Source organism: Pseudomonas sp. MDV22-iso1, assembly GCF_058145095.1.
Genome location: NZ_JBYVMF010000014.1, coordinates 1 through 115,343, shown reverse-complemented (window position 1 = coordinate 115,343; position 115,343 = coordinate 1). Strand labels below are relative to the sequence as shown.

The 115,343-nt window shown below is 59.8% G+C and carries 100 protein-coding genes and 1 pseudogene (1 of these 101 running past the window's edge); 43 read left to right on the top strand and 58 right to left on the bottom strand.

Annotation, left to right across the window (positions count from 1 at the left end; all coding sequences use genetic code 11):
- Positions 1-357, bottom strand: partial view of an NCS1 family nucleobase:cation symporter-1 gene (locus AC3ZVB_RS17130; RefSeq protein WP_194693296.1) — the 5' end (the start) only. The gene continues 1,128 nt to the left of window position 1, outside the view; 357 of the gene's 1,485 nt are visible here — the first part of the coding sequence; it begins with the start codon at positions 355-357; its stop codon lies off the left edge, out of view.
- Positions 358-908: 551 nt separating this feature from the next.
- On the opposite strand from AC3ZVB_RS17130, the gene hydA reads away from it, so the two are divergent.
- The 4 genes from hydA to AC3ZVB_RS17110 all read left to right on the top strand — a co-directional run bounded on the left by hydA (position 909) and on the right by AC3ZVB_RS17110 (position 6,317).
- On the top strand, positions 909-2,348 hold the full coding sequence (gene hydA, locus AC3ZVB_RS17125) for a dihydropyrimidinase (RefSeq protein ID WP_162440248.1): 1,440 nt from the start codon (positions 909-911) through the stop codon (positions 2,346-2,348).
- A gap of 107 nt (positions 2,349-2,455) precedes the next feature.
- Positions 2,456-3,823: an NAD(P)-dependent oxidoreductase gene (locus AC3ZVB_RS17120; RefSeq protein ID WP_162440247.1), complete on the top strand. Its 1,368-nt coding sequence runs from the start codon at positions 2,456-2,458 to the stop codon at positions 3,821-3,823.
- Complete coding sequence (preA, locus tag AC3ZVB_RS17115) at positions 3,824-5,098, top strand: NAD-dependent dihydropyrimidine dehydrogenase subunit PreA (protein WP_490147229.1); 1,275 nt, start codon at positions 3,824-3,826, stop codon at positions 5,096-5,098.
- A gap of 211 nt (positions 5,099-5,309) precedes the next feature.
- A complete protein-coding gene (locus AC3ZVB_RS17110) occupies positions 5,310-6,317 on the top strand; it encodes an RHS repeat-associated core domain-containing protein (protein ID WP_490147228.1) in 1,008 nt (335 codons plus the stop codon).
- Positions 6,318-6,360: 43 nt separating this feature from the next.
- On the opposite strand, the gene AC3ZVB_RS17105 is transcribed toward AC3ZVB_RS17110, so the two are convergent.
- Positions 6,361-6,981: a TetR/AcrR family transcriptional regulator gene (locus tag AC3ZVB_RS17105; protein ID WP_194693300.1), complete on the bottom strand. Its 621-nt coding sequence runs from the start codon at positions 6,979-6,981 to the stop codon at positions 6,361-6,363.
- 140 nt (positions 6,982-7,121) lie between these two features.
- On the opposite strand from AC3ZVB_RS17105, the gene copC reads away from it, so the two are divergent.
- Together copC and copD are read left to right on the top strand one after the other, a co-directional pair.
- Entirely contained in the window at positions 7,122-7,487 is a 366-nt protein-coding gene (gene copC / locus AC3ZVB_RS17100; protein WP_162440244.1) for a copper homeostasis periplasmic binding protein CopC, read from the top strand.
- A 3-nt stretch (positions 7,488-7,490) separates the two neighbouring features.
- A complete protein-coding gene (gene copD, locus AC3ZVB_RS17095; protein ID WP_490147227.1) occupies positions 7,491-8,351 on the top strand; it encodes a copper homeostasis membrane protein CopD in 861 nt (286 codons plus the stop codon).
- Positions 8,352-8,378: 27 nt separating this feature from the next.
- On the opposite strand, the gene AC3ZVB_RS17090 is transcribed toward copD, so the two are convergent.
- Entirely contained in the window at positions 8,379-9,554 is a 1,176-nt protein-coding gene (locus AC3ZVB_RS17090) for an HlyD family secretion protein (protein ID WP_490147226.1), read from the bottom strand.
- Positions 9,551-11,206 (bottom strand): MFS transporter, encoded by a 1,656-nt coding sequence (locus tag AC3ZVB_RS17085; protein ID WP_162440241.1) that lies wholly within the window; start codon positions 11,204-11,206, stop codon positions 9,551-9,553. Before AC3ZVB_RS17085 ends, AC3ZVB_RS17090 begins: the two co-directional genes overlap by 4 nt.
- Positions 11,207-11,537: 331 nt before the next feature.
- Here AC3ZVB_RS17085 and AC3ZVB_RS17080 point away from each other — a divergent pair, with 331 nt between their 5' ends.
- On the top strand, positions 11,538-12,395 hold the full coding sequence (locus AC3ZVB_RS17080) for an aldose 1-epimerase (protein ID WP_490147225.1): 858 nt from the start codon (positions 11,538-11,540) through the stop codon (positions 12,393-12,395).
- Here the strand turns inward: AC3ZVB_RS17080 and AC3ZVB_RS17075 are convergent, their stop codons facing one another.
- The 12 genes from AC3ZVB_RS17075 to pedF form a co-directional block, all read right to left on the bottom strand.
- Complete coding sequence (locus AC3ZVB_RS17075; protein WP_162440239.1) at positions 12,396-14,123, bottom strand: PAS domain-containing hybrid sensor histidine kinase/response regulator; 1,728 nt, start codon at positions 14,121-14,123, stop codon at positions 12,396-12,398.
- Entirely contained in the window at positions 14,107-15,270 is a 1,164-nt protein-coding gene (ercA, locus tag AC3ZVB_RS17070) for an alcohol dehydrogenase-like regulatory protein ErcA (protein WP_162440238.1), read from the bottom strand. Before ercA ends, AC3ZVB_RS17075 begins: the two co-directional genes overlap by 17 nt.
- Positions 15,271-15,575: 305 nt before the next feature.
- Positions 15,576-16,709: a pyrroloquinoline quinone biosynthesis protein PqqE gene (gene pqqE, locus AC3ZVB_RS17065; protein ID WP_490147224.1), complete on the bottom strand. Its 1,134-nt coding sequence runs from the start codon at positions 16,707-16,709 to the stop codon at positions 15,576-15,578.
- Positions 16,706-17,458 carry a pyrroloquinoline-quinone synthase PqqC gene (pqqC, locus tag AC3ZVB_RS17060; RefSeq protein ID WP_490147223.1) on the bottom strand — a complete coding sequence of 251 codons (753 nt, stop codon included), beginning with the start codon at positions 17,456-17,458 and terminating at the stop codon, positions 16,706-16,708. Before pqqC ends, pqqE begins: the two co-directional genes overlap by 4 nt.
- Positions 17,459-17,599: 141 nt before the next feature.
- Complete coding sequence (pqqB, locus tag AC3ZVB_RS17055; RefSeq protein WP_194693307.1) at positions 17,600-18,514, bottom strand: pyrroloquinoline quinone biosynthesis protein PqqB; 915 nt, start codon at positions 18,512-18,514, stop codon at positions 17,600-17,602.
- 55 nt (positions 18,515-18,569) lie between these two features.
- Entirely contained in the window at positions 18,570-18,641 is a 72-nt protein-coding gene (gene pqqA / locus AC3ZVB_RS17050; RefSeq protein ID WP_010455123.1) for a pyrroloquinoline quinone precursor peptide PqqA, read from the bottom strand.
- 260 nt (positions 18,642-18,901) lie between these two features.
- Positions 18,902-20,422, bottom strand: a complete 1,521-nt coding sequence (gene exaC, locus AC3ZVB_RS17045) for an acetaldehyde dehydrogenase ExaC (RefSeq protein WP_162440234.1) — start codon at positions 20,420-20,422, stop codon at positions 18,902-18,904.
- A gap of 385 nt (positions 20,423-20,807) precedes the next feature.
- Positions 20,808-22,583 carry a PQQ-dependent methanol/ethanol family dehydrogenase gene (locus AC3ZVB_RS17040; protein ID WP_490147222.1) on the bottom strand — a complete coding sequence of 592 codons (1,776 nt, stop codon included), beginning with the start codon at positions 22,581-22,583 and terminating at the stop codon, positions 20,808-20,810.
- Positions 22,584-22,923: 340 nt separating this feature from the next.
- A complete protein-coding gene (locus tag AC3ZVB_RS17035; RefSeq protein WP_490147221.1) occupies positions 22,924-23,862 on the bottom strand; it encodes a quinoprotein relay system zinc metallohydrolase 1 in 939 nt (312 codons plus the stop codon).
- Between the two features lie 15 nt (positions 23,863-23,877).
- On the bottom strand, positions 23,878-24,639 hold the full coding sequence (locus tag AC3ZVB_RS17030) for a quinoprotein dehydrogenase-associated SoxYZ-like carrier (protein ID WP_162440231.1): 762 nt from the start codon (positions 24,637-24,639) through the stop codon (positions 23,878-23,880).
- Complete coding sequence (locus tag AC3ZVB_RS17025) at positions 24,636-25,514, bottom strand: substrate-binding periplasmic protein (RefSeq protein WP_194693311.1); 879 nt, start codon at positions 25,512-25,514, stop codon at positions 24,636-24,638. The genes AC3ZVB_RS17030 and AC3ZVB_RS17025 overlap by 4 nt, the downstream gene beginning before the upstream one ends.
- 3 nt (positions 25,515-25,517) lie before the next feature.
- Entirely contained in the window at positions 25,518-25,979 is a 462-nt protein-coding gene (pedF, locus tag AC3ZVB_RS17020; RefSeq protein WP_162440229.1) for a cytochrome c-550 PedF, read from the bottom strand.
- A 254-nt stretch (positions 25,980-26,233) separates the two neighbouring features.
- Here pedF and exaA point away from each other — a divergent pair, with 254 nt between their 5' ends.
- Together exaA and AC3ZVB_RS17010 are read left to right on the top strand one after the other, a co-directional pair.
- Positions 26,234-28,126 carry a quinoprotein ethanol dehydrogenase gene (gene exaA / locus AC3ZVB_RS17015; RefSeq protein WP_162440228.1) on the top strand — a complete coding sequence of 631 codons (1,893 nt, stop codon included), beginning with the start codon at positions 26,234-26,236 and terminating at the stop codon, positions 28,124-28,126.
- Between the two features lie 92 nt (positions 28,127-28,218).
- Entirely contained in the window at positions 28,219-28,866 is a 648-nt protein-coding gene (locus AC3ZVB_RS17010; protein WP_490147220.1) for a pentapeptide repeat-containing protein, read from the top strand.
- A gap of 169 nt (positions 28,867-29,035) precedes the next feature.
- Here the strand turns inward: AC3ZVB_RS17010 and AC3ZVB_RS17005 are convergent, their stop codons facing one another.
- From AC3ZVB_RS17005 to AC3ZVB_RS16995, 3 genes are read right to left on the bottom strand one after another with little or no spacing between them, the layout of a single operon-like run.
- Positions 29,036-29,674, bottom strand: coding sequence for a response regulator (locus AC3ZVB_RS17005; protein ID WP_162440226.1), 639 nt, complete (start codon positions 29,672-29,674; stop codon positions 29,036-29,038).
- Positions 29,671-30,933 (bottom strand): HAMP domain-containing sensor histidine kinase, encoded by a 1,263-nt coding sequence (locus AC3ZVB_RS17000; RefSeq protein ID WP_490147219.1) that lies wholly within the window; start codon positions 30,931-30,933, stop codon positions 29,671-29,673. The genes AC3ZVB_RS17005 and AC3ZVB_RS17000 overlap by 4 nt, the downstream gene beginning before the upstream one ends.
- Positions 30,934-30,935: 2 nt before the next feature.
- Positions 30,936-31,058, bottom strand: coding sequence for a hypothetical protein (locus tag AC3ZVB_RS16995; RefSeq protein WP_490147218.1), 123 nt, complete (start codon positions 31,056-31,058; stop codon positions 30,936-30,938).
- A 180-nt stretch (positions 31,059-31,238) separates the two neighbouring features.
- On the opposite strand from AC3ZVB_RS16995, the gene AC3ZVB_RS16990 reads away from it, so the two are divergent.
- From AC3ZVB_RS16990 to AC3ZVB_RS16965, 6 genes are all read left to right on the top strand, one after another.
- Positions 31,239-32,423 (top strand): ABC transporter substrate-binding protein, encoded by a 1,185-nt coding sequence (locus AC3ZVB_RS16990; RefSeq protein ID WP_490147217.1) that lies wholly within the window; start codon positions 31,239-31,241, stop codon positions 32,421-32,423.
- A 32-nt stretch (positions 32,424-32,455) separates the two neighbouring features.
- On the top strand, positions 32,456-33,415 hold the full coding sequence (locus AC3ZVB_RS16985) for a YVTN family beta-propeller repeat protein (RefSeq protein WP_490147216.1): 960 nt from the start codon (positions 32,456-32,458) through the stop codon (positions 33,413-33,415).
- Positions 33,412-34,155: an ABC transporter ATP-binding protein gene (locus tag AC3ZVB_RS16980; RefSeq protein WP_490147215.1), complete on the top strand. Its 744-nt coding sequence runs from the start codon at positions 33,412-33,414 to the stop codon at positions 34,153-34,155. Before AC3ZVB_RS16985 ends, AC3ZVB_RS16980 begins: the two co-directional genes overlap by 4 nt.
- On the top strand, positions 34,152-34,943 hold the full coding sequence (locus AC3ZVB_RS16975; protein WP_490147214.1) for an ABC transporter permease: 792 nt from the start codon (positions 34,152-34,154) through the stop codon (positions 34,941-34,943). The genes AC3ZVB_RS16980 and AC3ZVB_RS16975 overlap by 4 nt, the downstream gene beginning before the upstream one ends.
- A 263-nt stretch (positions 34,944-35,206) precedes the next feature.
- Positions 35,207-35,764: a PQQ-dependent catabolism-associated CXXCW motif protein gene (locus tag AC3ZVB_RS16970; RefSeq protein ID WP_162439986.1), complete on the top strand. Its 558-nt coding sequence runs from the start codon at positions 35,207-35,209 to the stop codon at positions 35,762-35,764.
- A 56-nt stretch (positions 35,765-35,820) separates the two neighbouring features.
- Positions 35,821-36,486: a response regulator gene (locus tag AC3ZVB_RS16965; protein WP_162439985.1), complete on the top strand. Its 666-nt coding sequence runs from the start codon at positions 35,821-35,823 to the stop codon at positions 36,484-36,486.
- 301 nt (positions 36,487-36,787) lie between these two features.
- Here AC3ZVB_RS16965 and nahK read toward each other — a convergent pair whose 3' ends face one another.
- From nahK to AC3ZVB_RS16945, 4 genes are all read right to left on the bottom strand, one after another.
- Entirely contained in the window at positions 36,788-39,421 is a 2,634-nt protein-coding gene (gene nahK / locus AC3ZVB_RS16960) for a hybrid sensor histidine kinase/response regulator NahK/ErcS' (RefSeq protein WP_490147213.1), read from the bottom strand.
- On the bottom strand, positions 39,351-40,514 hold the full coding sequence (gene nosP, locus AC3ZVB_RS16955; protein WP_490147212.1) for a nitric oxide-sensing protein NosP: 1,164 nt from the start codon (positions 40,512-40,514) through the stop codon (positions 39,351-39,353). The genes nahK and nosP overlap by 71 nt, the downstream gene beginning before the upstream one ends.
- Before the next feature lie 181 nt (positions 40,515-40,695).
- The gene (locus tag AC3ZVB_RS16950) at positions 40,696-41,880 is read right to left on the bottom strand and encodes a porin (RefSeq protein ID WP_490147211.1); all 1,185 of its coding nucleotides are present in this window, start codon (positions 41,878-41,880) and stop codon (positions 40,696-40,698) included.
- Between the two features lie 173 nt (positions 41,881-42,053).
- Positions 42,054-42,860 carry a sulfite exporter TauE/SafE family protein gene (locus tag AC3ZVB_RS16945; RefSeq protein WP_162439982.1) on the bottom strand — a complete coding sequence of 269 codons (807 nt, stop codon included), beginning with the start codon at positions 42,858-42,860 and terminating at the stop codon, positions 42,054-42,056.
- A gap of 159 nt (positions 42,861-43,019) precedes the next feature.
- Here AC3ZVB_RS16945 and AC3ZVB_RS16940 point away from each other — a divergent pair, with 159 nt between their 5' ends.
- Entirely contained in the window at positions 43,020-43,883 is an 864-nt protein-coding gene (locus tag AC3ZVB_RS16940; RefSeq protein ID WP_490147210.1) for an MBL fold metallo-hydrolase, read from the top strand.
- A gap of 111 nt (positions 43,884-43,994) precedes the next feature.
- On the opposite strand, the gene bkdR is transcribed toward AC3ZVB_RS16940, so the two are convergent.
- Positions 43,995-44,483, bottom strand: a complete 489-nt coding sequence (gene bkdR / locus AC3ZVB_RS16935) for a Bkd operon transcriptional regulator BkdR (RefSeq protein WP_162439980.1) — start codon at positions 44,481-44,483, stop codon at positions 43,995-43,997.
- 185 nt (positions 44,484-44,668) lie between these two features.
- Between bkdR and AC3ZVB_RS16930 the strand changes: the two genes are divergently transcribed.
- The 5 genes from AC3ZVB_RS16930 to AC3ZVB_RS16910 all read left to right on the top strand — a co-directional run bounded on the left by AC3ZVB_RS16930 (position 44,669) and on the right by AC3ZVB_RS16910 (position 50,897).
- The gene (locus tag AC3ZVB_RS16930; RefSeq protein ID WP_162439979.1) at positions 44,669-45,904 is read left to right on the top strand and encodes a 3-methyl-2-oxobutanoate dehydrogenase (2-methylpropanoyl-transferring) subunit alpha; all 1,236 of its coding nucleotides are present in this window, start codon (positions 44,669-44,671) and stop codon (positions 45,902-45,904) included.
- A gap of 1 nt (position 45,905) precedes the next feature.
- Positions 45,906-46,964, top strand: coding sequence for an alpha-ketoacid dehydrogenase subunit beta (locus AC3ZVB_RS16925; RefSeq protein ID WP_162439978.1), 1,059 nt, complete (start codon positions 45,906-45,908; stop codon positions 46,962-46,964).
- A complete protein-coding gene (locus tag AC3ZVB_RS16920; RefSeq protein ID WP_490147209.1) occupies positions 46,965-48,242 on the top strand; it encodes a dihydrolipoamide acetyltransferase family protein in 1,278 nt (425 codons plus the stop codon).
- 9 nt (positions 48,243-48,251) lie between these two features.
- Entirely contained in the window at positions 48,252-49,634 is a 1,383-nt protein-coding gene (gene lpdA / locus AC3ZVB_RS16915) for a dihydrolipoyl dehydrogenase (RefSeq protein WP_490147208.1), read from the top strand.
- Positions 49,635-49,877: 243 nt separating this feature from the next.
- The gene (locus AC3ZVB_RS16910; protein WP_194693324.1) at positions 49,878-50,897 is read left to right on the top strand and encodes a branched-chain amino acid aminotransferase; all 1,020 of its coding nucleotides are present in this window, start codon (positions 49,878-49,880) and stop codon (positions 50,895-50,897) included.
- Positions 50,898-50,950: 53 nt separating this feature from the next.
- Here AC3ZVB_RS16910 and AC3ZVB_RS16905 read toward each other — a convergent pair whose 3' ends face one another.
- From AC3ZVB_RS16905 to AC3ZVB_RS16890, 4 genes are all read right to left on the bottom strand, one after another.
- Positions 50,951-51,793 carry a TIGR03915 family putative DNA repair protein gene (locus AC3ZVB_RS16905; protein ID WP_490147207.1) on the bottom strand — a complete coding sequence of 281 codons (843 nt, stop codon included), beginning with the start codon at positions 51,791-51,793 and terminating at the stop codon, positions 50,951-50,953.
- Positions 51,790-53,010, bottom strand: a complete 1,221-nt coding sequence (locus tag AC3ZVB_RS16900; protein WP_490147206.1) for a putative DNA modification/repair radical SAM protein — start codon at positions 53,008-53,010, stop codon at positions 51,790-51,792. The genes AC3ZVB_RS16905 and AC3ZVB_RS16900 overlap by 4 nt, the downstream gene beginning before the upstream one ends.
- 111 nt (positions 53,011-53,121) lie before the next feature.
- Positions 53,122-55,707: a bifunctional diguanylate cyclase/phosphodiesterase gene (locus AC3ZVB_RS16895; RefSeq protein ID WP_490147205.1), complete on the bottom strand. Its 2,586-nt coding sequence runs from the start codon at positions 55,705-55,707 to the stop codon at positions 53,122-53,124.
- Between the two features lie 77 nt (positions 55,708-55,784).
- Positions 55,785-56,549: an ArsR/SmtB family transcription factor gene (locus tag AC3ZVB_RS16890; RefSeq protein ID WP_490147204.1), complete on the bottom strand. Its 765-nt coding sequence runs from the start codon at positions 56,547-56,549 to the stop codon at positions 55,785-55,787.
- Between the two features lie 82 nt (positions 56,550-56,631).
- Here AC3ZVB_RS16890 and AC3ZVB_RS16885 point away from each other — a divergent pair, with 82 nt between their 5' ends.
- Positions 56,632-57,873: a cytochrome P450 gene (locus tag AC3ZVB_RS16885; protein ID WP_490147203.1), complete on the top strand. Its 1,242-nt coding sequence runs from the start codon at positions 56,632-56,634 to the stop codon at positions 57,871-57,873.
- Here the strand turns inward: AC3ZVB_RS16885 and AC3ZVB_RS16880 are convergent.
- The gene (locus AC3ZVB_RS16880) at positions 57,783-58,121 is read right to left on the bottom strand and encodes an FKBP-type peptidyl-prolyl cis-trans isomerase (RefSeq protein ID WP_162439991.1); all 339 of its coding nucleotides are present in this window, start codon (positions 58,119-58,121) and stop codon (positions 57,783-57,785) included. The two genes, AC3ZVB_RS16885 and AC3ZVB_RS16880, sit on opposite strands and share 91 nt — an antisense overlap.
- Positions 58,122-58,273: 152 nt before the next feature.
- Between AC3ZVB_RS16880 and AC3ZVB_RS16875 the strand changes: the two genes are divergently transcribed.
- Positions 58,274-59,338 carry a M4 family metallopeptidase gene (locus AC3ZVB_RS16875; protein ID WP_490147202.1) on the top strand — a complete coding sequence of 355 codons (1,065 nt, stop codon included), beginning with the start codon at positions 58,274-58,276 and terminating at the stop codon, positions 59,336-59,338.
- Positions 59,335-59,658 carry a protealysin inhibitor emfourin gene (locus AC3ZVB_RS16870; RefSeq protein WP_490147201.1) on the top strand — a complete coding sequence of 108 codons (324 nt, stop codon included), beginning with the start codon at positions 59,335-59,337 and terminating at the stop codon, positions 59,656-59,658. Before AC3ZVB_RS16875 ends, AC3ZVB_RS16870 begins: the two co-directional genes overlap by 4 nt.
- A gap of 204 nt (positions 59,659-59,862) precedes the next feature.
- Here AC3ZVB_RS16870 and AC3ZVB_RS16865 read toward each other — a convergent pair whose 3' ends face one another.
- Positions 59,863-60,171, bottom strand: coding sequence for an RcnB family protein (locus tag AC3ZVB_RS16865; protein ID WP_162439967.1), 309 nt, complete (start codon positions 60,169-60,171; stop codon positions 59,863-59,865).
- Positions 60,172-60,361: 190 nt separating this feature from the next.
- On the opposite strand from AC3ZVB_RS16865, the gene AC3ZVB_RS16860 reads away from it, so the two are divergent.
- Positions 60,362-62,185 (top strand): monovalent cation:proton antiporter-2 (CPA2) family protein, encoded by a 1,824-nt coding sequence (locus tag AC3ZVB_RS16860; protein ID WP_194693331.1) that lies wholly within the window; start codon positions 60,362-60,364, stop codon positions 62,183-62,185.
- A 325-nt stretch (positions 62,186-62,510) separates the two neighbouring features.
- Complete coding sequence (locus AC3ZVB_RS16855) at positions 62,511-63,608, top strand: DNA alkylation repair protein (RefSeq protein WP_490147200.1); 1,098 nt, start codon at positions 62,511-62,513, stop codon at positions 63,606-63,608.
- 52 nt (positions 63,609-63,660) lie between these two features.
- On the opposite strand, the gene AC3ZVB_RS16850 is transcribed toward AC3ZVB_RS16855, so the two are convergent.
- A complete protein-coding gene (locus AC3ZVB_RS16850; RefSeq protein WP_162439964.1) occupies positions 63,661-64,563 on the bottom strand; it encodes a LysR family transcriptional regulator in 903 nt (300 codons plus the stop codon).
- A gap of 121 nt (positions 64,564-64,684) precedes the next feature.
- On the opposite strand from AC3ZVB_RS16850, the gene AC3ZVB_RS16845 reads away from it, so the two are divergent.
- The 3 genes from AC3ZVB_RS16845 (at position 64,685) to lldD (ending at position 69,519) form a co-directional block, all read left to right on the top strand.
- Positions 64,685-66,331 carry a GMC family oxidoreductase gene (locus AC3ZVB_RS16845; RefSeq protein ID WP_490147199.1) on the top strand — a complete coding sequence of 549 codons (1,647 nt, stop codon included), beginning with the start codon at positions 64,685-64,687 and terminating at the stop codon, positions 66,329-66,331.
- A gap of 193 nt (positions 66,332-66,524) precedes the next feature.
- Entirely contained in the window at positions 66,525-68,147 is a 1,623-nt protein-coding gene (locus tag AC3ZVB_RS16840) for an MFS transporter (RefSeq protein ID WP_490147198.1), read from the top strand.
- Positions 68,148-68,376: 229 nt separating this feature from the next.
- Entirely contained in the window at positions 68,377-69,519 is a 1,143-nt protein-coding gene (gene lldD / locus AC3ZVB_RS16835) for an FMN-dependent L-lactate dehydrogenase LldD (protein ID WP_490147197.1), read from the top strand.
- A gap of 85 nt (positions 69,520-69,604) precedes the next feature.
- On the opposite strand, the gene AC3ZVB_RS16830 is transcribed toward lldD, so the two are convergent.
- From AC3ZVB_RS16830 to AC3ZVB_RS16815, 4 genes are all read right to left on the bottom strand, one after another.
- Positions 69,605-72,079: a TonB-dependent siderophore receptor gene (locus tag AC3ZVB_RS16830; RefSeq protein WP_490147196.1), complete on the bottom strand. Its 2,475-nt coding sequence runs from the start codon at positions 72,077-72,079 to the stop codon at positions 69,605-69,607.
- A gap of 133 nt (positions 72,080-72,212) precedes the next feature.
- Entirely contained in the window at positions 72,213-73,157 is a 945-nt protein-coding gene (locus AC3ZVB_RS16825; RefSeq protein ID WP_490147195.1) for a FecR domain-containing protein, read from the bottom strand.
- Positions 73,154-73,675 (bottom strand): sigma-70 family RNA polymerase sigma factor, encoded by a 522-nt coding sequence (locus AC3ZVB_RS16820; RefSeq protein ID WP_162441083.1) that lies wholly within the window; start codon positions 73,673-73,675, stop codon positions 73,154-73,156. The genes AC3ZVB_RS16825 and AC3ZVB_RS16820 overlap by 4 nt, the downstream gene beginning before the upstream one ends.
- Before the next feature lie 114 nt (positions 73,676-73,789).
- Positions 73,790-74,152: a DUF427 domain-containing protein gene (locus AC3ZVB_RS16815; protein ID WP_162441082.1), complete on the bottom strand. Its 363-nt coding sequence runs from the start codon at positions 74,150-74,152 to the stop codon at positions 73,790-73,792.
- A gap of 351 nt (positions 74,153-74,503) precedes the next feature.
- Here AC3ZVB_RS16815 and AC3ZVB_RS16810 point away from each other — a divergent pair, with 351 nt between their 5' ends.
- The 5 genes from AC3ZVB_RS16810 (at position 74,504) to AC3ZVB_RS16790 (ending at position 78,537) form a co-directional block, all read left to right on the top strand.
- Entirely contained in the window at positions 74,504-76,453 is a 1,950-nt protein-coding gene (locus tag AC3ZVB_RS16810) for a DNA topoisomerase III (RefSeq protein ID WP_490147194.1), read from the top strand.
- Between the two features lie 77 nt (positions 76,454-76,530).
- On the top strand, positions 76,531-77,160 hold the full coding sequence (locus AC3ZVB_RS16805) for a glutathione S-transferase family protein (protein ID WP_162441080.1): 630 nt from the start codon (positions 76,531-76,533) through the stop codon (positions 77,158-77,160).
- 25 nt (positions 77,161-77,185) lie between these two features.
- A complete protein-coding gene (locus tag AC3ZVB_RS16800; RefSeq protein ID WP_194693341.1) occupies positions 77,186-77,689 on the top strand; it encodes a GNAT family N-acetyltransferase in 504 nt (167 codons plus the stop codon).
- A 144-nt stretch (positions 77,690-77,833) separates the two neighbouring features.
- Positions 77,834-77,986 carry a hypothetical protein gene (locus AC3ZVB_RS16795; protein ID WP_007946257.1) on the top strand — a complete coding sequence of 51 codons (153 nt, stop codon included), beginning with the start codon at positions 77,834-77,836 and terminating at the stop codon, positions 77,984-77,986.
- A 221-nt stretch (positions 77,987-78,207) separates the two neighbouring features.
- The gene (locus tag AC3ZVB_RS16790) at positions 78,208-78,537 is read left to right on the top strand and encodes a hypothetical protein (protein ID WP_162441078.1); all 330 of its coding nucleotides are present in this window, start codon (positions 78,208-78,210) and stop codon (positions 78,535-78,537) included.
- Positions 78,538-78,723: 186 nt separating this feature from the next.
- Here AC3ZVB_RS16790 and cynR read toward each other — a convergent pair whose 3' ends face one another.
- A complete protein-coding gene (gene cynR, locus AC3ZVB_RS16785; protein ID WP_490147193.1) occupies positions 78,724-79,605 on the bottom strand; it encodes a transcriptional regulator CynR in 882 nt (293 codons plus the stop codon).
- 122 nt (positions 79,606-79,727) lie between these two features.
- Between cynR and cynS the strand changes: the two genes are divergently transcribed.
- Together cynS and AC3ZVB_RS16775 are read left to right on the top strand one after the other, a co-directional pair.
- Complete coding sequence (cynS, locus tag AC3ZVB_RS16780; RefSeq protein WP_490147192.1) at positions 79,728-80,195, top strand: cyanase; 468 nt, start codon at positions 79,728-79,730, stop codon at positions 80,193-80,195.
- Between the two features lie 173 nt (positions 80,196-80,368).
- The gene (locus tag AC3ZVB_RS16775; RefSeq protein ID WP_162441075.1) at positions 80,369-81,028 is read left to right on the top strand and encodes a carbonic anhydrase; all 660 of its coding nucleotides are present in this window, start codon (positions 80,369-80,371) and stop codon (positions 81,026-81,028) included.
- 33 nt (positions 81,029-81,061) lie between these two features.
- On the opposite strand, the gene AC3ZVB_RS16770 is transcribed toward AC3ZVB_RS16775, so the two are convergent.
- Positions 81,062-82,564: an aldehyde dehydrogenase family protein gene (locus AC3ZVB_RS16770; RefSeq protein ID WP_490147191.1), complete on the bottom strand. Its 1,503-nt coding sequence runs from the start codon at positions 82,562-82,564 to the stop codon at positions 81,062-81,064.
- Positions 82,565-82,861: 297 nt separating this feature from the next.
- Here AC3ZVB_RS16770 and AC3ZVB_RS16765 point away from each other — a divergent pair, with 297 nt between their 5' ends.
- From AC3ZVB_RS16765 to AC3ZVB_RS16755, 3 genes are read left to right on the top strand one after another with little or no spacing between them, the layout of a single operon-like run.
- A complete protein-coding gene (locus AC3ZVB_RS16765) occupies positions 82,862-83,065 on the top strand; it encodes an HvfA family oxazolone/thioamide-modified RiPP metallophore (RefSeq protein ID WP_162440303.1) in 204 nt (67 codons plus the stop codon).
- A gap of 57 nt (positions 83,066-83,122) precedes the next feature.
- Positions 83,123-83,638: an HvfX family Cu-binding RiPP maturation protein gene (locus AC3ZVB_RS16760; protein ID WP_490147190.1), complete on the top strand. Its 516-nt coding sequence runs from the start codon at positions 83,123-83,125 to the stop codon at positions 83,636-83,638.
- A gap of 53 nt (positions 83,639-83,691) precedes the next feature.
- A complete protein-coding gene (locus AC3ZVB_RS16755; RefSeq protein WP_194693347.1) occupies positions 83,692-84,390 on the top strand; it encodes a dienelactone hydrolase family protein in 699 nt (232 codons plus the stop codon).
- Positions 84,391-84,588: 198 nt separating this feature from the next.
- On the opposite strand, the gene AC3ZVB_RS16750 is transcribed toward AC3ZVB_RS16755, so the two are convergent.
- Positions 84,589-85,203 (bottom strand): cell wall hydrolase, encoded by a 615-nt coding sequence (locus tag AC3ZVB_RS16750; RefSeq protein WP_194693348.1) that lies wholly within the window; start codon positions 85,201-85,203, stop codon positions 84,589-84,591.
- A 199-nt stretch (positions 85,204-85,402) separates the two neighbouring features.
- On the opposite strand from AC3ZVB_RS16750, the gene AC3ZVB_RS16745 reads away from it, so the two are divergent.
- From AC3ZVB_RS16745 to cahR, 3 genes are all read left to right on the top strand, one after another.
- Positions 85,403-86,254: a CAP domain-containing protein gene (locus AC3ZVB_RS16745; protein ID WP_490147189.1), complete on the top strand. Its 852-nt coding sequence runs from the start codon at positions 85,403-85,405 to the stop codon at positions 86,252-86,254.
- A 335-nt stretch (positions 86,255-86,589) separates the two neighbouring features.
- The gene (locus AC3ZVB_RS16740) at positions 86,590-87,468 is read left to right on the top strand and encodes a serine hydrolase domain-containing protein (protein ID WP_490147188.1); all 879 of its coding nucleotides are present in this window, start codon (positions 86,590-86,592) and stop codon (positions 87,466-87,468) included.
- 103 nt (positions 87,469-87,571) lie between these two features.
- On the top strand, positions 87,572-88,579 hold the full coding sequence (cahR, locus tag AC3ZVB_RS16735) for a transcriptional regulator CahA (protein ID WP_194693351.1): 1,008 nt from the start codon (positions 87,572-87,574) through the stop codon (positions 88,577-88,579).
- Positions 88,580-88,770: 191 nt separating this feature from the next.
- Here the strand turns inward: cahR and AC3ZVB_RS16730 are convergent, their stop codons facing one another.
- Positions 88,771-90,105 (bottom strand): MFS transporter, encoded by a 1,335-nt coding sequence (locus tag AC3ZVB_RS16730; protein WP_490147187.1) that lies wholly within the window; start codon positions 90,103-90,105, stop codon positions 88,771-88,773.
- Positions 90,106-90,343: 238 nt separating this feature from the next.
- Positions 90,344-91,555 carry a creatinase gene (gene creA / locus AC3ZVB_RS16725; protein ID WP_490147186.1) on the bottom strand — a complete coding sequence of 404 codons (1,212 nt, stop codon included), beginning with the start codon at positions 91,553-91,555 and terminating at the stop codon, positions 90,344-90,346.
- A 361-nt stretch (positions 91,556-91,916) separates the two neighbouring features.
- On the opposite strand from creA, the gene speF reads away from it, so the two are divergent.
- Positions 91,917-94,100 carry an ornithine decarboxylase SpeF gene (gene speF / locus AC3ZVB_RS16720; RefSeq protein ID WP_490147185.1) on the top strand — a complete coding sequence of 728 codons (2,184 nt, stop codon included), beginning with the start codon at positions 91,917-91,919 and terminating at the stop codon, positions 94,098-94,100.
- A gap of 26 nt (positions 94,101-94,126) precedes the next feature.
- Here the strand turns inward: speF and AC3ZVB_RS16715 are convergent, their stop codons facing one another.
- From AC3ZVB_RS16715 to AC3ZVB_RS16630, 18 genes and pseudogenes are all read right to left on the bottom strand, one after another.
- Positions 94,127-94,795, bottom strand: a complete 669-nt coding sequence (locus AC3ZVB_RS16715) for an ATPase (protein WP_490147184.1) — start codon at positions 94,793-94,795, stop codon at positions 94,127-94,129.
- A gap of 276 nt (positions 94,796-95,071) precedes the next feature.
- Positions 95,072-95,575, bottom strand: coding sequence for a GNAT family N-acetyltransferase (locus AC3ZVB_RS16710; protein WP_490147183.1), 504 nt, complete (start codon positions 95,573-95,575; stop codon positions 95,072-95,074).
- Between the two features lie 196 nt (positions 95,576-95,771).
- The gene (locus AC3ZVB_RS16705) at positions 95,772-96,686 is read right to left on the bottom strand and encodes a hypothetical protein (protein ID WP_490147182.1); all 915 of its coding nucleotides are present in this window, start codon (positions 96,684-96,686) and stop codon (positions 95,772-95,774) included.
- A gap of 213 nt (positions 96,687-96,899) precedes the next feature.
- Positions 96,900-98,576, bottom strand: a complete 1,677-nt coding sequence (locus AC3ZVB_RS16700) for an MFS transporter (RefSeq protein WP_490147181.1) — start codon at positions 98,574-98,576, stop codon at positions 96,900-96,902.
- Positions 98,577-98,743: 167 nt separating this feature from the next.
- Positions 98,744-99,913 (bottom strand): OmpA family protein, encoded by a 1,170-nt coding sequence (locus AC3ZVB_RS16695; protein WP_490147180.1) that lies wholly within the window; start codon positions 99,911-99,913, stop codon positions 98,744-98,746.
- Between the two features lie 23 nt (positions 99,914-99,936).
- The gene (tssE, locus tag AC3ZVB_RS16690) at positions 99,937-100,377 is read right to left on the bottom strand and encodes a type VI secretion system baseplate subunit TssE (RefSeq protein ID WP_490147179.1); all 441 of its coding nucleotides are present in this window, start codon (positions 100,375-100,377) and stop codon (positions 99,937-99,939) included.
- A 3-nt stretch (positions 100,378-100,380) separates the two neighbouring features.
- On the bottom strand, positions 100,381-100,917 hold the full coding sequence (gene tssJ, locus AC3ZVB_RS16685; RefSeq protein WP_490147178.1) for a type VI secretion system lipoprotein TssJ: 537 nt from the start codon (positions 100,915-100,917) through the stop codon (positions 100,381-100,383).
- Entirely contained in the window at positions 100,898-101,995 is a 1,098-nt protein-coding gene (tssG, locus tag AC3ZVB_RS16680; RefSeq protein WP_490147177.1) for a type VI secretion system baseplate subunit TssG, read from the bottom strand. The genes tssJ and tssG overlap by 20 nt, the downstream gene beginning before the upstream one ends.
- On the bottom strand, positions 101,959-103,728 hold the full coding sequence (tssF, locus tag AC3ZVB_RS16675; RefSeq protein ID WP_490147176.1) for a type VI secretion system baseplate subunit TssF: 1,770 nt from the start codon (positions 103,726-103,728) through the stop codon (positions 101,959-101,961). Before tssF ends, tssG begins: the two co-directional genes overlap by 37 nt.
- A 24-nt stretch (positions 103,729-103,752) precedes the next feature.
- Entirely contained in the window at positions 103,753-105,339 is a 1,587-nt protein-coding gene (tssA, locus tag AC3ZVB_RS16670; RefSeq protein WP_490147175.1) for a type VI secretion system protein TssA, read from the bottom strand.
- Complete coding sequence (locus tag AC3ZVB_RS16665; protein ID WP_490147261.1) at positions 105,336-108,500, bottom strand: ImcF-related family protein; 3,165 nt, start codon at positions 108,498-108,500, stop codon at positions 105,336-105,338. Before AC3ZVB_RS16665 ends, tssA begins: the two co-directional genes overlap by 4 nt.
- Before the next feature lie 188 nt (positions 108,501-108,688).
- The gene (locus tag AC3ZVB_RS16660) at positions 108,689-109,765 is read right to left on the bottom strand and encodes a hypothetical protein (RefSeq protein WP_490147174.1); all 1,077 of its coding nucleotides are present in this window, start codon (positions 109,763-109,765) and stop codon (positions 108,689-108,691) included.
- A gap of 90 nt (positions 109,766-109,855) precedes the next feature.
- Positions 109,856-110,122: a PAAR domain-containing protein gene (locus AC3ZVB_RS16655; protein WP_490147173.1), complete on the bottom strand. Its 267-nt coding sequence runs from the start codon at positions 110,120-110,122 to the stop codon at positions 109,856-109,858.
- Positions 110,123-110,522: 400 nt separating this feature from the next.
- Positions 110,523-111,296, bottom strand: coding sequence for a hypothetical protein (locus AC3ZVB_RS16650; RefSeq protein ID WP_490147172.1), 774 nt, complete (start codon positions 111,294-111,296; stop codon positions 110,523-110,525).
- The gene (locus AC3ZVB_RS16645) at positions 111,293-112,069 is read right to left on the bottom strand and encodes a hypothetical protein (RefSeq protein WP_490147171.1); all 777 of its coding nucleotides are present in this window, start codon (positions 112,067-112,069) and stop codon (positions 111,293-111,295) included. Before AC3ZVB_RS16645 ends, AC3ZVB_RS16650 begins: the two co-directional genes overlap by 4 nt.
- A 28-nt stretch (positions 112,070-112,097) precedes the next feature.
- Complete coding sequence (locus tag AC3ZVB_RS16640; protein WP_490147170.1) at positions 112,098-114,146, bottom strand: lipase family protein; 2,049 nt, start codon at positions 114,144-114,146, stop codon at positions 112,098-112,100.
- Positions 114,147-114,298: 152 nt separating this feature from the next.
- Complete coding sequence (locus AC3ZVB_RS16635; protein ID WP_490147169.1) at positions 114,299-114,811, bottom strand: hypothetical protein; 513 nt, start codon at positions 114,809-114,811, stop codon at positions 114,299-114,301.
- Positions 114,808-115,343, bottom strand: a pseudogene (locus AC3ZVB_RS16630) (type VI secretion system Vgr family protein); the annotation flags it as partial. The gene AC3ZVB_RS16635 and the pseudogene AC3ZVB_RS16630, both read right to left, overlap by 4 nt.

Genomic DNA, 115,343 nt, shown 5'->3' with positions numbered 1-115,343 from the left:
GAGGATGCCGAAAGAGGATCGCAGTAACACCGGAAACGGGATGCCGTATTTGGTGCCGGGGAACGCGTTAAGCGTCAGGGGGATCAGGACAATGATGTTGGCGAACAGAATCGCCAGCAGCGCCTCACCCACGCTCAACCCGAAATAGGCGGTGAGCACACCACCGAGGGTGTACGTGGGCACGCAGATCGACATGCCGACCCACAACGCGGTGATGTGCCATTTGTTCCAGGTTCGTTCGCGCACCTTGGTCGGTGCCATGTCGTGGTTGTAACGGGGACTGTCGAGGACATCGCTGCCGGCTTCAAGCTCAAACAAGCCGTCGCGCTCGGTCACTTGCGATCTGATCTGTTGCATGGCCGCTCCACTGTTCTTTTGATTATTTTTGCTCATCAGGGGCTGGCGACATCAATAAACATGCCGATCACCCCGCTTGCGCATCGGGCAGATCCATAAAAAAACGGTAACTAACTGAAGTTCATCAGTTTTATTTAAACAACTCATGAGTCCTCGGTAACAGGTCTGTTCACTCAGGCCGAATGCCAGGCAAGTTGTCCGATCAGTCAGGACTCAATCTGGTGCATCAAACTTTTTTCGCGTGTTGCGTATTAACCATAGCCCGTTCTCAAGCAGCTGATTTCACATAGGAAATCTCGTCTATTTTTCGAACCTGTCAAGTGCGTCAAAATGGTGAGAGACGGTACCATTTTGGTGATTTAAGACTTTATTCCTTATCTATCAGCAACTTAAATCAGTCATAAGCTTATAAAAAATAATCTTGCTCATTCCTTGAACTCAGACTAGCTTCTATTCCTGACAGCGATGACAGGAATACACCTGTTTGCGTCTGCTTCATATAAAACATTTAGAACCGGCACAAGTCGGTCATTGCCTGCGAGGAACTCGGAATGTCTCTGTTGATCCGTGGCGCCACCGTTGTTACCCATGATGAAAGTTATCGCGCCGACGTCTATTGCGCCGACGGCGTGATTAAAGCCATCGGTGAAAACCTTGATGTTCCGGCGGGTGCGCAAGTGCTCGACGGCAGTGGTCAATACCTGATGCCCGGCGGCATCGACCCACACACCCATATGCAACTGCCCTTCATGGGCACCGTGGCCAGTGAAGATTTTTTCAGCGGCACCGCAGCGGGACTTGCAGGTGGCACCACGTCGATCATCGACTTCGTGATTCCCAACCCGCAGCAGCCCTTGATGGAAGCCTTTCATCAGTGGCGCGGCTGGGCGGAAAAGTCGGCATCGGATTACGGTTTCCACGTCGCCATTACCTGGTGGAGCGAGCAGGTCCGCGAAGAAATGGCCGAGCTGGTCAGCCATCACGGCGTCAACAGCTTCAAGCATTTCATGGCGTACAAAAACGCGATCATGGCGGCCGACGACACACTGGTCGCGAGTTTCGAACGTTGCCTGGAGCTCGGTGCGGTGCCCACCGTGCACGCCGAGAACGGCGAACTGGTGTATCACCTGCAACGCAAGTTGATGGCCCAGGGCATGACCGGGCCGGAAGCGCATCCGCTGTCGCGACCTTCGCAAGTGGAAGGTGAAGCGGCCAGCCGGGCGATCCGCATCGCCGAAACCCTGGGCACGCCGCTGTACCTGGTGCATGTCTCGACCAAGGAAGCCCTCGACGAAATCACCTATGCCCGCAGCAAGGGGCAGCCAGTCTATGGCGAAGTGTTGGCCGGGCATCTGCTGCTGGACGACAGCGTCTATCAACACCCGGACTGGCAGACTGCCGCCGGTTACGTCATGAGCCCACCGTTCCGTCCTCGAGGCCATCAAGAAGCACTGTGGCATGGCCTGCAATCGGGCAACCTGCACACCACCGCCACCGACCATTGCTGCTTCTGCGCCGAGCAAAAAGCCGCTGGCCGTGACGACTTCAGCAAGATTCCCAACGGCACCGCCGGCATCGAAGATCGCATGGCCGTGCTCTGGGATGAAGGGGTCAATACCGGGCGCTTTTCGATGCAACAGTTCGTGGCCCTGACCTCTACCAACACCGCCAAGATTTTCAATCTGTATCCGCGCAAAGGCGCGATCCGCGTTGGCGCCGATGCCGATCTGGTGTTGTGGGACCCGCAGGGCACGCGGACCATTTCGGCAGCGACGCATCACCAGCAGGTCGACTTCAACATCTTCGAAGGCAAGACCGTGCGCGGGGTGCCGAGCCATACCGTGAGCCAGGGCAAGGTTGTCTGGGCGGACGGTGACCTGCGGGCCGAGCGAGGTGCCGGGCGATACGTCGAACGGCCGGCGTATCCGGCGGTGTTTGATTTGTTGAGCAAGCGGGCTGAGCAGAACAAGCCCACTGCGGTGAAACGCTGAGAGCGGCCTTCGGCCATCGCGGGCAAGCCCGCTCCCACATTTGAAATGCAGGTGATTCAGACACTGCCCATCAGAGGCAGCACCTCAATAACCGTGAGGCAAAAACCGTGATCAAGACCCTCGACCATCTCCCGCATCCCTATGAAAATGCGGCCGCCCTCGCCGGCCACTTCACCGATCTTGCGCCGCCGCTCAACGACCGCCAGGCGCACCTCGAAGCGTCGCGCTGCCTGTATTGCTACGACGCCCCGTGCGTGAATGCCTGCCCGAGCGAGATCGACATCCCCTCGTTCATCCGCAATATTCACGCGGAAAACGTTCAGGGCGCCGCGCACAAGATCCTCTCGGCGAACATCCTCGGTGGCAGTTGCGCTCGCGTCTGCCCCACGGAAATCCTTTGCCAGCAAGCCTGTGTGCGCAACAACGACCATGAATGCGCGCCGGTGCTGATCGGCCTGCTGCAGCGCTACGCCGTGGACAACGCGCACTTCACTGAGCACCCGTTCGCACGCGCCGCCGCCACGGGCAAACGCATTGCCGTGGTGGGCGCCGGTCCGGCGGGGCTTTCCTGCGCTCACCGCAGCGCCATGCACGGCCATGATGTGGTGATTTTCGAGGCGCGGGAAAAGGCCGGTGGCCTCAATGAATACGGAATTGCCAAATACAAACTGGTGGACGATTACGCACAGAAGGAACTGGATTTCCTCCTGCAAATCGGCGGCATCGAGATCCGCCACGGGCAGAAGCTCGGCGAGAACCTGACCCTCAGCGAACTGCACCAGCAATTCGACGCGGTGTTTCTCGGCCTGGGTCTCAACGCCAGCAAGCAACTGGGCCTCAACCACGAAGACGCCCCCGGTTTGGTCGCCGCCACGGATTACATCCGCGAACTGCGCCAGGCCGACGACCTGACCCAACTGCCGCTGGCGGATCGCTGCATTGTCCTCGGTGCCGGCAACACCGCCATCGACATGGCGGTGCAAATGGCCCGCCTCGGTGCTCGCGACGTCAATCTGGTGTACCGCCGTGGCGTGGAAGAAATGGGCGCCACCGGCCACGAACAGGACATCGCCAAAGCCAATCAGGTGCGTTTGCTGACCTGGGCCCAACCGGAGGAAGTATTACTCGACGCCAACGGCAATGTCCGCGGCATGCGTTTCGCCCGCACCCGGCTGGTGGATGGCCGTCTGCAAACCACCGGTGAAACCTTCGAACTGGCCGCCGACGCCATCTTCAAAGCCATCGGCCAGGCCTTCGACGGCACAGCTCTGAGCGACCCGCTGGCCCGCGAACTCAAGCGCCAGGGCGATCGGATCGAGGTCGATGCACAGCTGCGCACCAGTATCCCCGGCGTGTACGCCGGTGGCGACTGCACCAGCCTCGATCAGGACCTCACCGTGCAGGCCGTGCAACACGGCAAACTGGCCGCCGAGGCCATTCACGCCCAACTCGTGCTCAATGTGGAGGCTGCGTAAATGGCCGATCTATCGATCAACTTCGCCGGTATCAAATCCCCCAACCCATTCTGGCTCGCCTCCGCGCCGCCCACCGACAAGGCCTACAACGTGGTCCGCGCCTTCGAGGCCGGCTGGGGTGGCGTAGTCTGGAAAACCCTGGGTGAAGACCCGGCGGCGGTCAACGTGTCTTCGCGCTACTCGGCGCACTTCGGCGCCAACCGTGAAGTGATGGGGTTCAACAACATCGAGCTGATTACCGACCGCTCACTGGAAATCAACCTGTGGGAAGTCACCCAGGTCAAAAAGGACTGGCCGGACCGCGCGCTGATCGTTTCGCTGATGGTGCCCTGCGTCGAAGAGTCGTGGAAATTCATCCTGCCGCTGGTGGAAGCCACCGGTGCCGACGGCATCGAACTGAACTTCGGTTGCCCCCATGGCATGCCCGAACGCGGCATGGGCGCAGCGGTCGGACAGGTCCCGGAGTATGTCGAACAGGTCACCCGTTGGTGCAAGACCTATTGCTCGCTCCCGGTCATCGTCAAGCTCACGCCGAACATCACCGACATCCGCGTCGCCGCCCGCGCGGCCCATCGAGGCGGTGCCGATGCGGTGTCGTTGATCAACACCATCAACTCGATCACCAGTGTCAACCTGGAGCGCATGGTCGCCAACCCTGTCGTCGGCAACCAAAGCACCCACGGCGGTTACTGCGGTTCAGCGGTCAAGCCCATTGCGCTGAACATGGTCGCCGAGATCGCGCGGGACCCGCAGACCCGGGGCCTGCCGATCTCCGGCATCGGCGGCATTGGCACGTGGCGCGACGCCGCAGAGTTCATCGCCCTGGGCAGCGGATCGGTTCAGGTGTGCACGGCGGCGATGCTGCACGGCTTCAGGATTGTCGAGGAAATGAAAGACGGACTGTCCCGCTGGATGGACAGCCAGGGCTACGCCAGCGTGGCGGATTTTTCAGGACGTGCGGTGGCCAACACCACGGACTGGAAGTACCTGGATATCAACTATCAGGTGATCGCCAAGATCGATCAGGAGGCCTGCATCGGCTGCGGTCGTTGCCACATTGCCTGCGAAGACACCTCGCACCAGGCGGTGGCCAGCATCAAGCAGGCGGACGGAACGCATAAATATGAAGTGATCGACGACGAGTGCGTAGGCTGCAACCTGTGCCAGATCACCTGCCCGGTGCAGGACTGCATCGAGATGGTGCCGATGGACAGCGGCAAGCCGTTTCTGGACTGGAATCATGACCCGAGGAACCCGTATCACGTTGCTGTTTGAGTTCAGCGGCGTCTGAATGGACGCCATCGCGGGCAAGCCACGCTCCCACAGGATCTGAGTACAACCGACGTCAGGCCGGTCGACACAGAACCTGTGGGAGCGTGGCTTGCCCGCGATGGCGTCAGCAGCCCCGACTATCAGTTCTGTTAGTAGACAAGGATTCAGGGTTACCCGACTCTAGCAACACTCCACCGGCAATGGACCCACGCCTATGTCCTCGTCTTTGAAAATACGCCGCCGCTACCGCTACGACCCCTTGGACCGACTCTCGAGCGCAGGCCCTTCAGAGGGTACAAGCACCCAACGGTTTTACCAGGGCGACCATCTGGTGACCGAACGGGAAGAACGCTCACAACGAACAATCATCCGCCATGAAGCTCATCCGCTGGCGCAGCAACGGAGTATGGCTGGGGAAACCGAAACCACGCTTCTGGCGACAGATCAGGCTCATTCGCTGCTGCGTACTGTCGAGCAGCAAGTGGCTTATACCGCTTACGGCCATCACCCGGGCGAAAGTGGTTTGAGTCGCTTGATTGGATTTAACGGTGAGTGTCCCGACCCTGTCACCGGTCACTATCCGTTAGGACAGGGCACACGGGCTTTTAATCCGGTGTTGATGCGATTCAACAGCCCGGATGAGTTAAGTCCTTTTGGTAAAGGGGGGATTAATGCGTATGCGTATTGCGAGGGAGATCCGATCAACTTTCGCGACCCAACCGGTAACGTTCGCTTAATGCAATTCCTAAATCAGCATAGACGGTCGGTAATCGTCAACCCATTGCATCGGCTACAACCCTCCTCCCAATCTATAGTCCGGCCCGCTCGTCCGGCATCTGCTCCCACTCCTTTTGTTTATACCGCCACTCCAATTGCAAAAACAGAAGTAACGTTTAAACCGCTGCCGCCCGAGGCAACAAGAAAAGTACGTCCTTACAACGAAGGAAAAATACGGACCGGCAACAACAAGAGATCACACGCAATGCACAAAAATCTAAGTGATGTTGCACGTGAATACGACGAACACATGCGCCTTCATCCGAGTACAGATATAACGCCTGACAACGCCTTTCTACAGCCTTTCCTTTTGGCCGAAGAGCAATACAAAAAAAGGCAAATTAGCTCAGGTCAATTTGCCTATAAACGACACCGAGCCAAGCAAAACGCACTAGAGAAAATCAAGAAGGCAAGCCAATCAATTCGAAACGATGACATGGACTGACGACCCGTAAGGTTCGCGAAGGCCAGCAACTTGCCAAAAAAACTCAGGGCTCCAACCCAATCCCCCGCAAGATCACACTCGTCACCGTCTGCACCGCCCTTTCAAACTGCATGTCCGACAACGGCTGATGATCATTGAGGATATTCACCTGATGATCAAAGTCGGCGTAGTGCTGGGTCGAGGCCCAGATCATGTACAGCAGGCTTGAGGGCTCCACCGGCAGGATGCGTTTGTCTTCGACCCATTGGCGGATCTTGGCTTCTTTCATCTTGGCCCAATCGTAGAGGCTCACGTCCAGTGCCTCGCCGAGGGTCGGGGCGCCGTGGATGATCTCGTTGGCCCAGACTTTGGAGCCGTAGGGACGGCTGCGGGAGTGGTTCATTTTGGCGCGGATGTAGCTGCTCAGTACCACGCGGGGGTCGTCGAACATTTCAAAGCACAGGGCGTCCTGCTTCCAGACTTCCAGCAAATCGAACAGCACGGCGCTGTAGAGTTCGGTCTTGGTGCTGAAGTAGTAATGCAGGTTCGAGCGCGGCAGTTGCACTTCGGCGGCGATGTCGGCCATGGCGGTGCTGCCGAAGCCTTTTTCGGCGAAGACCTTTTCGGCCCCCAGCAGAATCTTTTCGACGTTACTGCGACGAATCTCGATCTTGTGATTGCCCATGAGGGCTCCCTGACGACAGCGTTGGTCAAGACTAGCATCCGCTCTACCTCGCGGCGACAAGGGAAAACGAAACTTCGTACAGGCCGTCTGCGGAAGGTAAACTGACGGCCTCTTCGAACCTGCCCAAGAGGTATTCCACGATGCTGCTCAAGAAAGCCCTGACCACCGCTGCCCTCCTCGGCAGCCTGTTCGCCGCCTCGTCGGTGTTTGCCCACGCCCATCTGAAAAGCCAGACGCCCGCTGCCGACAGTACTGTCAGCGCGCCTGCCGAGTTGCGCCTGGTGTTTTCCGAAGGTGTCGAAGCCACCTTCACCAAGGTCACCCTCAGCAAAGACGGGACTGACGTGCCGGTGAAAAGCCTGACCACCGAAGGCAGCGATAAAAAAACCCTGATCGTGACGCCAGCCGCGCCGTTGACCGCCGGCGCCTATAAAGTCCAATGGCACGCCGTGTCCGTCGACACCCACAAAAGCGAAGGCGCCTACAGCTTCAAGGTGGGTCAGTAATTCATGACGAGCGCGATGGTGCTGTGTCGTTTCCTGCATTTCACCGTGGTGCTGCTGCTGTTCGGGGCCTGGGCATTCAGGCCTCTGCTGTTGAACCGTGAATCGCTGGCGCTGGACCGACGTTTGGCAAGCGTATGCCGTTGGCTGACGGCGGTGGCGCTGGTCAGCGGCGTGTGCTGGTTGCTGTTGATCACCGCCAGCATGGCTGGCGCCTGGGAAGCGGCGTTCGACCCGGCGACTTTGCAATTAGTGCTGACCAACACGTTTTTCGGCCAGGTCTGGGGCTGGCACCTGCTGATCAACGGGGTGTTGATGGCGCTGTTGCTGACACCCTTGGGCGCTAACCTGCCTATTCGGCTGACCCTGGCCAGTCTGTTGCTGGCGACTCTGGCGCCGGTTGGTCATGGCGCGATGCTCGACGGCCTGAGCGGACAGTTGTTGATCCTCAACCAAATTGTCCACCTGACCTGCGTCGGCATCTGGCTCGGCGGATTGATGTTGCTGGTGATGATCCTACGGCAACCGACGGGTCATACAGTCAGCGTCATTCTGCAGCGATTCAGTGGCGTGGGTTACGCGTTGGTCGCGGGATTGGTCATCACCGGACTGATCAATGTCCGGGTACTCACCGGGCAATTCTGGCCGACGCCGTCGTGGTCCGGTTTTGCCTTGATCCTGTTGATCAAGGTCGTGCTGGTCCTGGTGATGCTGGGGCTGGCGTTGTTTAACCGTCTGCGGATCAAGGATTGCGAACAGCGAATGGGGGCGCTTAAAAGCAGCGTGATCATGGAGTGGCTGCTGGGGATTGGCGCCGTGGCGGCAGTGTCGCTGCTGGGCACCATGCCGCCAATGGTTGCGGCCTGAGCACCTCAATCCTGCAGGCAATGCTGTTCACTCAAGTGGTACGCCTACTCTGTGGCGAGGGGATTTATCGTTATCCCCCTCCGCCGCCGTATCGATACTCACCACCACCGACATCCCCGGCCGCAGACGCTCGCTGCCTTCCTGCCCGTCATTCACCGTAATCCGCACCGGCACGCGCTGGGCGATCTTGACGAAGTTGCCGGTGGCGTTGTCCGCCTGCAACAACGCGAACTCCGACCCGGTCCCCGGTGATATGCGCTGCACCTGCCCATGAAATAGTCGGTGATTGAGGGCATCCACGGTAAACGTTACCGGCTGGCCGACCCTCACGTTGTTCATCTGGGTTTCCTTCATGTTGGCGATCACCCACAACTGATGCGGCACCAGCGCCATCAGCTGCGCGCCGGAGTTCACATAGGCGCCGAGGCGCACGCCGATCTGCCCGAGCTGACCGTCGCGCGGCGCAATGATCCGGGTGTTGGACAGGTCGATGCGCGCCAGTTGCACCGCGGCGTCCGCACTGGCGACCGCCGCTTCCAGCGAGCCACGATTGACGATCACCGACTGCAAATCCTGGCGCGCAATTTCCAGATTGGCCTGGGCTTGAGCCACTGCCGCAATGGACTGCGCGTTCGCCGCCAAGGTGACGTCCAACTCGCGCTTGGACACAGAACCGTCACGCACCAGCTCGTTGTTTCGGCGCAGATCCGCTTCACTTTTACGCGCCTGAGCCTGGCTGTCAGCGACGGCGGCCTGACGCAGCTTGATGGTCGCCTCGGCGCTGTTGCGTTGCTGTACCACGTTGGCCAGGGCCGCTTTCTGTACCGCCAACTGCGCCAGCGATTGATCGAGACGCTGCTGGTAGATCCGGTCGTCGAGCCGCACCAGCAGATCCCCGGCCTTCACAAACTGAAAGTCCGACACCGGCACTTCATACACGTAGCCGCTGAGCTGCGGGCCGATGATCGTCACCTGACCACGCACCAAGGCGTTCTCAGTGGTTTCGACGGCGCTGCTGAACGGCGGCAGTTGCCAGGCGTACAACACGATCAGTACACCCACGATGGCAATGGCCGCAAAGCCCATGGACGAAAGCACCCGCACTCGCAATGAACGTGGTTCGGTGGCGGGCGTGGACGGTGGTTCGACACCTTCAGGCGTCGCGGCGATGGCATTGGTGGTGGTTGTGGTCGGTTCGGTCATGAAGAAGAAACACCGCTAGGGGCTACGGGAGGCGTTGGGGCGACGTTTTTGGTGGTGCTCATCAGCCACAGGGCGCGAAGGGAAATCCAGATCATGGTCAACACGGCAATCACCGCGATCAGCATGAACACATCGTTATAGGCGAGCACATTGGCCTCGCGTGCGGCGGCCGTGGCCAGACTGCGTATGCCTTGCAGATTGCGCAGGCTCGGGTCAGCGATCACTGAACCGAGGGCATTGCCGCCGCTCTGAACCCGTGCGGCCACACGCGGATCGGTCATGGTCAGGTGTTCGACAATGTTGCTGGAATGGAATTTCTCGCGAGCGATCTGAAACGTGCCCAGCAGCGCCGCACCAATCAGGCCGCCGAGGTTCTGGCAGATACCAAACAGCACGGAAAAACTCACCAGGTTGCGCGGGTTGGTCAGGACGTTGCGCGTCCCCAGCACCATCGTCGGGCCCAGGAAAAAGGTCCCGCCAAAGGCTAGCAGGAACTGGCTGAAATACATGTTTTCCGGGCGGGTCAGGTTATTCGAATGGCTGTCGATCACCGAACCGACGGCCATCAGCGCCAGCGACACGATCAGCGGCATGAACAAGTGCTTGGGGTTGATGGTCAGGGCGCTGGTGACCAGCCCGGCGATGCTGCCGATCATCATCACCACATAAAGACTGTGCAGCTGCTGGCTGCTCATGTTGAGGAACTGCATGAACCCGACAGCACCGGTGGATTGCTCCGAGGTCACCATGCGGATAAGGACCACCGCCAGTGCCAGGCGAATCATCACGCCACTGCCGAGCCAACGGGTCATCAGCATCGGGTTGCTGCGGTTGTGTTCGATCGCCAGCCCCCCGAGGATCAATGCGATGGACGCCGCCAACGCCACGCCAATCCACGGCGCTTCCAGCCACCAGTCGATCCTCCCCAGCGACAGCACCGCGCAAAGCAACGCCACACCGCTTGAAAGAATGGCGAAAGTCAGGAAATCGAGTTTTTCGAAGGTCTTGAAGCGGTCGCCCGGTGGCAACTTGAGGAGAAACACGCAACCCAGGGACAGCAGCGCCATGCCCAGTTCAAACAGATAGAGTCCGCGCCACTCGGCGATCTGCAGCAGGTCTTCGGAGAACAGCCGTGCCAGCGGCAAGGCCAGTTGCGAGGTCCCGAGGCCCAGGACCAGCGCCTTCATCCGCCACTTCGCCGGGAACGCCTGGATCATGTAATACAGGCCCAGAGAACTCAACGCCGCCCCCACCATCCCGTGCGCCGCCCGCACCGCGATCGCCGAATTCAGGTCGTTGACGAACAAGTGGCCGAAAGTGACCAGCGCATAGAGCACCAGAAACACTTCCGTGAACGCCCGCAGACCGAACTGTTGGCGAAATTTCACCAGCAGCAGGTTCATCGACACGTTGGTCATGACATAGGCTGCCGGCAGCCAGGCCATCTCGGCCGTGGTCGCCCCCAACGCGCCTTGCAGGTAAGTCAGATTGGCGATCACCAACGAGTTGCCCAGGCCGCCGGTCAACGCCACCAGCAATCCCACCAGCGCGAAGGCGAACCGCTTCGGCGTGGAGTGCAGCGGCGTCGAGGGGGAACCGGGCAGGCTGGGCCGTTCATGGGGTTGCCAGTCGCGCGGGGCGTAGTGATCCATTCAATAACCTTGTTCTAGATATGTCGCCAGTTTGCCGCAAATCCCTGTTCAACACACACGACGGTCATCGCACAAACCCTCCCTCAGGTTGTAGAGGTAATCAACGCCTGCACAGAACCTGTGGCGAGGGAGTTTACTCCCGCTGGGTTGCGAAGCGACCCTCTCCATTTTGCGCCCGCTTCGCAGCCGAGCGGGAGTAAACTCCCTCGCCACAAGAGCGCTGCCTCATCGTGCGGTGAAAAAACCACCGGCATCCAGGGGCTGCCGGAGCCGACGCAAGCTGCTACAGGGTTTAGCGTATTTCTCAGGGCAAAAAGACAAGGCACCCAGATTGATCGAGCTCAAAGACGAACTTACCCATCTCACCCTCGCCCCCGAGATCGGCGGCAGCATCGTCAACTGGACCGTGCGCAGCACCGGGCAGCCGCTGCTTCGACACAGCGACGCCCACGCGCTGAACACCGGCCTGCCCGGCAAGCTTGCCTGCTTCCCTTTGGCACCCTGGTCAAACCGAGTATCAGCAGGCGGTTTCGACTGCCCCGATGGCTGGCTCACTTTGACGCCCAACAGCCTCACCGACCCGTTGCCGATTCATGGCAGTGCCTGGCAGCAGCCGTGGCAGGTGGTGGCGCAGTCGCGTAATGACGCCGTGCTGCAACTCGACAGCACCACACCCTTCGCCTATCGCGCCTGGCAACGTTTTCATCTGAACGAGGGTCGACTGAGCATCGAGTTGCACGTCACTCATCTGGCCGAACGCGCCGCTTGGCACGGCCTGGGTTTGCATCCCTACCTGCCACGCACCCCGGATACGCGCCTACAGGCAAAGGCCGGGCACGTGTGGATGTGCGACGCGAGCAAACTGCCCACCCAGCTCAGCGCTGTACCGGCAGACTGGGATTTCCAGTCGCTCAAGGCGTTGCCCGACAGACTGGTCGACAACGGATTCTGCGAATGGGACGGGCATTGCCTGATCCAGCAACCCGACCTCGGTTACGAGCTGCACTGCCAGGCCACTGGCAGCGATGTTTTTCTGCTCTACTGCCCACCGGGACTGGATTTTTTCTGCATCGAACCGGTCAGCCATCCGGTGGATGCACACCACCTGCCGGGCCGACCTGGCTTGCGCCTGCTGGAGCACGGGCAAACCACCGAACTCGGTTTCAGCCTGCAATACCGCGCATGCTGATCACCCCAGCAACTGGCTCAGCACCGCACGCAACTTGCCGGGTTTCACCGGTTTGTTCAGCAGCGGCGCATTGAGTCGCTGCAGCGAACGCCGGCACTGATCGGTGCGGTCGGCGGTGATGATCACGGCCGGGATGGTTTGACTGAAGTGCTCGCGCAAATGCCTGACCACCTCGCAACCCACCACCCCGTGATCGAGGTGATAGTCCGCCAGAATCAACTCCGGCGCCTGTCCCTGCAACGCGCTCAACGCTGAAGCCTCGTCCGTGGCCGTCACCACCTCACAGCCCCACTGCCCGAGCAACGCGCTCATGCTTTCAAGGATGCTCACTTCGTTGTCGAGCACCAGCAAACGTCGACCCGGCAGCGGATTGCCCGTACCCGGTTGCGGCACCGCCAGGCTGATGGGCAACGGCACCTCGCGGGACATGGGCACCTCGATGGCGAACCGCGAGCCCCGGCCCGGCAATGAATGCACCTGGACCCGATAATCAAGAATCTTGGCGATGCGTTCGACGATCGCCAGCCCCAGGCCCACCCCTTTGCGGTCGGCGGCCCGGCCAACGTCCAGCTGATTGAATTCGAGGAAGATCGAGTCGAGGCGATCGGCTGCAATCCCACGCCCGGTGTCCCACACTTCCAGGCTCAACTGCTCGCCCCGGCGACGTGCCGCGAGCAAAATGCAGCCCTGATCGGTGTAGCGGCACGCGTTGCTGAGGAAGTTGCGCAGGATGCGCGTCATCAGCCGCAAGTCGGTGCGGATCGCGTAGTCGCCCATGTGCACACGCAAGTTCAAACCGGCCGCCTCGGCCACCGATTGAAACTCCGACACCAACGGCCCGAGCAATTCGTCGAGGCGATACAGCGCGATGTCCGGCTTCACGGCGGCCTGGTCGAGCCGGGAAATATCCAGCAGATCCGTGAGCAAATCCTCTGCCCCTTCCAGGGCCTGGTGCGTGCGTTCGACCAATACCTGCTCAATGTCGGGCAGCTTGCGCTCGCGCAGGGTAGAGATCAGCAAACGTGCGGCGTTGAGCGGTTGCAGCAGGTCATGGCTGGCGGCGGCGAGGTACTTGTCCTTGCTGTGATTGGCCGCCTCGGCAGCGTCACGGGCATCGCGCAAGGCTTCGGCGATCTGTTTGCGCTGGGTGATCTGCTGCTGCAGGTTGCGGTTGGCTTCGAGTAGTTCATCGGTGCGCGCAGTGACCCGCTGTTCCAGTTCGTCATTGAGCTGCTGCAAGCGTTCCTGGGCCAGTTTGCGTTCGGTGATGTCGGCGACAAAACCTTCCACCAAACCTTCCTGATCGGGCTTGAGCAACAGGTTCATCAGCACGTCGAGGCTGGTGCCGTCCTTGCGCCGCAGCTGGGTCTCATAGCCGTGCAGGCTGCGTTGGGTTTTCAGCAGCTCACCGATGTTTTCGAGCTCCTGGGCGCCGCCGACAAACAGGTTGCTGGCCAGGTCCGCCAGGGAGAACAACACCTCTTGCGGGTCTTGATAACCCAGCATGCGCGCCAGTGCCGGATTGGCGGCGCGCATGCCTTCGAGCAGGCTGGCCTGGAAGATCCCGTGCACGGCATTTTCGAACAACCATTTGTAGCGATTGCGCTCGGCTTCCAGCTCGTCGAGGCGCGCCGCGAGTTCCGGATAATGGCTCTTGCGTGCCGAATGGCTGCCTAAACCCAGTAACCCGGCCAGCGCCCGTTGTTGCTCGTCAGAGGGCTTCGCCATAGACGACCTCGACATCACGCTGACTGGATTCACGCGGATTGGTGAGGATGCACGGATCGTCCATCGCGTGTTGCGACAGGAATGGAATGTCCGCCGTCCGGACACCGTGCAACCCCAGGGTTTCATGGAACCCGATGGCGTGTTTGAGGGCAATCAGGTGGTCGACCAGGCGCCCGCAGATCTCCCGATGATTGAGGCCCCGGCAATCGATGCCAAAGGTCTCGGCAATGACTTTGAAGCGGTCCGGTGCGGAGCTGTAGTTGAACGCCACCACGTGTTCTACCAGCACCGCGTTGCACAGGCCATGGGGCAAGTCGAGAAACCCGCCGAGGCTGTGGGACATGGCGTGCACGGCCCCCAGAATCGCGTTGGAAAACGCCAGCCCGGCCTGCATGCTGCCCAGCATGATTTTCTCGCGCAGGGCAATGTCCGTCGGGTTGGCGATCATCTGCACCAGATTGCCATTGATCAGGCGCATGGCCTCCAGCGCATGAGGGTCGGTCAACGGCCCGTGCCCGGTGGACACGAAGGCTTCGATGGCATGCACCAGGGCGTCGATGCCGGTACAGGCCGACAGGAACGGGTCCATGCTGAGGGTGGTTTCCGGGTCGATCAGCGACACGTCTGGCACCACGGCCTTGCTGACGATCGAAAACTTCATGCGTTCTTGCTGGTTGGAAATGATCACGAATTGCGAGACGTCCGCCGACGTGCCGGCGGTGGTCGGGATCAGGATCAGCGGCGGGCTTGGCACGCGGATGGTATCGACGCCTTCGAACTCGAGGATGCTGCGCCCGTGAGCGACGACAATGCCGATGCCTTTGCCGCAATCCATCGGGCTGCCGCCTCCGACCGCCACGATCACGTCGCAGTGGTTTTCCCGGTACAGCTCGGCGCCGAGCATGACTTCTTCGACACGGGGGTTGGGCGACACGTCGCTATACAGAAAGTAGTCGATGCCTTGGGATTGCAGGCTGGCCTCGACGTCGGCGACCCATCCGGCGGCAATCACCCCGGGGTCGCTGACCACCAGGACCTTGCGCGCACCAAAGGTCTTGGCATAGTTGCCGACGTTATGCCGGCAACCGGCACCGAAGATGATTTCAGGGGAAACGAATTTACGCAGCTGGCTGAGACTCTGGCTCATTGGAAAGCCTGTTTTTTATTGTTTTGAAAGGTAAAGCCACACTAACCCATCCGGCGGTTAATGCAATCAGACCAATGGGTAGCGTGTGGCGGTCCGAGCCTGGAGCGCTGCTCGATTGTTAATCCATTGGAGATCCAATGTGGGAGCCTCGGTTAGAGCCTCGGTTAGAGCCTTTGTGGCGAGGGGATTTATCCCCGTTGGGCTGCGAAGCGGCCCTAAAAAAGCTTTACGACTGCTTCGCAGCCGAACGGGGATAAATCCCCCCGCCACACAGGCTCACTCCCACAGGGTTCCATGTACACAAATCACCCGCGGTAGATCAGCCGCGACGCCTTTTCGTTGCGCAAGGTCAGGTGTTCCATGCCCTGCCCCGGTGCATCCGCTTCATCGCGGGCCTTGAGGATGACGCCGTGATGCTCGGACTTGCTGCACACCGGATCGGCATTTTCCGCATCGCCCGTGAGCATGAACGCCTGGCATCGGCACCCGCCCAGGTCCTTGTGTTTTTCATCACAGGAACGGCACGGCTCCTTCATCCACTCATCACCGCGAAAGCGGTTGAAGCCGAAAGACTCGGTCCAGATGTATTCAATGCTGTGCTCGCGCACGTTGGGAAATTCAACCGGCAGTTGTCGGGCGCTGTGGCAGGGCAGCGCGGTACCGTCCGGGGTGATGTCGAGAAACAGGTTGGCCCAGCCGTTCATGCAGGTCTTGGGGCGCTCTTCGTAATAGTCCGGGGTGACGAAGATCAGCTTGCACGGGTGACCCTGGGCTTCAAGGCGCTCACGGTACTCGTTGGTGATGCGTTCGGCGCGTTGCAACTGTTCGCGGGTCGGCAGCAGGCCGACGCGATTGAGCTCGGCCCAGCCGTAGAACTGACACGTCGCCAACTCAACGAAATCCGCCCCTAGCTCCAGGCACAGCTCGATGATCTGCGCGATCTGGTCAATGTTATGCCGATGGGTGACGAAATTCAGCACCATCGGGTAACCCTGGTCTTTCACCGCCCGCGCCATGGCCATCTTCTGCGCGAAGGCCTTGCGCGAGCCGGCCAGCATGTTATTGACCGTTTCGTCCGCGGCCTGAAAGCTGATCTGGATGTGGTCGAGACCGGCGACCTTGAAATCACGTACTTTCCGCTCGGTCAAGCCGATGCCCGAGGTGATCAGGTTGGTGTAGTAGCCCATGTCCCGCGCGGCTTTGATCAACTCCGCCAGGTCTTGGCGAACCAGTGGTTCGCCGCCGGAGAACCCCAACTGTGCGGCGCCCATTTCCCGTGCTTCACGGAACACGCGAATCCATTCTTCGGTGGTCAATTCGGCACCCTGTTGGGCAAAGTCCAGCGGGTTCGAGCAATACGGGCATTGCAACGGGCAGCGATAGGTCAGTTCGGCCAACAGCCACAGCGGTGGTCCGGGCTGCGCGCTGATCCCGTTCACAAGGCAATCCCCCGGTGCCAGACGTGCTGCGTTGTCACGGTGTGATACGGCGGGCGCTCAAGCTCGTAGGCCATGCTCATGGCGTCGAGCATGCTCCACAGCACATCGAGCTTGAATTGCAGGATCTCCAGCATGCGTTGCTGACCTTCGGCGGTCACGTAATGCGCCAGAGTGATGCGCAATCCGTGCTCGACATCCCGCCGCGCCTGACCCAGACGTGTCCGAAAATAGTCATAGCCGGCCACATCGATCCACGGGTAATGGGTCGGCCAGGCGTCGAGCCGAGACTGATGGATCTGCGGCGCGAACAACTCGGTCAGGGAGCTGCTGGCCGCTTCCTGCCAACAGGCACGACGGGCGAAGTTGACATAGGCGTCCACGGCGAAACGCACACCTGGCAGCACCAATTCCTGAGAGAGTATCTGCTCGCGATCGAGTCCTACCGCCTCGCCCAGCCGCAACCAGGCTTCGATGCCACCCTCGCTGCCGGGAACGCCGTCATGGTCGAGGATGCGTTGCAGCCATTCGCGGCGCACGTCGCGGTCGGGGCAATTGGCGAGAATCGCGGCGTCCTTCAGGGGGATGTTGACCTGGTAATAGAAGCGGTTGGCGACCCAGCCCTGGATCTGCTCGCGGGTCGCGCGGCCGGCGTACATGGCTTGATGGAAGGGATGGTGGATGTGGTAGTAGGCGCCTTTGGCACGCAGGGCCTGCTCGAATTCGGTGGGGGTCATTGCCAGGGTGGTCATTTTGTTCTCCTTATCGGCATTGCGGCGGCTGGACCGGCCTCATCGCGAGCAGGCTCACTCCTACAGGTTTTGGGTACATCGCAGTGTTGGGTAAACCGAAAATCCCTGTGGGAGTGAGCCTGCTCGCGATGGGACCAGCCGCTACAACTCAATACTCATGCCGTCATAGGCCACTTCAATCCCGCGCCGATCCAGGAGCGCGCGCTCCGCCGAGTCTTCATCGAGGATCGGATTGGTGTTGTTGATGTGGATCAGCACCTTGCGTTGGCGCGGGTAAGCCTCCAGCAACTCGAGCATGCCACCCGGCCCGCTCTGCGCCAGATGGCCCATCTCACTGCCGAGGCTCTGCCCGACTTCACACACGCGCATCTCGTCATCGCGCCACAAGGTGCCGTCCAGCAACAGGCAATCGGCTTGCTGCATCCAGCCCAGCACTTCCTCATCGACCTGCCCCAGGCCCGGCGCATAGAACACAGAGGCGCCGCTGCGCAGGTCCTCGATGAACAGACCGATGGTGTCGCCTGGTTGCGGATTGCCGCGATTCGGCGAATACGGTGGTGCGTTGCTGGTCAGTGGAATCGCGCGAAACTGCAAGTGCTTGCAGGCCGCGATACTGAAGGGTTCACGGTCCAGGGCTATGGGGTGCCACTGCAAGCCGCCGTTCCAGTGCTTGAGCATGGTGAACAACGGAAAACCACTGCTCAGGTCTTCATGCACGCGCTCGGTGCAATACACCGAATGCGGGCAGCCTTCGCGCAGGCTCAGCAGGCCGGTGCAATGGTCGATCTGGCTGTCCATCAGCACGATCCCGGCAATCGCCGTATCGCGCAATCGACGAGCCGGTTGCAGCGGCGCGAAGCTTTCAAGCTGCGCGCGAATATCCGGTGAAGCATTGCACAGCACCCAATCCACACCGTTGTCGCTCAGGGCAATGGACGACTGCGTCCTTCGCTGCGCGCGCAGGCTGGCGTTGCGCACGCCGGTGCATTGGCGGCAGTTGCAGTTCCACTGCGGAAAACCACCACCGGCGGCGGAACCAAGAACACGGATGTGCATGAGCAATGCTCCAGAAGGCAGGCCCGGCCAACACAACGGCTGGCCGGGTGGACAATCAACGATTGGCGAAATACATCGTCACTTCGAAGCCAATGCGCAGATCGGTAAACGCGGGTTTATTCCACATGGGTCAATCCTCTTCTTGTTCCGGGCAATTCCGGTAGAGCCATTAATGCACGGCGGGCCAGGCGGCCGAATGCTACTTTCGAACGAAGTCGCGGGTGCGTTGGTAGGGGGTAAACGGACACACGAAACACACACAAACCCCTGTAGGAGCTGCCGCAGGCTGCGATCTTTTGATTTTGAGTTTCAAGATCAAAAGATCGCAGCCTGCGGCAGCTCCTACAGGGGTTGTGTAGCTTCAGTGAACTAGTGTCCAGTGCCGGGTTAGAAGAACCCCAACGGATTGATGTCGTAGCTCACCAGCAGGTTTTTGGTCTGCTGATAATGGTCGAGCATCATTTTGTGGTTTTCACGACCGACACCGGATTTCTTGTAGCCACCGAATGCGGCGTGCGCCGGGTACAGGTGATAGCAGTTGGTCCATACCCGTCCGGCCTTGATCGCCCGGCCCATGCGATACGCGCGGTTGATGTCGCGGGTCCAGAGGCCCGCACCCAGGCCGAACTCGCTGTCGTTAGCGATCGCCAGTGCCTCGGCTTCGTCCTTGAACGTGGTCACACCCACCACCGGGCCGAAAATTTCTTCCTGGAACACACGCATCTTGTTGTGCCCCTTGAGCAGAGTCGGCTGGATGTAATAACCCGTCGACAAGTCACCCTCCAGACGCTCGGCCGCGCCGCCGGTCAACAATTCGGCACCCTCCTCCTGAGCGATTTTCAGGTACGAGAGGATCTTGTCATATTGCTGCTCGGACGCCTGGGCGCCGACCATGGTTTCGGTGTCCAGCGGGTTGCCGCGTTTGATCTTGACGATTTTCTTCATCACCTCGGCCATGAACGGTTCGTAGATCGACTCCTGAACCAGCGCGCGTGACGGGCAGGTGCACACCTCGCCCTGGTTGAAGAACGCCAGCACCAGACCTTCAGCGGCTTTCTCGATGAACTGCGGCTCGGCGTTCATGATGTCTTCGAAGAAGATGTTCGGCGACTTGCCGCCCAGTTCGACGGTGCTTGGAATGATGTTCTCGGCAGCGCAATGCATGATGTGCGCGCCAACCGGAGTGGATCCGGTGAAGGCAATCTTGGCGATGCGTTTGCTGGTGGCCAATGCCTCGCCGGCTTCGCGACCGAAGCCCTGAACGATGTTCAATACGCCGGCCGGCAGCAAATCGGCGATCAATTCCGCGAAGACCATGATCGACAGCGGCGTCTGCTCGGCAGGCTTGAGCACCACGCAGTTACCGGCAGCCAGGGCCGGCGCGAGTTTCCAGGCGGCCATCAACAACGGGAAGTTCCACGGGATGATCTGCCCGACCACGCCCAGTGGTTCGTGGAAGTGATAGGCGGTGGTCAGCTCATTGATTTCAGCGGCGCCGCCTTCCTGTGCGCGGATGCACCCGGCGAAATAGCGAAAATGGTCAGCGGCCAGCGGCACGTCGGCGTTCAGGGTTTCGCGCACGGCCTTGCCGTTGTCCCAGGTTTCGGTGACGGCGAGGATTTCCAGGTTCTGTTCGATACGGTCGGCGATTTTCAGCAGCACCAGAGAGCGGTCCTGCGCCGAGGTCTTGCCCCAGGCATCCGCAGCGGCGTGGGCGGCATCGAGAGCTTTGTCGATGTCGGCAGCACTGGAACGAGGGAACTCGGCGATCGCCTCACCGGTGACGGGGGACGTGTTGGTGAAATACTCGCCATTGACCGGGGCGACAAACTCGCCGCCGATGAAGTTGCCATAGCGCTGTTTGAAGGAAACGACGGCGCCGGGGGTTCCGGGTTGTGCGTAGATCATGATTAGGCCTCAGTCTGGGTCGATGCCTGTCGGGCAAACAGGCGATGAACCGATAGTAGAGAGCCCCGCGTGCCAGACGAATGCGCCGTTGGCAGGGGGACTCTCGTTATTTGGTCGTAGAAAAAAGCGTCGGTGCGATCCGGTACTAGTGGCATCGCGCATGTGTGGCAGGGTGAATGCCTTTGTGGCGAGGGGATTCATCCCCGTTCGGCTGCGCAGCAGTCGTAAAACCATCACACACGGCGTACCTGATACACCTGGGTTGCAGGTTTTGGGGCTGCTTCGCAGCCCAACGGGGATGAATCCCCTCGCCACAGGTCAGCGAGCGCCACACACAGTCGTGGGAACGATCAGCAACGATCAGCAACGATCAGCGCAATCAGCGTCAGTGTTTAGCAACCAGGTCTTTCGGCAATTTGAACGTCCAGAGCATCCCGCCCTGGTTGAAGTCCTTGATCCGCTTGGCCACTTCGCCGCCCCATAACGGCACCGCGCCACCCCAGCCGGACAGCACCGACACATACTGCTCGCCGTCCATTTCCCAGGTCACAGGCGAACCGAGGACGCCGGAGCCGGTCTGGAATTCCCAGACTTTCTCACCCGTCTTGGCGTTGAACGCTTGCAGGAACCCTTCAGGCGTTCCGGTGAACACCAGGTTGCCCTTGGTGGTCAGCACCCCGCCCCACAGCGGCGCGAAGTTCTTGTGGCGCCAGACTTCCTTGCCGGTTTTCGGGTCAATGGCCCGCAGCACACCGATGTAGTCCTCGTTCAATGGCTTGATGGTGAACCCGGCACCAAGGAACGCGGCGCCTTTCTTGTAGGCAATGCCTTCGTTCCAGATGTCCATGCCCCATTCGTTCGACGGCACGTAGAACAACCCGGTGTCTCTGTTGTACGCCATCGGCATCCAGTTCTTCGCACCCAGAAACGCCGGCGCCACGAACACCGAACTGCCTTTGGCTTCAGTACCCGGCGCGCCCGGCCGGCTGGCTTCGTTGTAGATCGGCCGGCCTTCCTTATCCAGGCCGGTGGCCCAGGTGATCTTGTCCACGAACGGGAAGCCGCGGATGAATTTGCCGTTGGTGCGGTCCAGCACGTAGAAGAAACCGTTGCGGTCAGCGGTGGCGGCGGCTTTGATTTCCTTGCCACCCTCGGTGTAGTTGAACGAGATCAGCTCGTTGACGCCGTCATAGTCCCAGCCGTCGTGAGGCGTGCTCTGGAAGTGCCATTTGATCGTGCCGTCGTCGGGGTTGAGTGCCAGGCGCGAGGACGAGTAAAGGTTGTCGCCAGGACGCAGGTGCGAGTTCCACGGGGCCGGGTTGCCGGTGCCGAACAACAGCAGATTGGTTTCCGGGTCGTAGTAGCCGCCCAGCCAAGGGGCCGCACCACCGGTTTTCCAGAGGTCGCCGGGCCAGGTCTTGCCCGCTTCGCCGCCAGAGATGCCGTTTTCAATGGCTTTGCCATCTTTGTAGACGTAGCCCATATGGCCTTCCACCGTAGGGCGGGACCACAGCAGGTCGCCGTTTTTCGGATCGTAGGCTTCGATCTTGCCGACCACCCCGAACTCGCCACCGGCCACGCCGGTAATCAGCTTGCCGTTGATCACCAGCGGTGCGGCGCTGATCGAGTAGCCCTCTTTGTGATCGGCGACTTTCTTGCTCCAGACGACTTTGCCGGTATCCTTGTTCAGGGCCACGAGCTTGGCGTCGAGGGTGCCGAAGAACACCAGGTCGCCATACAGCGCGACGCCGCGGTTGATCACGTCGCAGCATGGACGGATGTCATCGGGCAGGCGTGCATCGTATTGCCAGAGTTTTTTGCCGGTGCGCGCATCCACAGCGAAGACCCGTGAGTAGGAACCGGTCATGTACATCACGCCGTCCTTGATCATCGGCTGCGCTTGCTGACCGCGCTGCTTCTCGCCGCCGAAGGAAAACGCCCAGACCGGCCGCAGTTCCTTCACGTTATCGACGTTAAGCGTGTCCAGCGGGCTGTAGCGCTGGCCCTGGACGCCCAGACCGTTGGTGACAATCTGGTCCGGGTTTTTAGGGTCCTGGAGGATGTCCTGGTCGGTAACGCCCGCCAGCGCCTGGCCGGACAGCAGCATGGCACTGAACAGAACGCTCAAGATGAAGGGTTGGCGACGTGCGGGTTGGGTCATGACGGCTACCTCTGCGATTTTTGTTATACCCGGGAAATTTTCCCGGTCAGGTGCAGATTCTTGGGCGCCGCCGCCCTGGCAACAATTGCCCGCAGTGCTGAGATTGCTAGTCCCTTAGTACCGGGTCGGATGAGACCAAACCCGGACATACACGTCCCCTGTAGCAGCAGCCGTACACCGCCCCTGTAGCAGCTGCCGAGCCTGCGAGGCTGCGTTCGAGTGCGCAGCGCTCGCAAAATGGCTGGCGAATGCTTCGCATCCGAACGCAGCCTCGCAGGCTCGGCAGCTGCTACAGGGGACGTGTTGGCAGTGGGGTAAAGGGTTGCGTCGGCAGAGCGGGTTATTTGCCCGCAGTGGAATCGACTCGGCTCATCTGCGCGCGCTCATAGCGCGGATACAGATGGCTGACGCTGCGGATCAGCTCGTAGCGGCTCAGATTGATGCCCGCGAAACGCTCGGGAATGGGGCTGCGGATCATCTCGGACATGTCGCTGCCCTGGGCGGCGCCGTCGCGCAGGAGTTGATCGAGCCAGGACAGGTAATCGCGCATCTGCTCGAAGGGTTTTGCATCCGTGGCCACCGGCCCATGACCGGGCACCACCCGCGTCCAGGGCAACGCCTGCAAGGTCGCGATGTCTGCCAGCCACACCGCCAGCCCCGGAGAGTTTGGCGTGGTCAGCGCCCGTTGATAAAACACCAGATCACCGGCAAACAGCACCCCGGTTTGCTGGTCGAGAATAGCCAGATCCGCGCCCGTGTGCCCACCCAGGCTCAGTACGCGTAAATCGTGATTCCCAAAACTTTTCACACCCGGCTCCAGCGTCCGAGTCGGTAACACCACTTCGGTGCCGCGCATCCAGTCGCCAACGAGTCGATACATGTTCTCGGCCATCGCATCACCCTGCTGATGCAACAACTCGGTAGTGCCCGCCAACGCGGCAATCGGCACATCACTGAAGGCCTGATTGCCCAGCACATGGTCAGGGTGATGGTGGGTCAGCCACACCTCGATCACCGGCTTGTCGGTGGTCGCGGCAATGACCTTGCGCATGGCTTCGCCGTAGCGCTTCGAGGGCCCGGTGTCGATCACCACCACGCCGCGTTCGGTGACAATGAACGCGGTGTTGACGATGTTGCCGCCATTGGCCTTGGCGAAATTGTCGGTGCTGCCTTCCAGCAACCAGGTGTCCGGGGCGATGAGCCTGGGTTTGAGCGAATACTCAAGATCGGCCAGTGCCGGCCAGCTCAAACCGATGAACAACAACAGCATCCAGCGCATCGCGCGCTCCTTGGGTCAGGGTATGGCCGCATCGAACTCATTGCCGCTGTTGTCACGCAGCAACAGGCGCGTCTGCCCTGCCCCTTCGATGTCGAAGGTCAGGTTGGGGTTTTCGCTGACGGCGGGAAACAGCTCGAGACGGGCCAGCACCTGATCGTTCTGGTCCCTCAGCTCGGCGTGATTGATAAAGAATTCCGGGATGCCGCTGACCATGCCGTTGTCCATCGGATGCGCCACCTGCACGCGCACGCGACTGAATTCGCCACGGGGATACCGGCCGCCAAGGACTTCGCCGATGTGCTCCTCCCAACCCGGCTGCGTGCGCACCACACTCGGTGCGGTGCAGCCGCCGCCCGCCGCATCGATCAGGGTCGAACCCACATGCCACAGGCCATCCCGGGTCAGCACCGCCGCGCGCAAAGGCGTGGCCTGTTCAATGCGAATACGGATCGACAGCCAGGGCAGCACGCCGGTCACAGGCTGGAAATCGACGATTTTGGGCAAGGGATTGAGTTCGGCCCAGGCGAGGATTTTCACCACGTCGCCCTTGAAAGCCCTGGCGTCGATTTCCAGGGGGACTTGCCGCGCGTCCTCGGCGAACGGTGGTGCCAGCAGCTTGACCCGGTCATCGAACACGAACGGCGCATCGCCCAGCATCTGCTTGTGGTAGAACGCCCACATCACGGACGGCACCGGGTCTTTGCCGGGGTCGATGTCCGCCGCGTGTGCCGCGATCGGCAACCAGACGGCTAACAGGCAACTCGCTCGCCAGTTCACTGTTGGTACATCTCCGGCACGTCATAACGCAGGCCGTAACGGGCATACAGGGATTTGACCGAGCCGTCGCGAATCAGGCCTTCCAGCGCCTCTTCCACGGCATACGCCAGCTGCCGGTTGCTTTCGTGCACCGCCATGCCGATCTCCCAGCGTTGCTTGCCCATGTTCGGGTAGGCGTTTTCCGCCAGCGCCACCTGCGGATCGGCCGCTTCGTGGACTTGCCAGTCAATCTCGCCACGCATCGCCATTACCGCATCGACTTCGCCTGCCTTCATCCCCGCAAAAGCCTGGGGCACACCGGGATAGTGGCGGGTTTTAGCGGCGAGCATGCCGTTGAACACAGAGGTCAGGTAGAACGACGGCACGCTGTCGACTTCGACGCCGATGGGATGCTGTTCAAACACGGCGACACTGCCGACTTTGTCCAGTCGACGACGGTCATAAGCGACTTGCCATTGTTCGGTCTGGTAAGGCCCGAACATCACCACGTGAGCGTTTTCCAGTTCGCCCAGATCGTTGCGTTTGCGGGCGTAATCCTGATCGTACGGGACGCGCATCATCATGTCGGCCAGTTGCAGATCGTGCAGCTGACTGGCGCGCCAGATGTAATCGCGCAGGTCGTCGTCAAGCTTCTCTCCCGCCGGTGCCCAGATCAGTGTCAGGTGCACGCCTAGGGCTTTGGCGAGCGCCTCGGCAAGTTCGACGTCCACGCCTCGCGCCTGGCCGGCGTCTTCGAAACTGTAGGGGGCGAAGTCCTTGTAGACGGCGACTTTCAGCTCCCCGGCGGCGATCATTTCGTCATAGGTTCGCACTTGCGCCTGCGCCGTCTGGCAGCACAGCAACAGCGCACTGATCAATACCGCGAGCAGGCGCATGGATTACTCCTCGACGTGGACCGTGTCCAGGTAAGTGCGCACCGCCCACAAGGCTTCCTGGCTCAGGTAATCCGCCATTTTCGGCATGTACACCCGCCCGTCACGCACCGCGCCGTGGCGCACGCGCTCGACGAACCACTCATCCCCGGCGTCACCGACGTCAAGCATGCGCAAATCCGGAGCGATGCCGCCCGACTTGGCTTCCAGGCCATGGCAAGCGGCGCAGTTCTGGTTGTAGGCTGAAGAGCCGATTTCCACGGCCTTATCGTGCTGCGGGGAGCTGCGATACGGGTTCACCGCTGCCCAGCCATCGGCATCGACCTGTACGCCGGCATCCTTGACCGGGGTCAGGCCCTGGGTTTCCACCGCTTGCGGTACGACGTTGCCATGTGCCCAGACGGAGCCTGCGCTGATCACGCCAGCCAGTAAGCCGGCAATTAGCAAGGCGTTGTGTTTTGTTGTCATTGTTATGCCCTCAGGATTGCACGCAAAACCTCTTGGCAGAGGCTATGGCAACCATCTTAGGAAGCGCATTGCGCCAGCCCCATGCTGCTTTGGTGGCCGCTTTCTAGTCCCTTGGTAGTAAGGCCTGTGGCGCACACCCAAATCAGGTCCTACTTGGGAAGTTTTCCCGGCAACAGCGGGACTTTTTCCGTATCCGGCAACATGCCGGGAGCACCACCCTGTGCAGGCCAAAACCTCCACTGGGAACTGCAACCATGACAATAAGATCGCTACCCGCCCTTTCCCCTTTGACCCTTGCCGTGCAAGCCTTTTTGCTGGTGAGCAGCCTGTCGTTGAGCACTGCCAGTCATGCCGCCACTGCTCCGGCCACCCCCACCCGCAATGTGACGTGGGAAGACATTGCCAACGATCACCTGACCACCAAAGACGTGCTGCAATACGGCATGGGCACCAACGCCCAGCGCTGGAGCCCGCTGGCCCAGGTCAATGACAAGAACGTGTTCAAGCTCACGCCGGCCTGGTCCTATTCGTTCGGCGATGAAAAACAGCGTGGCCAGGAATCCCAGGCCATCGTCAGCGACGGCGTGGTGTATGTCACCGGTTCCTATTCCCGGGTGTTCGCCCTCGACGCGAAGACCGGCAAGCGCCTGTGGACCTACAACCATCGCCTGCCGGACAACATTCGTCCGTGCTGCGATGTGGTCAACCGCGGTGCGGCTATCTATGGCGACAAGATCTACTTCGGCACCCTCGATGCGCGGCTGATCGCGCTGGACAAGAACACCGGCAAAGTCGTCTGGAACAAGAAATTCGGCGACCACGCGGCGGGCTACACCATGACCGGCGCCCCGGTGCTGATCAAAGACAAAACCAGCGGCAAGGTGCTGTTGATCCACGGCAGTTCCGGTGATGAGTTCGGCGTTGTCGGCCAGCTGTTTGCCCGCGACCCGGACACCGGCGAAGAAGTCTGGATGCGGCCTTTCGTCGAGGGTCACATGGGCCGTCTGAACGGCAAGGACAGCACCACCACCGGCGACGTCAAGGCGCCGTCGTGGCCGAACGACCCGACCACCGAAACCGGCAAGGTCGAAGCCTGGAGCCACGGTGGCGGCGCGCCTTGGCAGAGCGCGAGTTTCGATCCGGAAACCAACACCATCATTGTCGGTGCCGGCAACCCTGGCCCATGGAACACTTGGGCGCGCACGTCCAAGGACGGCAATCCCCACGACTACGACAGCCTCTACACCTCTGGCCAGGTTGGCGTCGACCCGAGCACCGGCGAGGTGAAATGGTTCTACCAGCACACCCCGAACGATGCCTGGGACTTCTCCGGCAACAACGAACTGGTGCTGTTCGACTACAAGGACAAGGACGGCAAAACGGTCAAGGCGACCGGCCACGCGGACCGCAACGGTTTCTTCTATGTGGTCGACCGCAACAACGGCAAATTGCAGAACGCCTTCCCCTTCGTCGACAACATCACCTGGGCCAGCCACATCGACCTGAAGACAGGCAGGCCGGTAGAGAACGAAGGCCAGCGTCCGGCCAAGCCATTGCCGGGCGAAACCAAGGGTAAATCCGTGGAAGTGTCGCCACCGTTCCTCGGCGGCAAAAACTGGAACCCGATGGCGTACAGCCAGGACACCGGGCTGTTCTACATTCCGGGCAACCAGTGGAAGGAGGAGTACTGGACCGAAGAGGTCAGCTACAAGAAAGGCTCGGCTTACCTGGGCATGGGTTTCCGCATCAAGCGCATGTACGACGATCACGTCGGCACCCTGCGCGCCATGAACCCGACTACCGGCAAGGTGGTGTGGGAGCACAAGGAAGCGTTGCCATTGTGGGCCGGCGTGCTGGCGACCAAGGGCAACCTGGTGTTCACCGGGACCGGTGACGGTTTCTTCAAGGCCTTCGACGCGAAAACCGGTGAGGAATTGTGGAAGTTCCAGACCGGTAGCGGCATCGTCTCGCCGCCGATCACCTGGGAACAGGATGGTGAGCAGTACGTCGGCGTGACTGTGGGCTACGGCGGCGCGGTGCCGTTGTGGGGTGGCGACATGGCCGAGCTGACGAAACCGGTAGCTCAGGGCGGGTCGTTCTGGGTGTTCAAGATCCCGAGTTGGGATAGCAAGACGGCGCAGAAGTAGGCCCTCACCCTCTGATCATTCCCACGCTGCGCGTGGGAATGCAGCCTCGGACGCTCCGCGTCCACTCGGCTACCCCACTCGAGAACCCCGTCATGAAATACGCACCCCTGTTTCTTCTGCTGACCTGCTTCCTGGCACACGCCAACGACGGCGACGACGCGCCGCTCATCATCAACGGTTGCACCATCGCTGATCATAGCCAGTGCCCCGGCGCCGATCTCAAAGGCGCGAACCTGCGTAATCAGGACTTGCGCAACATGAACCTCAGCGGCGCGGACTTGCGCGGTGCCGATCTGCGCCATGCCCGACTCGACCTCGCCAACCTGGAAAAAGCCCAGCTGCAAGGCGCCAACCTGACGCGCGCCAGCCTGCAACAGAGCAATCTGCGGCTGGCGGATCTCACCGGTGCCACGTTGATGGCGATTCAGGGCTGGGGACTGTTTGCCCAAGGCGCGCAGTTCCAGGACGCCAACCTCAGCGCCGCCTACCTGCAATTCGCCCGCCTCTCCGGCGCCAGACTGCACAACGCCAACCTGCGCGCCGCCGACCTGGAGATGACCTGGCTGAGCAAGGCCGACCTCAAGGGCGCCAACCTGAGCGATGCCAACCTGCAGGAGGCCAAGTTTGGTGAAAGCAATCTGGAGCAGGCCAACCTGACCGGTTCGCGTCAGCATTACGCGAATTTCCAGGATGCGAACATGGAGGGCTGCACCGGTTGCCCGACGACTTGGGATAAGTGAACAATCTGATCCCTACAACAAATCCCTGTAGCAGCTGCCGAGCCTGCGAGGCTGCGTTCGAATGCACAGCACTCGCAAAAAGAACGGCGAATGCTGCGCATTCGAACGCAGCCTCGCAGGCTCGGCAGCTGCTACAGAATGACCAGGGCGCGATAGAATCGCACAGGGTTCAACCCGCCTTTCTCACCACCCCCATATCAATCCCCAAATGCACCAACTCCGCGTGGGAGCTGACCTGCAATTTGCTCTTCAGCAAGGTCAGGTGATTGGAGACGGTCTTGCCGCTGATACTCAGTTGTTCAGCAATCATCCGTGCCGGCGTGCCTTTGGCGAGCATCACGAAAATCTCCAGCTCGCGCTGGGTCATGCTCTGCAAGCGCGGGTCGCTGGCGTCCTGTTGCGGGTGACACGCGAGTTGAGTGGCCAAGGGCTGTTCGATGTAAGCGTGGCCGGCCAGGATGCGCCGTACCGCCTCGATCAACACGTCGGGTGCCGAGCTTTTCGTCAGGTAGCCCGACGCCCCCGCGTCCAGCGCCTGGCGCACTAACGGCAACTCATCGTGCATGCTGAAAAACAGCACCCGCAGTTGCGGCAGGCGCTGACGCAAGCGCCGGGTGGTTTCCAGTCCGCTGATGCCCGGCAAGCCGAAATCCATGATCACCAGGTTCGGCACGGCTTCCTGCACGCGGATCAATGCGTCCTCCCCCGTCGCCGCTTCACGCACTTCCATGGCGGGCAGCAAGGCCCGCAACAGACTGGCGTAGCCCTGACGGACCACCGCATGGTCATCGACCAGCAAAATATTCATGACACCTCCAACGGCATGTTCAAAGCCAACGCCCAACCAGCGCCGGGACGACTGAAAACCCGCAACTCGCCGCCCAGGCTGCGGGCGCGCTCCTGCATCGAGTACAAGCCCACACCAGGCTGTGGCGGCTGCTGTGCTCCTCGCCCGTTATCCCGAACCAGCAAGCGCAAACGCCCGCCACGATGTTGCAGGCGAATCCGCACCTGACTGGCGTCGGCGTGGCGTGCGATGTTGGTCAGGGCTTCCTGGAGCAGGCGATAGAGGTGGGTTTTGTCCGATGTGGTCAGCGCTGGCAACTGCAGGCCGACCCGCAACTGGCACTCGATGCCTTGGCGCATCTGCCATTGCTCCACCAGCAAACCAAAGGCCTCGGCCAACGACAAATGCTGCAGCATCACCGGGTACAGGTCATGCACCAGCGCACGAAATCCCTGTTGCAGGTGTTCGCAGTTGTGTTCCAGATCGCGCACGGTGCGCTCCACCGTCGCCGGCTGATCCGCCACCAGTCGCAGCAAACAGGCCTGGGCGCGAATACCTGCCAGGTACTGGCCCAGATCATCGTGCAGGGTTTGCGCCAGATGCGTGCGCTCCTGCTCCTGCACCGCGAGCAGGGTCCGGGTCAAATGAGCGTTATCGGCACGGGCGTGTTCCAGCGCCTGGGTCATGTGGTTGAAATGGCTTGCCAGTTGCCGCGCTTCCGGCACGCCTTCAGCACGCAATCGCACGTTGAGCTGGCCGCCCGAGACCTGCTGCAACGCACGCAGCAGCTCATCGAGCAGCCCCATTCCCCGGCGTACGGCCCAGCGAATGGTCAACAGGCTAAGCAACAACGCCAGCCCGCACAACGCCAGCAATTGCTGCAGGGAATCCCAGACTTCGTCGATTTCATCACGGGGATCCACGGCAATCTGCACCCGCCGACCGTCCTTCAAATCCAGCAACCGCGCATTGTGCCGGGCCTCAGCGAAAAGTAACCGCCCAAGCCAGCCATCAATCCCGTTCTGCTCTGACAGACGAGCCGTTTCGCCGGGCGCCAGCCAGCGCACCCGCACATGACGCAAGCTGCGCGTCAGCCTGGGCTGCAGGCTGGCCGGGTCACGCTCGGCGGTTTCACTCAGGTACCCGACCACCGCTTCGGCGGATTGCAACTCGCGCTCCACATCCGCCAACGCCTGATGCACCAGCAAGCCCATGCAGGCCAGCGTGACCAAGGCGAAAAATCCGCACACCCACAGGTTGATCCGCCACAGGGCCGACATCCCTAGCGCCCCTGTATCGCTGGCATGACCGCCAACGGCGCGGGACGCGGGCCGTGGAGTTTGTCGACGCCGATCAGACTCAGGATCAACAGGAACGGCAGGAGCAGCGCTTTGAGAATACGCATGGTCGATCTCCTTTGAGTAATGGCCGTTGTTGACGATGCTGCTGTCCATCCTTCTTTCCATCCTAAGTCGGCGCCGCCCAGGGCAAGTTACTACCTTGGTACTGGCTGACTGGTACTTTCTGCATATTTCCTATCACCCACCGGGTTCCTATGCTGGCGCTACCCGGAATGGAGTGTCCTATGCGCCAGCTTGCCCCTTACGCCCTGTTCTACCTGCTGGCGATCGCTTGTGCCGCCGGGCTGGCGACCCAAAGTCAGGCGGCCGATGCGCCGTTGCAGGTGCAGATCGGCTACCTGGGTTACCGCCCCGACCCTGGACCGCTGCTGTCGAATGTCATCCCCGAGCCCGCCGATGCCGGACTGCGCGGTGCCGAGCTGGCGATCACCGACAGCAACAGCACCGGACGTTTTCTCAATCAGCATTACAGCCTGCTCAGCGCCAGCGTCGACCATCCCCAGGCCCTGATCGACGCTGCCAGGGTTCAGCATGAACAGGGTGTCAGGCTGTTCGTGGTGAATGCCCCGGCCGACACCCTGCGCCAACTCAGTGCCGCCCTGCCCGACAGCTTGCTGTTCAACGCCGGTAGCGCCGATGACACGTTGCGCACCACCGATTGCCTGCCAAACGTGCTGCACAGCCTGCCGAGCCGGGCAATGCTGGCCGATGCGCTGGCGCAATTGCTCGTGGTGCGCAAATGGCAGCGAGCGCTGCTGATCGTCGGCCCGACCGCCGATGATCAAGCCTACGCCGCCGCCCTGCGACGCGCGGCCAAGCGTTTCGGCCTGAAACTGGTGGCGGAGAAAGCCTGGAGTTTCGATAACGATCAACGCCGCAGCGCCCAGGCCGATATGCCGCTGTTCACCCAGACCGCCGAGTACGACGTAGTGCTGGTGGCCGATGAGCGCGGTGACTTTGGCGAGTACGTGCCCTACCAGACATGGTTTCCGCGCCCGGTCGCCGGCACACAGGGCTTGACCCCGGTGGGTTGGCACAAGACCGTGGAAACCTATGGCGCCGCGCAGTTGCAGAAACGCTTTGAAGCCCTGGCCGGACGCTGGATGAATGACCGCGATTTCGCCGCCTGGATCGCCGTGCGCAGCATCGCCAGCGCCGTGAGCAAACTGCGTCAGGCCGATCCGATGGCGATCCGTACGTTGGAAATCAGCGATCAACTACCGCTGGACGGCTTCAAGGGTCGCAAGCTCAGTTATCGCCCGTGGAACGGCCAGTTGCGTCAACCGATTCCGATCGTGCAGCCCCGGGCCCTGGTCAGCACGTCGCCCCAGGACGGTTTCCTGCACCCCTTCAACGAAATGGACAGCCTCGGCTACGACAAGCCTGAGGTCAGCTGCCGCTTTCCCTGATTCAAACCTCCAAAAACAATAAGGAATCCGCCATGCGCCGCACCCTGCTTTCATGCGCCCTGTTGCTCGCCGCCGGGCACGCCGCGGCCAGCACCGCCTGGGTCTCCAACGAGAAGGACAACAGCCTGAGCCTGATCGACATGCAGACCCTGCAAGTCACCGATACCCTGCCCGTCGGGCAACGACCCCGTGGCCTGTTGCTGTCCCACGACAGCAAGCTGCTGTACATCTGCGCCAGCGACTCGGACCGGGTCCAGGTAATGGACGTGGCCACGCGCAAGATCATCAAGGAGCTGCCCTCCGGCAAAGACCCCGAGCAATTCGCCCTGCACCCCAACAACCGCTGGCTGTACGTCTCCAACGAAGACGATGCACTGGTCACCGTGATCGACACTGAAACCTCCAAGGTGCTGAGCCAGATCAATGTCGGCGTCGAACCCGAAGGCATGGCAGTCAGCCCGGACGGCAAGTGGGCCGTCAACACCAGCGAAACCACGAACATGCTGCACTGGATCGATACCAGTACCCAGACGCTGGCGGACAGCACCCTGGTGGACCAACGCCCGCGTTTCGTCGAGTTCGCGCCGGATGGCTCTCAGTTGTGGGCCTCGGCGGAGATTGGTGGCACGGTCACGGTGCTGGATGTCGCGACCCGCCAGATCCTCAAGACCCTGACCTTCCAGATCAAGGGTGTGCACCCGGACAAGGTGCAACCGGTGGGTATCAAGCTGAGCGCCGACGGCAAGTACGGTTTCGTCGCCCTCGGCCCGGCCAACCATGTGGCCGTCATCGACGCCAAGACCTTCGAGATTCTGGATTACCTGCTGGTGGGCAAGCGCGTCTGGCAGATGGCGTTCACCCCGGATCAGAAGCAATTGCTGGCCACCAATGGCGTCAGCGGCGATGTGTCGGTGATTGATGTCGACAGCCTCAAGGTCACCAAATCGGTCAAGGTCGGGCGTTATCCATGGGGCGTGGTGGTCACGCCATGAACGCGCTGGAGGTCAGCGACCTGAGCTTTGCCTACGGTGCACGGGAAGCGTTGCGCCAGGTGAGTTTCAGCCTGGCGCCGGGGCGTTTCGCGGCACTGCTGGGGCCTAACGGCGCGGGCAAATCGACGCTGATTGCACTGCTCACGCGGCTTTACGATCTGCAACGGGGCGAGATTCTGGTGGGCGGCTGTTCACTGCGCAATACGCCGCGCCCGGCGCTCAAACAGCTGGGCGTGGTGTTTCAGCAAAGCACCCTGGACCTGGACCTCAGCGTTGAACAGAACCTGCGCTATCACGCCGCGCTGCATGGCCTGTCACGGCGCCAGACCGGTCTGCGGGTGGATGCTGAACTGGCGCGACAGGCGTTGACCGACCGTCGTCGCGAACGGGTGCGCGAACTCAATGGCGGCCATCGCCGCCGGGTGGAAATCGCCCGCGCCTTGCTGCATGAGCCGCGTCTGCTGCTGCTCGACGAAGCCAGTGTCGGCCTCGACCCGGCCAGCCGCCTGGCACTCAATCGACACATCCGCAGCCTTTGTTGCGAGCAACGCATCAGCGTGCTCTGGACCACGCACTTGCTCGACGAAGTGCAGCCCAGCGATGACTTGCTGATCCTTCATCAAGGGCGATTGGTCGCCAGCGGCCAGGCCGATGCCTTGAGCCTGGAACATGGCGGCGATCTCGGTTCAGCCTTCGCGCGCCTCACCACATCTTCACCTTCAGGAGCCGCCGTTCGATGAATGCTTACTGGCAGTGTTTCAGCGGCATCGTGCTGCGTGAGTGGTTGCGCTTCGTGCTGCAACGTACGCGGTTCCTCAGTGCATTGGTGCGACCGTTGCTGTGGTTGCTGGTGTTCGCCGCCGGTTTTCGTGCCGCATTGGGGATCGCGATCATCGAGCCCTACGACACCTACATTCCCTACGAGGTGTACATCATCCCGGGGCTCGCTTGCATGATTCTGCTGTTCAACGGCATGCAGGGTTCGCTGTCGATGGTCTATGACCGGGAAATGGGCAGCATGCGCGTGCTGCTGACCAGCCCCCTGCCCCGGACGTTTTTGCTCTGCAGCAAACTGCTGGCGACGTCGCTGATTTCGCTGCTGCAGGTGTATGCCTTCCTGGCCATCGCCTGGGCGTATGGCGTGCAACCGCCGCCCATGGGCTTGTTGGTTGCCTTGCCGGCGCTGTTGCTGGTGGCCCTGATGCTCAGTGCGCTGGGGCTGTTGCTGTCGAACGCCATCCGCCAGCTGGAGAACTTTGCCGGGGTGATGAATTTTGTGATTTTCCCGCTGTTTTTCCTGTCGTCGGCGTTGTACCCGCTGTGGAAAATGCGTGACTCGAGCGAGTGGTTGTACTGGTTGTGTGCGTTGAATCCGTTCACCCATGCGGTGGAGCTGGTGCGGTTTGCGTTGTATGAACGGTTCAATCCGCTGGCCTTGGGCGTGTGCGCAGGATTGACCCTGGTGTTCGCCCTGCTCGCGGTCCTCACCTTCAACCCGCAGCATGCGGCCCTGCGCAAAGCCACCTGACCCCACACAGTAGGACGGTACGACTGTAGGAGCTGTCGAGTGAAACGAGGCTGCGATCTTTTGATCTTGCTTTTAAAAGCCAACGTCAAAAGATCGCAGCCTCGTTTCACTCGACAGCTCCTACACAGCTCCTACAGTCCTATCAACAGGGAGGGAGAGTTCGGGCATTTACTACTTTAGTACTGGTTTACCTGTCTATCGTCGCATTCCCAACGCACCGCAACTGGCATGTAATGGGTTCATAACTATAAGGATTGAACCCCATGCTGCGTGCCCGACGTTGCCTTCTGCGTCCCACTCTTGCCGCGCTGTCCCTGAGCCTGCTGCTGGGCGTTGCACACGCCGAAACGGCGCTGTTCTCCTCCGACGGTTATCGCATCGCGCTTTACCGCAGCCCGACACCGAATCAACTGGATGGCGCCGCCATCATTGACACCACGGCCCTGCAAGCATTGCTCAAGCAAACCCCTCGCCCGGTATTGATCGACGTCTACCGCCGCCAATGGCTGCAGGGGCGTTTTATCGAAGATCAGCCCCACGAAAATGTACCCGGTAGCCACTGGCTGGCGAACACCGGCGACGGCGACTTGAGCGCCGAATGGGCGGGCTATTTCGCGCGCCACCTGACGGCACTGACCGCAGGCGATCTGGCGCAACCGCTGGTCTTCTATTGCCGCTCCGATTGCTGGCTGAGCTGGAACGCGGTAAAACGCGCCGCCGCAATGGGCTATAAGACACTGTATTGGTACCGCGACGGCCTGGATGCCTGGCAAGCGGCGAACCTGCCCGTGATGGCCGCCCAGCCCGAACCCTTTCCCTGACCTTTACGCTTGCGTGTTGTTGCCACACCATAATGAAAATAATGAGGTGAAAGGCCATGTACAAAATTCTGATTGCCGACGATCACCCGCTGTTTCGCGAAGCCATTCATAACGTCATCAGCGACGGATTTCCCGGCAGCGAAGTGATGGAAACTGCCGACCTGGATAGCGCCCTGCTGCTGACCCAGGATCACGATGACCTGGACCTGATCCTGCTCGACCTGAACATGCCCGGCATGCACGGCCTCAACGGCCTGATCAACCTGCGCAACGAGGCACCGACCATTCCCGTGGTGATCGTCTCGGCCGAGCAGGACAAACAGATCGTGCTGCAAGCCATCACCTATGGCGCCGTGGGGTTCATCACCAAATCCTCGCCGCGGGTGCAGATGACCGAAGCCATCCAGCAAATCCTCAATGGCAACGTCTACCTGCCGCCGGACATCATCCGTACGCAGAAAAGCGGTACGCACCGCCGGATGAACGACAACCCGAGCTTTGCGCCAGAACTGCTGCAGGCGTTGACCCGCAAGCAGCTGCTGGTGCTGGAGCGCATGACCAAGGGCGAATCGAACAAACAGATCGCCTACACCCTGGAAATCGCCGAAACCACGGTCAAGGCCCACGTCTCGGCGATCCTGCGCAAACTGAATGTGCACAACCGGGTGCAGGCTATTCTGAGTGCCGGGGATATTGATTTCGGGTCCTATCTGCGGCGTTGAGGGCGTCCTCCGGCCCCGATACCAACCCTGTGGCGAGGGAGCTTGCTCCCGCTCGGCTGCGAAGCAGTCGTGAATTCAGTCAATGCGGTGTATCAGGAAAACCAAGTTGTCAGGGTTTACGACTGCTTCGCAGCCGAGCGGGAGCAAGCTCCCTCGCCACAGGTTATCGGTTTTCGCAGAACAAATGACTCATCGCCCTCTCCCCACATTGATCGGCATTGAACGCAGAGTTTGTGCACGACCAAGATCCAGTGTGGGAGCTAGCCTGCTAGCGATGACGCCGGCCAAAGCACCGCAGAAATCAAGGCCTGCCGAGCAAATGACTCATCGCCGTCTTCAGCTTCATCGGCCGGACCGGTTTGTGCATCAGCGTATGGCCCAGTTCACGGATCTGCAGTTTCAGCTCGTTGCTGTAGTTGGCGGTGATCATCATTGCCGGTATCGCGCTGGCCCGTCGGGCATTGATTCGGGCCACGGCGTCGACGCCATTCTGGTCGTCATCCAGGTGATAGTCGGCAATCAGCAAATCCGCCTGGGCATGGTAGTTGTCCACCTGGCGTGCCAGGTCCTGTTCCGACAATGCCGTCACCACCACACAGCCCCAGCCCTCCAGTAACGTGCGCATGCCGGCGCAAATGGCCGCGTCGTTATCCAGCACCCACACTCGCGCGCCACGCAGACGCTCCAGCATCGGCTCACTCATCAACAGACTGGGCAGCGCTTTTGGCGCGGTGGCGCTCAGCGGCACCTCGACGGAAAACATCGAGCCCCTGCCCGGCCACGAGCGCACGTGGATGCGATGCCCGAGAATCCCGGCAATTTTTTCCACTATCGCCAGGCCCAAACCCAGGCCACGGTCCTGATCCGGCCGTTGCACGTCACCGCGCTTGAACTCCTGAAAAATCTCTTCCAGCCGATTTTCCGCAATGCCCATCCCGCTGTCCCACACCTCGATCGACAGGCGCTGGTGATGACGCCGGCAGCCCAGCACCACTCGCCCGCTGTAGGTGTAGCGAATGGCGTTGCTCAGCAGGTTGCGCAAGATCCTGGCGAGCAACTGGATGTCACTGCGCACCAGCGCCGAGCAGCCAACGAAATGCAGTTCCAGCCCCTCACTGAGGGCGACCTGGGTGTATTCGGCGGCCAGGTTTTCCAGGAGCTCGCTGAGGGCGAACGGCGCAATGTCGGCTTTGATCACCCCGGCATCGAGCTTTGAAATGTCCACCAGTGTGCCCAACAGGTTTTCCACGTCCTCAAGCGAGTTGCTGACGTTGCGCACCAGGATTTCGTTGGCCATCGGCTCCCGGCGCTCCAGCAATGCACTGGTAAACAACCGCGCCGCGTTCAGCGGTTGCAGCAGGTCGTGGCTGACGGCGGCGAGAAACTTGGTCTTTGACAGGTTGGCCTGCTCGGCTTCCAGTTTCGCTTCGCGCAAACGCGACTCGACCCGCCGGCGCTCGTCGATTTCCCGCAGCAGCTGGTCGTTGAGGGTGGTCAGTTCCGCCGTGCGTTCCCGCACCCGAAGCTCGAGATTCTGATACGCCTGATGCAATGCCTCGGCGGTGCGACGGCGCTCGGTGATGTCACGGATCAACACGAAAATCCCCACCACCTCTCCGGTGGCCAGGCGATTGGGCACGTAGGAGCGCAGCATGTAGCGCTCCTGATTGTTGATGTTGGTTTCGGCGAATTCGAACGTCACGCTTTCACCCGCCAGCGCCCTGGCGACGTAGGCTTCCAGGCGTTGGTAATGCTGTTCGCTGTGCACTTCGCGCAGGCTCTGGCCGAGCATCACGCCCCGTGGCCAGCAGTACCATTGTTCGTAGACTTTATTGGTGAATTCATAGACCAGGTCGGCATTCAGGTAGGCGATCAAAGCTGGAACGTGGTCGGTAATCAGGCGAATCCAGCGCTCGCTTTCGCTCAGCGCTTCGGCGTGCTGATAGCGCTCGGTGATGTCGGTGAAGGTGTTGACGAAGCCCCCGGTGGGCAATGGATGGGTGCGAATTTCCAGCACCCGGCCATCGTAAAGACGCTGCTCGCACTCCTGCACCGGGCGGCCGTTGATGTCGCGACTGGCCGGTGTCAGCAGGTGCAATTCGCTGTCGGCGATCACCTCGGCAAATGGGCGGTGGGCGGCCACTGGCGCCAGGCCGCTGAGTTCAAGGAACCGCCGGTTCCACAGTTCCAGCACGCCGTCAGCGTTGACCATTGCCACGCCCTGGGACAGGTTGTCGACTGCCCGTTGCAGCAAGTGGGATTTCTGCGCCACGGCTTGTTCGCGACGCATCGTTTCGCTGAGTTTGACGTCGGTAATGTCAGTGAACAGGATCACCCGCCCACCCTCCTGGGTCGGCCGTTCACTGACTTGCAGCCAGCGCCCGTCTTGCAGGCGATAGAGCAGGTTTTCGTCGGCATGCCCGCGAGGCTCTTCGGTGAACAAACCGGTGGCACTCATCAAGCGTTTGACTTCGGCCAGACGCATGCCGGCATTGATGCGCACCCGGCTGTTGCCCCAGAACGCCTTGAAGCGGCTGTTGAACAAGACGATTCGCTGATCGGCATCGAACAACACAAACGCGTCGGAAATGCTTTCGATGGCGTCGATCAAATGCTGATGGGCCGTCTCCGCCCGCAGCCGCGCTTCGCTGAGCAGGTGATTGCCGGACTTGAGTTCCGCCATGGCCTGGTTCAACGCATCGGTGCGCTCGCGCACCTGTTCGGCGAGCACCACCGAATGCTGGAACGCCGCGTAGGGGTCATTGCCGCGGGTGGCGCCCGATTCGATGCGCTCGATCAGCGCACTGTTGATGCGTTGGAGTTTGTGATTTTCACGTTGCAGGCTGGCGAGTTGGGCCTGGAGCTCAACGGTGTCCAGGGGATCGGCCCCGGGCAATGGCAACGCCGGTGAAGGTCTGGTTGATGTGCATGCCATTGAACTGTTCTCCGTAGGTGTTGAAACCCATCACCCGCTGGTCGCGCAAAAACGCGCCGACGTGTTCCAGATTGCCGCTGTTCTCCAGCTCCATGCGCCGCAGAAAACAATCGCAACCGAGGGTCAGTAGCAGATCACCGAGTCGCTCGTGCAAGCCTTCGAACAGGTTTTGCAGGTTGGGCAGCATCGGACCCGGCGCCATGACGGTAAGGACGATGCCGTTTTCCACTGCGCAGTAAAAACTCAGGCTCAAGTCCGGATGAACCTGCTGGATCGCCCGTACGTAGTACTGATCGTTGATCCGCACCGCCAACGGGTGCGCCGCGAATACCCGATGATCCAGTTCGGCGACGGGGACACCGATGTGCCGTGCGTACTCCTCGGCGGCGGGTTCGGCGTTGAGCTCGAAGACCCGACGGGATGCACTGTCGGCCCCTGTCACCACGAGTTTTTCGGCTCGGGGCAAAATGTGGTGGGTGGTGAAGACTTCAAAGTCCAGCCAGGTGTTGACCAGCACCACCACCGCCGCACCGCTGTGAAATTCGCCCCCGAAGTAGACGTGGGTGTGGGTCAGGTAGTTGTCGTCACCGGCCGAACCACCGAAATGCGGGATGTCACCCAACGCTGCACTCAGGGCGCCGAGGACCATTTCTTCGCGGCTGGACAAGCCGTCGAGCAAGGTCAGGGCGAAGCTGTTGCCCTTGATCGGCGCCAGGGTGTTGCTGCGACAGCCGCTGACCAGCCGTTCGACCATCTGCTGAGCGTCGATCAGGCTGAAGTGCTCCATCTCGTCGATCAGTTCGGCGTCGATGGAAAAATGCCGGTGATCGAAACCCACCGCCGTGACGCAATTGCGCCCGTAGCCCAGCGGCGTGATTTCCCCGGCACTGGTGCAGCCCACCAGGCGAATGCCGCCGAAGCTCTGTTGCAATGCCTGCCCCAGCGCCTGGAGGTCGTACTCGGCGGAACAGAAAAACAGCACAAAGCCCAAATGCGGGTGCAACAGCTGTCGCGCCAGCTCCTGGGCAACCTGTTGCGCATCGGTGGCCTGGGACATCGCACTGACCACACCTTCATTCCCGACCTGCTGCATTGTCGCCTCCCGCAGGTGCGCGTGTATGAGGTTCGAGTGTACGAAGGCCGGGTAGCGCGACCTATGCTACTTGGGTAGCGGGTAGGCACTTCGATGGGATGAGAGCGACCTGAACGCCATCGCAACGTGTAGCAGCTGCCGAGCCTGCGAGGCTGCTACAGGGGCCTGAGTTGTTTGGGTGTTACCAGGTCAGCACCGCCCCCACCGCGAACGTATCGGTGTCTTCATTCTGCGCATCGGTGTCGTGGCCGTTGATTTCGAACTGGTTGTACTCGGCGACCAGTTTGAGGTTGTCGTTGACGTCATGAAACAGCGCGACGCCCCGGGTTTCGTAGTCTGCGCCGCTACCGACCGCGCCGTTGCCATCGTCCTTGGTCTTGCCATAGGACAAGGCCAGGCGGTTCTTGCCCAGCTTGTACGAGCCCTGCAGCAAATAGCCGTCGCTGTCGATGTTGCGCAACGTCGGTTCGCCGGCGTTGTTGGTGTAGAACGGGTTGATGCCCTTCGCCTGGAAGCCCGAGCCGGTGAGCGACAAACCGCCCATCTTCGCCTGCACGCCGTAACCGACACCTTTGGAGGTCACGGACTCAACGCTTGCATCGGTATTGTCCGAGGTCTGGTAGCTACCGTTGACCCAGCTATAAATCTTCGCCCCGGCGAGGTCGAACTGGTAGGTGATCTCGCTCTCGGTGCGCGGGTTTTCCTGGTAGGCCTTACCGGTCGGGCTGCTATCGTTGGTGTCGACCGGGTCCATGATCCCTACCGCCACCCGCAAGCCGTCCATCACCGGCGTGCGGTAGGTGATCTGTGAGGTGGGAAACGGGTACGGATAACCGGTGCCGATGTTGCCGAACGACACGCCGCCGCCATCCACCAGGCCGAGCGTATCGCTGACCTGGCCATAACCGGCGAGCAGTTCATCCAGCAGAATGTTGGAGCGCGCAAACAGACCGAAGTCCTTGCCGATCAGCACTTCGCCCCACTCGGGGTTGGCCACCGTGCCGTAGAACTGCCGCACGTCGATGGCGGTGTCGGTGCCGTTGGTCTCGCTGTCGTTGATGGTCACCCAGAATGAAGCACGCGCGCCGAGCTTCAAATCATCGACCTGCTTGCCCATGTTGAAGCCCAGGTAGTTGGGCAGGAACCCCATCTTCACGCGCGACTGTCGACGGTCGTATTGGTCGCCGGCGCGGTCGACGTCACTGTTCACGTAGAAGGCGTTGATGTAGCCGTCCGTGGAAAAGGTCGTCTGGTCCTTGTCGTACAGCATGATCTCGGCCTCGGCCATCGGGGCCAAACCCAGGGTCGACAGGCTGGCAATCAAGGCAGGCAAGTAACGATGCTTGAAATTCTTATTGTTGTGCATGACGCGCTCCGCAACGTGGACTGGATGTCGGAGGCGATTATCGAAAGCTGACCGGCGGCGTCATACGCTGCCTTGGAGGCGTTTATGAAGTGCTTTGGGTTGGCGGGTGCGGCGCGGCAAGTTCGGTGTAAGACCGGGCCGCGACAGGGCCCGGGACCAAGGGTGTAAGACTGTCAGACGCTCGCCCGGTACAACATGCAGGCCGCAATCAGTACACACAGACTGGCGAAACCGACCTGCAAGGCTCTGGCCGGGACTCGCGCGCAGAGGCGTCGACCGATGATCATGCCGACAATGCTGGCGGCAATGAATGCTCCGCCGCTGGCGTCGATCCGGACGCCGGCGTGGAATGCGCCAATCACCCCGATGGCCGAGATCAGGCTGATCACCATTAAGGAGGTCGCGACGATTCCGCGCATCTGCACGTCGGTCAATTGCTTGAACGCCGGGACTATCAGAAACCCGCCCCCGACGCCGAGCAGCCCGGAGACCACGCCAGTCACTGCGCCCAGCGCCGCCAGGGTCGCGGTGCATTTGGCGGTCCAGGAAAAACGCCCGGTCTGCTGGTCGAGCATGCAGTTTTTCTGTCCCCAGTTGGCGTGGCCGTGGTCGCTCGGTCCTTCTTGGTGGCGCTCGCGGCGCAGCATGCGCCAGGCGACCATGATCATCAGCAGGCTGAACAGGATCATCAGGATTGTTTCCGGCAACTGATGGGCGAAGAAGATGCCGAGTGGCGAAAACAGTGCGCCCAGCAATGCAATCAACAGCGCCGCGCGATAGCGCACCAGTCCATGACGCAGACCGTCGATGGCGCCCACTGCCGCTGCGCTGCCCACTGCGAACAACGCAACGGGGGCGGCTTGCGTCATCGTCAGGCCCATGCCCAGCACGAGCGCGGGCACCGCAAGAATCCCGCCTCCGGCCCCGGTCAATCCAAGCACCAGCCCCATCACCACACCAAAGAAACTAGCCAGCAACATAAAAACCCGAGATCCATGAAAAGCCGGGAACGCCCGGTATCGATTGGTTTACAGGATAGAGCCCTCACGGCTTTTTTCCTTCACTGAATTGACCAGGGCTGGTCAAGCCGGTGCAAATGACTCTACGCTCAACAGCTGTCCCACGAAGAACCGGCCATCATGCCTGCCCAGATTGAAGCTTTTCTAGACCCCGCCTCATCGACCTACAGCTACGTGATTTACGAACACGATGGCAGTGCCTGCGCCATCGTCGACCCCGTGCTGGATTATGACGCGGCGGCCGGTCGGACCCGTACCGTGCAGGCCGACCGGATCGTGGCTTTTGTGCGCGATCATCAGCTGCAGGTGCAGTGGTTGCTGGAGACCCATGCTCACGCCGATCACCTGTCTGCCGCGTTCTATTTGCGTCGGGAACTGGGCGGCAAGATCGCCATCGGGCAGACCATCAGCAAGGTTCAGGACGTATTCAAAAGCCTGTTCAATCTGGAGCCGGCGTTTCGTGTCGATGGTTCGCAGTTCGACCATCTGTTCGCGGCGGACGAATCCTTCATGATCGGCAATCTCAAGGCCAAGGCCCTGCATGTGCCCGGGCATACTCCAGCGGACATGGCCTACCTGGTCGATAGCACGATGATTCTGGTGGGCGACACGCTGTTCATGCCGGATGTCGGCACTGCTCGCTGCGACTTTCCCGGTGGCGATGCCCATCAGATGTTTACCTCGATCCGCAAACTGCTGGCATTCCCGGCCAGCGTCAGCCTGTACGTGTGCCACGACTACCCGCCCGAGGGCCGCGAGCCCCGGTGCATGACCACGGTCGGCGAGCAGCGCAAAAGCAATATCCATGTGCGTGACGGTATCGATGAAGCCGCTTTTGTTGCCATGCGCAACCAGCGGGATGCGGGTTTGGGCATGCCGAACCTGTTGCTGCCGGCGATTCAGGTGAATGTGCGGGCGGGGAATTTGCCGCCGGCGGAAGACAATGGCGTGACGTACCTGAAGATTCCGATCAACAAATTTTAAAGTCAAAAGATCGCAGGCTTCGCCAGCTCCTACAGGGGACGAGTGCAGCCGTGGAATTACGGTTGCAGGCGATCCGCGTAGGAGCTGCCGCAGGCTGCGATCTCTGGATCTTCAGCTCGTCAGGGTCAAGCCGTTGGCCGGCAATGGCAGCGCCGTCTTGTAGCGCACCTGCTTGAGCGCAAAGCTCGAGCGGATGTTCGCCACCCCAGGCACCTTGGTCAAAAAATCCATCATGAAGCGTTCCAGCGACTGAATGGTCGGCACCAGCACCCGAATCAGATAATCCGGATCGCCCGCCATCAAGTAACACTCCATCACCTCCGGGCGATCCGAAATCGCCTCTTCGAAATGCTGCAGTGCCTCTTCCACCTGTTTCTCCAGGCTGACGTGGATGAACACGTTGACGTGCAACCCCAGCAGCTCGGCATCCAGCAGCGTCACTTGCTCGCGAATGAGCCCCAATTCCTCCATGGCCTTGACCCGATTGAAGCACGGCGTCGGTGACAGGTTGACCGAGCGGGCGAGGTCGGCGTTGGTGATGCGTGCATTCTCCTGAAGGCTGTTGAGAATGCCGATATCGGTACGGTCCAGTTTGCGCATGAGACAAAATCACCTGTTTTTTATGTTTATGCAGATTTTTTATCCTCAAATGATCTCAAGCGCAACGAAACAGAGAGAAATATTCTTCTTGCGCCGGCCTATGATTGTTGTAGGACAAGATTTCTTCCACAGAAGAAAGACGGTCAGCTCACTACAAGAAATTCACAAGATCGAGCGTAGAAGCCATGAACCAAGCGTATGAACCGCTGCGCCTGCACGTTCCCGAACCTTCGGGCCGTCCAGGGTGCAAAACCGACTTCTCCTACCTGCGTCTGACCGACGCCGGTACGGTGCGCAAACCCCCTATTGACGTAGAACCTGCCGACACGGCCGACCTGGCCAAGGGCTTGATTCGCGTACTCGATGACGAAGGCAACGCCCTCGGCCCATGGGCTGAAGGGGTTCCGGTCGAGATCCTGCGCAAAGGCATGCGTGCCATGCTCAAGACGCGCATCTTCGACAACCGCATGGTGGTCGCCCAGCGTCAGAAAAAAATGTCGTTCTACATGCAAAGCCTTGGCGAAGAAGCCATCGGCAGCGCCCAGGCCCTGGCCTTGAACATTGACGACATGTGCTTCCCGACCTATCGCCAGCAGAGCATTCTGATGGCGCGGGAAGTGCCTCTGGTAGATCTGATCTGCCAACTGCTCTCCAACGAACGCGATCCCCTCAAGGGCCGCCAGCTGCCGATCATGTATTCGGTACGCGATCACGGGTTCTTCACCATTTCCGGCAACCTCGCCACTCAATTCGTACAGGGCGTGGGCTGGGGCATGGCCTCGGCGATCAAGGGCGACACCAAAATCGCCTCGGCCTGGATCGGCGACGGCGCCACCGCCGAATCCGACTTCCACACCGCCCTCACCTTCGCCCACGTTTACCGCGCGCCAGTGATCCTGAACGTGGTCAACAACCAATGGGCCATTTCCACCTTCCAGGCCATTGCCGGGGGTGAAGCCACTACCTTCGCCGGTCGTGGCGTTGGCTGCGGGATTGCCTCCCTGCGGGTCGATGGCAACGACTTCGTCGCGGTCTACGCCGCTTCTGCCTGGGCCGCCGAACGTGCGCGCCGCAACCTCGGTCCGACCATGCTCGAGTGGGTCACCTACCGTGCGGGTCCGCACTCCACCTCCGATGATCCTTCCAAATACCGTCCTGCCGACGACTGGAGCTACTTCCCGTTAGGCGACCCGATTGCGCGCCTCAAGCAGCACCTGGTGAAAATCGGTCAGTGGTCCGAAGAGGAGCACGTCGCTGTCAGCGCCGAACTGGAAGCCGAAGTGATCGCCGCGCAGAAAGAAGCCGAAAAATTCGGCACCCTGGCCGGTGGCCAGATTCCAAGCGCCGCGACCATGTTCGAAGATGTCTATAAAGAGATGCCGGAGCACTTGAAGCGCCAGCGTCAAGAGTTGGGGATCTGACATGAACGATCACAACACTACTATCGAGCTGGAAACCGCCATGACCACGACCACCATGACCATGATCCAGGCCCTGCGCTCGGCCATGGATGTGATGCTTGAACGTGATGACAACGTTGTGGTCTTCGGCCAGGACGTCGGCTACTTCGGCGGCGTGTTCCGTTGCACCGAGGGTCTGCAGACCAAGTACGGCACCTCCCGGGTGTTCGACGCACCGATATCCGAAAGCGGCATCGTCGGCGTCGCGGTGGGCATGGGTGCCTACGGTCTGCGGCCAGTGGCTGAGATCCAGTTCGCCGATTACGTTTACCCGGCTTCGGACCAGATCATTTCCGAAGCCGCCCGCTTGCGCTACCGCTCGGCGGGCGAATTCACCGCACCGATGACCCTGCGCATGCCTTGTGGCGGCGGCATCTACGGCGGCCAGACCCACAGCCAGAGCATCGAAGCGATGTTTACTCAGGTCTGCGGCTTGCGCACCGTCATGCCCTCCAACCCATATGACGCCAAGGGCTTGCTGATCGCCTCCATCGAAAACGATGACCCGGTGATCTTCCTCGAGCCGAAACGCCTGTACAACGGCCCGTTCGACGGTCACCACGACCGCCCGGTAACCCCGTGGTCGAAACACCCTTCGGCACAAGTGCCTGACGGCTATTACACCGTGCCGCTGGACGTCGCAGCCATTGCCCGTCCGGGCAAAGACGTGACCATCCTGACTTACGGCACCACGGTGTATGTGTCGCAAGTGGCCGCCGAAGAAACCGGGATCGATGCTGAAGTCATCGACCTGCGCAGCCTGTGGCCGCTGGACCTGGAAACCATCGTCAAGTCCGTGAAGAAAACCGGCCGTTGCGTCATCGTTCACGAAGCGACCCGTACCTGCGGTTTCGGCGCTGAACTGGCTGCGCTGGTGCAAGAGCATTGCTTCCATTACCTGGAAGCGCCTATCGAACGCGTCACCGGTTGGGACACCCCTTACCCGCACGCGCAAGAGTGGGCGTATTTCCCTGGCCCGACCCGTGTGGGCGCGGCTTTGCATCGGGTTATGGAGGTCTGAATGGGCACGCACGTTATCAAAATGCCGGACATTGGCGAAGGCATTGCAGAAGTTGAGTTGTCGGTGTGGCACGTCAAGGTCGGTGACCTGGTCGTTGAAGATCAGGTACTGGCGGATGTCATGACTGATAAGGCGATGGTCGATATTCCATCGCCGGTTCACGGCAAAGTGATTGCGCTGGGCGGTGTGCCGGGCGAAGTCATGGCCGTTGGCAGCATCCTGATCAGCATTGAAGTCGAAGGCGCGGGCAACGTTAAAGAGTCTGCCCAGCCTGCGGCTGCTGTCGTTAAAGAAGCCCCTGTCGCGGCACCCAAAGTCGAAGCCGTGGTAGCGAGCAAACCGGTCGCGGCTGCAGCGCCGCGCCCTGCTGTCAGCCAAGGACCTATGGTTGCTCGCGAGGCCGATGAGCGCCCGCTGGCCTCCCCGGCGGTCCGCAAACACGCACTGGACCTCGGCATTCAACTGCGCCTGGTACGCGGCACCGGCCCTGCGGGTCGGGTACTGCACGACGACCTGGAGGCCTATCTGGCTCAGGGTCAGTCGAACGCCTCTACCGTTTCTACCGCGTACGCCCAGCGTAACGACGAAGAGCAGATTCCGGTCATCGGTATGCGCCGCAAGATTGCCCAACGCATGCAGGACGCCACTCAGCGCGCCGCTCACTTCAGTTATGTCGAGGAAATCGACGTCACTGCAGTGGAAGAGCTGCGCGCCCATTTGAACGAGAAACACGGTGCAACCCGCGGCAAGCTGACCTTGCTGCCGTTCCTGGTCCGCGCCCTGGTTGTCGCCCTTCGGGATTTCCCGCAAATCAACGCCCGTTACGACGACGAAGCCCAGATCATCACCCGCCTCGGCGCCGTGCATGTCGGCATCGCCACCCAAGCCGACATCGGCTTGATGGTTCCGGTGGTGCGTCATGCGGAAGCCCGCAGCTTGTGGGACAACGCCACGGAGATATCACGCCTGGCGACCGCCGCGCGCACCGGCAAGGCCAACCGGGACGAACTGTCCGGTTCGAGCATTACCTTGACCAGCCTGGGCGCACTGGGCGGCATTGTCAGCACTCCGGTGCTGAACTTGCCGGAGGTGGCCATCGTCGGTGTGAACAAGATCGTCGAACGCCCAATGGTGATCAAAGGCCAGATCGTGATTCGCAAGATGATGAACCTCTCCAGCTCCTTCGATCATCGCGTGGTCGATGGCATGGACGCGGCGCAATTCATCCAGGCCGTTCGTGGCCTGCTCGAACAACCCGCCACCCTGTTCGTGGAGTAAGGAACTGCAATGCAAACTCTAAACACAACACTGCTGATCATCGGTGGCGGTCCCGGCGGCTATGTCACGGCGATTCGTGCGGGTCAGTTGGGCATCCCGACCCTTCTGGTGGAAGGCCAATCGCTGGGCGGTACTTGCCTGAACATCGGCTGCATTCCGTCCAAGGCGTTGATCCATGTGGCCGAACAGTTTCACCAGACCCGGCACCACAGTCAGCATTCAGCGCTGGGGATCAGCGTTTCGGCACCAAGCCTGGACATCGGCAAAAGTGTCGAATGGAAAGACGGCATCGTTGATCGCCTCACCACCGGCGTTGCCGCCCTGCTGAAAAAGAACAAGGTGCAGGTCATTGAAGGTTGGGCCCGCATCATCGACGGCAAGACTGTCGAAGTGGGCGATACGCGGATCCATTGCGAGCACCTGGTGCTGGCCACGGGTTCGAAAAGCGTGAACCTGCCAATGCTGCCGATTGGCGGGCCGGTCATTTCTTCCACTGAGGCCTTGGCGCCGACATCCGTGCCCAAGCGTCTGATCGTCGTGGGTGGCGGGTACATTGGCCTGGAGCTGGGAATCGCCTATCGCAAGCTGGGCGCCGACGTCAGTGTGGTCGAGGCGCAGGATCGTATCTTGCCGGCTTACGACGCGGAACTGACCCAACCGGTTCATGAAGAACTGAAGAAGCTTGGGTTAAAGCTTTACTTGAAGCACAGCGTTGAAGCATTTGATTCAAAAGATAATTCACTTAAAGTTCGCGACCCTGAGGGTGGCACTGTCCTCCTTGAAACCGATCAGGTGCTGGTCGCGGTCGGGCGCAAACCCAACACCCAGGGTTTCAACCTGGAAGCGCTGAATCTGGACATGAATGGCTCCGCGATCAAGATCGACAATCGCTGCCAGACCAGCATGCGCAACGTGTACGCCATCGGCGACTTGAGTGGCGAACCGATGCTGGCCCACCGGGCAATGGCTCAGGGCGAAATGGTTGCCGAACTGATCAGCGGCAAATCCCGCGAGTTCAACCCGACCGCTATCGCCGCCGTTTGTTTTACCGACCCGGAGCTGGTGGTGGTTGGCAAGACACCGGATGACGCCAAGGCTGCTGGCCTGGATTGCATCGTTTCCAGCTTCCCGTTCGCCGCCAATGGCCGGGCGATGACACTGGAATCGAAAAGCGGCTTCGTCCGGGTCGTGGCGCGGCGTGACAACCATGTGATTGTCGGCTGGCAGGCGGTGGGTGTCGGTGTGTCAGAGTTGTCGACCGCGTTCGGCCAGAGCCTGGAAATGGGTGCACGACTGGAAGACATCGCCGGCACCATCCATGCGCATCCGACCTTGGGCGAAGCGGTGCAGGAAGCGGCGTTGCGTGCCCTTGGCCATGCGCTGCATCTGTGATTCAAAACAATGGATGTTGGCAGAGATGGCCTCATCGCTAGCAGGCTAGCTCCCACATTTGGAATGCGTTCTCCTGTGGGAGCTAGCCTGCTGGCGATTTCTTGAGGTCCACTGGATTTATCTGTCTGTCATCCGATAGTCCGGGCTGCGAAACAGGCCCGGAATGAAGTATTGTTGTCCCCATCCAAAAAAACGTCAGAAGCCTTGAACCGCTTTGGCGGTTGTTCAGTGATAGAGGGTGTCATGGGTAACGAAAGCATCAATTGGGACAAGCTGGGTTTTGACTACATCAAGACAGACAAGCGTTTCTTGTCGTACTGGCGTGACGGTTCCTGGGACAAAGGCACCCTGACCGAAGATAACGTGCTGCACATCAGCGAAGGCTCCACTGCGCTTCACTATGGTCAGCAATGCTTCGAGGGCATGAAGGCCTATCGTTGCAAGGACGGCTCGATCAACCTGTTCCGACCGGACCAGAATGCCCTGCGCATGCAACGCAGCTGCGCACGTCTGCTGATGCCGTTCGTGGAAACCGAGCAGTTCATCGAAGCCTGCAAGGAAGTGGTTCGCGCCAACGAGCGTTTCATTCCGCCTTACGGCACCGGCGGCGCGCTGTACTTGCGTCCGTTCGTGATCGGCGTGGGTGACAACATCGGTGTGCGTACCGCCCCCGAGTTCATCTTCTCGATTTTCTGCATCCCGGTCGGCGCCTACTTCAAGGGCGGCCTGACCCCGCACAACTTCCTGATCTCCAGCTTCGACCGTGCAGCCCCTCAAGGCACCGGCGCGGCGAAGGTCGGTGGCAACTACGCCGCCAGCCTGATGCCAGGTTCCCAGGCCAAGAAGGCGCACTTCGCCGACTGCATCTACCTGGACCCGATGACCCATTCGAAAATCGAAGAAGTCGGTTCGGCCAACTTCTTCGGTATCACCCACGACAACAAGTTCGTCACGCCGAAGTCGCCTTCGGTGCTGCCGGGCATCACCCGTCTGTCGTTGATCGAACTGGCAAAATCGCGTCTGGGCATGGAAGTGATCGAAGGTGATGTGTTCATCGACAAGCTGTCCGACTTCAAGGAAGCCGGCGCTTGCGGTACCGCTGCGGTGATCACGCCAATCGGCGGCATCAACTACAACGACAAGCTGCACGTGTTCCACAGCGAAACCGAAGTCGGCCCGGTCACCCAGAAGCTCTACAAAGAGCTGACCGGCGTGCAAACCGGCGACATCGAAGCGCCAGCCGGCTGGATCGTCAAAGTCTGACCTGACACCCGCGCCATCGAAACCCTCCATCTGCCTCGGCAGTGGAGGGTTTTTTATGAGCCCTGATCTTGCTTGTGGGCGCCCGCCCCGATGCGTTTACCCGCCCTGCCCTTGATTCCGCTGGCCTGGCCGTCTTGCTGCTTGCCGGTTCTCGCCTGGGAAATCAACCCGGGGATCAATGCCCCTTCAGGCAGGTTTTTCCAGAATCGTGCCGGCAGATGCCCTTGCATGACAGTCGGGTTCAACCGCGCCGGGTTGAAGATGTGGCTGTAGTACGTCAGCCACATGTCGCTGTGCGGGTCTTCGACGTTTTGCGCCAGCTGCTGCCATTCCACCGGACACTGGCGCTGGTGGATCAACTGCTGGCCGTCATAGTAAACACCGTCCCTGGGCGTTGCGATCATCCAGCGGTCGCGCCCCATGCGACCAATGAAATGTTCACTGGCGCTGCGCAGGATGTCATGGGCCGGCTCATGCCAGGCCACGTACTGCGGGCCTTCGTTTTCAGGCAACGCAACGAACCTCACAAACGCATGTAGATGATGAGATTCACGCTGTATCTGCTTGATTCTTCTCTGTAATTCACTGCCGAGCTTATCACCTGCCATCATGGCGGTACGGTCACCATGGCTGACTCGCCACAGCACTTCATACAGCAGACTCCAACGCTGATCGCCGCGATAACGCGCCGCGCGCTCAAGCGTGTCGAGCAGCGTTCGCGGAATCCGAGCCAGAAACGGACCCTGTGTCTTGGGCAGCACGTCATCGCTGCCGAACAAATCCGACACGCCCTCACTGGCCCAACTCACCTGGCTCGGATCAACTTCATGACTCAGCAGCCAGCGCGCCTGCCCGCGCCAGGTATCGAACAGGTCGTCGCAATCCAGATGGATCATCCCCACAACCCCATTTGCTGTGGCTGCGGCCGGTCGCGCAGTTGTTGATAGAGCAAATGACTGGTGACTTCGGCCTGCTGCGGATGGTAATCGCTGGTGATGAAGAAGGGTTTGGCTTTGGTCAGCACACAGCGCATACGCGCCAGGTCTTCAAAGCGGATGCGGCGCTGACGGCGCAGTTCCACCAGCCGTTCGGCGGTGCGCAGGCCGATCCCGGGGATGCGCGCGATCAACGAGGGCTCGGCACTGTTGAGGTCCAGCGGGAAAACGCCGCGATTCTCCAGCGCCCAGGCCAGCTTGGGATCAATGTCCAAGGCCAGGTGCCCGGGCCCTTTGAACAGCTCACCGGCGGTAAAACCGTAGCTGCGCAACAGAAAATCGGCCTGGTACAGACGGTGCTCGCGCATCAGGGGCGGCGCGGCCAGCGGCACGCTTTTGGGGCTGTTGGGGATCGGACTGAATGCCGAGTAATACACACGGCGCAGACGGAAGTTGCCGTAAAGCGCCTGGGCACTGTGAAGAATGGTGCTGTCATCGGTGTCATCGGCGCCGACAATCATTTGGGTGCTTTGCCCGGCCGGGGCGAACTTCGGCGATCTAGGCTCGTTTAACACGGTCTGGACACCGGTATAGATGGTTTGCATCGCCTGCTTGATCGAGCCCAGCTGTTTTTCCGGGGCCAGGGTTTGCAGGCTGGCATCCGTGGGCAGCTCGATGTTGACGCTCAGCCGATCGGCATAGCGCCCGGCCTGCTCGATCAGCGCCGGGTCGGCTTCGGGAATCGTCTTGAGGTGGATGTAGCCGCGAAACTCATGGTCTTCACGGAGCGACTTCGCCACGCGAATCAGTTGCTCCATGGTGTAGTCCGCCGAACGAATGATCCCGGAGCTGAGAAACAACCCGCTGACGCAATTGCGTCGATAGAAATCCAGGGTCAGCGTGACCACTTCTTCTGGCGTGAACCGCGCCCTCGGCACGTCGCTGGACCGGCGGTTGACGCAGTACTGACAGTCATAGAGGCAGAAATTGGTCAGCAGGATTTTCAGCAGGGACACGCAGCGCCCATCGGGCGTATAGCTGTGGCAGATACCCATCCCGTTGGTCGAGCCCACACCACTTTTGCCCTCGGAACTTCGCTTCGGCGCCCCACTGCTGGCGCAGGACGCGTCGTATTTGGCGGCGTCAGCGAGGATGCTGAGTTTGTCGATGAGTTCCATGGGGGCACGCCACTTACTGTTTGGATATACAGTATAGGTTCGATACTCCAGGAACAAGCCATCAAATTGCCCTTGGTCTGATTGTGGGTTCGTTGAAGTCAGAAACGCGCGTTACACGCTGTTCTCGACATCGGCACTGGCAGCAATGCCAACCAGTGCATTGAACCTACTATCATCCAGAGGGCAACTCAGGTAATACCCCTGACCTTCGTCACACGAGACTGTTTTGAGCAAGTTGAGGTGTTCGGCCGTTTCAATGCCCTCCGCCGTGACCGTCAGTGATAACGCGCGCCCCAGCCCTACGATTGCCTGGATAATAGCCTTGTCATCGTCGCTTTCGTCGAGCCTGCTCAGGAAGCTGCGGTCTATTTTCAACCCGTCAAACGGGAAGGCCCGCAGGTAGCTCAACGATGAATAACCGGTTCCGAAATCGTCCATGGCGATCCGCAAGCCGAGGCGTTTCAGCGTGTGCATCACCTCAAGAGCGCCCTCGGTGTCTTCAAGCATGACGCTCTCAGTGATCTCAAGCTCAACTCGGGCAGGGTTGACTCCAGAATTGTGCAGCGCTTTCTGAACCCGCTCCACCAGATTGCCGCGCTTGAATTCGGTCGGTGACAGGTTGACTGACACGAACAGATTTTTTGGCCAGCGTGCAGCGCTACGGCACGCCGCATCAAGCACCCAGTTACTCAGGGAAAGGATCAGCCCGGACTCCTCGGCAATAGGGATAAACACGTCAGGTGGTATCAAACCTCGCACAGGATGCTGCCAGCGCACCAACGCTTCGGCGCCCATCATCTGACCGTCAGCGATTCGATAGCGGGGCTGGAAATGCAGCCGCAGTTCACCGTGCTTGATGGCATATCGCAGATCGTTTTCCAGACCACGACGTTCGATGATCCGAATATTCATGTCGCCCGCGTAGAATCGCCAGGTGTTACGTCCTCCGGTCTTGGCCTCGTACAGTGCAATATCCGCATAGCGAAGCAGTTCAGCAGCCTCGCAGGCGTCATTGGGCGCCATCGCGATACCCATGCTGGCACTGACGAACACTTCTTGATCGTCAATCCTTATAGGACCTTCGATAGAGTCTATGAGGCGCTGACAGAGTGCCTCGACCTCCTCCTGGGAGCTCATGTCGGTGAGGATCAGCACGAACTCATCGCCGCCAACGCGAGCAACCAGATCCCCGTGACGCACACAGTCTGCCAGGCGGCTCGACACTTCGTTGAGTACCAGGTCCCCTGCCGCATGCCCGAGCAAGTCGTTCACCGGCTTGAATCTATCCAGATCCAGGCTGAGCATCACCAAAGGTTGCTCGACGGACGGCATCGCCTTGAGCTTACCGTCCAGAAACTCCCGTAGACGTGTTCGGTTGGGTAATCCGGTCAGGGCATCGTGCTGAGAGAGAAACTCGATTCGCCTACGGGCTTCGACTTCTTCGGTCACGTCAGTCGCCGTGCCGCGGAACCCTTTATTCGGCATACCTCGCGCTGAAAGCCGCGTGATGCGCTCCCGCCCCTTGGTATCAACGTATTGGCACAGAAGGCTGATATCAGGGCGTCGATTCGGTATAGCGAGCCACTGGGACAACGACCCCAGTTCAGTGCTCAACAGATCGTTGATCGCCTGACCGATCCAGGCGGCCCTGGAGAGCCCGGTGACGACTTCGAATCGTTCGGACAAATAGGTGAAACGCCAGTCCTCGTCAATTTCCCACACCCAGTCTGAACTGGCTTCAACCACGTCACGAAACCGTGCTTCGCTGATGGCGAGCGAGTCCTGGCTGTTCTGCAGAGAGGCGTAGCTCGCGTCCAGCGCGAGTGCCCCTGCAGTCGTGCGACGCAAAATGACGAAAGTCATAAAGCACACCAGAAGTGCACCGAGACCGATAAATGGCAATCCTGTCCCCAGTAATCGCCGCCCGGGCTTTTCCGGCGTCCAGCGCAAACTGCCGGCGGAACCGTCTGCGCCCAATGGAAAGGCTGGCGTCCCGCCGATTTCATCGTCAGTGGCGACGTGCAAGTCTTCCACGCCGAAATCACTGCCTATCGACTCGAGCTTGGCGCGGTCCAGAAAGTCTACGAATATCAGCACCGAGGGCAGCCGGTCATCACGCGTCACTGTCGGGTCGGTGCCCGGTGTGATCGCGGCGGCTGCGACCAGGGCTGGCACCCCTCCCACGTTTATGAAAGTTGTGATCGTCGTTTCAGTTTCGGCCCCTGCGCGGGCCTTATCGAGAATGTCCGACACGGACTGCTGAAGCCAGTCTTCGACTGCTACAGCCTCAAGCTCACCGTTAACGACTGAATAGACCGTGCGATTGGCATCGTTGACAACGAACAGCCCCCGAAATCCGAAATCCGTATAAAGCGTCGGTCCCACATTTTGCCGCGTGAAAGCCCAGTCGGTGTCCACTTCGACATGCAGATGTCGGTAAGTGTCGCCCCAAAATGCGTAATCCTTGATGGTCGAGCGCGATGTTTTTTCCAGCGCCTGCACGGCTTTCTGCGTGTAGAAAGCACTTTCCCGCTGTTCCGTCCGGTCCAGGTCACGGGCCAGATAAAACAGCGAGAAGGCGGCGAGCAAAAACACCCCGGCCAATAAACCCACAAATTTGAGCAGCGAGGTTCGCGCCAGCGACAAGCTCGTGGTATCGGCGCGGGTGACATCGCTTGAGGCGTGTTTCGGCGTCATGGCTGCCTTCTGATTGATGTAGCAATTCGGTGACATAAGAGGCTATCGGCTGCGTTAGCAAAATGATGAGACAGCGCCTAAGGTGTGGAACTGGCGGTGAAGCGTCGTTTTGCCTCGTCTGGCAAGACCTGACCGGCTCTCGCTTGAGAGGGCAATTCAACATCAAACCGGCTGCTGATTGCCTTGCGCCCCACCGCCGTCAACGCCAATGCCCGACTGTCCAGGTCCTGCGTCACCCATTTGCGCTTGATCGCCGTTTGCAGCAGGGCCGCACCCAGCGCGCCGCCCAGATGCGGGCGCCGCATGCTCCAGTCCAGGCAGGGACAAGCAAATCGACGGCGCAACAGAGCCAGTGCCTTGACCTCAATGCCCATGCCCTCGAACGCCCCTTCGCCCCGCTCGCTCAACTCATAGTCCTCATCGTCGGTCGCCACCAGCCAACCCGCCTCGAGCATTCGGTCATGCATCAGCACCGCCAGCGTACCGGCCATGTGGTCGTAACAGGTGCGAGCAAATTGCAGGCGATCCGGCGTGCGCGGACTGAAGGTTGGCGCGGCGTTCTGGCTGATCACCATCAACGCTTCCAATGCTCGGGCCACGCGCTTGTCGGCCAGGCTGTAATAACGATGCCGCCCCTGAACGTGCAACCGCACCAGCGCCAGCTCCTTGAGCCTGGCCAGATGCGCACTGGCCGTGGACGCACTGACCTCGGCAATCGTCGCCAGCTCGGTGCTGGTCCGCGCGTGGCCATCCATCAATGAACAGAGGATTTTCGTGCGTGCCGGCTCCGCAATGGCTGCGGCGACGTGGGAGATGCCGATGTCATGGTGTTCTACGTTCATATTTCGCTCCCGGACGAATCAAGGCCGCTCCGAACTGAAGATAGTAGCAACACTTTTCAACTTCAGAACAAGGCTGCGACCCATGGACGCGATCATCGCTGCGACTCATCCCGATCCTTATCCCTATTACGCGCAACTGCGCGCCGAAGGCGGACTGGTATTCCATAAAGGGCAAAATCTGTGGGTCGCCAGCAGCGCCCAAGCGGTGACGGCGGTGTTGGCACATCCTGACTGCCATGTTCGCCCGTCCAATGAACCCGTGCCCAAGGCGATCGTCGGCGGGATGGCCGGGACCGTCTTCGGTGAATTGATGCGCATGAACGACGGCGAACGCCAGCGCTGTCCGAGGTCATCGATTCAACCCGGATTGGCACTGGTCGATTTGGACGAAGTAAAAACACTGATAGCCGCTCGATTGATCACGCCTGACGCTGAGGGCCTGCATAACGCGATGTTCCGTGGACCGGTCTGCGTGGTCGCGGCGCTCCTGGGCTTCTCCCCTGCTCAAGGGCGGGCCATCAGCGCACTGACAGCCGACTTCGTGGCCTGCCTGTCGCCTCTCAGCGATCAAGCACAACTGGCTGCGGCACAGACCGCAGCCGAACAGCTCAACGGTTACTTCATTGAATTGCTGGATGACCCGCACAACCGAAGCGCCCTGCTAGCCAGCATCCGCCAACGCTTCGCCGCGACAGAGGCAACCTCGCAAACGATCATCGCCAACCTGACCGGCTTGCTCTCCCAAACCTACGAAGCCACCGCAGGCTTGATCGGCAACACCTTGCTGACACTGATTCGAGATCCGGCGCTGCCCCGTGATTCAACAAGGATCGACGACTTGATCGCCGAAACCCAACGATTCGATCCACCGGTACAAAACACCCGCCGCTTCGTCGCCGCACCCTGTGAGATCGATGGTGTGCGCATGAACGCCGGGGATGTGATCCTTGTGCTGCTGGCGTCGGCCAATCGGGATTCTCGGTTAAACGACAATCCTGATGTGTTCATGCTTGAGCGTCCGGATCGGAGAAGTTTTACCTTTGGTGCGGGAAGTCATCAATGTCCGGGGCACGTGCTGGCGCTGGAAATTGCCGGTGCGACGGTGAGGGAGGTGTTGGCGGTGAAGCTTGATCTGGGGCGATTGAGTTGGGAGTATCGGCGTTCGGTTAATGGGCGTGTTCCATTGTTCAAGGAGTGGACAACCCGGCATGGATGGCGGGTCAACCCCGACAATCAATCATCCCGCGTCAACACTTCCAGCAACTCGATCTCAAAAATCAGATTCGAATTCGGCGTAATCAACCCCATGGTTCGCTCGCCATAAGCCAGGTGCGCCGGCACCAGCAATTTGCGCTTGCCGCCCACCTGCATCCCCATGATTCCTTGATCCCAGCCCTTGATCACGCGCCCTGTCCCGATCACACACTGGAAAGGCTTTCCTCGGCTGTAGGAAGAATCGAACTCGGTGCCATCTTCGAGCCAGCCACGGTATTGAGTTGTGATCAAAGCGCCCTTCACAGCCGCTTTGCCATCACCCGGTTCCAAATCGATAATCTGCAATTGGTCATTCATACGGCTTACTCGTCCACTGTCTGTCGCCCGGTTTATAACGGGAATGGACGCAGGTTTTCGCAGAATCGAACGCCGTTGGCAATCCATGGAACCGAATCCTCAAACGCTCGCTCACATAAGTATCGACTTCGCACTCGGGAAAGGACGCTCTGATGAACGACTCACGATCACTGTGCAGCTTCATTCCGCCCTACATTCTCCACCGCATTATTGCTCGCGGCTCCGAGCGGCAACGCGCCAGTGCGCGGGTCACGTTGACCCATGTGCGCACCCTGCGCCACGCACCCTTCCCACCGGTACGCGCTCCCGTCGCGAAAATGCTGCCACCCTCCAACCAGCCCGGCGTGGTGCAACGCAGCGTCCATGATGCTCAGGGGAAGATGCTCCTGCCCGGGATGCCGGTGCGTGTCGAAAGCCAGCCACCAACGGGAGATCCGGCGGTCGATGAAGCCTATGACGCATTGGGCGCCAGCTATGATTTCTTCTGGAAGGTGCTCGAACGCGATTCGATCGACAACCAGGGCATGGCGCTGATTGGCAGCGTGCACTACGGCCAGGACTATGAAAATGCGTTCTGGAACGGCGCGCAAATGGTGTTCGGTGATGGCGACGGCGAGATTTTCGAACGTTTTACGCGCTCACTGGATGTGATCGGCCACGAGCTGTCCCACGGTGTGATTGAAAGTGAAGCGGGCCTGATCTACGCCAACCAGTCCGGAGCGTTGAATGAATCGATATCGGATGTTTTTGGGGTATTGATCAAACAGCATGTGCTGGGTCAGACCGTCGAAGAGGCAGACTGGCTGATCGGCGCCGACTTGCTGACACCGCAGATCAAAGGCGTCGGCTTGCGCTCGATGGCTCATCCCGGGACGGCCTATGACGACCCGCTACTCGGCAAGGACCCGCAACCGGCGCACATGAGCAAATTTGTCATCACCCAGGAGGACAACGGAGGTGTGCACATCAACTCCGGCATTCCCAATCGGGCGTTTTATCTGGCCGCCCAGGCGTTGGGCGGCTTCGCCTGGCAAAAAACCGGTCATATCTGGTACGACGCGTTGTGCGACAAGCGCCTGAGCAGCGAAACCTCATTCAGCGCATTTGCCGCGCTGACCATTGATCATGCCTTGCAGCGGTTTGGCACGGATGAAAGGCAGGCTGTGGCGCAGGCCTGGTCTGATGTCGGTGTTGAACTCAACCGGGAGAAACCATGAAAACCCTGCCTGCATTGGGTGACGATGCGGTTATCCACCTGTCCCGTCAGGGCGGTGTGGCCGCGATCCACGCCTTGACGCGTCCGCGCAGTATCGATTTCGCACAGTGCGACATTAGCCAGCGCACGCGCATCTGTTCATTGCTCGAAGGCTGTCTGCCCATCGCAGATTCGTCTTCGGGCCGCAGCGATCAGCGCTTCTATGAAATTGAAGTGCACTACCGCAGCGGCGAGCAAGCTGACCTTATGGTGCTGAAAGTACCGGAGGACCGGGCACCGGGTGACCTGGTTCACCTGTGGGACAAAGGCGAAGTGTTGTGAGGCTGAAGTTTTACGGCGGGCTCGTGGCGAGGGAGCTTGCTCCCGCGGGAGGGCGAAGCCATCCTCTCAGAGTCGATGCGCGACTCTATAGACGGGGCCGCTTCGCGCCCCAGCGGGAGCGAGTTCCCTCGCCACAGGAACGATCCATGACCCCTGGATAGTTTTCAGGGGCTCAAGCAAGCGAACCTATCTGCAGGTTCAGCGTTATTTCTCCACCGGCGTGACGTCGATGATCGTGCCGTTGGTGATCATTACCATCATGTATTTGTCATTGATCTGCACCCATTGCGCCTGTTCTTTCGGCGCAGCCAGGCCTTTTGCTTTCCAGTTTTTCAGGGCTTTGTCGCTGCGCTGATAAACGTCCGGCGCGCGGTCGCCGACGACCAGCTCGCGGCTGTTGTTAACGCCGGGCTGTACGGTTTTCTGCGGTGGGTCATCCGCTTGAACGATAGGGCTGATACCGGCAACGCCTGCGGCAATGGCCAGCGCGGCGATCAAGGTTTTGCTGTTCATGGGTGATCCTCCAAGGATATGTGGTACGTGAACTCCGACTGCGTGCGGATGAAATCATTCACTAACGTCGCGTTGATTTAACGCCGCACTCAAACAACGCGCCATTCTTACAATCATTGCGGCCAAAGCTGACGCATGCCGTTACAGCCTTTATCCTTGTCGCCCGCCGTACCGAGTTCTGGAGTTCGTCATGCCCCACGAAGGCAACCTGTTGCAAGCCGCTGTTGTGTTTCTGTGCGCGGCGGTGCTCATCGTCCCCCTGGCCAAGCGCCTGCAACTGGGGGCTGTGCTGGGTTATCTGTTTGCCGGGGTGATCATCGGCCCATCAGTGTTGGGCCTGATCGGCAATCCGCAAAGCGTCAGCCACATTTCCGAACTCGGGGTGGTGTTGCTGCTGTTCATCATCGGCCTGGAGCTGTCCCCGCGACGGTTGTGGGTGATGCGCAGATCAGTGTTTGGCGTCGGTCTGGCGCAGGTGCTGCTGACGGGTTCGGCGATTGGCCTGACGGCATTGTTCGTGTTCGGCCAGCCCTTGAACAGCGCAATTGTGCTGGGCCTGGGCCTGGCGTTGTCCTCCACTGCGTTTGGCCTGCAAAGCCTGGCCGAACGCAAAGAGTTGACCAGCCCCCATGGGCGGTTGGCGTTTGCGATTCTGTTGTTTCAGGACATTGCCGCGATCCCGCTGATCGCCATGGTGCCGCTGCTGGCGGGCGGCGATCACGTTACCACCGCTGCCGAGAACCTGAACCTGGGGTTGCGCGTATTGGGCAGTATCGCTGTGGTGGTGATCGGCGGGCGGTATCTGCTGCGCCCGGTGTTCCGCGTGGTGGCCAAAGCCGGTTTGCCGGAAGTGTCCACCGCCACTGCGCTGCTGGTGGTCATCGGCACGGCGTGGTTGATGGACCTGGTGGGTATATCCATGGCGCTGGGAGCGTTTCTCGCGGGGCTGCTGCTGGCGGACTCCGAATATCGCCATGAACTTGAAGCGCAGATTGAACCCTTCAAGGGGTTGTTGTTGGGATTGTTCTTCATGAGCGTCGGCATGGGCGCGAACCTGAGCCTGCTGCTGAGCGCGCCGATCACGGTACTGGGCCTGACCCTGCTGCTGATCGCCATCAAGCTGCCGTTGTTGTTCCTCGTCGGTCAACTGGCCGGTGGCCTGAACAAGGTCAGTGCGATCCGCCTCGGTATCGTGCTGGCAGCGGGCGGTGAGTTTGCGTTTGTGGTGTTCAAGATTGGGCGTGACAAGGGTCTGTTCGAGCCGCATCTGTACGACATGCTGGTCCTGACCATCACCCTCTCGATGGCAGTGACGCCGCTCCTGTTGCTGATTTGCGCACGACTGGTCAGCCCCAAGGTGCAGCCGGTGGAAGTGCCGGAGAAATTTCGTGAAATCGATACCGACACGCCACGGGTGGTGATCGCCGGCATGGGCCGCATGGGGCAGATCGTCGCGCGTATTTTGCGGGCGCAGAACATCAAGTTCGTGGCGCTCGACACCTCGGTGGAAACCATCGAACTGTCGCGCAGCTTTGGCGGTGTGCCGGTGTTCTACGGCGACCCGATGCGCCCGGAAATCCTCAGTGCAGCCAAGGTGGAGCAGGCAGAATACTTCGTCATTGCCACAGACGACCCGGACACCAACATCAAGACCGCCGAGTTGGTGCACAAGCTGTATCCGCATATCAAGATCATCGCCCGGGCACGTAACCGCCAGCACGTGCACCGGCTGGTGGACCTCGGGGCCGAGGCCATTCGGGAAACCTACTATTCGAGCCTGGAAATGAGCCGGCGTACGCTGGTCGGTTTGGGCCTGACCCAGGCCCAGGCCGATGCACGGATCAAGCGCTTCAAGCACCACGATGAGCAGGTGCTGGAAGCTCAGCACGCGATTTATGACGACGAGGCGAAAGTGCAGCAGTCGGCGCAGGAGGCTCGGGCGGAATTGGCGAAATTGTTCGAATCCGATCAGTTGGAGGAGCAGGAAGCGGGCAAGGCCAAACTGTTGCGGTGAAAAGTCCGGCCCCATCGCGAGCAGTCTCGCTCCTACATTTGATTAGCGGTGAACACTGGATCTGCGCCCAACACACATCCCCTGTGGGAGCTGGCTTGCCAGCGATGGCGGTGTGTCAGACGCGGTGATGTTGGATGTGCCGGCCCCATCGCGAGCAGTCTCGTTCCTACATTTGATTAGCGGTGAACACTGGATCTGCGCCCAACACACATCCCCTGTGGGAGCTGGCTTGCCAGCGATGGCGGTGTGTCAGACGATGATGATGTTGAAGGTGCGGGAACCATAACGCGGTACTTCAGGTAAACCCCATTCCAAGGAACGCACAATGACCGATCAACCCTCGCCGGCCCTCAAGGAAATCTTCAACGCCGAGCGCCTGCAGCACATCGCCGTCGAAATGACCGCTGTGTACCCGGCGTTCAACGCCGAGGCGTTTCTGGAAATGGCCAATGAAGGCCTTGCCGAACTGTCTATCATGCAGCGCATGGCCAGGGTCAGTGAGTGTCTGCATGCGGTGTTGCCACTGAACTATGAAGATTCCCTGACCGTCCTCCGCAACCTGGCGCCACGCTTGAACAGCGGTTTCGTCAGCATTTCTTTGCCGCATTACGTCGCCACGTACGGGAGCCACGCCTTCGATACGTCCATGGAGGCATTGAAGTATTTCACCGCGTTTGGATCGTCCGAGTTCGCGGTCCGGCATTTTCTGCGCAGCGATATCGAGCGTTCTCTTGCGGTCATGCACCAATGGTCACTGGATGACAACGAACACGTCCGGCGCCTGGCCAGCGAAGGCAGCCGACCGCGCCTGCCCTGGTCGTTCCGCCTGGAACGGATCCAGTCGCACCCGGCGCTGGCCGCCGCGATCCTCGACAACCTCAAGGCCGACGACAGCCTTTACGTGCGCAAGTCGGTGGCCAACCACCTCAATGACATCACCAAGGATCACCCCGAGTGGGTGCTCGACCTGATCGAAGGCTGGCCGCTGGACAACAAGCACACCGCCTGGATCGCCAAACATGCGTTGCGCAGCCTGATCAAACAGGGCAATCAACGGGCGCTGGCGATCATTGGCGCGGGCGGCAAACCCGAGGTCGAAATCACCCAGGTAAAGGTCGAACCACCCGTGATCGGGCTCGGGGAGAAAATCACGCTGTCCTTTGCCGTGAAATCCACGGTCGAGACCGGCCAGCGATTGGTGATCGACTATGCCATCGACTACGTCAAAGCCAACGGCAGCACGTCGGCGAAGGTGTTCAAGCTCAAGGCGCTGACGCTGCCCGGCGCATCTACGGTAAACGTCAGCCGCGGACAGCAGATCAAGGAACTCACCACCCGCCGGCATTACGCTGGCAGGCACGCGGTGCACATCCTGGTGAATGGCGAACGCCTGGCCAGTACGTCGTTCGAGATCCTCGACTGAAATCCGTCTCTCTGTAGGAGCTGTGTAGGAGCTCCTACATGGGGGGCGACCGTTAAGTCGTGCTTGCATTCATACCCAGCAACAGCGCCTGCTCACGCTCACATAACTCAACCACGTAATCCCACAACACCCGCAGCCGCACCGATTTGTGCAACTCGCGGCGGGTGCTGATCCAGTAGCTGCGCAGAATGCTTTCCTCAGGCAGTAACGGCACCAATCCCGAGTCGGCGCTGGCCATGTAGCACGGCAGCACGGCGATCCCCAGTCCCGAGCGCGCCGCCTGTTGCTGGGCGATGACGCTGGTGCTGTGGAAGACCACCTGCGGATTGCGGCAGAAGCTGTTGAGGAACATCAATTCCTGGCTGAACAACAGGTCATCGACGTAGCCGATCCAGGCGTGGCGCCCAAGATCTTCACGGCTGTGCAAGGGCGGCGCACGGTCGAGGTAGTCCTGGCTGGCATACAGCGCCAGGCGATAGTCAGTGAGTTTGCGGGTGACCAGCATGTCCGCCGCTGGGCGTTCGAGGTGGATACTGATTTCGGCTTCGCGATTGAGGATGCTGACGAATCGCGGCACCGCGACCAATTCCACTTCCAGCCCCGGATAACGCTCGAACAACCCGTTCATGCGACTGGCGAGAAACATGATGCCCAGCCCTTCGGTCACGCCAACCCGAATCTTGCCCAGCGGCGCCGTGGACTGGGTGATTTCCTCCTGGGCCAGCAACGCAACGTTTTCCATCGCTTCGGCATGTTTAAGCAGCGCTTCGCCGGCCGGAGTCAACTCGTAACCTTGGGCGTGCTGCACGAACAAGGCGGTGCCCAGGCTTTTTTCGATGGCTTCAATGTGCCGGGCCACCGTGGCGTGGGTGGTGTTCAAGCGCCGGGCCGCCGTCAGCAACCGTCCGCTGCGCTGCAACTCAAGAAAAAACCGCAGGTCATTCCAATCAAACATGAATCGTCCTTAGGGCTACGCTGTTTAAAAACGCACAGCGGCTGCGCAAAAACTAACATTCTTTAAACGAAAGCTAACAACTAGGATGACCGACAACAAGAACAACAAGACGAGGTCAGGGATGCAGACTTCCCTAGATGAATACGACTACATCGTGGTCGGCGCCGGTCCGGCGGGGTGTTTGCTGGCCAATCGACTGTCGGCCAACGCGCAACACCGGGTACTGCTGCTCGAAGCCGGCGGCCGCGATAACTACGCCTGGATTCATATCCCGGTGGGTTACCTGTTCTGCATCGGCAACCCGCGCACCGACTGGTGCTTCAAGACCGAGGCGCAAGCCGGTCTGCAAGGCCGGGCCTTGAGTTATCCGCGGGGCAAGGTGCTCGGCGGTTGTTCTTCCATCAACGGCATGATCTACATGCGCGGCCAGGCCGGTGATTACGACGGTTGGGCTGCGGACGGCAATCCAGGCTGGCGCTGGAACGACGTACTGCCGATGTTCAAGAAAAGCGAAGACCATTTTGCCGGTGACTCCGAATTTCATGGCGCGGCCGGGGAATGGCGGATCGAGCGCCAGCGCCTTTCATGGCCGATTCTGGATGCCTTCCGGCACGCGGCCGAGCAAACCGGCATCGCCAGCATCGATGACTTCAACCAGGGCGACAACGAAGGCTGCGGCTATTTCCAGGTCAATCAGAAAGGCGGCGTCCGCTGGAACGCGGCCAAGGCATTCCTCAAACCGGTCCGCCATCGACCCAACCTCACCGTACTGACCGACGTCGACGTCGACCGCGTGCAGCTGGAAAACGGTCGCGCCTCGGCGGTCATCACTCGCTGCAGTGGCCAGCCGAAGACGTTCAAGGCTCGCAAGGAGATCATCCTGTGCGCTGGCGCCGTCGGCTCGCCGAGTATCCTGCAACGCTCCGGCATCGGCCCTCGCCCGCTGCTGGAAGAACTCGGGATCGGCGTCGTGCATGAGCTCCCCGGTGTGGGCGGCAATCTGCAGGATCACCTGCAACTGCGGCTGATCTACAAACTGGAAAACGCCCGCACCCTGAACCAGATCGCCGGCAGCGTGTGGGGCAAAATGGGCATGGGCCTGCGTTACCTGTACGACCGCAGCGGGCCGCTGTCCATGGCGCCGAGCCAATTGGGCGCCTTCGCGCGTTCCGGTCCGGAACAGACGTCGGCCAATCTCGAATACCACGTGCAACCGCTGTCGCTGGAGCGTTTCGGCGAGCCGTTGCACGCTTTCCCCGCCTTTACCGCGTCAGTGTGTGATCTGCGACCACGCAGCCGGGGCCGCATAGACATCCGCAGCGCCAACCCTCAAGACGCGCCACTGATTCAGCCCAACTATTTGAGTCATCCAGAGGATTTGCGTGTCGCCGCAGACGCCATTCGCTTGACCCGTCGCATCGTTTCCGCACCGGCGCTGCAAGGGTTCAAACCGGTGGAGTACCTGCCCGGCGACCGCTTGCAAAGTGAAGAAGAACTGCACGAGGCAGCGGCACGGATCGGAACGACCATCTTCCACCCGGTCGGCACCTGCAGGATGGGCAATGACGCGGACGCGGTGGTCGATGCTCAACTCAACGTCCACGGCATCCCCGGCCTGCGCATCGCCGACGCCTCGATCATGCCGAGAATCACCTCGGGCAACACCTGTTCGCCTACGCTGATGATTGCCGAGAAAGCGGCACACATGATCCTCAACCCCGCCACAAGGAGCATCACAGGGCCGAAGGAACTGGCCGCACACCCCTGAACGGCATACACCTTTGTAGGAGCAAAGCCTGCTGGCGATGGCTTTAAATCTGGTACACCGCGTTATCGTTCATCGCGAGCGAGCTTTGCTCCTAGAGGAAGTACACACCCGATACATCGAAGTAGCGGCGCCAACCCACAAGGCCGGCGCCGACAGTGGAACAACAAAAACAATCACTGTGAGGGATACCCATATGTCAGAACATGTTCAGCCTCTGGAGTCCGTGGGCCGCGCCGAGATCGGTCACGACACCCGCAAAGTCATTTTCGCGTCGTCACTCGGGACGGTGTTCGAGTGGTACGACTTTTTCCTCTACGGCGCCTTGGCGGCGGTGATCAGCAAGCAGTTCTTCGCGGGGGTCAACGACACCACGGCGTTCATCTTTGCCCTGATGGCCTTTGCCGCCGGTTTCATCGTGCGGCCTTTCGGCGCGCTGGTCTTCGGGCGTCTTGGGGACATGATCGGGCGCAAATACACCTTCCTCGCCACCATCGTCCTGATGGGGTTGGCCACCTTCTGCGTCGGACTGCTGCCGACCTACGCCAGCATCGGCATCGCGGCGCCGATCATCCTTGTGGTCTTGCGCATGCTCCAGGGCCTGGCCCTGGGTGGCGAGTACGGCGGCGCTGCCACCTACGTCGCAGAACACGCACCGATGGGCAAACGCGGCTTCCACACCAGCTGGATTCAATCCACCGCGACCCTCGGGTTGTTGCTGTCACTGCTGGTGGTGCTCGGTTGCCGCTACTTTACCGGTGACCAGTTCGAAGTCTGGGGCTGGCGCATTCCGTTCCTGTTTTCCATCGTGCTGCTGGGCATTTCGACCTGGATTCGACTGAGCCTGCACGAGTCACCGGCCTTCGTGAAAATGAAAGAGGAAGGCAAGCTCTGCAAGCAGCCGATCCGCGATTCATTCGGCAAATGGGAAAACCTCAAGGTCGTGTTGATCGCCCTGTTCAGCATCAACGCCGGTCAGGCCGTGACCTTCTATGCGGCGCAGTTCTACGTGTTGTTCTTCCTCACGCAGTTCCTGAAAATGGACCCTGCCCTGGCCAACAGCCTGCTGATTGTCAGCGTCATCATCGGTGCACCGTTCTTCATTTTCTTCGGCTGGCTCTCGGACAAGGTCGGACGCAAACCCGTGTTGATGGTGGGCCTGCTGCTGGCGACCGCGCTGTACTTCCCGATCTTCAAGACCCTGGCCCATTACGCCAACCCGGCCATCGACCAGGCCAGCCAACAGGCCCCCATCACCGTACTGGCCGACCCGGCCACCTGCACGTTCCAGTTCGACCCGGTGGGCAAGGCGAAATTTGACAGCCCGTGCGACAAGGTCAAGACCTTCCTGGTCAAGCAAGGCCTGCCGTACACCAGCGCGGCAGCACCCGCCGGCAGTGCCGTGCAGGTCAGCGTCGGTGACGTGAAAATCGACGGCTATGACGAAGCAGCCTTGCGCGGTGCGATCACCCTGGCCGGTTACCCGTCACAGGCGGACACTCAACTGATCAACAAACCAATGATCGTGGCGCTGATTGTCGCGCTGATAATCATCTCCGCCATGTGCTACGGCCCGCTGGCGGCGCTGATGGTCGAACTGTTCCCGACGCGCATCCGCTACACCTCGATGTCCCTGCCCTATCACATCGGCAACGGCTGGTTTGGCGGATTCTTGCCGACCGTATCGTTCGCCCTGGTGGTGTACACCGGGGATATTTTCTACGGGCTCTGGTACCCGGTGTTGATCACCGGGGTGAGCCTGGTGGTGGGGATGATCTTTTTGCGTGAGACGAAGAACGTGGATTTGGACACTAACTGAAGCCAGCGCGAGTGCGGGTGATACTGTTCACTGAAGCACAACGCTATACCTGTGGCGAGGGAGTTTACTCCCGCTGGGTCGCGAAGCGGCCCCCTCTTACACCTAAAAAGCAGGGGACTGCTGCGCAGTCCAGCGGGAGTAAACTCCCTCGCCACAGGTATCCGTTAATCTGTGCCCAGGTTCTGCGCAATAACGCCCCGCCACTCACCCGATCGAGGCACCTGTATTCATGATCATTTCATCTGCATCCGACTATCGCGAAGCGGCACGTCGCAAACTTCCCCGGTTTTTGTTCGATTACATCGACGGGGGAGCTTATGCAGAGCACACGCTGAGGGCCAATAGCGCCGATCTGACCGGTATCAGCCTGCGTCAGCGCATTCTTAAAAACGTTGAAACCCTGAGCCTGGAGACCACCCTCTTCGAGCAAAAACTGGCCATGCCGATCATCCTCGCGCCAGTAGGCCTGACCGGCATGTTCGCCCGCCGGGGTGAGGTGCAAGCGGTCAGGGCAGCGGAAAACAAAGGCATTCCTCTGTGCCTGTCGACGGTGTCGGTGTGTTCGATCGAAGAGGTCGTCGCCCAAAGCCAACAACCCATCTGGTTTCAGCTGTACGTGTTGAAGGACCGGGGCTTCATGAAAAACGCCCTGGAACGGGCGAAGGCCGCCGGCGTGAAGAACCTGGTGTTTACGGTCGACATGCCGACCCCTGGTGCCCGCTATCGGGATGCTCACTCGGGCATGTCCGGTCCGTTCGCTTCGTCAAGGCGCATGCTGCAAGCCATGACCCGCCCTGACTGGGCCTTCAACGTCGGGCTGATGGGGCGGCCACACGATCTGGGGAACATCTCCAGGTACCTTGGCAAAGCGGTGACGCTCGAAGACTACATGGGCTGGCTGGCGAATAACTTCGATCCGTCAATCAGCTGGAGCGACCTGGAATGGATTCGTGATTTCTGGAAAGGCCCGATGATCATCAAAGGCATTCTTGACCCTCAGGATGCCAAGGACGCGGTTACATTCGGCGCGGACGGCATCGTCGTGTCCAACCATGGTGGCCGGCAACTGGACGGTGTGCTCTCCACCGCCCGGGCATTGCCACCGATTGTCCAGGCGGTCGGCAACGATCTGACGGTGCTGGTGGATTCTGGAATCCGCTCGGGGCTGGACGTGGTCCGCATGCTGGCGCTGGGCGCGAAAGGCGTATTGCTGGGGCGGTCGATGGCCTATGCGCTGGCTGCGGACGGTCAACGCGGGGTGGAGAACATGCTGGATATCTTCGCCAAAGAGATGCGCGTGGCGATGACGTTGACCGGGGTCACGTCGATTGGTCAGATCGACGAAACCACGTTGGTGCAAACCATCGCATAAACACCACGAATCCCTGTAGCAGCTGCCGAGCCTGCGAGGCTGCGTTGGCTCCGGGGTCTGCGGCGTGCTGCGCGGTCAGGACCGATCAGAAACTCGCTTTGACCGACATCATGAAATTACGCGGATCACCGTAATAATTCCCGAACGTCTCGGTCCCGATGGTGGCGTAGTAGCGCTTGTCGAACAGGTTGTTGCCGTTGAGGGCGACTGACCAGGTGTCGTCGATGCGGTAGCCGATTCGCCCGTTCCAGATCGCGTAACCCGATTGGCTAAGTTTCTCCCCCGTCGCCGGTGACAACCGGAAGTTATCGCTCTGCGCGTTCACGCCCGCACCGATACTGAACCGCTCCAGCGCGCCGCCCAAAGCGTAGTCACCCCACATGCGCAACACATGCCGCGGCACGTAGCTGTTGAACGCCGCACCGTTGAGGCTGCTGTCGATGTCGTCGAGGGTCTTGGTCTGGGTGTAGGTGTAGCCCGCGAGCAATTGCAGGCGCTCGATGACTTCGCCGCTGATCTCGGCTTCGAAACCCTGTGCGCGAACCTTCCCCGCGTTGACGTAGCAATAGCCGTCCGATGACGGGCAGGAGGAGTTGTAGTCGGTCTGTGCCTGGTCTTTCTGGATCGTGCGGAACAGGTTGAACGAGCTGTTCAGGCGACCGTCGAACCAGGCGCCCTTGATCCCCAGTTCATAGCTCTGGCCCACCAACGGCTTGAGGGTCGAACCATCCTCGGAGCGGAAGTTACCTTGCGGGGTAAAAATATCCGAATAGCTGGCGTAGGCCGTGAGGTTCTCGTTGAGGTCCAGCAGCACGCCGGCAAACGGTGTGACCTGGCCGGTTTCGGTGGTGCTGGAGTGCTCAGAGGTGCCTGAATTGATGAACACCGAATCCGTGTCGGAGTTGTACCAGCTCACCCGTCCGCCCATGACCAGCGTCAGCGGATCCGCCAGCTTCAAACGCAAGGTCGAGTAAACGCCCTTCTGTTTGGTCACGGAATTGACCGGTCCGCCGCGGGACGAATTGTCGGTGAAGTAGCTGTCGTCCGGCTCGGGGATATGCTTGTCCGGGTTGAATACATTCTGCCGCTGCGGCAGGAAGGCCACGGAGTAGAAGTCATCCTTTTTTGAACGACTGGCGTTGAAGCCCACCACCAGCTCGTGTTGCTGGCCGAAGGCGCCAAATTTGCCATCCACGTAGGCGTCGAGGCCGTAATCCACCTGATCGTAATCGTACAGGCTGCCCAGCATGCCGGTGGTGCCCACACCAGGCGTTACGGACCCCGAGGCGAAGGCGTACTTGATGTCCTGGGTGTTCTTTGTATAGACGCTGGCGACCTTCAATGCCCAATCGTCGTTGATCTGGTGTTTCACATCACTGAACACGGTGGTGCGCTTGCTGCGCCAGGTGTTCCAGGACGGATCAAGGCAGGTTGAGCGACTGAGTTTCAGGTCGCTGCCGTCCTTGTAACGTGGCAGCCCGCCCCAGCAAGGACTGGCGTCGACATCTTCATAGGCCACGCCCAGACCCAGCGTCGTGTCGGGGCTCAGATCGAAGTCGAGCGCGCCGTAATAGACCTGGTCCTTGCGATTCGCGCCATCAACGAAGTAGTGCCGACTCTGCTCGGCGACCACGGCCCGGCCGCGCAAGGTGCCCGAGTCATTCAACGGACCGCTGGTATCCACCTGACCGCGATAATTGTCATAGCTGCCACCGGACAGCGTCACCTCGGTGTGCGGCGTGGCTGTACCGCGTTTGCGCACGAAGTTCACCCCGCCGGCGGTGCCTCCAGATCCCTTCATCATCCCGGCCGCACCACGGAGCACTTCGACCCGGTCGTAATAGGCCATGTCACCGCTGAAACTGTCGGCCTGGACATACAGGTTGCCCATGTCCAGCGGCACACCGTCGTACTGATACTGGCCCGACATCCGAAAGCCCCGGGAGTAGAAATACTTACCGCCCATGGTCGAGTCATACACCGTAATGCCCGGCGTTTTTTCCATGACCTGATCGATGGTATTGAGGTTCTGGTCATCGAGCATCTTGCGGGTCATCACCGTGACCGATTGCGGTGTTTCCTTGAGGGAATGTTCGCCCTTGCCGATGGTCACCGCGCCGGTGGTGTATGAGCCACTGTCCTCGGTGGTCGCGCCGAGCACCTGCCCATTGATGTTGGTCGCCCCCAGCTCCAGAGCCGAACCGATTGCCGGCGCGGGGCGCAGGATGTAGGTGCCATTGGATTGAGGTTCGGCTTGCAGGCCACTGCCGCCCAGCAGCCGGGCGAATCCTTCATTGACAGCGAAAGCCCCTTTGAGCCCGGGCGATCTCATGCCTTCGGTCTGCCGCGCATCAAACGAAATAGCGGCGCCTGCGGCACTGGCGAAATGGCTGAGTACTTCGGCCAGCGGGCCTGCGGCGATGTCGAACGATTGAACCGAATTCTGCTGTTGTGCCGGTGCTGCGATGGCTACAGTCGGCCACGGCCCCATCGTCGTAGCTGCGAACAAACCGACCTTAATTGCGATCGCCAGTCGACCTGGCGCGTACACCCGAGACATGCTTACCCTCCCCCAAGAACCTTCAATAAGTGCTTACTGAGGGATGAGCCGAACGATGTGGTTGAAAAGTGCAAATGAACTGAAAGTTTTTTTGCCGGGCTCACTCACAATCCTGTGGGAGCAAAGCTTGCTCTTACAGCGAGACCGTCACCCAATACCGGCTGTAGCGACTCACGTGCAGCGAAAAACCACTTTCCAGCGCCGCTAGCGCAAGGTCCGTGTTATCGATGGGGAACGCGCCGGACACTTTCAGATCGGCGATGCGCGGATCACAGCGCAACACCCCTGTGCGATAGCGGGAAAGGTCGGCCAGCAGCTCACCCAGAGGACGATCGATGGCGATAATGCTGCCCTGTTGCCAGGCACCCGTCGACGCATCGTTGTGCCCGACCGGCCCCAGCACGCGGGCATTGAAGTTCAGGCGTTGACCGGCCTCCAGGCGTACCTTTCTGTCTGTCCCATAGGCACTGACTTCAACCGCTTTTTCCAGCACCGCCACCTCGGCGCCCTGGGTTTGGGACTGAACAATAAAGCGCGTCCCTAACGCCAGGACGTCACCATGTGCCGTGAGCACCTTGAACGGTCGCTGCAAACGGTCAACGGCCGTCGAGACCAGAATTTCCCCCCGCAACAGTTCCAGCACCCGTTGCCGACCGTTGAAACGCAGGTTGACCGAGGTGTCGGTGTTCAGCAGCAACGAACTGCCATCCGCCAGCCGGAACTCACGACGCTCACCCACCGCAGTGCGTAAATCGGCAAACAGGTTTTGCGTCGATTCACTGCGCCAGCCCAGCCAACCGAGCGACCCGACAGACGCCAGCATCACCACGCTGCGCAGCACTTGCCGTCGGGATCGATCCGCGCCGCGCAAGGCCGGCGACGCAAGGGCCCCTGGCACGCTCGCCATCTGTTCGCCCACCGCCGTCATCCGTTGCCAGGCATGACGATGCGCGGGATCCGCATTCAGCCATGTGTTCCATGCCGCTCGATCCATGTCGGTGGCGATACCTGATTGAAGTCTTGCGTACCACCTGGCCGCCGCGCCAATCGCCGCCAATTCCGCTGCCGAAAGGCTCATGCCAGCTGCAACTGAATGTGCATCAGGCAACAATGCTCCATGGCTTTGGCCATGTGGTTATTCACCGTACGCACACTGATACCCAGACGTTCGGCGATCTGCGGGTAAGTGAGGCCGTCGAACTGGGAGAGGATGAACGTCTGCTTGACGTTCGCTCCCAGGCCTTGCAGCAGTCGATCGATTTCCATCAAGGCCTGGAGCAGGATCGCCTGATCTTCCAGCGAAGGGTGTTGCCACTCCGGCATCGCAGCCAGGGCTTCCAGATAAGACTGCTCCAGCGAACGTCGCCGAAACAGATCGATCAACAGGCCCTTGGCGATCATCGACAGATAAGGTCGCGGCTCGCGTATTTCCAGCGCATTACGCGCCTTGATCACCCGAACGAAGGTGTCCTGCGCAAGGTCGGCGGCATCGAACGAGTTGTTCAGGCGCTTGCGCAGCCAGCCACTGAGCCAGCCGTGGTGGTCGCAATACAGATCATTGACGGCGCTGCGCAGGGACAATTCGTTGGCGGACATGACGATGGAATAATTCGCGACTGATAATGACTCGCATTGTCATAGTTGTAACCGGTTGTTGGCAATAGCCATTATCAGTTGCTGATCCAAGCCCCTTTCGACCAGACATGCCTATCAGACTTCGGACTCCAGAAGCTCAAACTTCACTTGATCAGGGTAGAACGCCACATAACCTCTGATCTGCTCGACCGATACCTTGGGGTCTTCATAACTCCACACCGCATTGGCGCCTTCATGCCCCGGGATCTGCAGACTGAAATAGCTGGCGTCGCCCTTGTAAGGGCAATAACTGGTGTGGTCGGTGCGGGCGAAATACTGTTCGGCAATGTCCTCACGCGGGACGTAATACACCGGAGGATAGTTGGCCTCCAGCAGCACCAGCGCACGTGCGGACGCGGCCACCTGAATACCGTGGAACTTCACCAGCAGGCAGCCCGGTTGTTCTGCGATGGTAATGACGGCGGGGGGAGTAGGCATGGAATGCATTCCTCTTTGAAGGACTGGAATCACTGATGGCCGAGGCGTTGACCTGATTGAAGAGCTTGCCAGTGGCGACTGAGCTCGCTCCCCTCGGGTCGCCAGGCAACCCGAACGCCGAAACGGCCGATCCTTCAGGTATAACCCATCTTTTCCCCTCGCGATGGCTCCACAGCCGAACGGAAGCAAGTTCGCCTTTCTGCATCGACTGCAAGGGCGAACGGCAGCACATCGTCATGCTGTAATGCCCGGAAACCGGACACCTGTACATCCATACAGATAAAGGTTGCTCCATCGTTCGTCACCCGCCATTCTGTGCGCCTCTGACACACTTGTAGAACGATGGTGGTTATGCGGCTGTATCTCTGTGAAAAACCCTCCCAGGCCAAAGACATTGCGGCCGTGCTTGGCGCGAAACGTCGCGGCGACGGCTGCTGGCTGGGAACGGACGTCACTGTGACCTGGTGCATCGGCCATCTGCTGGAAACCGCGCCGCCGGATGCCTATGACGCTCGATACAAGCGCTGGGTGCTGGCCGACCTGCCGATCATTCCGGAAAAATGGAAGATGACCGTCAAGCCGCGCACAGCCAGCCAGTACAAGGCAGTCAAGCGATTGCTGGGCGAGGCCGATGAGCTTGTTATCGCCACGGACGCCGACCGCGAGGGCGAAATGATCGCCCGGGAACTGGTCGAGCATTGTCGATACCGCGGCCCGATTCGACGCCTTTGGTTGTCCGCCCTGGACGACGCGTCGATCCGCAAGGCCCTGGCAGCGCTCAAGCCGGGTGCCGAGACCTTCAGCCTGTACCATTCGGCACTGGGCCGCTCACGGGCTGACTGGCTGATCGGGATGAACATGAGTCGGCTGTTCACGCTACTGGGACGCCAGTCCGGTTATCAAGGCGTGTTGCCGGTGGGTCGGGTGCAAACCCCTACCCTGCGTCTGGTGGTGGATCGTGACCGCAGCATCGCCGATTTCGTCCCGGTCGCGTACTGGGCCATCGATGTGCACCTGCGGCACGACGGCACCGTATTTACGGCGCAATGGCGGGCGGCCTCCGAGGTTTGCGATGATCAGGATCGCTGCCTGAATCAGGCGCTGGCGCAGCAGGCGGCGAGCGCCATTGCCAGTGCAGCCAGTGCCCGTGTCATCAAACTGCGCACCGAGCGCATGCGCGAAGTGGCGCCATTGCCCTTCGACCTGGGCACCTTGCAGGAAGTCTGCTCGAAAAAACTCGGGCTTGGCGCGCAGGAAACCCTCGACATCGCCCAGGCGCTCTACGAAACCCACAAAGTCATTACCTACCCACGCAGCGATTGCGGCTACCTGCCGGTCAGCCAGCACCGTGAAGCGCCGTCCATTCTGGCGGCACTAAAACAAGCCGATCCGACCCTCAACGCCTTGAATGATTACCTTGAACCTCAGCGGCGCTCCCGGGCCTGGAACGATGCCAAGGTCAGCGCCCACCACGGCATCATTCCAACGGCGGCGGCAAAAAACCTCGACAGACTGGTGGGCAAGCAGCGAGCGGTGTACACGCTGATTCGCGCCCGTTACCTGGCGCAGTTCCTGCCCAACCATGAATACGACCGCACCCAGGCCGACTTCGATTGTGCCGGCGAGGCGTTGCGAGCCGTCGGCAAACAGATCGTCGAACCCGGCTGGAAACGCGCCTTGCCCGAGGCCCTGGCGCCGGCGAAAGGACGCGAGGCACCCGCACCGCAGACATTACCGGCGCTGGCTGAAGGGCGTGACTGCGCGATCGCCGACGTCAAGCTCAAGGACCTCTGGACACAACCGCCCAAACCTTTCACCGAAGGCGACCTGATCAAGGCGATGAAAAACGTCGCCAAACTGGTGGAAGACCCGCTGCTCAAGCAAAAACTCAAGGACACCACGGGCATTGGCACCGAGGCGACACGCGCGTCGATCATTCAGGGCCTGCTCGACCGTGGTTACCTGATCAAGAACGGCAAGTCGCTGGCGGCAACCCCGGCGGCGTTCAGCCTGATCGATGCGGTGCCACGCGCCATCGCCGACCCCGGTACCACGGCGATCTGGGAGCAGGCGCTGGATATGGTGCAAAGCGGCGAAATGAGCCTGGAAGAATTCGTCACCAAACAGGCGGCGTGGATGAGCAAGCAAGTCGCCCGGTGCGCTGGACTGAGCCTGACCATCAGCGGTCCTGCCAGCCCCGCCGGTCGCGCTGCAACACCGTGGAAGAACAAACGCAAACCCGCCAAGCGAAAAACCGCGACCGCCGCCAAGCGCACGACCAAACCGGCCAGCAAAGCGTAAGGGCACTTCGCGCTGACCGTGATGGTCTAGTGTTCTTCAAGCCCGGCGACAGCCCCACCCCTGAAAAGGCATCGAACATGATCATTGTCCATCACCTGAACAACTCTCGCTCCCAGCGCATTCTCTGGCTGCTGGAAGAACTGGCCATTCCCTACGAGCTGAAGCGCTACCAGCGCGACCCGAAAACCAACCTCGCACCGCCGGAGCTCAAGGCGGTGAACGCCCTGGGTAAATCCCCGGTGATCGAGGATGGCGCACAGAAGCTGATCGAGTCCGCAGCGATCATCGATTACCTGATTCGACGTCATGGCGAAGGCCGCTTGCAGCCTGATCCAGCCACCCCTGCCTATGATGAGTATGTGCAATGGCTGCACTTCGCCGAAGGCTCGGCGATGTTGCCATTGATGTTGAACCTGTACGTGGGTCGACTCGGCGAGGCCGGTGCGCCGTTACACCCACGGATCAATTCGGAAGTGGCCAACTACCTCGGCTACCTCGACACAGCGCTGAGCAAATCCGATTATCTGCTCGGCAACGAATTCAGCGCTGCAGATATCCAGATGAGTTTTATCGGCGAGATCGCCAGAGCCCAAGGCAAGCTGGGCCAGTACCCGCATGTTGCAGCCTGGGTCGAGCGCTTCCAGAAGCGCCCCGCGTATGCGGCCGCACTGAAAACAGGCGGCCAGTACGACTTCGCCCCGCACTGATACCGCCCGACAGGAGCCGCCCACTATGCCCTCGGTAGAACTGCACGCCGCCCGGCGCGACGAATTGGAAACCATTGAGAATCTGATGCAGTTCTACACCTACGACCTCAGCGAGTGGCTGCCGCTGAAGCTGGGTGGGCATGGCTTCTTCAACATCCAGCCGATGCCGGATTACTGGCGTAAACCGACCACCCAACCCTTTCTGATTACCGTCGATGGCGAGCTCGCCGGCTTCGTGACCCTGGATGACGACACTCATCTGGAGGGCGCGGTGCACAACATCGGTTATTTGTTCGTCGCTCGGCGCTTTCGCGGTCAAGGTGTCGCACAGTTTGTCGTCTCTGCCCTCTTGAGCCGTCACCCCGGTGAATGGCAAATTTTCCATCTTGATAAGAACCAGCCGGCACGGCTGTTTTGGGCCAAATTCATGCCGGTGCTCACCGGCGGTGATTTCACCCTGCATCAACGACTTATCGACGAATACTCCTGCACTTTTTACCGTTTTCAGGCTTTTTCTCCATCGCCCTGAATGACACGGCCCCGCCTTTTTTTTAATTCCAATCCGCTTTGTCCGACAATATGTAGTGACTGAAAATAATCACTACAAAACCGTTGACGCGTCCGATTTGCCCTTGCATGATGCAGACATCTCCCCGATCGGGAGTACGGCAACATGTTTGAGCAAGCTCGTCTGACCGCCGAGCTGTTTTTCCCGGATACACGCTGCCCACAAGGCAGATTGAAGAAGCTGACCTGGCCCGAACGTCCAGTACAAGGACGAGAAGCGCTGGCGATCAATCCTCATGAAGCTTGTGGCCGACCCTGAAAAGTCGGCAGCGGCCTCCAGGTTTTCGCTGCTTCTCTTCGTTGTGACGCTATTGCGTAGCAGTTATTCAACACGACTACATGCAACAGACGCGTGACCTCGCCACTGTCGGCGACTGAACGCTGACGTCCTGGTTTCGGTGCCAGGGATCAACTAACCGATGGGCTACCTGTATTAGCGAACCAACTTTGAAAGATCACCAAATGGTCAAGGGGCAAATTATGAATCTGAACAATCAACCAACTATCGAAGAACTGGCTCGTATGTTCGCGGCGCAAAAAGACAGCCAGGACAGCCATATTCTGTGGATCAGCAAATCGGGCCAGGTTCATATCGACTGCCTGTCGACACATGCCGATGAAGCAGAATTCGATAAGAATAATCAGAACCTGCTTGCCCGACTGAAGATGTACCGTCGCGGCCAGGGCTACGTCGGCAAGAAAGCCGCCGCTGATAAAGACTTCATTGGCAATGTTCTGCAAACGCTGAAACAGGCGTGGGCATCGATGCAGAACCAGAATGAAGTTCGGGTGATTGACCGGTTCTGCTAATACTGAATAAAACCAAAGGCCCCGTTCGTGTTTGCGAACGGGGCCTTTTGTATTTCTGCCACTTGGCCTCCTCCATCCAACTGTATGAGTGAGCCTGCTCGCGATAACGACTTATCATTCGATACAAATGCTGCCTGATGAATTGCCATCGCGAGCAGGCTCGCTCCTACAGGTGTTCTGTGGTGATCAAGTGTTTCTGGTTGCCAGAACAAGCTCCATAAAGGCCACCGACGCCGCACTGTGATAATTGTTTTCCCTGCGCAACAACGCCGCCCCACGTTTGGGCGGCTCCCCCTGCAACGGGATCTTGCGCAACGCGCGCTCCTCACTCGCAATCGATTCTGGAAGGACGGTCGCCATGGTCGTGTGCCGAATGACCTCCAGCAACGTGCTCACCGAATTGACCTCGATGCCCACCTTCGGCGTAATCCTTTCCTGGGCGAAGTACTCGTCAATTCGCGTGCGTGTCACGAAGTCTGTGGCCAACAGTGCGAAGTTCATCTGCGCGACTTCTTCGCAAGACAACGCCTCCTCACGCTCGAACAGCGGATGATCCTGCCCAACCATCACTCCCAGCGTCTCGGTAAATGCCAGGATAGATTCGATGTCTGTATTCCTGACCTGGTCAAAAGCGATGGCGATGTCCAGGGAGTCATCCATCAGCCCGGCCTCGATATCGTCCATCGACAACTCGAAAATCTGCAGCTTGATATTCGGGAAGCGCACCGTGTAATCGCGTACCAACGGCCCCACCAGATACGCCATAAAGGTCGGGGTCATGGCCAGTCGCAAGTTGCCGCGCGTCAGGTCCTTCACGTCATGCAGCGCACGTTTCCCCGCCTCCAGTTCCAGCAGCACACGGCGTGCCGACTCGATATAGGCCTCACCCGCATCGGTGGGTTTGACCACCCGCGAAGTGCGGTCGAACAGGCTCACGCCCAGGGTTTCTTCCAGTTGCCGGATTTGCTGGGACAACGTCGGTTGAGAAACGTGTAGCGCTTCGGCGGCACGGGTAAAGCCGCCATGGTCGGCGACCGCGAGCAGATAGCGCAGATGTCGGAGCAGCATAGGAACTCACCTTCTATAGGCTGTGCTTATGCTTGGCATTGTATATGGGTCTTGGACGCTATGGATCGATCGGCAGAAGATGGCTTCACACCCAAGCAGTCATCTACGACAGGAGCACTACCATGCAACAGTCCTACGCCTACAACGATCCAAGCCTGGCCCTCACCACGAAAATCCTCGATGCCAAGGCGCAGAAAAACCTGTCCTGGCAGGATCTCACCGACGGCACCGGCCTCGGCCTGGCCTACGTCACCGCCGCCCTCCTCGGTCAGCATCCGCTGCCGGAATCTGCGGCCAAGGTCATCGGCGACAAGCTCGAACTGGACGCCGACGCCGTGGCCCGCCTGCAGATCATCCCGCTGCGCGGCAGCCTCTGCGGTGTCCCGACAGATCCGACCATTTACCGCTTTTACGAAATGATCCAGATCTACGGCACCACGTTGAAGGCGCTGGTTCACGAACAGTTCGGCGACGGCATCATCAGCGCGATCAACTTCAAACTCGACATCAAAAAAGTCGAAGACCCGGAAGGCGGTTCCCGCGCCGTGATTACGCTGGACGGCAAATTCCTGCCATTGCGTCCTTTCTAAACGAACCGCGCACGTAATACCGCGAAACCTGTAGCCGCTGCCGAGCCCGCGAGGCTGCGTTCGAGGACGAAGTCCTCGCCCGCCAAACCCCACGACTCCTGCGAAGTCGAACACAGCCTCGCACCCTCGGCAGCGGCTACAGGTATCTGGTCAATTCATTAGAGGAAGCAACCATGAAAGCGCTGATTGAAGGTTTCTTGAAGTTCCAGAACGACGCGTTTCCGCAACGTACTGATTTGTTCAAACACCTGGCGACCACCCAGCACCCCGGCACCTTGTTCATTACCTGTTCCGACAGCCGTGTAGTACCGGAACTGTTGACTCAGCAAGAGCCGGGTGAACTGTTCGTGATCCGTAACGCAGGCAACATCGTCCCCTCCTACAGCCCACACCCGGGCGGTGTTTCGGCCACCGTGGAGTATGCGGTCGCGGTACTGGGCGTGACGGACATCGTGATCTGCGGCCATTCGGACTGTGGCGCCATGACGGCGGTTGCCCACTGCAAATGCATGGACCACCTGCCTGCCGTCAGCGGCTGGCTGCAACACGCCGAGTCGGCAAAAGTCATCAATGAATCCCGCGTGCACGCCAATGACGCCGCGAAGGTGAGCTCGATGGTTCGCGAGAATGTGATCGCCCAACTGGCCAATATCCAGACCCACCCAAGCGTGCGCCTGGCCCAGGAAAAAGGCCTGTTGAACCTGCATGGCTGGGTCTACGACATCGAGACCGGCTCGATCGATGCCCTGGATGCCGACAGCCGCGGCTTTGTGTCACTGGTGGACCACCCAACGGCCTGCGCGGTCTACGGCAAAGCGGTCGCCGCCGCCTGATCAGACGACAGCGACCGCCATTGCAGCGGTTGCTTAGCGTTTGACGCTTAGATCGGTTTGCGTCATGCGACTGCGGATGGTGAACACACCATCTCCCGAAAGAATCGCACTGCGGGCAAACAGACGGCCACTTTCCCAGTTCGAAAGCCCCAACTCCGGCTTGTTCAAGGCGTATTGGCCGTCGACCCAACGGGTTATCCCGTTGCCCACGAACGGCGCATTGACCGCGTTATAGAAGCGCGCTTGAGCGTCGGCCTCTTCGCTGATCAGCGAGACCGTGAATTGTGGGCTGTAGTGATTGAACAAGGCGATGGACTGGTCCAGGTCATCAACGATTTTCAGGCTGACTTCCGGCGTCTCCTCCCATTCCCACTCGCGCCCCAATTGCGCTTCGGGCAAAGGCTCGGCCAGTGCTTCGGTGCGATAGCCTTCGGCGCGGTACACCTCGACGCTCGCGGTTTGCCAGTCCGCCGGCAAGCACGGCTCGCTGCCTTCGACGATGTGCAACTTGCAGCCCTGCCCCCGAGCAGCGCCCGCCTGTTGCAATGCATCGAGAAACAGCGGCACCAGTTCTGCCGCACGGTCGCGGTGTATCAGGCAAACGTTGAGGGTGTTGCAGACTTTACGGTCGAGGGAATTGCGCACCACGCTGGCAAAGCGCCGGGCATCGGCGTCCTTGTCCGCGATGAGCCAGGCGCCGCCGGTGCCGTGCAGGCTGACCGCGGTGCCGGACTGCTGGGCGATACTGCCGAGCTGACTGACCGCTCGACCCGAACCGCGGGCCACCGCCAGCGACAGGCGTCGGTCGGCGAACATGGCCCAGCCCGCCGCGTGATTGACGCTTTCCACCAGCGACACGGCGCCGGCGGGCAATCCCGCATCGGCCAGTGCGGGGTTCAGTGCATGGGTGACGATGGCTTGAGCGGTGCCCAATGCATCGCTGCCAATGCGCAGCACGGCGGTGTTACCGGTACGCAGTACGCCAGCGGCGTCGGCAAAGACATTCGGCCGGCCTTCGAACACAAACGCGACGATGCCCAGCGGCGAGACCACTTGCTCGACTTTCCAGCCGTCATGCTCGACACAGCTGATCACTTTGCCGCGAGTCGCCGACGCATCGCGCCAGGCCCTGAGGCCGGCGATCATGTCCCGGCGCATGGGTTCATTGGCCAGCAACCGCGTAGTAGAACGTCCGCGCGACCTGGCTCGTTCGATATCGGCCAGGTTAGCGGCCTCGATCAACGCCCAGGTTTCCTGGCTTTCCAGACGCTGGGCGAAACGGTCGAAAAACTCGCTGATCGCCTGATCCGACACGTTGGACATAGCCTTGAACGCCGCCTCAGCACGCTCGATCGCCACCGCTGCCGCTTGCTGGTCGGACACGGGAATCAGCAACAGTTCGCCGCTGACCTGTTCCACCAGCAGATGGTCACCAGGCTGGAATCGCGCGGCCAGTTCGGGGCTGACGACAGAGACACGGTTACCAGCGAAAGGGATCGGCGTGCCAGCGACTAGACGTTCGAGCGCAAGAGACATGAAGCGGATTCACCATGCAATGGGCGGGCGGAAAAGGTACCGGAAAACCGTTGGGGCGTCATCATCAGCCACGCCCTCTCTCCCTGTCCCCCTCGCCCTGTAGCAGCTGCCGAGATCGTGGGGGCAGTAACAGTTCGCGATTCGTATCACTCTGTATACGCACCGCGCCTCGACACACTATGGCGCTAATACCCGGTCCCCACGACACATCACCGATACACCCGCCTGTTGAAATTTGCCTGTCGATTGGCCAAGCCGATCAAAACGCATCACTCAACTCAGCAACGGAGTATCACCATGTTCAAACTCTCGACGTCCTCCCTGACCCTCGGCCTGCTCTTCGCGGGTGGCCTGGCCCTGTCCAGCGCCGCTTCGGCCTCCGAATCCGAAGCGTTCAGCATGAAGCAGCTGGCCCACGGCTACAGCCAGGCCCAGGCCGATACGGCGGAAAAACCCGCTGAAGGCAAATGCGGCGAAGGCAAGTGCGGCGCCGGCGAGTAACCCATTGCGGGGGGCACGCCGTTGCCCCACCTCCCTGACTGAACGGAAACAATGCCCATGAGCACCTCAATTTCTTCGGCCGTCAAAGGCCTGCACCTGAACCTCGACCGTGCCGGAAGCTGGATCGCGCCGCTGACCTTGCGGGTGTTCCTCGCCTGGGAGTTCTTCGAGTCCGGGCTGGAAAAATGGAATGGCCAGAACTGGTTCGCCGACATCCAGGACCGCTTTCCGTTTCCGTTCAACCATGTGCCAGCGACCTTCAACTGGGAGCTGTCGATGTGGGCCGAACTGATCTGCGCCCTCGCCCTCCTGGTGGGCCTGGGGACGCGGGTTTCAGCCGTCATTCTGATCGTGGTCACCATCGTCGCGACCGCTGCCGTTCACTGGCCGGCCGATTGGTCTACATTAAGTGAGCTTGCACAGGGTTATGCCATCAGCAACAAGGGCCACGGCAACTTCAAGCTGCCGCTGATCTACCTCGTTGCCCTCATGCCGTTGTTGTTCTCGGGCGCTGGCAAACTCAGCCTCGATGCACTGCTGTCGCGAATTTTCTGGCGTCGCAACAATCATTGAAATGTTAACGTGGCAGCCTTCACCCCACCTTACTCGAGTAGACAGGAGCCACCATGAGCGTGACCACCCAATGGATCGAAATCGACAGCGCCGACGGTAAATTCGGCGCGTACCTGGCCATTCCCCACACTCAGAAAGGCCCGGGGATCGTGCTGATCCAGGAAATCTTCGGCGTCAACGAACACATTCGCTCCGTCGCCGAGCAGTACGCTGCCGATGGCTACCTGGTCATCGCGCCGGACCTGTTCTGGCGCAGCGGCCCGCGCATCGAGCTGAATTACGACGAAGCCGGCTGGAAACGTGCCGTCGAGTTGATGAACGCCACGGACGTCGGCAAAGCCCAGGACGACATCAAGCTGACCATTGAAGCGCTCAAGTCCCAGCCTGGCCTGGACGGTGGTGTTGCCTCCATCGGTTACTGCTTCGGCGGCCTGCTCTCTTACCACACCGCCGCCAACGGCCTGGTCGACGTGGCGATCGCTTATTACGGCGGTGGCATTCAGAACCAGCTGGACCGTGCCGATGAAATCACCGTCCCGTTCCTGATGCACTTCGGTGAAGAGGACAGCCACATTCCATTGGACGCCGTGGAACAAATCGCCGAGCGTTTCGAAAACAACGATTACGTCGAAATCGTCGTGTACCCACAGGCTGAACATGGCTTCAACTGCTCCCATCGCGACAGCTACAACCAGCGCGCAGCGGCTGAGTCCCATGGCAACACCCTGATCTTCCTGGGTCAGGAACTGTAAAACCGGCGCCCACTGAAAAGGCCCCTTCATCGATTGATGTTGGGGCCTTTTTTTCAGCAGTGTCTGGCGAAAATCCATTGTGGGAGCAAGCCTGCTCGCGATGGCGGTCATGCATTCACTATTGATTTCGCCTGACACGGCCCCATCGAGCAAGCCCGGTTCCTACCGGGCCGTGACTAACCTGCCTGAGGTTCGTGCTTATTTCGCATCGCCCCCACGCGGCTTGTAAAACCGGAACCGGCCGATATCCGCCGTCTTGATGTACTTGCCCGCCCAATCCGGCCTCACGGTCTTGTCGTGAAAATACATCGCGCCCAACGTACGATCATTGAGGGTCTTGTTCAGTGCCTTGCGCGCGATTTCCTTGGCGACGGCATATTCCGCGTCCTCCTTGACCTGATCCGAGCGCCCGTCACACCACCAGGAGAACTGGCAGTTTTTGATTTCCGAACCTTGCTTCACCACTGCGCACACCGTGTCCGGAAAACCTTCATGACCCAGGCGATTCATCACCACACTGGCAACCGCTTCCATTTCATTGGTTTTCCGCCCTTTGGCCTCCCAATAGATGGAGCGTGCAAGGCAGGTGATGGCATCATCCAGTGGCGCCTTACCGGCAGGATCGACGGCCTGAACTTCGGAGGTGGTGATGGCCTCGGCTTTGGGTACCGGGACATCGGCGCTCTTCTCTGCGGCTTTTTGTTCCAGTACCTCGGCCTTGTCCTCGGCCTTTTTCTGTTCCTGGTCAGTGGCCGACACGTGGCTGCTGAAAAGGGATATTGCCAGGCAGGTTGCTATCCACATCAATCGCATGATCGACCCTTCTGAGGGAACGGATTCGGGCAACGCATTTGCGACGCTATCACCCGATTCAAGGGTGACCTGGCTTGATTGTAGTAGCCAGAATCCATTTCAACAGGCACGCAACAAACTGTATTTCGGCGCAAAAAGACATTGCGCTTGCGGGGGTGAAATCGCGCATCATGGGCGCAGTCAGTTCAAGGGGATTTCCATGCGTTTCATACCATCTGCCATGCGTCTTGCCGCGTTGTCGTTGAGCCTGTCGTTCGCCACCCAGGCACTGGCCGCGGAAGAAAAACAACTCATCGACTCGATCAACGCCTACCGCAGCCAGCCCCAACGCTGCGCCGATCAGGTAGCACCGGAGCTACCCCCACTGGCGGGTGATCCGCGACTGGCGCTGTCCGATGCCAGCGCCCGCAACCTGCAACAGGCCATGGCCACCGCGGGTTATCCAATGGTCAACGTGCAAGTCATCACCCTGTCCGGGCCACGCGATGCGCCGTCGGCCATGAAAGCCATTCAGGAAAGCTTCTGCCACGTAGTGCTCGACCCGCAGTTCGTTGACATCGGTGTCCGCCACGAAGACCGGGACTGGCGCATCGTGCTGGCACGACCGCTGCTGACCGGCCGTTTGGGTGACTGGCAGGCGGAAGGACAAAAACTGCTGACCCAGCTCAACAACGCCCGCAGCCAACCCCGCCAGTGCGGCTCGCAATCCTTTGCTGCCACCACGCCGCTGGCCTGGAATGCATCGTTGGCAACCGCCGCCGAGGCGCACTCGCGTTCCATGGCCAACAACAACTTCTTCGATCACAAGGATCGCGACGGCCGCACCCCCGGTGACCGGGCAGAACTGTCGGGCTATAACGCTCAGCAGATCGGCGAAAACATCGCTGCCGGGCAAGACACCGCTGGAAAGGTCGTCGATGGCTGGATCTCCAATCCCGGCCACTGCGCCAACCTGATGAACCCGCAGTACAAGGAACTGGGTGCGGCGTACGCGGTGGACCCGAAAAGCGATGCCGGCATCTACTGGACAGCGATGTTCGGCACGCAGTGAGGACCGGCAGCTATCAATTTCCATGATCTTTCAAATCATGCAGCCGAGTTTTTTATTTCTTCCAGAGATGGTCAAAATGGCCGCACTTTTAAAATCTATGGAAGACATCTTCATGAATCTCAATTTTGCGTTCGCGTGCATGATCGTTGTGTCGTTTGCGATTGCACTGGGGCACGCCTGATCAACCTGAAGTCCACGGCGATGGCTTTAGCGCCTTGCAAGCGCGGGGATCGTCGTGGTGCTGAAGGATCCAGTCGCTTTCTCGTTCAATCATTTCGTCGCACGCCTGGCATTCTGGCAAACTCTCCCCGCGCCCCCACTTAGAGCAGTCAGCGATGCTTTTCTCCCTTGTCTCGAACGGTTCTCCACTCACGCCTGATCGACCGGATGCCACGGTGGCGTGGTGGAGCTTCACCAAGACCGTGCTCGCGGCGGCGGCACTGTCACTTGTCCGCGACGGCCTGATCGCACTGGATGACGAATTGCCCGAAGGCCCCTTCACCCTGCGCCAGCTGTTGCGCCACGAGGCCGGGCTGGCGGATTACAGTGAACTTGCCGACTACCATGCCGCCGTTGCCCGCCATGAAACACCGTGGCCGGCCGAGGAAATGCTGCAACGACTCGAGGCAACCCGCCTGCGCTATGCACCGGGAAGTGGCTGGCGCTACTCGAATGTGGGCTATTGGTATGTGGCTCGACTCATCGAGCGCGTCACCGAGCTCGAACTCGGTGAAGCGCTTTCGCAACGCGTGTTCGCCCCTTTGGGTTTATCGCGCATTCGCCTCGCCTGTACCGAAACCGACCTGCACGGCGTGAACATGGGCACGGCCACCCACTACAACCCGGGTTGGGTCTATCACGGCCTGCTCGTCGGACCGCTGGTGGAAGCGGCGCTGTGCCTTGACCGACTGCTCACCGGCGAGCTCTTGGCGCACGCCTTGCTCGCTCAAATGCAAACAACCCGAACGCTCGGCGGACCGATCCCCGGACGTCCCTGGGTTGCGCCCGGCTACGGGCTCGGCCTGATGCACGGCCCGGTCGACGGCGGACGGATTCTGAGCGGCCACACCGGTGGCGGTCCTGGCAGTGTGGTGGCGATCTACAACAGTGTGTGCGGTCAGGAGTGCACCACCTGCGCCGTCTTTTCCGACGGCGCCGACGAAGGGGCCGTGGAGGCCGAAGCCGTGCGTCTGTTGAGCGAGCACTGGGTGTAAGATTCAATGACCCGACCGCAGGGTCACCCTCATAAAAAAGAGATGACGCTGCGCCCGCCCAGTGCTTGCGCAGAACGCGTCACAGGTAAAGCGGAGCGTATTGATGAAGGCGAAAATCCACCCTGCAGAACGTGTGGCCAATGAACAACGGCCCGTGAAAACCGTGGGCTTTCTCGTCATACCCAACTTCACCACCATCGGCTTTGCCTCCTCGGTGGAAACCTTGCGCATGGCCAACATGGCGGCGCGCCAGCCGATGTTTCGCACAGTAGTCATCGGCGCCACGCTGGACCCGGTCACGGCCAGCAACGGCATGCGCATCCTCCCGGATTACTCGATTGAAGATGCGCCCAAACTCGACATTCTGTTCGTGGTCGGCTCGAACCCGATCGTGTCCAACCACAGCAGTCGGCCGCTGCTCAACTGGCTGCGCAAACTCGCCCATCAACAGGTCACGCTGGGGGGCATCTGCACCGGCAGTCATCTGCTGGCCCGCGCCGACCTGCTCAAGGGCTATCGCTGCACCATTCACTGGGAAGACATCGAGGCCCTGAAAGAGCGTTTCCCCGGCATCATCATCTCCAATCAGCTGTTCGAGCTCGATCGCGACCGTTTCACCTGTTCCGGCGGTGTGGCGTCCATGGACATGACCTTGCAGCTGATTGCCCGTGAACCGGGTGGACGAGACATCGCCGCCCATGCTGCCGAGTTACTGCTGTGTGATCGGGTGCGCGGGGCACAGGAACAACAGCGCGTGCCGTTGCGACAGAAACTCGGTACCTCCCAGCCCAAGCTCAGCCAGATGGTGGCGATCATGGAGGCCAATCTTGAAGAGCCGGTGAGTCTCGAAGAACTGGCACGCTTGAACGAGGTGTCGGTGCGTCAACTGGAGCGGCTGTTTCACAAACACCTGCAACGCACACCGAGCCAGTACTACCTGGAACTGCGCCTGTCGCGGGCACGACAGCTGTTGCTGCGAAGCGAATCGCAGGTCCGCGACATCGCCCTCGCCTGCGGCTTTGTTTCGCCGGCGCATTTTTCCAAATGCTATAGCCGGTTTTTTGGTGTATCGCCGATTGGTGAGCGTCGGCAGGTGGCGGCGGTGCATTGATGGGTTGGCAATTGGATTGAAATGGGGGGGTGTTGTTGAGGACGCCATCGCGGGCAAGCCTTGCTCCTGTAGGAGCTGCCGCAGGCTGCGATCTTTTGATCTGTCTCTGCAATTTGGAGATCAAAAGATCGCAGCCTGCGGCAGCTCCTACTGGGGCTATCAAAGTCTCTACAAACACAGATTCACTTTGATCAATCCTGCAACGCCTTATGCGCCGTCTCCCGGGCCGCCAGCATCGCAACCAACGCCACCGCTGCCGCGGCCAACAAATACCACGCCGGTGCCATCTTGTTCCCGGTCATTTGAATCAACCACGTCGCAATAAACGGGGCCGTCCCGCCAAACACCGCATTCGCAATGTTGAAGCTGAAAGCAAACCCGCTGAAACGCACGCGCGTGGGGAAGATCTCGGCGAGGAAGCATGGCAAGGTGCCGTCGTTCATGGCCAGGATCGCGCCGAAGGCAATCTGGATCATCAGAATCACCAGCAGCGGCTGATGTTCGAGCATGCCGAACAGCGGGAACGTCAGCACCAGAAACAACACCGACGCCGTCAGCAGCATGGTTTTGCGCCCGAAGCGGTCCGACAGTTTGCCCATCAGGAAAATCAGCCCGATGTAGGTCGCCAGCGACACCGTCGATGCCAGAAACGAGTCGCTCTCGCTCATGCCCATCTCGGTCGACAAATAGGTCGGCATGTAGCTGAGCAACAGATAGAAAGCCACGGCGTTCAGGCACGTCACGCCAATCCCGATCATCACGCTGCGCCGATGCACCGTCAGCAACTCGCGAACCGGGGAGTGGGTCGCGCATTCCTTGGCTTCGAGGCGTTTTTCCATCTCGAGGAATTTAGGCGTGTCCTGCAAGCTCATGCGGATGTAACGCCCCACCAGACCGAACGGCGCGGCCAACAGAAACGGCAAACGCCATCCCCAACTGTGCAGATCCTCCACAGTCAGCCATGCATGCAAACCGGCCACGAACACCGCACCAAACAGCAAACCGGCGGCGGTGCTTGCCGGAACAATACTGGTGTACAGCCCACGCTTGCCTTCAGGGGCGTATTCGGCCAGAAACGCCGAAGCCCCGGCGTACTCGCCCGAGGCGGAGAAGCCCTGGAACAGGCGAATCAGCAACAACAACGCCGGCGCCCAGAGACCGATATGGTTGTACGTCGGCAGGATGCCAATGCAAAAAGTCGATACCGACATGATCAGGATCGACCAGGACAGCGCACTGCGTCGCCCGTACTTGTCGCCAAAATGCCCCCAGACGAGGCCGCCCAATGGCCGAACGATGAACGAAATCGCAAACACCGCAAACGTCGCCAGCAACGCACTGGCCTTGTCGGTTTGTGGAAAGAAGGTTAGTGCGATGACGGTGGCCAGATAGCCGTAGGCTGCATAGTCGAACCATTCGACGAAGTTGCCCATGAAACTGGCACTGGCCGCGCGCCGCAAGGCCTTGCGCTCGGACGTCTGCTCACGGGCCTGTTCCAGGGTTGGGTTAAGGCTTGCGGTGCTCATTGCGCACCTCCGGGGGTGGAGGTGCGGTAATCGGGTTGGACCGTCGAGACGTGGGACATGACAAATACCCTCTATTGTTTTACTTGGCAGGGTTAAGGGTCAGTAAGTGCTGCGCGCTCTTCGACGCGCATGCGTTGTTTTTTTGAAGCCCGAATCAAAAATCCGTGGTGAATCAGCCGCTCTATACGGATCAGTAACGCTGCGATGAACACCAACCCTGTGGCGAGGGAGCGATGTTTTACTTGCGAATGATGTTGTGCTCTGGCCCGTACGGGAACCTGGTGATGTTTTCCCCGCCCTGCTCGTTGACGATCAGGATGTCGTGCTCACGATACCCGCCTGCACCCGGCAGACCTTCCGGCAGCATGATCATCGGTTCGATGGACACCACCATCCCCGGCTCAAGCACCGTGTCGATGTCTTCACGCAACTCCAGCCCGGCTTCGCGGCCGTAGTAATGGCTCAGCGTGCCGAACGAGTGCCCGTAACCGAAGGTGCGGTATTGCAGCAGGTCGTGCTCGAGGAAAATTTCGTTCAGTTGCAACGCGATATCGCAGCAGCGCATGCCTGGCTTGATCAGTTTCAGGCCGGCCTCATGCACCTTGACGTTGACCTCCCACAACCGCAGGTGCTCGTCGGAGCAGTGGTCCAGGAACAACGTACGTTCCAGTGCGGTGTAGTAACCGGCGATCATCGGGAAGCAATTGAGGCTGAGAATGTCGCCCTTGTTGACCTTGCGCGAGGTGACCGGGTTATGCGCGCCGTCGGTGTTGATGCCGGACTGGAACCAGGTCCAGGTGTCCATCAATTCCGAGTCCGGGAAGGTGCGGGCAATCTCGCGCACCATCGCCTGGGTGGCGTGCAGTGCCACTTCATATTCCGGAACCTGGTCGCGCAGTGCTTCGACGATGGCCGCGCCACCGATGTCCGCGACGCGAGCACCGTGACGGATGATCGCGTGTTCTTCAGCGGACTTGATCATGCGCATGCGCATGCACGGCGCGGCGATGTCCACCAGCTCGGCCTGCGGGTAGCGACTGGCGAGCTTGTCGCGGTTGAGCAGGTTCAGGTGATCGAACTCGATCCCGATGCGACCGGCCTTGGGCAGCGCTTGCTGAATAGCGACGAAGTAGTTGTCGCGCTGCCAGTCGGTGTAAACGATGTTCTCGGTGCCGACGGTCCGGCGCCATGGCTGGCCACCGTCGATGTTGGCGCTGATGGTCACCGCGCTGTCCTGGGTCACCACCAGCGCGTATTGACGGCCAAACGAGCAGTACAGGAAATCGCTGTAATAGTTGATGTTGTGGTACGAAGTGAAGACCGCCGCGTCAATATTATTTTGCGCCAGGTAAGCTCGCAGTTTGGTCTGACGGTTGGCGTATTCCTGAGCCGAGAACGTCGGGCTCACTTTTTCGCCGTTCTTGATCTGGATGGTTTTCGGCATTTGCATGTCATAGATCCTTGTCAGTGATTGAGCGACAGAGGGCGCCACTCTGGTGGGCCGCTGGAGATCATTCGAACAGATGCAAGGACTGGTTTTTTGCGCGAATCCGACCTGTAGTTGGTCAGATCCGCTGTAGTCGTGCGCACATGTTCAAGGGGGTGCGCGCGCCCCGCGTCAATCAGAGGCCGGTTTTCAACCCGTCGTCAGTCGTCGACTCCCGGTTGTCCGCACCCACCTTCCAATCTGACCAATCACGTCTATAACCAGTGTTGGCATGATTTGGATCAGGGTGTTTTCATCGATACCTGATTAAATTGATCGCTTGAAAAACAGCGGACAAGTGAATGTCCGCCAGGAGAATTTGCGCATGAAAATCTTGAAGATAGCTGCCAGCGATTCCGCCATCGATTGTTTCCAGACCTACAGGGAAGTCGTTCCGATCAGTCAAACCGACTACACCGACATCGCGGTTGCGGTGTTCTCGGTCGAAGACGTGATGGCAGGCGCTCTGGAATCGCTCCAGCGCACGGGTTTCGATATTCCGATTTTCCTTGCGACCTCCCCCGGCACCGGCAACCGCGCACGCGACGTCTATAAGCACCTGGAAAACGTACTGCTGCAGGTGAACGGCATTTTTGACCGCTCGCGCAACAACGTCGAATACCATGGCCACCAGCTCGAGACCGCCGCGAAGGCCTACGAAGAGAGCCTGCTGCCGCCGTTCTTCGACGCCGTCAAGCGCTACACCGAATCGGCGAACGTGACGTTCGCTTGCCCTGGCCACCAGGGCGGTCAGTTTTTCCGCAAACACCCGGCGGGTCGGCAGTTCTTCGACTTCTTTGGCGAAACGCTGTTTCGCGCCGACATGTGCAACGCTGACGTCAAGCTGGGCGATCTGCTGATCCATGAAGGCCCGGCGCTGCTGGCGCAGAAACATGCGGCCAAAGTATTCAACGCGGACAAGACCTACTTCGTACTCAACGGCACCTCGGCCTCCAACAAGGTGGTTACCAACGCACTGCTGACGCCTGGCGACCTGGTGCTGTTCGACCGCAACAACCACAAGTCCAACCACCAGGGTGCCTTGATCCAGGCAGGCGCTACGCCGGTGTACCTGGAAACCGCGCGCAACCCCTATGGCTTCATCGGCGGCATCGACGCCCACTGTTTTGAAGAAGAATACCTGCGCGAATTGATCGCTGAAGTGGCGCCGGACAAGGCCCAACAACCGCGTCCGTTCCGCCTGGCGATCATTCAACTCGGCACCTATGACGGCACTGTCTATAACGCCCGTCAGGTGGTCGATCGCATTGGCAAGTTGTGCGATTACATCCTGTTTGACTCGGCGTGGGTGGGCTACGAACAGTTCATCCCGATGATGAAAGACTGCTCGCCACTGCTGCTGGACCTGCACGCGGACGACCCGGGCATCTTCGTGACCCAATCGGTGCACAAGCAGCAGGCGGGGTTCTCCCAGGCTTCGCAGGTACACAAAAAAGACCGTCACATCAAAGGACAAGCCCGCTACTGCAACCATGCGCAATTGAACAATGCGTTCATGTCACAGGCGTCCACCAGTCCGTTCTATCCGATTTTTGCCTCACTGGACGTGAACGCGCGAATCCATTCGGGCCGCAGTGGCCTGAAGCTGTGGGATGACTGCGTGAAATTCGGCATCGACGCACGCAAGTTGATCCTGGAAGCCTGCACCATGGTCCGCCCATTTGTGCCCGCGACCATCGAAGGCCGTGCGTGGGAGGATTACCCCACTGAAGAAATCGCCAATGACCTGCGGTTTTTCGAGTTTCACCCAAAAGATCGCTGGCATGCCTTCCAGGGCTACGGGGAAAAGCAGTACTTCATCGACCCGTGCAAATTGCTGTTCACCACGCCCGGCATCGATCCGGTGGATGGCAGTTACACCGATTTCGGCATTCATGCCGGCATTCTCGCCAACTTCCTGCGCGAGAACGGCATCGTTCCGGAAAAGTGCGACCTGAACTCGATTCTGTTCCTGCTGACCCCGGCTGAAGACTGGGCAAAAATGACCCACCTCGCCGCGCAAATCGCGCGTTTCGAACGCTTCGTCAATGACAATGCTCCGATGAGCCGCGTATTGCCGGCCATCTATGCGCGTTACGAAGCGCGCTATCGCAACTACACCATTCGCCAGCTCTGCCAGGAGATGCACGACCTCTACCGCAATCACAATGTGCAGCAGTTGCAGAAACAGATGTTCCGCAAGGAACACTTCCCGAAAAAGGCCATGAACCCCCAGGCTGCGCAGTTCGAATTCATTAGGGGCAACATCGAGTTGGTGGCGCTGGCCGATGCCGATGGACGCATCGCCGCCGAAGGTGCGCTGCCCTACCCGCCGGGCGTGCTCTGCGTCGTGCCGGGGGAAATTTGGGGCGGCGCGGTGCTCAAGTACTTCCTGGCGCTGGAAGAAGGGATTAACGCGTTGCCAGGTTTTACCCCGGAACTTCAAGGCGTTTACTTGAAGGAAGTTGAAGGGCGTATCCGTGCGTATGGGTACGTGATCAAGAACTGACGCGAGTTAATGTGTGGCTAGGTCGCCTATTTAGTCGCGACCTGAGCCACATCACCCGCGCTCACCAACGCCTTGAGCGAGGTATCGAACTGCTTCAAGGCGTTCACTTGCAACTCGGTTTGCTGATCGATTTGCGCTGCAATCTCCGGCGCCGCTTTGCCGTGAACCCAAAGCGAAGGCATCTGCTTTTCCCGTGAGCCTTCGGCCTGGCCGATGTACTGCAGGTTCGAGTCATAGAACTTCGCCAGGAATCGCGCTTGCACCTGCGGGTTACGCTTGGACACCAGGCGGCTATACGAATCCAGCATCACCACCACGTCCGGATGAGCTTGCACGACCGCGTCCAGGCTGTCGTAGACCTTGACCGATGCGAACTCCTTCTGCAACGACTCCATCAACCAGTCAATCGCCATGGTCGGCTCGGAGCTTCTGACGAACGCGCTGCTGATACGCGAGTCGAGCTGAGGGTTCCTCGCGCCATTCACCGCGACCGCGTGGTACTGCTCCAGGTATTCGATCGTGTTGAGGGTGTTTTCGCTGTAAATCACCCCGACCGACCGGGCATGACGCAGATCGGCTGAGCTGTTCGCAACGGGAGGAAAGTGGCAGGACGGGCCGGCAGCGTAGACAGGTGCAGCGGCAGCGAGGCTGCCAGTGAGAATGGCGGCAATGGCCAGCAGGGAAGAGAGTCTCATCGCACAGGTTCCTTCAAAGGCGAGTTCGGTATGTGGTTATCTTCCTCTCTTGATGGAAATACTGAAGATGCATTTCTTGATGGTGGTTATCGATTAAACGAATGGTTGGGTGTCCGTGTATCAGCCAGGACCCTGTAGCAGCTGGCGAAGCCCATGGTGAGGGGATTTAGCGAAACGTCGCACCGTCCCGTTGGGTCGCGGAGCGGCCCTGAAATCTCTACGACTGCTGCGCAGCCGAACGGGGATAAATCCCCTCACCACGGGCTTCGCCAGATTCTACAAAGTCGGGTTAACCGCTCGGGTCGAGGGGAGATCGAAAAGTCTCTTCACCATCGGCACGCACGCCAGTTGCAGCCCCGACGGTGACTGGTAAATCGCTACCTGCTCTCCCACGTAGCCGCATCGCCGGTAGAAGTCAGCCGCGTTCAACGTAGCGTCCAGGATGACGTCATCCAGCCCTAACTCCCGAGCCAGGGACTCCAGGAAATCAAGCATCCGCTTGCCAATGCCCTGCTGCATGAACCCCGGAAGCACAAAGATCGCGCCGATTTCCTTGTGCTTCAGGTCAAGCATTCCCGTTGCTACCGGCTCGCCCTCGATGCACCCCAGATAGAAGTGCTTTTCCATCAGGTCGCAATAGCCGTCCTCGGCCTTCCCGGCTGTCCAGGCCTGCATTTGTTCCGGGGTATACGCGCCGATGCATTGATGCCGTATCGCTTTGAGGCGAATGTCGAAGGCTGTCCCGCAGTCGTCGTACCGGGCTCGTTTGATGTCCAACATTTCGATCTCCATCAGCCAGTGGCGGACGGCGCATTAAAAAGCCCCGTCCATTTCTGGCGGGGCCTTTGGGTTACTACGTCAGGTAACAAGCACGCGTGAACTCATGGTCCGTCAGAGGCAGTCATGGAAGTGCACATCATGTTCATGCTGAGTGTGTCGTTCATGGTTCGATAGTGTTGTTTGGCGCGCTGGATTGTCAATCCTGCAACACCGGGACAGGCTCGGCGCGGCTGGACGCCGCGTCATCCAGAATCGCGTCCAGGGTGGCGAGGAACAGGTCGTGGCTCAGAATCCCGGTGCAGACTGTCGACAGCACTTCATTCCCGGCCTCGTCCTTGATCACCACCAACTCACTCCACACACTCAAATCCACGGTGCGCAAACTCGACATTGGCACCTTGCGACCCTGCACCTCCAGGAACTCGCGCGTCATCAAGATTGGCTGCGTTTCCACATCAAGGAAATTGCCTTTCATGCGCTTGCCCCATACCGCACTGCTCGGTACGTACTTGAAAGTCACCACCCCGCCGCCTTCCAGGGTCTGCATGACGGCAGGGAGGCGTTCGCGCACATGCAGCTCACGCACCCGCTGCTGGAAGTCTAGAAAACCCTTGAGGGAATGAATGACCCGGTGAAACGGCTCGTTTGCATTGCGCCGGTACGCCAGGTTGGTGATCAGGCCGCTGATCGCCGCCTGCCCGGAGCTGAAGAGATAAAGGTCTTCGATCTGAACAAAAGGAACGTAGTCCTTCTTCGCACCGATGATGTGCGCGATGCCCTGTTCGTAGATTTCATAGCTGCCCTGACGTAAGCGCTTTTGCCAGACAAACAGGCCAAAAAGGCCCGCGGCGATCACCGCCAGGAATGCGCTGGCGAAATACATCATCATTTGCGGGCTGGAAAAATCCAGGTGGGTGCCGCGGCTGGAGGTCACACTCACAGGTCCGGAACTGCCTGCAGGCAGAATCGTGCTCAGGTACAGCACGAAACACGCCATGCCCAGCATGACAAGACCGACGACCAGGATGAAAATCGGGAAACCCTTGCCATGGCGGAAGGACGCTATTAACGCACCGGTGGCCGGTGTAGACGCAGATGAGGATTGCTGCATGAGGTTCTTGCTTCCTTGTAAGAGAGAGTCGAGACGCGCCGCCATCCAGGCTGGCTTCGCCGATGAACGCGGCGTCTATTGGGGTGTTGTCTGACTGAAGTCCAGTCATGCCGGGGTGGGCACTGTTTTGAGTAGGGTGGACCGTATTCGTTCATAACGGGGTACCGATCGACGCAGCAGAGGCCCTCTCCCTCGCGAGAGAGGGCCCGGCCGTCAGTCGTTAAGGATGTCCCGATCCTTGGTTTCCGGCAGGAAGAACGTGCCCAGAATGGCCGTCATCACGGCGATGACAATCGGGTACCACAACCCGTAGTAGATATCCCCCGTCGCCGCGACCATGGCGAACGCCACCGTGGGCAGGAAGCCGCCGAACCAGCCGTTGCCGATGTGATACGGCAGCGACATCGAGGTATAGCGGATGCGCGTCGGGAACAGCTCCACCAGCCAGGCGGCGATCGGGCCGTACACCATTGTCACGTAGATCACCAGGATGGTCAGGAGCAGCAGCACCATCGGGTAGTTGGTTTTCGCCGGATCGGCTTTCTCTGGATAACCGGCTTCCTTGAGTGCCGCGCCTAACGTGGCCGTGAACGCATCGTTGCGGGTCTTGAAGTCCGCAGCCGGCATGCTGGCGCCATCGAAGCTGGGGATCACCTTGTCGCCGATGCGCACTTGCGCGACCGTTCCTGGCTCAGCCTTCTCGTTTTTGTACGGGATGGCTCGTTTCGCCAGCAAGGTCTTGGCGAGGTCGCAGGAGCTGGTGAATTTGGCCTCGCCCACCGGGTCGAACTGGAATGAGCATTGGTCGGGGTCGGCGATCACCGTGACGGGGTTTCTTTCCTGCGCGACGAACACGTCGGGGTTACCGTATTGGGTCAACGCATGGAAGATCGGAAAGTAGGTCAACGCCGCCAGAATACAGCCAGCCATGATGATCCCCTTGCGGCCGATGCGATCGGACAGGCTGCCGAAGATCACGAAGAACGGCGTGCCAATCAACAGCGAACCCGCGATCAACAGGTTAGCGGTCTGCGCATCGATTTTCAGCGTCTGCAGCAGGAAGAACAGCGCATAGAACTGCCCGGTGTACCAGACCACTGCCTGCCCCGCCGTGCCGCCGAGCAATGCCATGATCACGATCTTGAGGTTGTCCCAGCGTGCGAAGGACTCGGTCAGCGGTGCCTTGGAGGCTTTGCCTTCGGCCTTCATTTTCAGGAACACCGGCGACTCGCTGAGTTGCAGGCGGATGTACACCGAGACGATCAACAGCAGGATCGACAGCAGGAACGGAATCCGCCAGCCCCAGGCCTCGAACGCTTCGTTGCCGAGTACGGTCCGGCAGGCGAGGATCACCAGCAGCGACAGAAACAGGCCAAGTGTCGCGGTGGTTTGAATCCAGGAAGTGAAATAGCCTCGTTTACCTTTCGGTGCATGTTCGGCCACATATGTCGCCGCACCGCCGTATTCCCCGCCCAACGCCAGGCCTTGCAGCAGCCGCAAGGTGATCAGGATGATTGGCGCCGCGACCCCGATGGTCGCGTATCCCGGCAGGAACCCGACGATGGCCGTGGAGATACCCATGATCACAATCGTGATCAGAAAGGTGTGTTTGCGCCCGATCATGTCCCCCAGCCGACCGAACACGATCGCACCGAAGGGCCTGACGGCGAACCCCGCCGCGAACGCCAGCAGCGCGAAGATGAAAGCCGTTGTCTCGTTGACCCCGGCAAAAAAGTGCTTCGCGATGATCGCGGCCAGTGAGCCATACAGGTAAAAATCGTACCACTCGAACACCGTGCCAAGGGAAGAGGCAAAGATAACCTTGCGCTCCTCCTTGGTGATGCTGTGCTTGGGCGCACTGCCCGTGGTGGTGTTGTCGATTGCGGCCATGAGTGTTCTCCGTCTATCTCTTGTTGTAGGCCGGAGTACCTCACTACCCTCGCCGCACCCAGGCCCTGGGGCTGATGTCATCGGATTACGGACTGCGTAAAGCAAGCGAACAGGCTGACGGCCTCGCATCGCTGCAAGGTTTCCTAAGCATAATCAGCTTCGCGCAGTTATCCACTCGACATCGCGTTAAAACCGGGCTCCACCGCCTGCCCGCACGCCCCCACTTGCGGCACCAGGCTGATATCGACACGCCGATTGGCCGCACGGCCCGGCTCGGTGTCATTGCTGGCGATCGGTTGGCTCGCCGCGAGCCCTTGCACCGCAAAGCAGCTATCGGGGATGTCGCTCATGGTTTGCATCCAGCCCCGTACGGCAGATGCACGCGCATGGGACAACTGCAGATTGTTTTCAGCGCTGCCCTTGGCATCGGAATGCCCGGTGATCACGATCAGCCAGCCGGGCTGGGCCTTGATGTCGACCAGGGCGCTGATCAATACCTTGGTCGAGTCAGGGTTGAACTCGGCGCTGCCCGCCTTGAACAGCGAGAGGCTGTTCAGACGCACCGGCGTGGGAACGGTTTGCTCCGGCTTAAACAGGCTGATGAGACCGGGCGAGCCCTCCTTGTTCGCGCCCGAGGTCTGCCACCACAGTCCACTTGCCAAGAGGATCGAGGCCGCCCCGGCACACAGACAAATCACGAGGCGACGCTTCGAAGATTTCATCTCGGGCATCGGGGTCGCTGGCACAACGACAACGGGCATCAACAATGCCGGACTCGACCCTCTCGTCGGCAACGGCGTCATGACGCCCGATACGGGGTGTCCCTGCATCCGTAATATCAGGGCTTCGATCTGTTGGCGCAGCGCCTGTAACGCAACCAAAGGGGCGTGCACCTGATGATCCAGGCGCTGGTGCAACCGCTGCAGCTCAGTGCCCAGTTGGAGGAGCGCAGGCAGGCTTCGCCCATCGATCTCCAGGCTGCGCAACAACCACTGCAGTTGCGCGATGAGCCAGGCCAGGATATCCAGGCGCACGGACGGCACCGGCGGCCATAGGGTCGACCATTCGCAGGCCAGCGCTTCTATCAGCGACGCCCCCTGGGCCATGCCTTCAAGACCATAGCGATGACTGCGCGCGAGCGCGAAGGACGCGGCTGTTTGCAGGTCGCCGCCGTTCTGCTGGAACAGCGTCAGGCACAGCTGCTCGACCCTCGCCCAGTCCACGTCCGGACACGCCGGATGGTTCAACTTGGCCAACTCATCGCGCAGTGCCCCAAACTCGGCGGAGCCGCGTGGATCACCGCCGACCCGAATACGCATTTCAAACAACACCGTCATACAGCTTCCCTTCCGTTACAGGTTCACGATTGTGGGACCCAGCTCTGGCGCTTCAAGTGGCGCACCAGAACCTTGCCCTCGGCGCCCAGCGTGGTGCCGAAGGTTACCCGCTGACCGCCCTTGAGCTGCACGTCCAGCGCGTATTCCAGATGACCCGGCTGAAGCTGCGGCAGCAGTTCAATGTCCACTGAAACCAGGCGAGGTTCATAACGGATGAGGGTGTCCGCCAGGGTCTTCATCAGCCCATGTGCCGCAGCGGGTAACCCCTGAAGAATGTGGCCCATATCCGGGAGTCCGTAATCCGGCAGGTGGTCCAGCGCACCTGCCCGGCTATTGAGGATGCGTTGCAGATTGTCCAGCACCGACAGCGTGTATTGATCCTCTTCGGCGACTTGATGCAGGTCCAGCTCCCCATCGAAGTTCTGCAGCAAGGTTTCGTAGAGTGAAGGATTGAGCGGGGTCATCGGCTACTCCCTGGCCAGCGGTCGCAAGGTCAATCGGTTGTCACCCAATTCGATGACCCGCGCGAGATCGGGGTCCAGCTCCTCTCGGGCCAGGGTCACGCGCCACGTATTCATCTGGTTATCGGGGTGGCGAAACAAAGCGACCACCGAGACGAAACGCGTGTCTTTGTCCAGGGGCACACTGAGCTGCGCTCCCTCCCCCGGCTTGACGACCACGGCCCGTTTGTCCAGCAGATCCGCGCTGAGCACCCGGTCGTCATGACTCAGCAAATTGTCATAGGAGGCCTTTTCCACGGCCTTCCCGTCACGCAACTGATACACGCGCACCAAGGTCGGTACCGACAGCGCGTTCATGTCCGTCGCGTCAGTATTGATCGCGGCTCGCCCGCTGAAATCGAGGTGCAAGGTCGTGACCTGCTTGTAGAAAATCGCTCTGGCGGTGGACGTGCTGGCATCCGAGACGGTTTGGGTCACACCACAAGCACCGAGCCATGTGCCAATAACAGCCAGTACCACGAGGTTAAAAACGGTACGCGACATGGTGTGTTTCCCTGTTGTGTGGATTATCTCGAAGACCTTGGTATCGGCCCAGATTGATCGTGACGGTGTCGTGCTCGGCGCCGGTTCGGGTTGCGCAGCCCAGTCCCAATACCGCGGTCATTCCGAGCTGTACCGATGCTCGCCCCAACCTCGGATGCGGCAGGCTGCTGACTGGCAGCGACAGGCGCAACTTGGCGGTGCAGCGCCAGCCCAGATAGACACGCAGCAGGACCAGCAGATCGGCGTGCAACTGCCCACCTGGCAACCATCCAGACGCCTCGTCCGGATCGTGGGTGAACAACGACAGCAGCAGCTGGCTGTTGGCGTCGTGCCCGACACTGCCCAGCGGCGTGCCTTGGGACAGACTCACCGGACGGAGCGTGGAAAGACTGGCTGGCTGAGCCAGCGAAATCCTCTGCGGCCAATGGGCCGTCACCTTCGCTTGAGTGGCGGGTGCCAACAGCGTCACCAGCGCAATAATGCCTTCGGCGTTACGGGTGGGCAGGCGCATCACACTCAGCAGCGCCAGAAAACGCGATACAGGCGTTGCGATCTGCTTGGCGGTGCCGGGAATACCAAGGCCGATCAAGCCCAGAAGGCATTGCGATGTCGCATCGGCGCCCCCTTTTTCGAAGGCGGCCGGGTACGAGTACTTGCGCCAGATCCGATAGAACTGGGTGAAGATCCGATGGTTGAAAATATCGAGGAACGCCTCCAGTGCCTCATGACCTTCGCGACGCTGGGCGATGTCGTCCAGGAACGTCGTCGGTAACGGCGAGTCCACACCGTATAGCCCAAGCAGGCGCGTGCGTACCGTGGCCGGACGCTGGGGATGGTTCACGTCGGTTTCGATACCCTTGAGTTCACCGGCGGGAAAACCCATCCCCGGGTCGGGTCGGAAACGCACCGGGTCGTCCGCCGGGTGAGTGGTACTGCCCAGTGGCGGGTGATCGGGTAATGCCTGTTCCAGCAACTGACAGAAGCGATACACATTGGCCTCAGCCACCCGCCCCTCCAGCGCCTCGAGTAATCCGCTGGCGTTTAGCCGGGAATACGCTGACTGTGATTCTCGTTCCATCGCAGGGATTTTCCGGAAGGTTGAAGGATGAGAGTGAGTTGGTTGTACAGATGAATGTCGGCGTACAAACCAAAGAAGCGATTGAGCATTTCGCCAAACAGGCTGATGTCGCCCTCGCCGGAAAAGCCATGGGCATCGAGCGTGACTTCTATGTCCACCCCACGCAGCAAAAAGCCTTTTTCAAAGCGCTGCACCACGTGGTGCTTGACCTCGACGATGGCTGCCAGGCGGCGGCGATTGAGCTCACTGTCCGTCCAGTCGTACAGCGCCAGCGTGCCTCGCAGCACTTCGGCGTTGTCGAGCATCGGCAGGAAATTCGACCCCAGGTGGCTGAGTACTCGCCAATGAAAACGGTCGTGATTGGGCGGGTAGCACGGCAAAGTAGGCGCGCACAGATTGCGCACCCGCAAACCGATCTGCGAGGACTGCACCAGCGTGTCCAGCAATGTGCTTTGCAAGGCCTTGCGCGGAAGCTGGCCGTGGGTGCCGGTGAGGCGCAGCGACAGGCTTTCCTTGCCGTCCAGTCGATCCTTGTCAAAACCCTCGCCTCCCAGAATCAGCCAGGTGTCATGCAGGCCGTTGGCTCCCCGCTTCAGCCGCGTATGGAAGTACCGCTCCGGTGCGTCGTCACGCAACATTCCGCCTTTGTGGCGAAAACTGCTGAAGGGCACATAGTCCTGCCGCTCGGCATCCCTGGATGAGGTCACTCGATCCACTGAATAGATTTCGGTATGACCGTCCTGCAGTCGCATGGGTCTGAGCAGGTAGTCGGTTTGCAGGGGTGCCAGGGCCATCGGGTCGGCTTCCAGCGCGAACAGATTGATCACCGGCACAGTATTCAGCCGCAGATGTTCTGCGCTGAGATTGAAGGTATGAGGCCACGGCTCGCCCAGCACCACGTCCAGTTCAAACCAGGCGGTTCCCGGAACAATCGTCAGATGTTCCAGCCCACAGAGGGTCACGAACATGAACTTCTCGCGGAAGGTGAAATACTCCAGCAGCAGTTGGTAACCACTGAAAGCGCTCTCCCCCTTTGGCCACAAGCGATCCTCATCGGCAAACCCCTTGGGCGAAAAATGACCTTTGAGTGGCTGACGATCCAGCTGCCCCGGCCAGCGCACGAACAACGCCTGGGTGTTGAGGGTCAACGCCTGATGCAGCGCACTCGCCAACGGGGCATCGGCGTTCAGGTACAGCGGCAGGCGACTCAGGTCGATCTCACTCCAGTCGGTCAACGCGCCGCAGGTAAAACGCAGGCGCAACAACGAACGGCCATCGGGCTCGTAAGCCTGCCGCACGGACGCAAGCGCGAGTGGTTGCAGTATCAGGTCCTGGGTGGTGGTGTAGCGGCATCGGGTACGCCGGGGCCCGATGGGTTGCGACAGCACTTCAAAGCCTGTCGCGATCCGTTCGCTGCGTTTCATTTGTGCGAGTTCCGGGGCCAGCTCAACGATGGACAGCGACGGAATGGTGCGCAGGTAATGCGGCCAAAGCAGGCTGACCAGACCTTCAGTCAACTCGGGCAGGTCATCGTCGAGTTTTTCGCGCAACCGTCCCATCAAGAAAGCGAAGCCCTCGAACAGACGTTCCACATAAGGGTCGCGTGCGCCTGACCTGTCCAGATTCAACTGCGCGGCCCGGTCCGGGAACGCTTCAGCGAACTCCTGACCGGCCTCACGCAGGTAGCGCATTTCGGCATCGAAGTAACGCAGTGTCAGATTGTCCATGCTCAAAGAAATCATCCTGATGAAAGAGAGTTAACCGCAGAGCACTGCAGCGCGTACCGGATCAATCGCCACCAGCGCCGCGAGCAGCGACTCCGTGCGCCGGCCCAGTGTGGTTTTGTCGGCATGATTGCGCTGCGCTTTGAGGCGCAACAGCTTGAGCAGGCGCGCCTTGACTTCGAAATTGAGCTCGGGCTCCCAGTCGGCCAGCGCCTGGCGATCAGCCGTGACCTCCAGTTCGCCCAGCAGATGGATGGCCAGATCGCTCTTGCCACACTGCTCGGCCACCCGAGCCATCAACAGGCGCAATAACCACCGCTGCCGTCCGGTCTGCATGCCAGGGCGCGCGGCCAGCCAGGCCAGCGCGTGTTCCACCCCGTCGCTGTCTGCCTGAGCCAATGCCTCACCCTCCAGCGACAGCACATCTGCATCCGCACTCGCGGGAGCAACTGCCGGTGCAGGCAACCACTGCTGGGGACGATTGCCGCTAACGTGCTGCACGATCCATTCCCGGGTGGTCTGGTCGGCGAAAGGCGTACCGTCACTCCAGCTCAACTCCTCCAGACCCGGCAGGCGCTCCAGGAACATGCCCAGATCCCGCTTGGCAATATCGGCCCAACTGTCCTGCGGCGCCGGCTGTTTGCTCAGCGCCTGGCACAGGTACCACTGCAGGTCCAGCCAGAAATGGTTCACGCTTTCGGCGTAGATTCGTTCGACCTGATCAAGCAATTCATTCCAGCTCTGTTGCAGGTACAGTCGCTTGAGTTGTGCCCGGTATTCGCCACGGGGCGCCGTCAGGCGCGTCATCCCGGTAGCGTCCTGGGGCGGCACCTGATGCACGGTGTCCCAGCGCAGGCTCTTCATCAAACGATGGGCCGCCAGCCAACCTTGTGGCTGCTCGCGAAGGTAACCGGACAAGGCCCTACCACTGTCCAGCAGATCCCTTCCGGATTTGATGGCCGTAGCGCTCGTCGCAGTCGCTTGCGCGTTCGACTCATGGCTGGCCGTGTTTTGCGGAACCAGCGCATCCACGCCGCCCGACTGCGCCAGTCGGGCGGACAACGCACCGTACAGTGCACCGAGTTCCGGACGTTGATCCTCCGGCCAGGCCAGCAGACCGCGCTCCAGCCAGGCGAGTGCGGCCACCGTGCGTTCTGCCTCGTCCTTCACGACTTCCGGGTACAGCGAAAGGCTGTCCAGCACCTTGCCGCTGGTCAGCCATTCCAGAGCCATCTTGCGACTGTTCGGTCGCGCAGGCAGTACGTCGCTGGTGTAGCGCTCTATCAGGGCAGCCAACAAACTCAGACCATCGCTTAAACCGGTCTCACCGTCCTTCTGCAAGCGTGCCCACAAATAGTAAGTGGCCACGCGCAGGTCCTTGCAACGCCGAGTCAGAAGCTTGCGCGCCAGCAGCACCACTTGATCAATGTCGGCGCCAGACAGCTTGTTGACCTCTTCACGCACCAGCTGGAAGTCATCGTCGTACCCCGGATCCTCCCCGACAGCCGAGCTGTCACTGATGGGTTCCAGCCAGGATGCCCAGCGATTCGACTGTTCTTGAGCAAGTGACAGGGCATCGCGTTCACCCAGGCATCGGGCTATCAATGTGCGCAAACTCATCCGGCCCTCCCGTTTTTCGCCGAAGGCTCTGTGGCACTGCCCTCGCTGAGAAATATCTGCTGCGGCAAGGTGAAGTCCCGTAGCTTGAGCAACGCCAACGGTCCGGCGCCCAGTTCGGTGCGCAGGTGCCAGGTCAGGTCCAATCCATCGGGGGCTTTAAGGCGCACACGGTAGTGGCTATCGCTGTCGTTCAGGGGCGTGACCTGGGCTTGTTCCAGCAGACGGATCAACCCCCAACTGCCCTCGTAATCGGCGAACAGGCGCTCGTTGGCGTGCACGCTGATCCAGGTCAGGCTCGTGCCGGGATGGTCGCTGAAGCCCGGCCAACTGAAACGCTGCCAGCTTTCCTTCTGATTGAAGTACTGATGTGTTTCGCCGTTCAACATGAAGGTGGTTTGCACCACGTCGCGAACGGGTTTGCCCCGCAGTTCGAAGCTCAGGCCCATGCCGCCGTCGGTGTAGAGGACGTCGGCAAGGTGGCTGAGCTGATTGATCGCGTCCAGGAACTGCGGGTTGAAACGCAGCCCCTGACTGTGCCGGGAATCGGCCACCCATCGACTGCCTTCCTTGCGCAAAACACCGCCCAGTTGTTGCTGCAAAAACTGTTCGATGCGCCCCGAATCGGCGCGGATCATCTGGCCCAGCATTGGCAAGGAGACATCGCTGGTGGTGACTGCAAAGGGATAACGACCGGCGAAGGCGCTGTGCCAGTCACGGACGATCGCACGCTGCCACTGGCTGTTGAGGCTCGCCGCCGAGGGTTGCAAGACCCGTTGCCACGCCTGCTCCAATGGCTGTACGAACAGCGTCTGACCGACCCCGTCCCACTGCGCACCGAGGCTGGCGGCGACCAGGCTGCCATAGGACTGGGTGTCGGTGAGGTCAACGTTTTGACCCTGAAACACCGTTTGCGCCAGGGCCTGGGTCATGGCCTGCGGATCGGTTGCGGTGCTCACTTGCTGCAGCTTCAAACGCACCCGCGTCACCCGATTGAGAAACGCCTGCAGGCTCAACTGCTCGCTGCTGCCGTCGACCTCTTTGCCGAGCAGCGCCAGCAGCGGCCCGAAGGTGGCGTCCAGCGGGCTGGTTGCGCCAGGCATTGACTGCTCGATCTGCGGCACCTTGTCCTGGGCGACCCATTGCTGCGCGGACTTGATCAACGACTCGGCCAGCGCCGGCCCCCGGATGCCCGCCTGGCCCTGAACAGCCAAGGTATTCATCAGGGCAATCAGCGGCGATTGGCGGACATCGCTCATCAGCGCCAGTTGATCGATCACATCGCCCAGGCTGTCGGCCGGCTGCCACCGCAGGCTGTTGAGAAAATCCAGCCAGGCGCTGGCGTAATCCTGAAAGTAACGTTCGGTCAGGCGCGCCTTGAGCACGTCGGGGGTCAGTTCGCTGGCGAGGTCGCGGTGGTTGTCGCTGAGCACCCAATCGATTTCCTCACGACGCGCCTCGGCAATGGCGTCGATGGCCTGACGCACCTGCCCTTCCCAGGCCTGACGGGTAAACACCCCCGGAACACTGGCCCGGCTGGTGAACAGCGCTTGGGCGTCCGTGTCACCGACCATCTGCGGCAGAGTCATGTCCGGGTAGTGATTGGCGGTTGATTCAAGAACCTTCTGGTACAGGTGAGTCCCGGCGTTGCGTTGGCCCAGCTGTCCGAGCAACACCCGCCGGGCCTGCGCCACCAACGTCGGATCGGCTTCGATGCGCCAGGCTGGATGCGCGGGCAACTGCTCTGCGTAAAACTGCCACAGGGTCGGGGACAGGCCTCGCCACAGGCCTGGGGAAACTCCGGAACGCAGGGGTTCGGCGTCGTTGAGGGTTTTCGCGAGGAAGACCGCTTCGGCTTTTTCCGGACGCGCCATCATCAGGTAGGCCTTGAGTTGATCGTAGGCATCACGGGCACGATCGGCGCGCTCGGGACTGTCCGGCGGCAGCTTGATCAGCGCGTTGAGCTGGCGCTGCAAATTGGCTGCGGCCGGGTCGCGCAGCAAGCGATTATTGGCCTCGACATACGCCGGCCATAAGGCCTTGAGCAGGTCTTGATTAGGGTTCAGGCCAAAGCGCTGATACCAGGGCGTACCGTGCTCGGCGCGGTAATCCAGACGAGCCAGCTCGCGCATCAGCTCATTGAGTGCGCGCAGTTGCGCGTCGCCTTGTTCTGACTGCTGCAACGCAGCGAGCGAGCTGTGTACCTGAGCAATCTGCGCGCGATTGCTGATGAAGGACAACAGCAGCCCCGCGCCCCACATCAACGCCAGACCAAGCACCAGCGCATAACCGATTCGCGAGGCAGGCCAGCCCTGGCGACGAGGGTGGGTCGATGTATCACCCAGCACGCCCTGCCAGGCCGGATCGACGGGCCAATAGTGCTTGCCGGGGTTTTCAGCCTGGGGCATCGGCAAGCTGAACCACAGCCCGCGCAACGGCACACCACGGGCGAACGCACCCAACATAGGCGCAAGCGCCTGACGCCAGCGCGGGATGCCCTCAACCTGCAGATCGCGGGACAGGCGCAGCAGGAAGTCATGGTTCATCTGACTGTGCATCTGCCCCAGGCCTGCACGGCGCAGGGGATCGACCAATGCATCGAGGCGGGTTTCCAGCTCGATCGAAGTGACGCGTCCTGGCAACAGGCAACCGACGGGTTGGGTCTGGCGGGCGGTCTGTAGCCATGGGGTTTCGCACACTTGCCAGAGGTGCAGCGGGAGCTGCCAGCGCACGTCACGAGCCAGGTGTTGCAGATGGCGTATGCCGTTGCCCATGGCGATGGCGTCGGTGGTTTGGCTGGTGTTCAAGGCCCAGATGACGCCGTCGAGTGACCGCCAGCGAGTGAGGCTTTGGCATTGTTTTAGGACCCCATTGTCGAGTGGATCCTTCACGCTACCGCCCCACAGCAGGACGGCGTTTTGGCCTTCGAGCCAGTGGGTTTGGGTGAGGCCGGGGGCAATGGCGGTGATCTGCTCGGGTTCGCCGACGATGAGGAGGATGCGGGTTTTTTGGCGCCAGAGGGGGCCGTGGTTTTTGCGTAGGTATTTGCGCAGTTCGAAGTACGTAAAAGTAGATTTTTTTGGCAACGACGAAGGTGCATCGGGCTGAGGATAGACCTTATCTGCCAGTCCCTGCTCGCGATGGTTTTGCCATTTGAGATGCATCAATATACGCGGCGCCAGATACACCAGACATGCGATGCCGGTAATGAGTAAAAGCACCGTTAACTTGTGGTGGTTCTCCAACAGTCCTACTCGTTCACCATACCTCCATATCATCCACACCAATGCCGCTATCAGTGCAATGATCCACACCGAAATACCCGCACGGCGCCAAGCATTACTCCCTGTGTTCATACCAACTCTCCCGTACCGACAGTGCCGATCCAATGCGTTGAATTTTCCTTTGCCAGTACCATCAGAGGCTGATGCCTATGACGAACCACTTCTACCCCGAGTGCCAACATCAGCCAATGACCAAGCGGCCCCGCCAAGCCGCACAGAGACTCCTGAATCCATTGCTGCTCCGCCTTCAGCGAAACACCGCAAGCACCGCTGCCCGTAATGATTTTGCCAACCAGTGCGAGCCAGTCGGCACGATCAGCCAGCAGACCAGTCGCCCGACAAGCACTTGATTGGGCTTTCAGAAACAGCGGCAACTCACTCTTCAGCGAGTCGATGTTCAACGGCATTGGACGAAAAAGACACGCCATCACTGGCAATTTCCAGGCAGGCGCCAATCGGTCCGGGCACAACAGCATTGCCGCCAGCCCATCGGAATACATTGCCTCGCCATGTACCTGTACAACGATGATCAACTCAAAGGCTGGGCTGGCCGTCTTGATCTTTTCGTCCAGCCAGTCATACGATAATTCCTCCGCAAGGGTCACCACCCCTGGCTGTACCTGATGTGCGAAGCTGGCCCAGTTCCGCCGCCAAACATCGCGCAACGATTCGTAACTCCTTGGGTCGACATCACTCAATAAGGTGACACGCAATTCCTGCTCAGCGGACATGGTCTGCAATACAGGTTTAAGAGCAGCGAGCAACAACTGAAGCCCTGCCTGCGCACGATCCTCCTTCTGCGCGGGCAACGCCGCAACGCGCCGCGCCTCTCCTGTACGAATGGGTGAATGGACCGGGGGGCGAGTGAGCACGCTGGCGCAAATATCGTCCGGAAGCAGCACACAGCTGGCATGTACAGCCAGATAACGATGCGCCCACTCCGCCCAGGCCTGCTGGATCGATTGAACCTCATCCTCAAAAAAACGGTGATGATTCACAGCTCCACCATGACTGTATGCACGTGCACCGAAGGCCAATACCCAGACAAGTATCGGCGAGACAGAAAGTGCCCAAATATTCAGTGCTTGCAATTGCGGCACCTGCTCGGAGGCATAAAGCAAGAACAGCAGCACGCTGGCAAACACTGCTACAGCTCCCGCCAATACCCAACGGCCCACCATGGGTGGTACTGGAGCTTCCACCATAGGGGGTAACTGACGATCCCACCCCATGGCTCAGCCCACCACGAAATCGGTAGCGCTCGAAATCATCCGGCAGCCACATTCACTGCGACAACCATCGACCACTAACGCACGACCATTTTCGGACCAGTCTTCGCAACCCTCCACAATGGCATTGACCCCATGGCCAGGTATCGGGCAACGGACTTCATCGCCCACAAGTGCCACCGGTTTACCATGCGCATACGTCGTAGATGAGGCCGATATCACGACTCCGTCGTGGGTGGTGCTATCGCCGAGCGAAACAAATCCCTGAGACATGATGTTTATTTCTCTTTTGTTTTTGAAAATGGTTTTTACATCTGTATTTTCTTACTCGGTCATCGTTCATTCTTCGCGGTTTCTAACAGCTGTCGCCGGAACATTATCGGCCGCTTACCCAACGCATCCCGGCTTGTAATTGGGGTATTGAAATCCATCACCAGGGAAGTCTTGATGCACTTACCTTGTGAAAGCCGAGCCCTTGTAAAACTAGATGGCTGGTATTTGTCCGTGAAGTGATGGCGAATTCCCAGCAATCGACCTGCTTTAGGGTTGCTGTAGGCAGGGAAAAACCGGGCCCGGTTTTCCGCGTTCAAGGAGCTGATGAGGCGCTCTCGTGATTGCTCGGCTAGCCGTTTGTCGTTCGGACTAAGAGCGCACCCAGAAGGAAAAACAGGCCTCATTTATTGCTCTCCGAAGCAATGCGAATGGATTGCAGTTTGCGAAAATTGGGGACTGAGCGACCATCAGCCGCACTGCTGCCATCGGGGTAGGTGAACTTAATAAAACTACCGATTTTATGTACCTTCGTTCCTTCCGAACGAACCAGAAAACTGGAGTGTAAGATAGGTTCGAAATGCACACGTCGTGCTTGTAATGCCTGATACATAAGATAGATATCGCCTTCGCCGACCAAGCTAATCCGCTTTCTATAACCGCCTAGGAAGACCTCACTTATCCATGGGTAGTAGTCTTCCTTGATTGTTAAATCTCCATCAATTTCAATATCAGCCCCCCCTCTTGGCGAATTGTTGTGATCGAAGATCACCACCACGCCGCCGCCAGCGCCGTATGTCACGTTCTCGCCAAAGCGTGTGGGATCGTCATAGATCACGCCAAAGGTCACATTACTTAATCGCCAGCGACACACCCCGCCTCCATCCACCGCCAGCTTCGCTTCGTACAGATCGCTCTGGCCCTGACGCACTGGTTGTATATCGACACTCTGGTGTCCGTCGCGCTGATAAGGCCTGCCACTGGCGGTGTAATCGGTGAACGTGCAAAGGGTTGATCGGTACATCACCTGCATGGTTTCCGCTGTGAGTTCCTTTGGCACCTTTACCGTCACGGTGATCTGTTCGCTGTCCGGGGGCGGTGCCAGGCTGTAATCCTTCGCGCAGCCGCTCAGGATGAAAAACAGAGTGATAAATGCGGCAGGTAGAGTTGGCCTCATTGTTTGCCCTCCGCAGCGAAACGGATGGCCTGCAGTTTGCGGAAGTCGGGTGTAGCCCGGGCGACGGTCTCGACGCTTCCATCAGGGTAAATAAACGTCGCATAATTACCCTTTTTCTTAACCTTGGGCCCTGCCGATCTGACAAGAAAACTTCGGTGCAGTATGGGCTCGAAGTGCACTTTTCGAGCGCGTATGGCTTGGTAACTAAAGTAGTAGCTTCTACTTTCGCTCAACAAGCTAATGTCTCTTTTATATGCTCCGATAAATGTCTCACCCAGCCAAGGGTAATAGTCCTTCTTGATTATTGGATCTCCATCAAGCTCTATTCCGGTCTGACCGCGTGGCGAATTATTGTGATCGAATACGACTACGACTCCACCACCAGCGCCGTATGTCACGTTCTCGCCAAAGTGCGTGGGATTTTCATAGATTACGCCAAAGGTCACATTACTTAATCGCCAGCGACACACCCCGCCTCCATCCACCGCCAGCTTCGCTTCGTACAGATCGCTCTGGCCCTGACGCACTGGTTGTATATCGACACTCTGGTGTCCGTCGCGCTGATAAGGCCTGCCACTGGCGGTGTAATCGGTGAACGTGCAAAGGGTTGATCGGTACATCACCTGCATGGTTTCCGCTGTGAGTTCCTTTGGCACCTTTACCGTCACGGTGATCTGTTCGCTGTCCGGGGGCGGTGCCAGGCTGTAATCCTTCGCGCAGCCGCTCAGGCTGACAAACAGAGTGACGAATGCAACGGGCGTCGTCTTGATCATGGTCTTATCCTTGGCGTTGTTCACAAGCTCAACCATAGGTTTTGGTGTAATAGGCGTCAGGCTCGGCGACAGCGTCGAAACGGTTTAAAGCTTCGGCGCCGCCTTCCGCAAGCTGCGTGACGAGCAAGGCTTGGACCATCAGGTTCTGCAGGTCGAGGAACACGCGATTGCGGGCGAACTCATCATCGGGAATGTGCCCGTAATAGTTATTCATCTGCTGCTCGAACCGTTGCCTTTCCTCTTGCTGTTTCAGCAAGGGTGAGCGCTCGGGATTAATCGATTCCAGTAATTGGCTGTACAGGTAGGGTTGGTATTTCCCCATGAAGTGATGGCGGATTCCCAGCAATCGACCTGCCTTGGGGTTGCTGTAAGCCGGGAAAAACCGGGCCCGGTTTTCGGCGTTCAAAGAGCTGATGAGGCGCTCTTGTGATTGCTCGGCCTGCTGGTTATCGTCCGGGCTCAGACCGGGCACCAGAAAGAGCTTGGATATTTCTGGCAGACGTCTGGCGATAGTGGTGTGGTAAGGCGCGCCGAGCCCGTCCTTGCTGCGATAGGCAGGGTAATGCGAACCGCGTTCTTCCCGGTGCTGCTCGGCCCTGAAGAACATAACAATTTCGCCGTGATGGCCGTAGGGGTCGCCATGCTTGACCAGCGCGCTGGCCGTCATCTGAAGTATCGACCAAGTAAACCCAAGGCTGGTGCCCAAGGGCCCATACAGGTCATACAGATAGTTATCCAGAGCTGCCTCAGGGGGAACGCTTGGGATCAGGTCGGTATCGTTAACATGGCGAAAATGCCGCAATTCACCGAGAGATCGCACGGCATTGAGGGTAAAGGTGCGAGGCATGCCGTAGGTGTAGAGCAGTGGATTTAGTTCTTTCAGAGATGCCGCATGAATCAAGCCGAGGGCACCGCCTAGACTATGGCCGCAAATGAATAGTTGTTTAAATTGAGTCTCTTCAAGGATCGTCTTGCCTAGGTCCCCCGCATAAATTCTCCTGGCCACTTCATACGCATCTCGAAATCCCAAGTGCACACTGCCCTTTGCGGTCAGGTCAGCGCAGGCCACCTTGGGTTCACAATTCGCAGCCACTTCCGGTTTTACCGGACGAAAAGTCAAATCCGTGGCCAGATCAGGCGCGTGAGGAAAACCCATTTCGGTGCCACGCCAGGCCACCAATACCTGGGCGGCATTGATGGCGTAAAACAATTGAGTATCACCCTCCGGAGGCTGAGCGTTGGTAGTGTCCAGCGGCTCTACACTCACATATCGATCATTGAAGGGCACATCGTTGACGAGGCAGGGCCAATTCGCACTGTCATCCCAAACCCGTGGTGTACGCGACAGGTCCAGACACTGCTGTTCAAAAAATTCCTTAACAGATCCCCGCTCTTTCTCAGGAAGCTTGCTGTACGCCAAAATACTCATCAGCCCCAGGTTGTAGGCGTTCGCCAGGCTGTACTCCGGCTGATGATGCAACACCAGCGACCACGCGCGAAACGGACAGACCTCCAGCACATGACGACGCTCGAGCTGGTCATCGCCGACGGTAAAACCGCCAAACTTTGCGTCAGGGAAATGGTAGGCCGGCAGCTGATTTCGGTCGGCCAGGGGCGGGTCGAACGTCGGCTGTTGATCGCACAACTGACCGATGCGCAGGTAATGGTAAATATGCCCGACTGCCTGAGCCTCTTTCTCAATGGGGGAGAAACCCGAACGCTGCGGGCTATAGAGTGGGGTGCGATCGCCGATGATCGGCCTCGCCGGTTCGGGGCGTTCGGCACGCAGGCGGCGGGTTTGCAGTTGCTCCGCCAGAGCATCGGCGCCCAGCCAAAGAGTGATCGCCAGTGGGTACAGTTCGTCAATGCGGATGAGCCCTTGAGCATCACTTTGACCGGTGTATTCAGGCGAGTGGCCCGTGAGGGTCGCTTCATTGATCGCTCGGTAAGGCAAATTCGCCAGCGGCTCGCCCTGTTCGTCCAGCAACTGGAACTCGATCCATTCCCGTTTCTGTACGACGCAGGTAACGTCCTTTCGGGGGTTGAGGGTGTCCGTGTAGTGCAGAGTGTCGTCCATAATCTTCCCTACTGACTTGCGTAAATTAATTATTGAAATTTGTACATCAGTGATCCGGTTCGGGCCGGGATCAAGATCCGTTTACGAGTTTGAAAAACTTCCACCCAGGAGCGAAACGCCCTACAAGTTAAGACTCGGTCGTACCTCGCCCATCACAAACCCACTCCACAAGAAGGCACTATCGTCGACCCATCTGACATGTATTGATATTGAAGATAATCAAACAAACCCGGAGATTTTTCTTGCACGCAGAAAACTGCATCGTAAAACAAAGTACTGGTTCTGACTGGGTTCTCAACATATACATTCACACGAGAATAGTACGTATCCCCAGCACTCAATGGCCTCGGAGCGACCAACTCTTTATATCCTGACAATTTAGTACCATACGAAATACAGCCGCCTGATTCCAAATACAGAGGAACACTGCCTTTTTCTAACTCAATGTCCCAGACAGTCACTCGCCCCCCAGTCTTTGCGTTATTTTGAGAGATAAGTATTGAGCTGATGCTAGTTCCTTGCGTCGGTTTTCCCGGCAGGCATAGAGCAAGTTTACCTTCTTGAAGTCGAATAACTGCGTCTTCAGCTGCGCCCCAAGGAGTGCCATTGGCCGCAGTAACAGCCGTGATCAATACAACAACTGTAAAAACGGAAACGATATTCATAAGTTTTTATCATCTGGGAGATGACTTTTATCAGCAGGAGTGAGCAACAACCCTTCCAATACTGAAGCGAGCATTACGGGATTCTTGTTCCTGTTGTCGTAATTCCATACGGCGCCTGGATCGCCCTCGACACAAATCATATAATAATCAGATACTATTTCACCCTGCTGTTCCATATTAAAATCCGAGAACACGCTTTCAGACACCAAATTGTATATATACGCAGCCGCCCCCTGACTTGTAACAGTCAGACCCCGTCGCTTCACGGGATAACCCAGTTGGTACTGCCAGACGTGCGTCATCTCGTGCATAAACAACGCTTTATCCCGACCTCTACCAGTTACTGAAAAATCCTCTCTGTAATACTTGGTGCTCTCCGGAAAGTACATCTCACCATTAGGCGTCACGGCGGTATTCTGAAATCCAAAGAATAACCACCACCCGCCGTGATGCACGTTGACTTTGGTGTAATCAATGGCATCCCTGAAGACAGTACCTGCCATGGCGATTTCACCTGGCGTCAGAGGACGCT

Excerpts from the sequence above, each read along its gene's own strand:
- AC3ZVB_RS16755 (WP_194693347.1), top strand. The coding sequence starts at position 83,692 with ATGAGCGTGACCACCCAATGGATCGAAATCGACAGCGCCGACGGTAAA.
- AC3ZVB_RS16800 (WP_194693341.1), top strand. The coding sequence starts at position 77,186 with ATGCCCTCGGTAGAACTGCACGCCGCCCGGCGCGACGAATTGGAAACC.
- AC3ZVB_RS16770 (WP_490147191.1), bottom strand. The coding sequence starts at position 82,564 with ATGTCTCTTGCGCTCGAACGTCTAGTCGCTGGCACGCCGATCCCTTTC.
- AC3ZVB_RS16870 (WP_490147201.1), top strand. The coding sequence starts at position 59,335 with ATGAAAACCCTGCCTGCATTGGGTGACGATGCGGTTATCCACCTGTCC.
- cahR (WP_194693351.1), top strand. The coding sequence starts at position 87,572 with ATGAAGGCGAAAATCCACCCTGCAGAACGTGTGGCCAATGAACAACGG.
- hydA (WP_162440248.1), top strand. The coding sequence starts at position 909 with ATGTCTCTGTTGATCCGTGGCGCCACCGTTGTTACCCATGATGAAAGT.
- AC3ZVB_RS16820 (WP_162441083.1), bottom strand. The coding sequence starts at position 73,675 with ATGTCCGCCAACGAATTGTCCCTGCGCAGCGCCGTCAATGATCTGTAT.
- exaA (WP_162440228.1), top strand. The coding sequence starts at position 26,234 with ATGACAATAAGATCGCTACCCGCCCTTTCCCCTTTGACCCTTGCCGTG.
- nosP (WP_490147212.1), bottom strand. The coding sequence starts at position 40,514 with ATGCAGCAGGTCGGGAATGAAGGTGTGGTCAGTGCGATGTCCCAGGCC.
- AC3ZVB_RS16640 (WP_490147170.1), bottom strand. The coding sequence starts at position 114,146 with ATGGACGACACTCTGCACTACACGGACACCCTCAACCCCCGAAAGGAC.
- AC3ZVB_RS16900 (WP_490147206.1), bottom strand. The coding sequence starts at position 53,010 with ATGGAACTCATCGACAAACTCAGCATCCTCGCTGACGCCGCCAAATAC.
- tssG (WP_490147177.1), bottom strand. The coding sequence starts at position 101,995 with ATGGAACGAGAATCACAGTCAGCGTATTCCCGGCTAAACGCCAGCGGA.
- AC3ZVB_RS17105 (WP_194693300.1), bottom strand. The coding sequence starts at position 6,981 with ATGGGCAATCACAAGATCGAGATTCGTCGCAGTAACGTCGAAAAGATT.
- AC3ZVB_RS16730 (WP_490147187.1), bottom strand. The coding sequence starts at position 90,105 with ATGAGCACCGCAAGCCTTAACCCAACCCTGGAACAGGCCCGTGAGCAG.
- lpdA (WP_490147208.1), top strand. The coding sequence starts at position 48,252 with ATGCAAACTCTAAACACAACACTGCTGATCATCGGTGGCGGTCCCGGC.
- AC3ZVB_RS17085 (WP_162440241.1), bottom strand. The coding sequence starts at position 11,206 with ATGGATCACTACGCCCCGCGCGACTGGCAACCCCATGAACGGCCCAGC.
- AC3ZVB_RS16650 (WP_490147172.1), bottom strand. The coding sequence starts at position 111,296 with ATGAGGCCAACTCTACCTGCCGCATTTATCACTCTGTTTTTCATCCTG.
- AC3ZVB_RS16905 (WP_490147207.1), bottom strand. The coding sequence starts at position 51,793 with ATGATCCATCTGGATTGCGACGACCTGTTCGATACCTGGCGCGGGCAG.
- AC3ZVB_RS17000 (WP_490147219.1), bottom strand. The coding sequence starts at position 30,933 with ATGTCGGCCCTGTGGCGGATCAACCTGTGGGTGTGCGGATTTTTCGCC.
- nahK (WP_490147213.1), bottom strand. The coding sequence starts at position 39,421 with ATGGCATGCACATCAACCAGACCTTCACCGGCGTTGCCATTGCCCGGG.
- copD (WP_490147227.1), top strand. The coding sequence starts at position 7,491 with ATGACGAGCGCGATGGTGCTGTGTCGTTTCCTGCATTTCACCGTGGTG.
- copC (WP_162440244.1), top strand. The coding sequence starts at position 7,122 with ATGCTGCTCAAGAAAGCCCTGACCACCGCTGCCCTCCTCGGCAGCCTG.
- AC3ZVB_RS16830 (WP_490147196.1), bottom strand. The coding sequence starts at position 72,079 with ATGTCTCGGGTGTACGCGCCAGGTCGACTGGCGATCGCAATTAAGGTC.
- AC3ZVB_RS17075 (WP_162440239.1), bottom strand. The coding sequence starts at position 14,123 with ATGGCGAAGCCCTCTGACGAGCAACAACGGGCGCTGGCCGGGTTACTG.
- AC3ZVB_RS16645 (WP_490147171.1), bottom strand. The coding sequence starts at position 112,069 with ATGATCAAGACGACGCCCGTTGCATTCGTCACTCTGTTTGTCAGCCTG.
- tssA (WP_490147175.1), bottom strand. The coding sequence starts at position 105,339 with ATGAGTTTGCGCACATTGATAGCCCGATGCCTGGGTGAACGCGATGCC.
- lldD (WP_490147197.1), top strand. The coding sequence starts at position 68,377 with ATGATCATTTCATCTGCATCCGACTATCGCGAAGCGGCACGTCGCAAA.
- AC3ZVB_RS16655 (WP_490147173.1), bottom strand. The coding sequence starts at position 110,122 with ATGTCTCAGGGATTTGTTTCGCTCGGCGATAGCACCACCCACGACGGA.
- AC3ZVB_RS16970 (WP_162439986.1), top strand. The coding sequence starts at position 35,207 with ATGCTGCGTGCCCGACGTTGCCTTCTGCGTCCCACTCTTGCCGCGCTG.
- AC3ZVB_RS16920 (WP_490147209.1), top strand. The coding sequence starts at position 46,965 with ATGGGCACGCACGTTATCAAAATGCCGGACATTGGCGAAGGCATTGCA.
- speF (WP_490147185.1), top strand. The coding sequence starts at position 91,917 with ATGAAAATCTTGAAGATAGCTGCCAGCGATTCCGCCATCGATTGTTTC.
- AC3ZVB_RS16930 (WP_162439979.1), top strand. The coding sequence starts at position 44,669 with ATGAACCAAGCGTATGAACCGCTGCGCCTGCACGTTCCCGAACCTTCG.
- AC3ZVB_RS16945 (WP_162439982.1), bottom strand. The coding sequence starts at position 42,860 with ATGTTGCTGGCTAGTTTCTTTGGTGTGGTGATGGGGCTGGTGCTTGGA.
- AC3ZVB_RS16810 (WP_490147194.1), top strand. The coding sequence starts at position 74,504 with ATGCGGCTGTATCTCTGTGAAAAACCCTCCCAGGCCAAAGACATTGCG.
- AC3ZVB_RS16795 (WP_007946257.1), top strand. The coding sequence starts at position 77,834 with ATGTTTGAGCAAGCTCGTCTGACCGCCGAGCTGTTTTTCCCGGATACA.
- AC3ZVB_RS16965 (WP_162439985.1), top strand. The coding sequence starts at position 35,821 with ATGTACAAAATTCTGATTGCCGACGATCACCCGCTGTTTCGCGAAGCC.
- exaC (WP_162440234.1), bottom strand. The coding sequence starts at position 20,422 with ATGATCTACGCACAACCCGGAACCCCCGGCGCCGTCGTTTCCTTCAAA.
- AC3ZVB_RS16665 (WP_490147261.1), bottom strand. The coding sequence starts at position 108,500 with ATGCATCTCAAATGGCAAAACCATCGCGAGCAGGGACTGGCAGATAAG.
- AC3ZVB_RS16875 (WP_490147202.1), top strand. The coding sequence starts at position 58,274 with ATGAACGACTCACGATCACTGTGCAGCTTCATTCCGCCCTACATTCTC.
- AC3ZVB_RS16840 (WP_490147198.1), top strand. The coding sequence starts at position 66,525 with ATGTCAGAACATGTTCAGCCTCTGGAGTCCGTGGGCCGCGCCGAGATC.
- AC3ZVB_RS16825 (WP_490147195.1), bottom strand. The coding sequence starts at position 73,157 with ATGAGCCTTTCGGCAGCGGAATTGGCGGCGATTGGCGCGGCGGCCAGG.
- AC3ZVB_RS16860 (WP_194693331.1), top strand. The coding sequence starts at position 60,362 with ATGCCCCACGAAGGCAACCTGTTGCAAGCCGCTGTTGTGTTTCTGTGC.
- pedF (WP_162440229.1), bottom strand. The coding sequence starts at position 25,979 with ATGACAACAAAACACAACGCCTTGCTAATTGCCGGCTTACTGGCTGGC.
- AC3ZVB_RS16950 (WP_490147211.1), bottom strand. The coding sequence starts at position 41,880 with ATGCACAACAATAAGAATTTCAAGCATCGTTACTTGCCTGCCTTGATT.
- AC3ZVB_RS16710 (WP_490147183.1), bottom strand. The coding sequence starts at position 95,575 with ATGTTGGACATCAAACGAGCCCGGTACGACGACTGCGGGACAGCCTTC.
- AC3ZVB_RS16790 (WP_162441078.1), top strand. The coding sequence starts at position 78,208 with ATGAATCTGAACAATCAACCAACTATCGAAGAACTGGCTCGTATGTTC.
- AC3ZVB_RS16635 (WP_490147169.1), bottom strand. The coding sequence starts at position 114,811 with ATGAATATCGTTTCCGTTTTTACAGTTGTTGTATTGATCACGGCTGTT.
- AC3ZVB_RS16995 (WP_490147218.1), bottom strand. The coding sequence starts at position 31,058 with ATGCGTATTCTCAAAGCGCTGCTCCTGCCGTTCCTGTTGATCCTGAGT.
- AC3ZVB_RS16980 (WP_490147215.1), top strand. The coding sequence starts at position 33,412 with ATGAACGCGCTGGAGGTCAGCGACCTGAGCTTTGCCTACGGTGCACGG.
- AC3ZVB_RS16850 (WP_162439964.1), bottom strand. The coding sequence starts at position 64,563 with ATGTTTGATTGGAATGACCTGCGGTTTTTTCTTGAGTTGCAGCGCAGC.
- AC3ZVB_RS16990 (WP_490147217.1), top strand. The coding sequence starts at position 31,239 with ATGCGCCAGCTTGCCCCTTACGCCCTGTTCTACCTGCTGGCGATCGCT.
- AC3ZVB_RS17040 (WP_490147222.1), bottom strand. The coding sequence starts at position 22,583 with ATGACCCAACCCGCACGTCGCCAACCCTTCATCTTGAGCGTTCTGTTC.
- pqqB (WP_194693307.1), bottom strand. The coding sequence starts at position 18,514 with ATGCACATCCGTGTTCTTGGTTCCGCCGCCGGTGGTGGTTTTCCGCAG.
- AC3ZVB_RS16865 (WP_162439967.1), bottom strand. The coding sequence starts at position 60,171 with ATGAACAGCAAAACCTTGATCGCCGCGCTGGCCATTGCCGCAGGCGTT.
- cynS (WP_490147192.1), top strand. The coding sequence starts at position 79,728 with ATGCAACAGTCCTACGCCTACAACGATCCAAGCCTGGCCCTCACCACG.
- AC3ZVB_RS16880 (WP_162439991.1), bottom strand. The coding sequence starts at position 58,121 with ATGAATGACCAATTGCAGATTATCGATTTGGAACCGGGTGATGGCAAA.
- AC3ZVB_RS17005 (WP_162440226.1), bottom strand. The coding sequence starts at position 29,674 with ATGAATATTTTGCTGGTCGATGACCATGCGGTGGTCCGTCAGGGCTAC.
- AC3ZVB_RS16705 (WP_490147182.1), bottom strand. The coding sequence starts at position 96,686 with ATGCAGCAATCCTCATCTGCGTCTACACCGGCCACCGGTGCGTTAATA.
- AC3ZVB_RS16745 (WP_490147189.1), top strand. The coding sequence starts at position 85,403 with ATGCGTTTCATACCATCTGCCATGCGTCTTGCCGCGTTGTCGTTGAGC.
- AC3ZVB_RS16715 (WP_490147184.1), bottom strand. The coding sequence starts at position 94,795 with ATGAGACTCTCTTCCCTGCTGGCCATTGCCGCCATTCTCACTGGCAGC.
- AC3ZVB_RS16750 (WP_194693348.1), bottom strand. The coding sequence starts at position 85,203 with ATGCGATTGATGTGGATAGCAACCTGCCTGGCAATATCCCTTTTCAGC.
- ercA (WP_162440238.1), bottom strand. The coding sequence starts at position 15,270 with ATGAGCCAGAGTCTCAGCCAGCTGCGTAAATTCGTTTCCCCTGAAATC.
- AC3ZVB_RS16925 (WP_162439978.1), top strand. The coding sequence starts at position 45,906 with ATGAACGATCACAACACTACTATCGAGCTGGAAACCGCCATGACCACG.
- bkdR (WP_162439980.1), bottom strand. The coding sequence starts at position 44,483 with ATGCGCAAACTGGACCGTACCGATATCGGCATTCTCAACAGCCTTCAG.
- AC3ZVB_RS16895 (WP_490147205.1), bottom strand. The coding sequence starts at position 55,707 with ATGACGCCGAAACACGCCTCAAGCGATGTCACCCGCGCCGATACCACG.
- pqqC (WP_490147223.1), bottom strand. The coding sequence starts at position 17,458 with ATGACCACCCTGGCAATGACCCCCACCGAATTCGAGCAGGCCCTGCGT.
- AC3ZVB_RS16765 (WP_162440303.1), top strand. The coding sequence starts at position 82,862 with ATGTTCAAACTCTCGACGTCCTCCCTGACCCTCGGCCTGCTCTTCGCG.
- tssE (WP_490147179.1), bottom strand. The coding sequence starts at position 100,377 with ATGACCCCGCTCAATCCTTCACTCTACGAAACCTTGCTGCAGAACTTC.
- AC3ZVB_RS16890 (WP_490147204.1), bottom strand. The coding sequence starts at position 56,549 with ATGAACGTAGAACACCATGACATCGGCATCTCCCACGTCGCCGCAGCC.
- creA (WP_490147186.1), bottom strand. The coding sequence starts at position 91,555 with ATGCAAATGCCGAAAACCATCCAGATCAAGAACGGCGAAAAAGTGAGC.
- AC3ZVB_RS16695 (WP_490147180.1), bottom strand. The coding sequence starts at position 99,913 with ATGACGGTGTTGTTTGAAATGCGTATTCGGGTCGGCGGTGATCCACGC.
- AC3ZVB_RS16845 (WP_490147199.1), top strand. The coding sequence starts at position 64,685 with ATGCAGACTTCCCTAGATGAATACGACTACATCGTGGTCGGCGCCGGT.
- AC3ZVB_RS16885 (WP_490147203.1), top strand. The coding sequence starts at position 56,632 with ATGGACGCGATCATCGCTGCGACTCATCCCGATCCTTATCCCTATTAC.
- tssJ (WP_490147178.1), bottom strand. The coding sequence starts at position 100,917 with ATGTCGCGTACCGTTTTTAACCTCGTGGTACTGGCTGTTATTGGCACA.
- AC3ZVB_RS17035 (WP_490147221.1), bottom strand. The coding sequence starts at position 23,862 with ATGCGCTGGATGCTGTTGTTGTTCATCGGTTTGAGCTGGCCGGCACTG.
- AC3ZVB_RS16985 (WP_490147216.1), top strand. The coding sequence starts at position 32,456 with ATGCGCCGCACCCTGCTTTCATGCGCCCTGTTGCTCGCCGCCGGGCAC.
- AC3ZVB_RS17110 (WP_490147228.1), top strand. The coding sequence starts at position 5,310 with ATGTCCTCGTCTTTGAAAATACGCCGCCGCTACCGCTACGACCCCTTG.
- AC3ZVB_RS16815 (WP_162441082.1), bottom strand. The coding sequence starts at position 74,152 with ATGCCTACTCCCCCCGCCGTCATTACCATCGCAGAACAACCGGGCTGC.
- AC3ZVB_RS16940 (WP_490147210.1), top strand. The coding sequence starts at position 43,020 with ATGCCTGCCCAGATTGAAGCTTTTCTAGACCCCGCCTCATCGACCTAC.
- preA (WP_490147229.1), top strand. The coding sequence starts at position 3,824 with ATGGCCGATCTATCGATCAACTTCGCCGGTATCAAATCCCCCAACCCA.
- AC3ZVB_RS16855 (WP_490147200.1), top strand. The coding sequence starts at position 62,511 with ATGACCGATCAACCCTCGCCGGCCCTCAAGGAAATCTTCAACGCCGAG.
- AC3ZVB_RS16910 (WP_194693324.1), top strand. The coding sequence starts at position 49,878 with ATGGGTAACGAAAGCATCAATTGGGACAAGCTGGGTTTTGACTACATC.
- AC3ZVB_RS16805 (WP_162441080.1), top strand. The coding sequence starts at position 76,531 with ATGATCATTGTCCATCACCTGAACAACTCTCGCTCCCAGCGCATTCTC.
- AC3ZVB_RS16975 (WP_490147214.1), top strand. The coding sequence starts at position 34,152 with ATGAATGCTTACTGGCAGTGTTTCAGCGGCATCGTGCTGCGTGAGTGG.
- AC3ZVB_RS17025 (WP_194693311.1), bottom strand. The coding sequence starts at position 25,514 with ATGCGCCTGCTCGCGGTATTGATCAGTGCGCTGTTGCTGTGCTGCCAG.
- AC3ZVB_RS16700 (WP_490147181.1), bottom strand. The coding sequence starts at position 98,576 with ATGGCCGCAATCGACAACACCACCACGGGCAGTGCGCCCAAGCACAGC.
- AC3ZVB_RS17090 (WP_490147226.1), bottom strand. The coding sequence starts at position 9,554 with ATGACCGAACCGACCACAACCACCACCAATGCCATCGCCGCGACGCCT.
- AC3ZVB_RS16740 (WP_490147188.1), top strand. The coding sequence starts at position 86,590 with ATGCTTTTCTCCCTTGTCTCGAACGGTTCTCCACTCACGCCTGATCGA.
- AC3ZVB_RS16760 (WP_490147190.1), top strand. The coding sequence starts at position 83,123 with ATGAGCACCTCAATTTCTTCGGCCGTCAAAGGCCTGCACCTGAACCTC.
- AC3ZVB_RS17010 (WP_490147220.1), top strand. The coding sequence starts at position 28,219 with ATGAAATACGCACCCCTGTTTCTTCTGCTGACCTGCTTCCTGGCACAC.
- cynR (WP_490147193.1), bottom strand. The coding sequence starts at position 79,605 with ATGCTGCTCCGACATCTGCGCTATCTGCTCGCGGTCGCCGACCATGGC.
- AC3ZVB_RS16775 (WP_162441075.1), top strand. The coding sequence starts at position 80,369 with ATGAAAGCGCTGATTGAAGGTTTCTTGAAGTTCCAGAACGACGCGTTT.